Below are 115343 nucleotides of genomic sequence, written 5' to 3' on the forward strand. Positions count from 1 at the left end.
TTCGCCTACTCCATCTACTTCAACTGCGGTTCATGAGGGCACCGGAAGTAGTCAAGAGGCACCACATGCTTCACCTTTACCTTCCACGTCTACTTCCACTGGAGACCCCGGAAGCTCTGGAGGTGATGGTGAATGTTCACATGGGGCCACATCTTCGGCTTTCGTGCCTGATCCCGCTGGTCCTGGTGAAGGCGGGGATGAGGTTCCGTACGATGTAGATCTAAGCGAGGCTTTTAATTGCTGCAGAACCGTTCTGACTTGCGAAATGGGCGGCGATGCGGAGCAAGCATGGGATTGGCTAGAGATACTCACCTCTGCGGTGTGTGCAGACCCAGACTTTCAAGCGGAGTGTAGTGGCATAGCCTTGGCCCCCTCAGAGGAGAAAAAACCTACCCCACCGCAGCGCATTCTACCACCTCGTCGCGCAGCGGGTAGGGTGCGTGCGCCAACACAGGATCCAACCCCTCAAGACGACGAGCAACCGAGTACATCAGGTGCCAGCTCTGCGGGTGCTCCATCACAAGAAGCAGGGCCAAGCCAATCCTCTAGTACCACACCTGGCGCAACTGAAGAAAGCTCCGAGCTTCCCAGAAAGAAACGCAGAAAGCGGGATCCAACCCCTCAAGACGACGAGCAACCGAGTACATCAGGTGCTAGCTCCATGGCAGCGCCTCCTGCTCATAGTCCTACCCCACCGCAAGAAACAGGTATGGGGCTGGCAACTGCTTCAATAGAAAATTTAGGATCCCCTACCCAGGAGGCAAAAGCTTCCCCTTCTACAAAGAAACCGTGGTGGTTATTGCATATCCCCAAGGTAGTGCTGAGGCGGCTATCCGATGAAGAGCAGGATACGAGCTCAAACTCTAGTAGCCCTAGTAGCACATTATCTGACCCAGAAACGCAAGGCAGCCAGAAAAGCTCAAGACAAGCCCGTTAAAAAACTATCGCGGGGCGCACAAAAAGGAACCAAAAGTGCGCCCACGCTTTCCAGTACCATATTTCAGCTACTTGCCCCAGACGATATAGTACCAGAAATATTGAGCTAGTCATTCGCTCGTAAATACATGGACATCATTTCGTTATTGAAGCGATCGTAGCTGGTAATCCTCGCATTATCATTTAGGAGATCAATAACTGCAAAACCATACTCCAACCGCGAACCGCTAGTAGTACCTGTTTGCCAATGTGAAAGAAGTGCTCCACTGTTACCTGAGATAAACTGTACGTGTCCATCTAGCCTAAGAAATTGCGCGACATGCACATGCCCTGACATTATTAACTCTATTTCTTTCTTTAGATCTTTAAAGATTGCTGTATCTCCTGCATATACGGACTCTTTATTTTTAAATACCAGAGGTCTGTGTGTCACAATCCAAGTCCTTTTACCATTATTAACATCATTGACATGTGCAACATCTTCGTAAAGCTTCACTGCAGTTGATGAATCCGTTACTACAATATCAAACCCATTAAGCGAAACTGTATACGGGGATTCATAATCCAAGCACTTCTTTGCACTACTGAGAAAATAGGCCCAGCCTTCACCGCCAGTGCTACAGTGCTCATGATTTCCCCTTACCAAAAGCAGCGGTGTGTTAGAGTGTAATAAATCGGCGGCTGGAAGAAAAAAATCCTCTTTCCATGTCACCCATGTGTTTGGTCTATTTCCCTCTTTGTAAACATAGTCTCCGACGTGGATAACCATCTCCGGAATGTGTTCTAGCACAGCATCTATTATTTCTTTGAAAAACCACTCTTTTTTACAATCTTGTGGAGAAAAAAAATGATTATTACGACACCCCGTATCTCCGATTACAGCTATTTTTGTAACCGCGTCCTTATTGAATCGTGGAAGAATCTCTTTATTGCCAAAAATAAATGATTGAGGAAGATCCTCAAGATTCAATTTATAAACACAACTCAACGGAAAAGATCCATCTGCAGCATGATGCTGATCCATTACATACTCAACACCATCGACCACAACCTCCGGACAAACATCTTCTTCCTCAACTACAAAACGGAACCACAATTGATTACCACCCATGAGTTGGAACCAGTGAAAACTTTCACCAGATGCGCTTCCAAATAGTAGAAAGCAAAGAAAACTAAAATTTATCGCCCATTTCATAGCTGAGTTTCGAAATAGGAAGCCCCAAAACGACATAATATTTTTCCAAAATCCGCTACTCTTCTCTTTTTCATAGGAATAACTCCACGTACATTAGAATTAATGTCACTGAGATGACAAACCTACCGCACGCAAAAAACAAGAGCACACCTATACGAAACTGCCAAGTGTAACTATAAAAAGTATGAATACAAGTAGTAAAATTTTATACAATCTAAATCACAAGAAAACAACACTCTGCTGGAAATGCATCGTTACTTAAGTAGAGTTCTCCTACTACCGCCCGCAGAGGTCGATGGGAATACATTTACCAATTCATCCAGAGAGCTAATCCTGCCATATCAGCCGGCAAATGTATGAGAAACGTATCCAAGCTGATAGATAATCTTCGTATCACATTGAATTAATTTCTATGCAATCAATATTTCACCACGTGTTTTGTTCAGCAGAAAATTTCAGCATACAGGAATGTTTATTGTGCTAAATGGATTGTTGCACTCTTACAGAAGTGCTACAATCCCGATGTATTGCTTTGCTCAATTCCAAGCGGAAGTAGTTCAGTTGGTAGAACGCAACCTTGCCAAGGTTGAGGTCGAGGGTTCGAGTCCCTTTTTCCGCTCCCTTTCCTTTGCACATGTCTAACTACAGTGGTGTCTTCGCCCAGGCTCTTGATACGATCAAGAATGAGAAACGTTACCGTGAATTTGTCAACCTCGCACGAATCTCCGGTGAGTTCCCTTGTGCTATAAATGAGGAAACAAACGAAAAGATAGTCATATGGTGCAGCAATGACTACCTAGGAATGGGACAAAACTTTACAGTTTGTGACTCCATGAAAGAAACCATTGACAGAATGGGTGCCGGAGCTGGTGGTACTAGGAATATTTCCGGAAATAACAAGGAAGTGGTTCTCCTAGAAAAAACAATCGCGAGGTTACATCAGAAAGAGGCTGCTTTATCTTTTGTTTGTGGCTACGTTGCCAATCTTGCTTCGATATCCACAATTATCTCGCTCATGAAGGACTGTATCGCGTTCTCTGATCAGTGTAATCACTCATCGATAATAGAAGGTATCAGAAGCAGTCGCTGCGAGAAGAGAATCTTTCGCCACAACGACGTCAATCACTTAGAGGAGTTGCTCTCACAGGTCCCTAGAGAGGCTCATAAGATAATAATTTTCGAGTCGGTGTACTCAATGGACGGTGACGTTGCGCCAATAAAAGAGATTTGTGATCTTGCAGAGAAATATAATGCCCTTACATACATCGACGAAGTACACGCTGTAGGGATGTATGGTAGACACGGTGGCGGAATTACAGAGGAAATGGACCTGGTAGATCGAGTGGATATAATCCAGGGAACGCTTGCAAAAGCATATGGCGTCATAGGCGGGTATATAGCAGCTAAAGCTGATATAATCGACGTCGTCAGAAGTCACGCATCCGGATTCATTTTTACTACAGCACTTCCACCCGTAATCGCAAGCGCTGGCAGAGCAAGTATCACGCATCTGTATGACAGTAATGAGGAAAGAAGAAAACAAAAGGAGAATGTTGCAAAACTCAAAGCAATGTTCAAGGCAAATAGTATCCCATATAAGGACGCCCCAACACACATAATACCGGTCATAATCGGGCACCCAGAGGAATGCAAGTACGCATCTCAAACTTTACTAGAAGAATTCAAGATTTTCATCCAGCACATAAACTACCCAACGGTTCCACGCGGCACAGAACGCCTGAGGATCACGCCAACACCGCAGCATACCCACACAATGATGGAAGAACTTGTGTTCGCGCTAAAAGAAGTGCTCGGGAGAATACAACACAAAAAAAGCGCAAGAGGTGCAGTTTAGTCGCACACCCGTGCAGGGCAGAACTAACTCAGTACGGCACCACACGGAGCTTCTGCTTTCTTATCTTGCGCCTAGTTTCTACAGCCCTCCTGTGCCTCTTTTCAGAAGGCTTCTCAAAAATACGCTTCCTTCCCGGTGTTATTCCTTCTCTCGATAAATGTTGCTTCAATCTACGAAGCGCCTGTTCAACATCTCCATGGTGAACCATAAAAACTTGTCCCAAACTATGCCTCCTATTCAAGATAACACCGAGATTCTAACATATCAGAGCTAAAAAACACTATCCCATCAAAGCTATCTACTCTCCTCGAATAGGTTTAATAAAGTCCTCTGGGGGATAGTACCGCTCATCATGTTTGACTAAGACTTTTTTAGCAAAAAGCAGCCCACCCTCAAATCGAGCAACAACTACGACATTTGTCCCATCCTGGACAAGTGAAGGTAGGATACCCTCATAAAGCACTTCTATTTCGGCTGCATCATCAGAGAGCAAGAATCTCACACCATCTTTTGATTTCTTTATAGCCTTGATTATTCCCCCTACTTTTATTTCCTTGTTTGAAGCAACAGCGCGCGCAACATCACTGGGCAGGTAGAAAAAAGAGATACTCTCACTGAGACTAAATAACATCAACGAAACAGCTCCAGAAAAAAGCAGAAGGCCTAATGATAAAAACCAAAATCTCTTCCACCGGAGAAGTAGCATGCTATACCCTTTCTATTTGCACTTCTATCAATGGAATTTTTATCCTGCTAGCTAGTGAACCACGCACAATCTTCCTCACTGCCTTCGTGACTGTTCTAAAATCACTATTTTTATCTGTTTTCAAGCTCCTCTCGATCGAAGCCAAGGCATTTTCCTTCCATCCTCCTTCCTCACTATAACCAAGTGCAACAATAGTAGGCCTCTTTAGTGATTTTCCTTTTTTGTTCATCACAAGGATTACCAAAATCATTCCACTTAATTGCAACTTCCTCCTTGTCTTGATAATGTGACTGTCCGGATGTTGTAACCTATCATTATCCACACACCAGAAGCCAACTTCTGTCTGATCGACCTTGCGTGCACCGGACGTGGAAGATATCTCAATTATATCACCATCCGTTGCAATTAAAGCGCTTTCCACACCACATTCTAGTGCGAATTTCGCATGCTCGTGAAGATGTAGATTTTCTCCGTGCACGGGAATAAGAATCTTTGGCTTAAGCAACTGATATAGCTGTTTTAACTCATCTCTGTATGGATGTCCCGAAACATGCACGGAATGTGTTCTCTCAGTCACAACATTCACACCCATAGCAATAAACCTATTAATCATCTTTGCTATCCTCTTTTCGTTTCCTGGAATCATTTTCGAGGAAAAGATGATAGTGTCATCAGCATTGATGGTGAAACTGTTATGCGTACCCTGTGAAAGCCTATTAACTGCAGCTAGCTCATCCCCCTGACATCCCGTTGCAAGAATGATCAACGACTCTCTACTGCCACTATAGTGAGCTAATCCAATCTCATCTATGTAGTTGAGATCTTTTAAATAGCCAGTCTCTTTTGCAGCAGAAATTACAGAAAGAAGAGATCTCCCTAGAACAACAACCGTCTTCCTGTATTCGTTTGCTATCCTTGTCACAGTCTCTATTCTTGCAATGTTCGAAGAAAAAAGCGTCACAACACACGCTCCACTGGCATTGGAAATAATCTCCCTCAGTGGCTCCCTCAATGAGGATTCAGACTCGGACCTTCCTTGGGAAAACACATTAGTTGAATCACACACCATTGCCAGAACTCCCTTCTCCGAAAGTTCTTCAAGTCTTTTAAAATCACATGTCTTTCCAACAACGGGATCATCGTCTATTTTCCAATCCCCACTATGAATCACTACTTTATCGGCGGTATGAATTGCAATTGCGTTCATTTCGGGTACCGAGTGGGTCATGTTAATAAATTCGAGCGTAAAATCCCCCAAATGTAACAACTTTCCCGGCTCCACAACATGAATCGGAAATTGCACCTTATCACGGCCAATTTTTTTCAGCAGGAAATTCGCAGTGAACTGAGTGGTATATACAGGAACAGCCAATCTATCCCACAAATACGGAAGTGCACCACAGTGGTCTTCGTGAATATGGGTGATAATTATAGCCAAAAGGTCATCCTTGCGCTCTTCGATAAAACTGATATCTGCAACAACGATGTCTATCCCAGGCAATTCCGCGTCAGCAAAACCGGCCCCACAATCGATCATGATCCACTGTCCCTTGTATCCATACAAGGTGACATTCATTCCTATTTCACCAGTACCCCCGAGAGGCAAAAATATTAAATTATTATCCGTCATTTATCACCAACAATATCTACTTTCTAACTATATTTGTGTCTTAAGCGAGCATTCCGAGAATAACCACACCACGAAGCCTCCTTATAAGCTTTTCAGTGGACGCGATTTGTAACACTTCCTAAGTCCACGGGCGCGGAAAAACAAGGTAAAGACTCTCGGGTCCACCATGCAGAGGGACTTTTTTGCCACACCGATCCCCGGGATCCCTGAATTATAACAAAATCTCCGGAAATTGCACACAATGAAAGCTGCATAAAAAAGGAAGAAGTACAGATTCGGTACTACTATAGAACAATCAGCTAGTCTATATTGCACTAGCACAAACCAAACTTCTTAAAGAGTTGCACTTTGCTGTTATACTTAGCGGACGTAGTCATATTTTCTCACGCGAAGGTTTACATGGAAAAAATAGAGAAAAAAAACAACAATTTGAAAAAGTTCCATATTAAGACTTATGGCTGCCAGATGAATGTTTACGATTCAGAAATGATTGAGAAAATCGTTGGCGGATTAGGGTTCACACTCTCAGAGAAAGCTGAAGATGCAGACTTAATAATTCTAAATACGTGTAACATTAGGGAAAAAGCAGCCGAAAAACTTTACTCCGAGCTTGGACAGATAAGACTTCTACAAAAAAAGAAGCAAGAGAGAATTCTCACCGTGGTTGCTGGGTGTGTTGCACAAGCTGAAGGCGAGGAGATAATTCGTAGAGCAGAAAATGTTGACGTAGTTGTTGGTCCACAAAGCATCCACTCGCTGCCTGAACTTATTGCAAAAGTCAACAGACAATCCGAGAAAGCGATAAAAATAGAATTTGATCCTATAGAAAAATTTGACTACTTAGCAGAAGAAACTAATAAAAGGCAGGTACCTCAGTCATCAGCTTTTCTCTCTATACAGGAGGGCTGTGACAAGTTCTGTGCATTTTGTGTTGTCCCGTACACACGAGGAGCCGAGTATTCCAGACCAATAGAAGAAGTCTACCGCGAGGCATTAAGTCTAACAACCAAAGGCGTTAAAGAGATCACCTTACTTGGACAAAACGTGAATGGCTACCATGGAGCATTGAACTCCGGAGATAACGTATTTAACTTAGGACAACTAATTTCACACTTAGGCAAGATTCCGTCACTAAAGAGAATACGCTACACCACCTCGCATCCTGTCGATATGCATAAAGAGCTCTATGATGCACACGCTAATGAAAGTAAGCTTATGCCATTCGTACATCTACCGGTCCAATCCGGATCAGACAAAATCCTGAAAAAAATGAACAGGAAATACACCACTGCAGACTATCTCAAAATCATTCACAAGTTCCAGAACGCACGAAGCGATATCGCTTTTTCATCGGATTTTATAGTGGGATTCCCCGGCGAAAGCGACGACGATTTTCAGCAGACACTCGCATTGATAGAACAAGTAAACTATGCACAATGCTATAGCTTTAAATACAGTCCAAGACCTGGCACCCCAGGTGCTGCTTATCCACAAATCGCTGAAGAAACAAAAAACACAAGACTCCAAAAACTACAACAATTGCTCAAGGAAAAACAATTAGAGTTCAACAAAAAAATGATTGGGAAAACTGTTACAGTCCTATTCGACAAAAAGCACCCAGACAAAATCTCTGGAAGGACCGAATATATGCAACAAGTCTTTTCTTATGATAGCAATTTGCTTGATAAAATAGTTACCATGCGGGTAGAAGATGCATCGACATTCACGCTGAAATGCGTTGCAGAAAACATCATTGCGACCTAGTGAGCATATCTTGTGTGCGCTTCAAATGCGCGCAACAAATCTTCTGCTGCAATACCAATCTGCTTGGCAAAATAAATAATACCTTGGTAGACAGTGCATCGAAATGCACGTCGGAATAAGACGTAGAAAATAGCAGCGTATTGTACGATATGATTCGCGTCATGCTCTTCTTTCATAGAAATCGTTTAGCAGGCTGTCTTTCTCTGGGAACCATTTTGGTTAACCAGTATCACTATTCGTACAAGGCTTTTATTTTACTGAATTTCTCTTGGTGCTTATTGCACTAACGACTCCTAGAACAAGTCAGTTGTATTTGCCATCAATGGTGATTTCAGTTAGAGTTACACAAGAAGCAGCTTTGGAGAGGTGGCCGAGAGGCTGAAGGCGGCGGTTTGCTAAACCGTTATACGGCCAAAAGTCGTATCGAGGGTTCGAATCCCTCCCTCTCCGTGTACAATTCGCTTGTCGTTTATAGTGACCCTACAGTGGAGGGTCCTTTTCTGTACACCACCTTAAAAGCCATCTTAACTAGTTCTCCTCCTATACCACTCTCTCTGATTTCTATAGATGCGCATTTGATTCAAATCCGCGAAATATTCACCGGAGACATACTCGTAAGAGTACCAATGCTATTTTTTCTATGACAGGTTCACCTATCTACGAGAGAATGCCATCATAAGATGGGCTCATTCTTCATAATAGAGGAAACACAAAGCTTTCAAGAAAGTATCTTTCTATATCTAAAAATTAGAACAATAAACAACTCAAATGTGCAAGAGCGTATCCGTGGGACAGAGCAAAGCTCCATAGCGTTGTGCTCTTCTATGAATTGCAGAAATTAGGCTGATCTCATACAAACGAATGAGTTCTTATACCCGACGCTTCTCTACATCGAGCATCATGAATATTTCCACCATAGTAAATCAACTCACACCATTACCTGGAGATCACTTTTCGTATAAATAATAAAGATTATGCTAAAACGGATAGAAATAAGGCATCTCAAAACAAATGAGCATTTCTCAGATAGCAGTAGTATGGTTCCGGAAAGATTTTCGTACTGACGACAATCCAGCATTATTCGAGGCCACAAAAATTCGGAGCATCATTCCTGTGTATATAATCGATGAAAACAACTGTAGCATTCGAAAACCCGGAAAAGCTGCTAGGATTTGGATCGCAGAAAGTCTAATCGATCTGAACAAATCCCTGGACCATCATTTAAAAATTTATAGCGGTAATACGATAACCATCCTAAAGACCCTGTTATCTCGCTATAAAGCAGAAGCGCTATACTGGAACACCACCTATGACCCTGAACAAGACAAATATGATGAACAAATAAGAACAGAAATTCTAAAGGATCACCCAAATATTATCATTCGAAATTTTAATGCTAGATTGTTATGGGAACCATCTGAACTCCGCAAGAAGAACGGAGATACATACAGACTTTTCACAGCCTTTAAAAATAAAGTCATGGAAGAAAAGTTGGAACCTCGTTTTCCCATCCCTTCTCCTCCAAAAATACGTTACTGCAAAGAGATAAACATACCAGAATTAGCTTCCGTCACTCCGGAAAAAATCATCAAAGATAAAGACCATTGTTTTGAGCAGGGGATATATAAACAATGGAAGATAAGTGAACAAGACGCACACGTTCTATTACAGGAGTTTGTTGATAAAAAATTAGATAATTATCACATCGATCGTGACTATCCGGGAAAAAATGGGACATCGACCCTTTCACCTTACATAAATTTTGGACAAATTTCACCAAACCGAATTTGGTTTGCTCTTGTACGATTTTTACCTCAATCAATACAATTTCTCACTGAACTGCTTTGGAGAGAATTCGCTTACAACATTTTAAACACAAACCCAGAATTAGGTTCTCAAAATTTACAACAAAAATTTGACTATTTCCCCTGGGAAAATGATAAACAAAAATTCAAATTATGGTCTCGTGGTGAAACTGGATATCCAATCGTAGATGCTGGCATACGGGAACTTCTGAGCACCGGATACATGCATAACCGAGTGCGAATGATTGTTGGATCATTCCTTACAAAAAATCTCTTGATACACTGGAAATATGGAGAAGAATTTTTTTGGGAATATTTAGTAGATGCTGACCCTGCAAGTAACACATTTAACTGGCAGTGGATTGCGGGCTCTGGTGCAGACTCTGTACCATATTTCCGAATTTTTAGTCCAACCACGCAGACAAAAAAATTCGATCCCCAACTCCAGTACTCAGACAAATGGCTCCCTGAGTACAGAAGTACGTGTTTTACTCCAGTTCACTTACAAGAGAAATGCCGGACACCAGTTGAGCCAGTAGTAGAGGAGAAGGTGTCAAGAAAAAAAGCTCTAACAGCATTTAGAATTGCAAACACCAGATACAGGAAGAGTTTATGAAGTCTATAACGTTTTTAAGGAAAACACAGTACTATTTTTCTTTCGTTCTTAAAGAACTTGCACTAGCAGCCTCAGTAACTGATCCAGGGACCTCTGGAGACACCGGAAAGGACAACCCTACGCTACCTAAAAACTCAGACAAAGACACCTCCCCCTGCGCAGAGGCTGGCGGTCTCACTGGAATACTGCCAAGCAGGTCCATACGTTGTTTCATTAAATCAAGAATCCGTGCATCGGACGAATCACCAAACTTAAATGAGAGACCAGCGTCCGCTGTCGGCGCATCTACTTGTTGAGCAGTAACCTCAAAATAAAAACACTGAGCTGATCCAGTTTGGGATATAATCAATGTGGCTCCACTCTTTGCTTCAAGAGGCTCGTTTGTAACAACATCAAGAAGAGACGGATACTTCTCAAGATTTTCTTTATAAAGGGGACTACTTTCGGAGGAGTTGTGTACAACAACCAATGGGATACCTTTTTCTAAGAGTGAAGATAAAGACTTCCTGCGCTCACGAAGTGATTCCAGATCTTCACTAATTCTTAGAGGACTCGCCTCCTTGGGAGTGTGAATGATATAGAGCACATGGCACCCCGAGGAGGAAGCAACATCAGCCGCAGCGGATTCGACAGCAGCTTGAATGCTCGCAGCAAGAACCCTATCGGGAGTAGTGAGCTCATTAAAAGCAGGCAGGTCACCCCCATCAGAAAGTGTGGCAAGGTACGCACAAAGCCTAGGCAGAAGAGAAAGCACAGCGACAACCCCCGCAACATTCCTAAAACAACACTACCTCTTGGAAAACTGGAAGCTTTTACGAGCCTTCTTCCTACCGTACTTCTTTCTCTCAACTATACGAGAATCCCTAACCAACAAGCCCTCCTCTTTCAGGGCACCCCTAAAACAAGGATTGAAATTTTGAAGAGCCCGACTAAGCCCAAGTCGCAGCGCACCAGCCTGTCCTGAAATCCCGCCACCTTTGACTGTCGCAAAAACATCAAACTTTCCTGCAACATCACAAACACGAAGAGGGAGACACACATCCTGGCAGAGATACTGGTGTCGCAGATAGGATACAAGGTCAGACCTTCCGTTTACACGGAAGCTTCCCGCACCAGCCTTAACCCAAACCCTAGCAACAGACGTCTTCCTGCGCCCTGTGCCATATGCGCGGCCCTGTCTATCAACAACCGGCACTCTCTTAACCTGAGATTCGCTACCAAGCATAATCACCTTCTATTTTTTCTATTTAATGATGCAAAGTCCACAATGCTCGGCTTCTGAGCCTCATGTCTGTGCTCGGGACCAGCGTAAACATAAAGGTTCTTAAACCTTCTGCGTGCCATCGGGCCATCATCCAGCATCCTCTTAACAGCAAGCTTGACAACCTCACAAGGTTTCTTCCCCTTAAGTATTTTAGCCGGGGTCGTACTTTTAATGCCACCGGGATATCCCGTATGCCTATAGTACACCTTATCGGACATCTTGGAACCAGAAAATTTGACCTTGGAAGCGTTCACAACTATCACATTATCCCCACAATCCATATGTGGAGTATACGTTGGCTTAGTTTTACCTCGCAAGATGGTGGAAATAAACGCAGCAAGCCTCCCAACGACAGCATCCGTCGCATCTACAACGATCCACTGCTTCTCTATTTGCGCTTGCTTCAAAAAAAACGTACTCATAGGGATGATTCTAATATCACGTACAATGCCAGTCAACTAGCAGCTTGCATACCATCCTTATACTCATTTTTTTTCGTTGAACTCTGCCTTTTCGTCAAGTAGAGAGTCTAACAACCCTGGGAGAAACACCTTCTCTTCGCTTCTACTTAATTCCGTGGTACCATTGCTAAAAGTCGCGGAATAGGTACGCAAAGAGGCAAAAACTTCATCTGGAATAAGTGAATTAACAGCACTGTCCAGGTAGTTAAGTGCACTAAAACTCTTAGCATTTTTTAACCATGTGGGGAGGTAATACCCAGCCTCTCTTGAACTATTTCCTATCTCATCCCCATTCAGGGCGTAGTAGAAAATATTGAGCACGGCAAACAATAAATAGCAATACGCAATCCCCCGAAGTACACCAAAAAAACCGCCCAAAACCCTATCTGCAGGACCCAACCTTACTGGCGAAATAAGATACAGAATCCAGCCATTGATAAGACCCAGAATAACAAAACTAGTGATAAAGACAGATATCCCTGAAAGCGGAACAACAATCGGCCCAGGTTTGACATCAAACAACTCGAGAAAGATATCAGCATTATGGTAAGTAACCATTACAGAGATGATGACAACAGCAGCACCGAATACTTCTTTGATTGCACCCCTCAGTACCCCGACAAGAATCGTAAGAAGGAATATAAATAACAATACTAGATCGAACATTCAGGACACTTTACGCTTCCTTTGACTCAGGAAGATACAGGAAAATAGTAAAAAAGCCGTAGCATACACGACCCACTTCGGCATCTGTGGCTGGGATAGCATAATTCGAACAATCTTCATAGAGGTATCAAATTTTGCACACTGACTCGTCGAACCATAATCGACTGATAGAATGTTTAACATGCAGTCTCCGTCATACGCGGCTACTATTCCACAAGAACGAAGCTGTTGACCTACTGTGCCAGCAATACTGTTCTGTATTGTGACCTTTCTTACTTCCGGATTGCCAAAAAAACTTCGTTCTTGCAGCACGACTCTGAGCCTTTTAGAGTCATTAAATCTTTCCAAGACACGACTATCCATTTCAAGTGGCAGGTATTCTCGTGTAACAAGATTGATGAAAATCGAAGGCGCCAAAAAAGCAACTCCTATCAGGAAAAGTAGCACTGACTCGTAGAACTTACTCCTAATAAGGAAGTAACCCTGTGACCCTGCTGTTACGCATATTATTCCCAGTATGGAGAAAACAACGACCTGAAACAAATCCAAAGGACCCGAAAGATCGAATCCTAGGATCTGAGGATCTAGGACAAACAAGAAGGGAAGTAACATGGTTCTAATGTTGTATAAGAACGCTTGCACTCCCGTCATGATTGCATTACCACCCGCTATAGCTGCAGCTGCATACGAAGCTAAACCAACCGGTGGTGTAACATCAGCCATGAGACCAAAATAGAAAACAAACAAGTGAACGGAAAATAGTGGAAGTACTATCCCACTCTTATCTGTCACATGCATTAATACCGGGACCATCAGAGTTGAAACAATGATATAGCATGCTGTGGTAGGCATTCCCATTCCTAGGACTATACACATGACTGCTGTAAGGAACAGGGTTAATAAAAGGTTCCCGTTAGACACAATGTCGAGAACACCACCAATTTTTAAACCTATGCCTGTCAAAGAAACCGAACCAACAATGATCCCCGCTGCTGCAGTTGCAACCGCTACTACTGTCATGTTCTTTGAACTCATTATCATTGCATTAATACAGTTAATGAAACCGACACGCACTGCAGAGTAAAACCCCCACTTACGCTCAAGAGCATTTAGAATGACTTCTTTCGTAAGCAGCTCAAAAAATAGAAAAAGTATCGTCCAGTAAGCAGAGAGCGCTGGAGACATTCGCTCCACAAGAAGACACCACACCAAGATAATTAAGGGCAAAAAGTGATGTAAGCCCGTTTTCAGCTTAAAGGCCACGCTGGATTTATCAACATCCGTCGCTTTGCTTAGTCTGTGTTGGTACCACAGGAGCAAAATATATACTAATCCACACAATCCCCCCATAACGGGCATAACATGCGAACCAGCGATTCTCTTCAACCCCGAGAACTGTAAAAATCCCTCTATAAGGATGTAGATACCTGAAACAAGAACTGCAATGGACGCACAAATAAGCAGCAAACGCCAAATCATGGCAGAGAACTTCATATTCTCGGCATTTGAAATGACCTGAGGTGTGGTACCAAGCTTACAGGCTTCAATGTGAACTATATATAGAAGTGCTATATACGTTAAAACTGCTGGTAAAAAAGCATGCTTTACAACTTCGATATAAGGAATTGAAAGATACTCTGCCATTAAAAAGGCAGCAGCTCCCATTACCGGAGGCATAATCTGACCATTTATTCCAGCAGAAACTTCGATAGCAGCAGCTTTTTCAGCGCTGAAGCCCATTTTCTTCATCATAGGAATGGTCAATGAACCAACAGTAATAGTATTCGCAATTGAGGAACCGGAAATCATTCCCATAAGTCCAGAGGAAACTACAGCAGCCTTCGCAGGTCCGCCCCTAAATCTGCTTAAAAGTAGAAACGAAAGTTCGATAAAGAAATTCCCTGTACCTGTTTTTTCCAATAGACCCCCAAAAAGAACATATAAGAAGACAAAGTCTGCAGATACGGAAATAGCTGTCCCAAAAACGCCCTCGGTAGAAAACCATTGCTGTGAAGCAATTGCTGAGAACATGTAGTTCTTATGAGCAATAACATCTGGCATAACTTCACCAAATCTGGAATAAAAAAGAAACACCAACACAACAGCTACAACCGCAAAACCTACTGTCCTACGTGCGGCCTCAAGGAGAACGCATATTCCGCACGCAGCAACCAGCAGATCAATTATTGTTGGAATACCAAGTCTCAACGCAATTTGCTCGTAAAAGATTACTAGATATAAACATGCACATACACCTAGAAGACTCAGCACCCAGTCCGCAACAGGAATGTACCTTTTCTCCGAAGTTGAAAAGGCTGGAAACATCGACAAAGACAAGAAAAGTCCGAATGCAAGGTGTACAGCACGCACCTGGAAATCATTAAAAATGAAAGCATTCGAACCGACATAATTCGCCAGATAAAACTGCAGAGGAGACGCAACCCAAAGCTGAAAAAACGCCCAAGCTAGTGCCACACAAGAAATGACCATGTACAACAATGTACCTTTTGGCGGGCGAGAACCGAGCTCAGACTCGGTCAGATGTTCATAATCTTCCCTTCGAACCATAGTTAAAATAACTCTATAAGAAAAAGAGAAGCTGCACGCTTATATGGATGCAGCATAATTTGTGGAAGCAAACTCCCAATTAAGCAACTGACCCAAAAATGCTGCTACATAATCGGGCCTACGATTCTGATAATCTAGGTAATAAGCATGCTCCCACACATCAATCACGAGCAATGGAGACAAACCATCCACAGTTAATGGTGTTTCAGCATTGGATGTTTTAAGAATCACAAGCTTGTTTTTGAACTTATCAAAAACTAGCCACGCCCATCCGCTACCAAATTGACTTATAGCAGCAAGACCAAGCTGCTCCTTTAATATGTCAAGACTACCAAAATCTCGTATCACTTGTTTCATAAAAGCATCGTCTGGTTGAGGTTTATGCGATGGAGAGCACATGGAGTTCCAGTAAAATGAGTGATTCCAAACTTGTGCAGCATTGTTAAAAATTCCCTCACAACCTTCTCTCCCATGACTTTTTTGTATGATATCAATCAACCCGTACCCATGACTGAACTCACTTTTTACCAACAACTCATTTAGCTTATTCACATAACCCGAATGATGCTTGTCATAATGAAAGCTTAAAGTCTTCTCGGAAATGAGTGGCTCCAGGGCATCTTTGTGATAAGGTAGACCCGGCAGTATAACTGTCATTGCAGATATCATCAATTAACAAAGCAGGATACTACCACTTCGAAACATATTTTGCAAAACTTGGCACAATGTGCGATGAAATAAATAATCCGAGTCTGTGGTAGTTTTTAAGCTGCTAAGTTCATAGTACGTCAATTTGGATGAACTGATTTTTTCGCATGTGAAACTTGAATGGCAACTCATGAATGTCATATCCATTGACTCATCAGGAGAGTTTAATTTTTCTGTAGCAGTGCTCAGAGATGGCGAAATAACGTCCTCTAAGACAATTGAGGGCAGGTTTTCTGAGCACTTTTTTCCCTTTCTTTTCTCTCTAGGAAGGAAAATCTTCGAGGAGATTGATTTACTGGCCGTAAATACGGGACCAGGAAGCTATACTGGCATTAGGGCAGCGATAGCTGCTCTCCAAGGACTGTCAATTTTCTCGAATAAGAAGCTTATAGGTCTCGATACCTTCTCGGTTGTGCTAGACAAATTTGAAAGAAACAATTGGGAAAAAATGAAAAACTGGAACACAATTGCAATAGCATTACGTGGATACAACGACTCATTTTGTTATCTTAAAGAGTTCGAAAGAAATTTTGAGGAACATGCAAAGATTATCAGAATAGACCGGAAGGAATTAGGAAAGATTTGTTCGGATATTTTACTCACCAATGTCCCTGGTTGTGGACATATTTGCGAAGTCTCTGCGGAAGATTTAGCTCTACTAGCGCTTCAACAGAAAAACTTCAAGAATGAATTTCAACCTGTTGTTCCACTCTATATATAGCCAAGATCATAAATAACTATATGCTTGTCTCCAAACCAATGCAGGTCGCCATAGCTTCCTTAACTATCTTCGCGATTTTCTTCGGCGCGGGAAATCTCATATACCCAACTTTTGTTGGCCTAGAGACAAAAGGTAACTTCCTATATGGCTTTCTTGGATTTACATCTACAGGGGTCTTCCTACCACTATTAGGACTAGTAAGCATGATCAAGACAGGATGCAACACAGATGAATTTTTCTCCTTAGCGGGGAAGCAAGTCGGCATAGTGCTAGTAGTATTAATTCTCCTATTAATGGGACCACTCGGTGGAATCCCTAGGTGCATCATAGTTTCTTTCGAAGCACTCAAAGTTATGAGCAGTAGCATCCGTTTTCTCCATTTTAACTTACTTTTCGGCGCACTAACGTTTCTGCTTGTCCTACGTGATAGTGAAATTGTTCAGATCGTTGGTAAGTGGCTCACGCCGGCGTTGATACTGGGAATACTAGTCGTAGTAATCACTGGGATATCATCAAATCACGCAATGTCCGACGCTACACTTTCTGGATTTTCTTCATTCACATTTGCAGTCTTCGAGGGTTATCAAACAATGGACGCGTGCGCGGCAATTTTTTTCGCAAAAATCATACTGGATTACTTCAAAAAGGAAGTACCAGAAGGTAATGCTTTGAACTATTCTTTACTTTCCTCGATACTCGGCTTTTTCCTTTTAGGAATTGTGTACGCAGCGCTGCTTTTCTTGGGTGCAAAGTACGCAACTAATCTCAACGAAATACCAAAAGCAAGCTTATTCAACTCTCTAACATCTCTGGTTGCAGGCAAAGCGTCATCAGTGGTAGTAGCGTTTACTGTCTTTTTTGCTTGTCTTACAACTGTGATTGCGTTAGTACAATTGGTATCAAAATGGCTCACAGAGCGCACTGGCATTGACTTTAGGCTATCTGTTTGCGGAATTGTCATTTGTAGCATGATTTCTGCTTCGTTTGGATTTCGGGCTTTAACCACCTTTCTGGTGGGTATTTTGAGCTTACTTTATCCTGCTCTTATTGTACTCATCTTATGTAATCTGGCTTCTAGCAGTTCTCAGTACGTGCGCAAGTATTCTCCTACGATCTTCTGGCTCGTAGCGGCGGTCAGTGCATACGTAGGCATAGGACTGTGAAGCCACCAAAAATGATAAAAATATTAAAGACAGTGCCTTGATATTACTCCGAAAGAGATATTATCATGATCCCTACCAGTGGTTTCAAAAATAGGTGGCCTTTGGTACACCAAGAAGCAAGCTGCTTTCTGTGTTGTGAAGAGGGAACCTTTGTCGTTTTATCCGTGACTTCGTAACTTTTTTTATAGGTGATATATGGGAAATATCCTTCCGTGGCTAATAGCGACTTTGTTCTTCATGTACCAGTACATACTTCGTGTTCTGCCAAATATCGTAGTCGATGACATAATGACAAAGTTTGACATTTCGTCTGCCGTCCTGGGACAAGTAAGTGGACTCTATTATGTTGCATACACTTTGCTCCACATACCAGTGGGAATGATTCTGGACCGCGTTGGTGCTAGAACGGTGATTTTTGTTGCTGCTTTGTTAGTAGTCATCGGAATGCTGCCCCTGGTTTATACCTCATCTGTAGAGCTCTTGATCGTGGGGAAGTTCATTCTGGGTGGAGCATCTTCAGTTGGCATACTAGGACTGTTGAAAATCATCAGGGACCTTTTCGCACAAGAAAATTTCTCCTTCGTCTTAGGAATCTCAGTATCTGCTGCGTTGGTGGGGGCAATGTACGGTGGGCAGCCGTTGAATTACTGTATACATACATTTGGATGGTACAGTACATTCTCCATGCTTTTGATTGCAGGCCTTGCAATTGCGATTTCTGCTTATGTTTTTATTCCAGCAGGAGAGAAGAAGAGTAGTGAGAATGCAGCTGTAAAGACACTGTCAGAGCTTTTTTCGTTCAAGAAGTGGTTAGTTATTTCACTGATAGGTGGGTTGATGATAGGTCCTATGGAAGGTTTTGCGGATAATTGGGCAACCAAGTTCTTTGCTGTAGTTTATCCTAGCATTGCACCTTCAATGGCAGCTTTTCTACCGTCATTGATACTGTTAGGGGTGGCAGTTGGATCGCCGATTATAGGGTTGATAGTCGCACGTTTCAACAACTATTATTCGATGCTCACCTTTTGCGGAGGTGTGATGTTATTAGGCTTCCAGTTGTTGTTCTATGCACAACTACCGCTCAACTTGTTGTCCATTGTCCTGTTTGCGATAGGCATGGCTTGTTGCTACCAAACACTGGTAATACACCTTGCTTCTTGCATGGTGCCAAAAAATTGTGCGGGAACTGCTGCGGCATGTGCCAATATGATAATGATGGCTTTTGGGTACTTCTTTCACTCAACAATAAGCATTGTGATTGGAGGTGGCATAACAGATCCTGATAGAATCATAGCAGGTCTTTCGGTTATCACGTATTGCCTAGCAATTGCAGTCCTGGCTTTACCACTCTTCTGGAGGTTTTGCGCGAAAAACAAGAATCCGCTCTTAGACTAAAAGCCAGTTCAACGGCTGTCATAAAGGCACATCTCTGTTTCCGGGTACATAGCTTTGAGCCCCATTCTTCTTGCAGTTTCGAAGATTGCAAGAAGGATCTCTTGTCGAGTTGAGGAAAACTCTGTCCAAACCCTTGCTTTCGTGTATGCAATCAGCCTAACGGCAACCACTGAACTTCCTATCTTACTCACATTAAAAGTTGCCTTAAATTGTTGATTGAGCAGTTCGCTGTTCGCGAGAAACAAATCCACTTCCTTTGTAAATTGTGAAATCACCTCACTCTCAGGAAATTCAAATTTCAGGACTTCATCAATGCGTCTTGCAAGAACTTCACTCTCGTTTTGAATAACGATTGTCGAAAAAATTGCATTTGGGATATACATAGGTTTTTTCTCAAGGGTAATTACTCGGGTAAATCGCCAAGTGATTCTGTCAACCACCCCCATGATATTTCTGTCGCTCGAATAAATAAGGTCTCCGACTTTAAATGGCCGATCCAAAAGAATTGTTACAAATCCAAAAAAACTTGAAAACAAATCCTTCGAAGCTAAACCAATAACAACACCACCTATACCACCAACGGCCAAAATTCCACTGATATTGATATTAAGTTTGTCTAGCATCATTAAGCCTACTACCAATAGCAACGCACTTTTTGCAACCGTTGCAAGAACGTTAACCGCAAAAGAATAATTCTCTTCCTTCAATGCATAATGGTTTTCAGCAGTTTTGATTATTCGAATAAACACCCAACCAATACATCCAATAAGTGCAACTTCTAGTGTCATACATAGAGCCCAAAATCTCTCGTGAATGGTGGTACTCTTTAGAGAAAGTAAAAGACCACCTACAATCATCGCAACGAGCGTGGGGTATCTAATATTTTTAAGAAGACGAAAGAAAAGATGTTGTTCCGAACTTGATTGAATTTTCGAGCGGATCAAAGCATCACAAAATAGAATTGCCAATACCACCACTAAGGCAATGAAAATACCACCATATGCCTCAACAAAATTACCCATCACTCCAATATACCCCATAGACAATACCTCTCCATATTGACACCCTCTCTACACGTGTAATACTATCACCACTGGAGTGTGTAAGGCTACAATGTATGCGTTACCGCTTACTCTTCCTCAATTGTTTTTGGGGGTGTAGCTCAGTTGGTTAGAGTGCCGGTCTGTCACGCCGGAGGTCGCGAGTTCGAGTCTCGTCATCCCCGCCATTTTTTCGTAGGACCACAGCTTCGGGGGTTTGTTTATGACACTTCTCTTCGTAACAAGCTGTGATTAATAAGAAACGCTAATGATGGCATGAGTGAATTGAATCTACAGCACGGGTCTTGTGCCGTGTATAATCAGTTTACTTGTATGTGGTTTTATCATTAACCGATGCCTGATTTTACTCTAAAGAAGGACCTTTTGTACGCATACCGCATTATCGGGCATCTTGGTATGGATGATCTCACCTATACTCATATCACCGTCCGCCCAGAAGGTGCAGATTTCTTCTACATAGCAAAGTTCGGTGTTCTTTTTAATCAGGTCACTTTCGATGATTTGATCAAGGTCAGCTTGGACGGCGAAATTCTTGAGGGAAAAGAAGTCACATACAATAAAACAGCTTACACAATACACGGCTCAGTGTATAACAGCCGCAGTGATGTCAATGCCGTATACCACCTGCACACTCAGGCAAGTATTGTAGTCTCTGTTATGGAGTGTGGGCTCCTGCCACTTTCCCAATTTGCAATGCCCTTTTTTGAGAATATCTCGTATTACGAATACGATTCTCTCGCTTTAGACAAAGCGATCCAGGGAACAGATCTAGCTATGAGCCTTGGTTCTAACAAAGCAATGCTGATGCGTTCACATGGTTTGCTAACATGTGGTAACAACTTACAAGAGGCTCTTTTCTATACCAGATTTTTGGAGCAAGCTTGTAGAATCCAAGTTGCGGTTCTTTCTACGAAACAGAAATACATACTTCCGGGATCACATATATGTAGAAAGGCAAGACAGGATATGCTTACATTTGAGGAGAGATTGGGCGAACGCGATTGGAAAGCTCTCTCGAAGTTGTTGGAAGGGACGATCTGATTTATTAAGTCTATGTCTGCAATCCTAGGGTTTTCACGGAAATTTCCGGTAAAGATAGTACGAGCCAAAGGTATACACCTCTTCGACTCCAATGGAAAGCAGTACTGTGACTTCACAAGTGGTATCGCAACCGTCAACTTTGGGCATTGCAACGAATACATAAGCAAAAAAGTCAGTGAGCAAATCCATACGTTGTGGCACTGCTCGAATCTTTTTTCGAGTGAAATCCAAGAACGAACCGCAACAAAACTAATCAATGCAACAAGTTTTGGAGATAAGGTTTTCTTTTGCTCGTCTGGCTTAGAAGCAATAGAAGCAGCAGTCAAATTTATAAAACGATACTTTTATGAATGCGGTGACACAGCTAAAACCGAAATATTAACACTGAAAAATGGGTTTCACGGAAGGAGTGCTACTGGTATTTCAGCTGGTGGCACGGAGGAAGCACGTCGCGGGTTTGCACCTTTGTTAAAGGGATTCACACAGGTAGAAGCAAACAACGTGGATGAACTGAAAGCAAAGGTGAGTCATAATACAGCAGCAGTCATACTCGAACTTATACAGTCCGAGGGTGGAATCTACGAAATAACAAATGATTACCTAGAAAATTTACAGATACTAAGGGAGAAATTTGGATTTCTCTTATGTTTCGATGAAATACAAACAGGCTTCGGAAGAATAGGGCAGCTTTTTCACTATGAAAATCTCGGCGTAGAACCAGATTTACTCACGTGCGCGAAGGGAATGGGTAACGGATTTCCAGTAGGTGGATGTATAGTGAGCAAAGGTATTGCCTCTGTACTTCCACTTGGTACTCACGGGGGAACCTATTCGGGAAACGCGCTTGCCATGGCAGCTGTTGGTGCGACTTTGGATCTACTAGACAAAGAATTTCTAAGCAATGTGACAAAGATGTCAGAGTACCTCTCGAGCTCTCTAAGAGAGCTTGCAGCACTTCTTCCAGAGCAGATTATAGATATTAGAGGTAGAGGCTTACTCATGGGAGTAGAGATAGCTCAAAAAGTAGATACGTGGGATCTACTGCTTAAATGCTTAGAATCGGGACTGGCACTAAATCGCACGTCAAAAAAACAGGTTCTAAGGATTCTACCTCCCCTGATTGTAGAAAAAAGTAATATAGACTTCGCGGTCGAAGTGCTTTACAAGCACCTGAAAAGTTAGGAGATTGAACAAACAGCCGTGGCTTACTAGCGAATCTCACTCTTCTCTATTTGATGTCATAGCTACGACACCTGCCAACAATCCAATATCTTGATAATTCTTGACGGTCTCCCGTTACTGGAACCATAACTTTCTATTTTTCTCACAACCGACATTCCCCTAACAACCTGTCCAAAAACAACGTGTTTACCATCCAACCAGGGAGTCTCTACTGTAGTAATAAAAAACTGTGATCCATTGGTATTTGGACCACGGTTGGCCATGGAAACCTTTCCGGGACCAGTATGCTTTATGACAAAGTTTTCATCGGGAAAAACATCATTGTTGTATATCGAGTGGCCACCCGTACCATTACCTCGAGTAAAGTCACCGCCTTGTATCATAAAGGAAGGTATTATCCTATGAAACACAGAACCTTTGTAGCCAAACCCATTCTCACCCGTACAGAGTTGAAGAAAGTTTTCTGCAGTTTTAGGTACTACGTCCGCTGCAAGCTCAATCTCTATTTCACCCAACATCTCAGCGCCAGCACCTATCTCGAGACGTACTACGGGATTTGCGTTCTTCTCTCTCATTTGCTGAACCTTATGGAAACTTACGTGCTCGGGATACGATAACACACTCTCTTGAGACTGCAGGAACACTATAGAAGCATACGAGCAACGAATGCCACAAAAAAACAGAACAAACGCAGTGATAGTTGCTACACTCGCCCTCGTCATACTCTAGAATTGAAAGTATCATATGGTAGTACTCGCAATTAAATAAAAAGCTATTAATAGAAAAGCCAGACAACGAAGAGCCTATAACAGTATTTATCCATACATGGAGCTGTAAAGTTTAGCTGCCTTGACGCAGTAATCAGAATGAACCATTCAGAATACCTAAACGTCTGGCAACCTCTCTGTAGTACTTACTTACTCCGCCTAAATCCTTTCTGAAGCGATCTTTATCCATTTTTTCTTTTGTGCCAGTGTCCCAAAAACGACAAGTATCCGGACTAATTTCATCAATTAGAATAATCTGCTCATCATAGAAACCAAATTCAAGCTTCAGGTCCACAAGTGTGATACCGGCGGAGGACAACGAACCACTTAGAAAATCATTTATTCTCCATGCCATGACTTTCATTTCCTCTATCTCGGACTGTCTGAGCCAATTAAATGAAAGAATGTGATCGTCAGTAACCATCGGATCTCCAAGAGAGTCACTTTTGTAATATGTCTCTATCAGCGGAGCATCAAGGGTCATGCCCTCTTCCAAACCGAGCCTTTTTGCAAGACCACCCGCAACTATATTTCGTACGACGACTTCAATGGGTATTAATTCCGCTTTTTTTACAAGCTGCTCTCTCATGTTCAGCACTTTCACAAAATGTGTCTTAATTCCAACATTTTGCAGATTTTGCATGAAGAAGGCCGATATATAGTTATTAATTACTCCCTTACCTGGAATAACAGAATGTTTCTGATTATTATAAGCCGTAACATCATCCTTAAAATGCTGCGTTACAAGGTTAGGATTGTCAGGAAAACTAAACAGTATCTTAGCTTTCCCTTCGTAGATTTTTCGCCTTTCCCTCATTGTCAACCCAACACTCAAAGACCCCAAAAAGTACCAGGATTATAGCATAAAGCAATCTACTTAACGATGTAGAGAAAGTTTATTTTGACTTTGACTACCAGATATGAGTCTAAAGTGAGTCCTTCCTTTATAAAACAAACGTTTGATCGCAAATCCATACTATTCTCAGAAACATAAGAAGCAAGATATGACGTATGGTTTGGACTGGTTTCAATTCTATCTTTCCCTTTTAGTGAGAGTATAGTGTGGACAAACTTCCATTGTGTACTCAGAATGGAAATGTCGCCTATGGCTGGTTTTGAACGACGAAGTTATGTTTAAGGGAATAGTGCAAACACTAGGTTTAGTGACAAAGTTAAGCATGAGGGATAGAGAAATTTGCCTTGTAGTTGATGCAAAAGAATTGGCACAGAATGTGGAACTCGGTTCTTCTGTAGCATGTAATGGTGTTTGTCTCACAGTAACTTCCATCACCAACACAGAACTAGAATTCTATGTCTCTCAGGAAACATTTAGTAGAACGAATTTCCATGCACTTGAGGAAGGTTCGAAGGTAAACTTGGAAACTTCTCTGAGGATTGGTGATACACTCGACGGACATTTTGTACAGGGCCATGTTGATGAAACTACTACAATTACTGCAATAGAAAAAACTGGTGAATCACACGTTTTCACGTTTGCCCTTACAGAAGGGATTTCACCGTTTATAACGTACAAGGGTAGCGTCTGCATCGACGGTACCTCTCTCACGGTTAACGAAGTATTTGAAAATAAGTTTAGTGTCAACATCATTCCATATACTTGGAGTCACACTATTTTTCACAGCAACAAAGTTGGCGATAAGGTCAATGTGGAGAGCGATTTGTTAGCTCGCTACCTAAAACGATTGTTCGAGCATAGCAGACTTGTGGTATAGCACCGTTACATCTGTACGTGATGGTGCGGGATCGCCACTTATACTTGATTTCTCCTCTATTTAGGCTTACTAACTTCACTCTGTAATGACTCGACTCACACTCGGTGACATGTTCCATAGTTTTACCGTATCTTGACCCAGTTGCCTTTTCTTTTGGCCCTATTACGGTGAGATGGTACGCCTTTGCATATATTTTTGGTATAGTCTACGGTTATCTTTTTGTTTCGAAGCACTCGAATCTTACATGCAAGGAGCTAGATAGTCTTTTTTACTACACCACACTGGGAATAATCTTTGGTGGTAGACTGGGCTATGTCGTTTTTTATAATTCGACCTATTACATCGCAAATCCACTTGAAATATTGATGCTGTGGCGTGGAGGTATGTCATTTCACGGTGGCCTTCTCGGACTGATACTAGCGCTGTTTCTTTTCTCGTGTCAGCACTTGTACAAATTTTTCTACCTTACAGATTTAATTACTCCCACTGCAAGCCTAGGTATTTTTCTTGGAAGGATCGGGAACTTCGTGAATGCGGAACTATATGGTAGACCAACAACGCGTAGTTGGGGTGTCATTTTCCCAAATGGTGATGGTCTCCCTAGGCACCCAGTACAGCTCTATGAGGGATTCCTTGAAGGGTTTCTCCTTTTCTTAGCTATGCAACTACTCTTCTTCAAGACACCTATCTTGAAATACCCTGGAATGCTATCCGGAATCTGGCTCAGCTTATATGGCTCGACAAGGATGATTCTAGAGAATTTTAGGGAACCAGATCCTCAAATTGGTTATTTCTTTCACTTTGTTACTATGGGACAAATTCTGTCTTTGCCTATGATAGGAATGGGCATTGCGATGATTTTAATCGCGACAAAGACGTTCAAGGAGTATGTCCCAGGTAACTGAGACTCAGCGGCCCTTCGGCACAGATCTTGACAATACGGAATTCTATCCGGACCGCACCCTCAAAAAGGAAACACAAATACCAAGCAGAATGAAAGCCATTATTTGATGCAGCAATGCAATATCAATTGGTATATGGAAAAGCAGCGTTAGAACACCGAAAAACATTTGCAGCAACATCATTGATGCCACCAAAAAAACTCTCGCACGAAACGCTCTATCGTAAAAGAATGAAATTACAAGACATATAAGACACACAAAGGTCAACAGGAAACCATTCATTCTATGCAAAAACTGCACAGCAACTGGATCATCGAACCACTTTAAACTTACTTTATGAAATATCTCAGCAGGAAAAAATTCTCCATTCATCAGAGGAAATGTACTGCATATGAGGCCAGCTTTCAGCCCAGCTACAAGGCCTCCAAGTACAATTTGCATACTCAAGAGGAACATAAGTGAGCACCCAACTAGGTACCATTTGAACAGTGGTCCCTCGATTACTGTCGGTGATAGAAATTCGTAGACCAACACCATGAAAAGTAAAGATGCACAAAAAAGATGCAAAGCAAGTCTATAGTGACTAACGGCTGGCACATCTAACAAACCGCTTTTAACCATGTACCACCCAACAAATCCTTGTATTAGTCCCAGGATCAAAGCAAAGCATAACCTCAATTGGGACTCCCTACCTAGATTACCTACAACGAAAAAATAAACCAAACCTATAAAGAAAACTAACCCCAGTATCCTTCCAACAAGCCGGTGAAAATATTCTACCAAGTAAATGAACTGAAACTCAGCGTAGGAAATGGAAAAGTGACGTACTTTATACTCAGGAGTATTTTTGTACTTATCAAACTCCTTCTGCCATGCATTCTTGCTAAGTGGTGGAATCACTCCAGTTACTGGCTTCCATTCAGTAATTGATAATCCAGACTCAGTTAATCTCGTGAAACCACCAATTGACACCATTGACAATATCAGAAGTATACAGACAGCAAGCCATGTTCTATAAGACATTGCAATCACACTCTTTAGCAACTTCAACACGGCAATGATCACATAAAACTGTGCAATGAAAAAGTTCGTATATACAAATACTGAAGGAGAAGCAGGCTCTTAAAACTAAATTCGATAAAAAAAGCGAATGAGTAGTTTTGAGTTGGATTAATGAAGACGTTGAAACCATTCATGAATACGTAGTACAATCCACCTTATTGTGTTCCTGCTGTTGGAGCTAGAAATGAAGAGGACTTATCAACCAAGTAAAATAGTACGTAAAAGACGGCATGGATTTAGAGCTCGTATGGCGAGCAAAAGTGGCAGAGCTATAATCAATAATAGGAGAAGAAAGGGTAGACACGTCTTGTGCGCTTAAGAGGAGTCAGAACTCTTTCTGGCAGGACGTTTCGGTACTATCAATGTAACAGCTTTGGCTGTCGTTCTGGGAGTGTTCTGCTACTTGTATCGCGCGGGACAACCGTGGAGCCTATGGTGGGGTTTATAGTGACAAAAAAGGTCGGTTCTGCGGTTAAGCGGAATAAGGTTCGCAGAAAATTACGTGCATTGCTTCCTTTTCTTATCTCCATGAAGAAACTGCTGAACCGTGCTTATATATTCATTCCCTCACCTGCGTCTGTGTTTTCCGACTTTTCAGCAATAAGGGAGGATGTGTTGTCTTGTCTGGAGAGGGCAGGTCGCTCGCATTAGCTATGATGCTGTCCATCTTTGCCTTTGTTTTTTGCTGCGTCCTGTTGTATCTGCAAAACGGCAGAGGCTTTTTCGCCAGTCTCGCGGTACTTGCGATTACTTTCTATAAGTATGCAATATCACCGCTGAAACCACGATGTTGTATATACGAACATACTTGTTCGGAATACGCATTGGAAATGTTAAAGACACATCCCCTACCAAAGGCTATATTCCTCTCTCTCAAGCGTCTTTTGAGCTGTCACCCGTTTGTGCAGCATAAATTCCAACAAAACTGTACAAGGAAGACTTTTAATAAGCACCTCCCGAAATAGTACTATTAGGTATTATTCCTCGGGTTTTTCCTCAGTTTCAGTAACCTGGCCTGGCAATTTCCGCCCTTTACGTTTCCTCGTAGACTTCTTGGCTTGCTTTTCTCCTGAAGTAACACTATGCAAAGGATCTTCAGATGTACTTTGTCTGTCTGCAGCACCTTTCATAAGGGAGGCAAAAATATTTTCACCATCCTGAGTGACATTAGAAAACGCAGAAGCAGTGTTTCCTGTGTCGGAACCTTGAGTAATATCTTGTCCCATTCTACCATGGGACGCTGACTCGAGACGGGTTTCATCAGTACTCATATCTTCAGGTAATCTTCCTGAAACATCAGACGTACCAATTTCTTCCCCTGCGGAATCACGAGGCGTTTCTTCTACAGCGGTTCGAGGTGTTAATTCTGGAGACATCTCATCAGTACTCATATCTTCAGGTAATCTTCCTGAAACATCAGACGTACCAATTTCTTCCCCTGCGGAATCACGAGGCGTTTCTTCTACAGCGGTTCGAGGTGTTAATTCTGGAGACGTTTCATCAGTATTAACAAATTCAGGAAGCTCCAACGAAATATCAGGAGTTGTGTTTTCGAATTCGATCTCGCTATATGAAGGAGGTAATGAATTAGGATGATGTGATAGATTTTCATTAGCGTCTGAACTTTTATCTATCGAAAGATCATTCTCAGTAAAACTAGAGAAATCAGCAGTTGGCTTTTCATTCCGTTTTACATCATCCACGCGTTCCGGTAATTTCTCACGTTGAATGCCAAGATAGTAATCATGAATTTTTTCCCGTTCACAGACGTAGAGTTTATGTAAACCACCAAAAAGACTTTCCTCCTTTGCTCCAACGAAATACTTATCCGACATGTGTTTAAGACCACCAAAAAGCATTTTTATTCCTGGTGAATCACTTAAATCCCTAGTACCTACAACCGATACAAGATGGTACCCAATGAGAGCCTGTGTATAGTTGATTTGCCTAAAGGCTTTTTTCTCATAATAGTGATCACTGAGCTCTGAATTCACACCCAAGAGATAACCTGTACCCTTGACTATACCACTGGAGACGTCACCGACAGTTGAGAGTACTTTCATTGTGGTTTCACCCAAGTTTGTCTCGTTTAATTTGGCTGCGATAGTCTCACCAACACGACTTCTGAGAGAAGCAATATCATCTATACCGCTGCGTACTCTACTAAGCACAGGAAGCTTGTCGGCAAGCGCACCTATAATCATTTTTCCAGCTCTGTAGAGTCCACCTATACCATCCTGAGCAGCATAAGCACCACCTATCACAGCTTGGAATGGTGATGCACCAACGAGCGCCGCCCCTATAGACTGACAAAGGTCCCTCATGTGGAACATAATCACCGAAAGAAGCAACAGAACAAACACCTCGGCCATATCAAGCAGGCCAGAATCAGACTCTCTTATCTCCTCTATCCGCTCCCAATCTGCTCCTTTCCCAGCAAAACCAGCAATCCTGCAATCAGCATTGCTAATTTGTGGATCATAGAATGGATAATCAACAAATCTACAACCTTTTTCTTTGTAATAAGGTGGTATATCAATCACTTTTGCACCACCAGTAAACTCAACTCGTTTACTCTCCCACATGTGAGTTATACTGAGCGGCATAAACTTCTGCCCAGGTGTCCAAGCGTAAACGGAAACATTAAATGGAAAAACCCAGAACTTGTTGCAACAGACCGTGTAACCTGTGTTTCTATAAAATTGGTCCTTTATCATTGCTGAAAACAGCGAAACTACAGTAAAGATCATTATCGCTTGGAAACAGAAACTCAGTGCCTGGGTAAACCAGTTATCGAAAGTATGTTTAAGCTGTCCGAATAGCATTCCCAAAAATAGAATTGGCATCAAAACAATCAACACCGATATCCCTACGAGGGCGGTTATGTAAACAACAAAAGCATATGCAACAAGTACAACGTAGATTACCAGTATAAAGAAAAGGATTAACCACCAAAAAACTCCCAATGGATACGCAAGTAGGATCGCCTTGACTTTTGTCGAAACGAGCATCTTGAACAAAATGTTCACGGTATCATCAAGAAAAGCAAAAGGTCGATCTGGCTGGTAACCAGCACCAGTATGAGAATTTACCACTGCTATGACTTCATTTAGTCCATCTATAAACAGACGGAACAAATTGTTATAGAAAAAATCCCAGCTACTCGGAGAAATTAGCTGAAGAATAATTGCCATTTTTAAAACTTTTATCAGTAACTCACTTGGCGGACTTTCAGACATTCCCATAAGGAACCTAAGACCTGTGAGAACAATCATCAGAACTATTAGCGCCTTCACTAATGAAACATAGTCGTTATTAGACGTAATGGCCCTGTATATCGCCTCGTTCTGTCCGGTAAGAAGATCCTGTAGCGTGGAACGTACACTCTCAAAAAATTTTGCAGTATTTTTTGGATCAACCACTCCTGTACGAAATTCCAGAGAATAACCACCCATGTTATTCTGGTAGAACACGTCCATAAGTTTGTAGTAGATTCTCCAGTCAGGTTCCAATTTTAAACGCGTGCAATCGCTTGTAAAAACCGACTTTATAGTAATATTATCGCCCGTGTATCCAACGTGGATTGTTGGAGAAGATGGATTTGCAATGGAGGAAAAAGTAGTATTAGGATTCGGATCACCAGGACGGTGAAAAAGTAGATACAATCCATACCCCTTTTCTAATATGCATCCAGACTCGGAAAATTTAGGATCTATTTTTGCACCGTTAATCAAGCAACCTGTTGTAATATCGGTCATTTGTGCTGGCAAGTAGGTGCAGGACTGGTTTGGAAAATTCCTCCTAAATTCTTCACTAGCTCCATTCAAAGCGTCGTAGTCAATGTCTCCACAACGGAAAACCTTTTGTATTTCGTCCTTAGAAAAACGGAGCGCGCTACGCGCAGGCATAAACAACCACCGTCCCTCCACATTCAAAGTGATTGGTTCACCCGAAGTAACATAACCGGAATCCTCCCAGCGCATCAGCTGCTTGCCTGAAGTATTGTCCTCTAAACCAAGCAGTGCTGCATCTGACTTAAGAAGTGGGCTATCACGCTCAATTAACGCGGAAGCACTTGACTTAGGTATACCAAAATCGTCTGCTGCTATACATCTTGGACACACATTTTCACATTTTTCACAGCCAGACAGTAAAAACAGTCCAAATATGAGTACAAGAACGCGCTTCAAAGCATTCGGATAGTATCGTGTTACACAATTACTTACTTTTGCTACCCTAATCTTTTTCATCATCACCTACCTGACTCTGGATATGAGTTTCATCATCCGGTTCAGCACCCTCTTTATTAGAGTTTGTGTTCTCCACTGCTAGAGAAGTTTGTGAACTGTCTTCTTTACTTTCTCCTCCAGAAGGACCTAGCAAAGTATAAGGATCTTGATCACCCACCTCAGCGTAAATGTGCTCTTCATCAGGAGGACCTCCTTCGTAAATAGGATTAGGTATACTTCCTTCATCAGGCCTGCTCCCAGGAGCACCAGCTAAACTGTAAGGACTCTGATTACGCACATCATCTATTTCAGCGTAAATGTGCTCTTCACGAGGAGAACTTCCTTCGTAGATAGGATTAGGTATATTTCCTTCATCAGGCCTGCTCCCAGGAGCACCAGCCAGACTATAGGTGCCCTGACTCCCACTTGTATCAGTCTGCACTCCACTACTCATGACGGAAGCATTGGACAATTCTTCATTGTTCAAAGGTGCAGACTTCATATTCGGATCTTCGGAAGAATCCTTTAAAGAACTACGCTCCGCTTTCTCCAGTGTATCGTCTGTACCTGAAGGTACTTTTTCAGCATCCTCAGTAACCTCCAACGTAATACTACGTCGGCTACGAGCACGTGATCTAAGTGCGTGCCCTATTTCGGACTGAGTTGCATCATCCAAACCAACAACAGATAACATAGCTTGATATGCAGCATGACCTGCATCGGAGGGACTACCACCGCCTGTAACACCGGTATAACCCATCATTGTACCAGTGATCATGTCCACCATAGAATCCGTTATCTTCAGGAAGCTCTTCATAGAGTGAGCCACCAAAAGAAAAACAATCACTGAAACCAATGATACGGGAAGACCCATGAAACCAGAACTAGCACTCCCTGGAATAAGAGAACGGTCTAAAACACCCATTCCGGCATCAAATCCTATAGGTATGAGCGAACTGATAATGCACAAGTCACTCCCGAATATATCTGTGGAAACAACGCAACCAGAACAGACACCAAAATTATTCACTTCGTATAACGTTGCCATCATTACTGCATTTAATAACGCGAGGGTTCCAAAAATAAAAATTGGGCGCAAAGCGAAAGAGATCAACATTTTGAGCCAACCCTCAAACAAAGGTTTCGTTCTTTGGAAAATCAAGAAAGCTATAAAGATAGGTGCTAATAAAAAAAGTAAACCTGTCGCAATCAATATCATGAGATAGATCACCATTGCCTCGATGATGCAACTGAAAAAGAGGAATACACCCCACAGTATGATTGACATGACAAGCCAACCTACAGGACCTGAAAGAAAAAGAGCTAGCATCCTTAACCAAAACTGGTTTGTTATTATCACACCAACAGTTCTATCTAGAAATTCAAATGTGCTATCCGGAGAATATTTCCCACTTAGGCTGCCAGTGAAATAGTAGATGAGCTCATTGGAAGAATTAACAAAAAGGTCAAAAATTGTTTCGCCAAAAAACTTCCAGCTATAGTCGCTCACTAAGAGCAAAATGAATGCTATCTTCATCACCCGCAGTACAACATCTGACTTTGGATCTCTGATTATCCCAAGTAGAAAGGACAGCCCATAAGTGACAAGGTAAAGCACTATCAATGCCCGAACAGCAGGTGCAATTTTCCCAACAATTGCACTATAAATTTGTACCACTACTCCTGTTGCCTCAGGTTTACCATACGGATCTTTTTGACCCTTCCCATAAAACAGTTTTACGATTGCATGGTAGATCGTGTTAAAAGGACCGGAGAAGTTTGGGTACCACTGTTCTTGCACTATGCTGACCGTATATTTGTTATCTTCACTAGGAAGGTATTTTCCCGTTTTTACGGCTTTCACCAAACTACTATCAGTAGCTCCTGCTATACCAAAATAGACGTTTCCACTCCCGTTAAAAGAAAGACTGTAAGTACTTGGGTTGATATCTTGCGGGTTAACAACTGCCCTCTTCGGAGTACCAGTATTGAAGCGAAGTTCGTGCGCGTTTGGATGCGTAGTACCAGGCGCAACACTTGGCGGACTATCACCAATATAGACATAAAGTTTTTCCCCATTTTGGTACGAGCAACTTTTCCGAACTCTTACACGGTAACCTGAATATACAGAATTTTTTGAAGAACCTTCTTTACCTGCAATCCCAAGAAGCAGCGGACTTCCTCCAGTGATACTGCGCGGAATGGTAAACCATGTATTCAACTCCAATGATGGTACAGATCCACCATACTCATCAACATTAATACATTTTTTTATCCTATTACCGTAAAGAATGGTTTCTTCCGTACCAATGTTATAAATACACAACTGAGCTTCATCATCACTTCGCAATAGTGCGGACTTATTTCCGCCAGCTTTACCTATTTTCGCAACAAGTAAATCAGCCCATGCCTTCTCTAAATCTGACTTGTTCCTTGTGTGTGCACGGAAGCAAGGATTTAAATTATCAAAATCCTCATCGTACCTAATACTATAGATTCCATCTTTATACACACCATCCGAAACAAAATTTCCGCACATTTTGTTTACCTTGTACGTCTCAAACCTTTTAAGGTTTCCTTCATCCTTTTTCGAATCACAAGAATCCTTATACTTGTATTCCCAGCTTATCTTCCTTCCTTTACGAATTTCTTCGGGGTCAACTTGACTCTTGAAACCAACATCACAAAATGTTTCATCAGACAAAATATGTGGAACAATGACCCGCATATCGACCGCAGCTGCCTCTATCCACTTGGCACTACCACCTCCAACTATGACCCTATTGCTTCTTGGGGTATAGCCGTTTCCAACAAGAGATGAATTCAATAACTCCCCCTTCAACGAAGGAGGAAGAAACACTTGCAACTTATGCTCACCCCTTTGTATACGAACCTCTCCACCAGCTTTGCATATAGCAACTGGATCCGCATCATCTCCAGAAACAAGTTGTATCTTTTTACCTTTTACGTCTTTAAAATCTTCCTTGTTGTACCAGGAAAACCCAAGTGGTATGTTGTCGCAATCCACTAGATTGACACTGACTACGGGAATCAACTCAAAGAGCACCTTGTCTCCTGGTGAAACTTCTAGATAAGTATCAACATAGTACCTTTGTAAAGTTGTTGACGATTTCTCACATAGAGGTTCCTTATTCTTAACATCCAAAAGGTCTGATGGGTTATGTATGCCTGGAGGAACACCATCTGCACAAGATCTGTTACTTACATCGATTACTTGACAATTCCACTCGGGACACATTTCAAATTCCTTTTTATTGAAAAGTTTCCCACATAGGTCTATGTCACCAATGACACTGAGAGGTACTTCTTCACCTTCTCTAATTTTGATACCTGAATCTACCCACAACGTGCTAGGCTTGGAAGGATCCATACCCTCCATATAGGCGGGTACAATGACACTTGTAAAGTTTGCGTTTACACCATCACCAGGATAGATGCACTCAACGTCACAAGCGCTTAAAAGAAACAATAAACCCAGGACTACTCTACGCATAAATACCCCATTATCTACCACGTTTTGGTGGTTTCTCAGGCTCATCTTTCTCCTGATCGAGTTCTTTAGTGTGTCTCATATGTGCTTTTTGATACTGTGTTTGAGCATCTTGGCCTACAATCGCTTTCATACTATCCATAAATTGCTCTGCAGGAACTGTTGCATCAGATGCAATCGCACCAAAAATTGAACTAGAAAGAATTGCAGCTCTCGAAGTGAATGCCACAATTGCATTACTAATCACAATGAACGACACCACTAAACTTATACCTATCGGCATCCCGCCTGCATTTTGTGCGACCATTATCCCTCCCGTATCGTATGAGGTTGGTAAATACACGGCAAGTAGGCAGAATTTGAACAGTACAAGATCTGGTTCAATCACACATCTCGGGCAAATCTGGAAATCGAAGAGTGCGTAAATTATTCCCAAGCCAACTTCTGTCAATACTGCGAATGCAGCAAATGTGATAACAGGAGTCACGGCCACTTGTGCCAAGTTTTTTATCCAGTTATCAAAAATGGATTTTGTCCTCTTAAAGAAAATCATGGAGAGAAAGATTGGTGCAAGACACAGAAGTATAGCCACCATAACAATCGACATAACGTATGCAACGATGATTTTAAGCATGGCCATAAAAATCTGTATTAGGCCCACAAGTATCAAAAAGAAATACAGGATCCCTAAACCACCAGAAAACAAAAAACTAAAGATTCTGAGCCAATTCTCTTGTGTGCTAAAAGGACCAAGTACTTTATCAAGAAATGCAAAATCTACGCCATTCATGTCGCCAGAAAAGTAATTGATCAACTGTCCAGAGCCCTCCACAAAAAGTTGAAACAAATTCTCATTAAAAAATTTCCAGCTATTGGGACTAAAAAGAACTGCAACTATGCCAAGCTTTACAAGTAGGATGATCAGATCGACTTGAGGCGTCCTAACAAGACCAAACAAGAAGGCTAAACCGTAAACAAGTATGTAAAGTACTACAGAAGCTTGCACTGCCATTGTAAGCGTACTGCCTGCCACTGCTTTATAGACACTCCCTACCGCACCAGCAACATCGTCACCCTCGCTGAACCTGCCATATTCATCGACTGTCTTGCCGTACAAAATCCTTATTATTTTACTCTTTACACTGTTGGTTGCTTTGCTAAAAAATTTTGTACCGCCTTGTCGCTTAAGAACATAGTGTAGCGATATGTAACCCCGGCTTCCCGCCTTCCCATCTCCTCGTTGATCTACTATTCCCATGTATACAGATCCCTTTCTATCTATTAGATTGGCAGAGTCTGGCACCAAAAAGGCACCCCCTTCACCATGAACTGAAGGTTCAAAGTTAGGCCCTTGATCAGAGATATACACATTCACTCCATCAAAACCAGGAATATCGCATTTCCTACTCACTTTGAGTCTAAAAATACCGCTCTGCATAACATCCGGATCAGATGAACCGAATTGTAGTTCCATTGACTTATAGGACTTTGAAGAAACCCTAAAGAATTTATTTAACGAAACCGTTGTGCGACCAGAAAAATAACCCCCACTTGTGACGCTACAAAGATCCGGAATACCCACATTACTTCCACACAAGTAAGAAAGCTGCCCATTATCATCCTTCAAAGAGAGATCGAGCCACCGCAAAACAAGATCTCCACCCTCAAATTCAACCAAGGCCTCCTTTTTTTTTATAAATTGTTCAGCTCTCTCTATAAGTACTTTACAGTACCTATGTAGAATAACCCCAGGGACTCTCCCCCTTAGATTTTCTATCTCCTTTTCATACCGCGCTAAATCTTCTCCAAAAACTACAGCTTTACACAAACCGACCGTGCCAATCGATTGATCTATACCGCTACTCATACTGTAGACAACCTTAAACTTGTCTAGAGCACCTTTACTACTAATCACCAGATTAATCCCCGGCGCAAAAAGACTCCCATAGGGCTCCCCCCTACGCTTCATACATTCCTGATAATTTCCGGGGTAGATTCTTGCATCTTTACCTGCACAAATATCATTATTAATCAACCCAGGTTCCAGTGCGGGCCTCAAACCTATGAGAACCTCATCACCTTCAAGAAGATTAAGATCAACCTCAGCTTTGCCCCCTGGAAACTCAAGATCCACCGACCTACAACTAGGAGTATCACAGAGATTCTCACCATTTTCGTTCAAACAATTATCAGGACAAGGAGGATAACAAAGTGAATAATCCTCAGATTTTTCAAGTCTATATTCAAATATATCACCCTTTTCTAGATTGATACCCAAGTTAACCCAGTGGGTCCTAGCATCACGGGCTTCTCCTTCACCAACACCCATATACTCCAGACAATTCCTATCACCTACATCACCTGGATTGGGACAGACTCGCAAAGTACCTTCTCTAATGTCACTAGAGCTGGCACCGGAAATACACTCTCCAGCACATCCAGATAAACAAAGAAGAACCAACAAACAAACAAGCGCAAAACCTTTATTGGGCACAGTAACCCCTCCAGCTCTGATTCTGACCTCCGTCAGCATCTTGTATACTGTTTGCTCAACCCGCACCACCCGCACCACCTGCACCACCTGCACCACCCGTTCCTCCAGCATTATCTGTTCCAGCACCTTCAACTGTTTGGCCACCAGAATTTCCTGATCTCGAACGTTTTTCTCCAAGTTTCTTGCCTATATTCTTTCCTCCTGCAACTAGGGTGCTGGCAGTATTAAGCGAAACAGCAGCGAGCTTCCTTGCCATAGCTTGAGGACTGCTAACATGTCTTGAAAGATCTGCTCGGAAATTACCAACGAGCTCCGCAGCCAAGCCACCCAAAATACCAAGGAAGTGGAAAAACAAAAATAGCATTAAGGCCATCATGCCCAGCTTTATCCATAAAGCATTAGTGGCTGAAGGGTCACTAGCAATCGTAGTTACATAAATACCAAAAAGTAACGGCTTCTGCGTAAGTGACATCTCCTGAATCACACATGCGAGAACTGCAGAACTCCTCAATTCTCCGTCTGCATTTTTCTCTTTACACTGGTCTGGATTCGCAAGCTTATAGCTGTAGTAACTCCGCACACCATCCAACTTGGAGACACGCTGGAAGGTCAAGTCATCAAAGAAAAGCTTATCAAAAACAGAGAAAACAAGAGCCAAAAATCCAAACAGAACTATAGGGTAAAGGGAGTAAGCCATCACTTCTTTCAACCAGCCTTCGAAGAAAGGTTTCGTTACCTGAAACAAAATCATCGGAATAAAAATTGGAGAAAAAAGTATAAGTATCGTAAGCGCGATTATTGCCAGTATAAAAAGATGAACTATCCACAGGATAATGAGAAACATAAGTATCACGTACATTAGGACCAACAAGGCAATTACCAGCTGTCCTGCAAAAAAGAATGCCAAGATCAATACGGGTACCATGTATATCCCTGCGCCAAGCGCACTTATCGCACCAGCCGTTATGACTGTTGCTACACCCCCACCAGCAACAGTCGGATTACCAAGAGCACTACCCAAGTAGAACGCCACCCTACAATCTAACCTATCCCAAAGAGTCATGTAGGAGAGATTTTTTAATTCTAATTTTGAGAATATCGATAAGTTGCCACCGCCTTCCGGCTTCAGCGAAGAACAACTTAATGCACCTGAATCAATAAACTTCTTCAATTCAGCGAAGTCTCTTTTATGACCTGACTTGACAAAAGCCTCAAAACACGCCCTTTCCTCAGCGGAGAGGGCCTTCGTAACCACGAGCTCATTATACTCGGATGAGTCGAAGTCACACACATCTTTTTTTCCTCCTCCACTGTAGACGATATCTGCCAGACCGGTAGAGAGCGTCAGCAATCTATCATAGTAGACGATCATTCCATCACCTATCGTGAAATAAGCAATCGCAGCAATTTTAAGGACAAACATTGTCCACTCTTGTACACCGCTTACACCACCGCTTAGCAGCTTGAAACCAAATAGCAGAATTGCTAGTACCAGTACAGCCTCTACGGCGGTCTTTAATTTTTTCTGTGCAATAACTAAGAAACCGTCACTTTCTCCATCTCTACAGTCTGAGACTAAAATATTTCTCAATGATTCCCTAATACACTGAACTACCAAAGATGTCATCGGGAACTGGGCCTTAGCAATCAGACCTGTCACACCGTAACATGCGCTACTTATGTAACAACTGAAACAACCTGAATTATCGTAACTTAACACCCTGGAAAGATCGTCAGGATCATAAATCGGCTTTGATTTGATGCACATAGGCGCAGGATCGACAGGATCCCTCAAATGACAACCAACTTTCGCCCTTCTAGAAAACGTAACATAGCCGCAAAGCTTGGATCCATCATACTCAGCTGAAAAAACATAAGGACCTATTCTCTTACTTTCCATGTTTTTCAGTGTTACACACTGTATCGAGCGCACACTTACCTTTCTTTTCATGTCTAGAAGTGTGTCCAAACTTTGGATTTTGTTCTCACCACCTAACACACCAAGATTAATTGCAGTGAAACTACTTTCCCTGCTGTCCAATTGAGTTTCCTGCCCTACTCTGGAGATATAACCCCAATCAAAAGGCTCTCTATAACATATTTCAATGTACTTTCCGTTCTCTGCTCTGTTGCGTGGCCAAGCATATGTGCAACCCTTCGCATTACTATTGATTTCATTGCTCTCTTTCTTGTCGCAATAGGCCATTTTCTCATCGGAGCAGACTTCAGCTCCCGCACTCTCATCCTGACAGTATTTGTAGTATCCAGTATGCGTTCTAAGAACCGGGTTTCTAACAAATGACCAAAGGCAACCTACCAGTTGCATAGCTGAAACTACCGCACCAGCTATCAATCCAAGACCAACAGCGGCCATGATCGTACCGCTGCCAGCAATAATCATTATTCCAGCAACAATACCGGCAATCAAACCAATGAGTGCAAAAGCTACATCGGTTCCACATTCAGGGTAAGATGCTTCACCCGGCATTACTTTTGGTAGCGCAACCTCTTCTGCATGTGCATAAGAAAAGAAGAACCCGCTTTTAAGAAGTAGTATATTATTGTCCAAAAGGTTGAGTGCCAAGAGTAACAGTATCCCTCTGAGAAAAAGCTTCATTGCCGATCTAACTCCTTCACTTTTTCATAAAAAATTGGAAGCCATTTCACTGGTTCCTCACCATACTCTTCCATAATCCGGTGCAGGAGCAGTACCGTGTCCGCCCGTCCAGATAAGACTGAGATAATATCTTCCATTCCACTAAGATTTATTCGCGCTATAACAGCACTCATAGCCTGTTTTATCAAGAAAAACCGCGTAGCTGGATCTGTGTGTTTGATAAGAGTGTATTCACGCTCGCTAAGCATAAACACGGATCTATAAACATCTGTTGCTTTAAGGTTTGGCAAAAAAACCTGCGTTGCTGTCTGCTGAACCAGAGTATCACTTATCGCACTCTTACTTGCATCCTCTACACTTTGGGTAGCGAATATAACAAATGTATTCAGCTTCCTCAGAACTTTAAGCCAATCCTTAATTGTGGGCGCAAAAACTGGATTATCTATAAGGGCCCAAGCCTCATCTAACACAATCATGGAAGGAGACCCATCCAATGAGATGCTTATTCTATGGAATAAATATTGCAAAACAGGCGCAAGCGACGCACTGTCTCTAAGGAGGTGTCCCATTTCAAAGCCAAATACACTAGCCTTCGAAAAATCGAGACAATCTTCCTGATTATCAAAAAGTGTTGCATGCGAACCATTCCCATACCACATTAATAGGCGAGTAGCCAAACTATTGTCACCTTCCAACCCAAAAAACGCAGAAAGATTGCTAAGAGTTCTGTCTGCTTTATCGAGCTTAAAATTACCTGCCACCGCATCATTTAGTGTTGCAATATCGGCCGCAGTGAACCTATCTCCATTGACAGAGGCCAGAATCTTTAACCACTCTGTCAAGAAGGTTCTATTCTCAGGTGTATCGTCAAGTTGAAGAGGATTAAAGTAACTCTTGCTCCTTGGTTCTATCACTGTGTAAACACCGCCTAGCGCACGAATAAAGATCTCGGCACCCCTATCCTTATCAAAAAAGAACATCCGTGGCCTGAACTTCATACTTTGCGCACATAAAAAGTTGAGCAAGACAGTTTTACCTGCACCTGTTGGGCCAATTATTAGCGTGTGCCCAACATCTTTACAATGAAAATTGAAGTAAAATGGCGTACCCGAAGTAGTATCAAAAACGGTGATTGCATCCCCCCAGTGATTACCCTCCATCTTCCCAAATGGGTAATTGTGCTGTGATGCAAAGCCCGCTAAATTGAGCGTACTTATTGTCGCCTTTCTAACTATATAATCAAAATTTCCGGGTAACTGCGCCCAAAAAGCAGGTTCTAGATTGATCTTCTCTCGGACAGCATACACACCCGCATTTGTCAGCTCAGATTCAACTAGCGACAGCGCGTTCTCAAGCCCTTTTTCAGTTTTTTCACGACAGAGTATGGTCAAATGGTGCAGACCAAACGCAATTCGACCACTCATAGCATCATCGAGAGCTCTAGTTATTTCAGCAACCTGCGAAATAGCTTTATCCTGAGTTTGTAACATTCGACTCTGCTGAACCTGCATCTTACTGATTGCAACCTGTCTGTGCACAAACTGAAATGTCTGCGTGATAACAAGTTCATATGGAACTTGCAGAAAATTGTCGAGCATTCCAGCCGACGTGTTCTGCCCATATTCCTTCAGACTTATAATCCCGGCATACTCACTTCTGGATGGCGTAACTATTTCTATCGACTTCCTTCCAAAATACATCCTGCAACCACAGAGAGCCTCATCTAGTTGGCTGTAAGGAAGAACAAGATCCGACTGCGTCACACCACAATTAGCAATTCTAGAGAGAAAAGTTAGAACTTCGGAGTATGTGACATTGCCGACTTTCTTCAACCCAAGAAGATGCGGTGTATTGTTCCTCAAGCTTATTAAAAGCTTGTTTGTCATTTCCTCCAATTCTTCGTGGGCAATTTTCAAATCAGCAATACGACCTTCTTTTGTGTCCTTACGAGTTACTTTTCTATACAAATCGTTGAAGAGCTCGACCTTTTTGTCATTACGCCTCACGACTGTTATGTATAGCTCGTTCACAAAAGAGCTTTTATTTCCATGCTTCTGGCGCCATCTTTTCCTGACATAGTCAGCAAAATAGTTAGGTATCTTGTTAGAAAAGAAAGCACGAGCTTGACTTCCTTCTCTTCTCCGGATTAAGTGGAAACTAAGAGCAAAATGACCAGAAGAGACACTCTTAAAAAGCTGATTTCTTAATGCCTTATGAATGTCTACATCTTCGTCATCGGCGGTCTCAAAGGGATAACCCACCAGCCTTATAACCTTAAGCATAGAGTTATCCTTCAGGAGGATGGTACTGGAATCTAAGTGATCCTTATAGGGTATAAAATTTCTGGCGTGATACTCCGAGGAAGCAACTTTGGCCTTATAGTTCTTAAAAACGGAGAAATCGAACATCCTTAGAACACATCGTAAGAGTTGGCATTATGGTAAGCACGATTTTTACATCTCATGCACTTCTGGTTCCTTACTAGAAAAAGCTCCAAAAAGAGCGGCTCGTTGAAACAGATAAGGTACCCTATCCCGTGTATGGTCGGCATGAAAAAGAGCAGGATAAAAAGGTTTTTTGTCAGTATGTACGCAAGCAACGAGATAATCAGATTCATTGCACTAAAAGTAAAACTCACACCAAGGAACATGGCCGGACGCGTAAGACCCTTAAAGAGGGGATCAAGACCTAAACTACCTACACCCATACTTCAAATTTTGCTATCAACTCATGACACCATGGATACACCGCACCCACTCAGATACACACTATTACCTAATCGTTAAGTATTTCCCAACACAACTATCACAACGCGTCCCCGGTAAAATACTCAAAACCAAGAACTCGCACCACTACTATTGATTACACGCAGCTCAGTCGGACAAATTCTAGCCACGACCACATAGAAAATCTACATCTAGGAGGTAACACAGCGCTCTTTACTAACAGACAAACGAGGCATCCCACACCAGGTTAGCAATGCATCAAATGACATATGATATAGCTTATCTTATTTCTGGAATATGAAACAATTCTTTATCCAAACCGATTTTGATGCTGCCATAGTGTGTAGTATGCACCTTTCATAGCAAGAAGCGTCGAATGAGTCCCCCTTTCAACCGCCTCACCACAAGAAAGAACTATGATCTCATCCGCATAAACCACCGTAGACAATCTATGCGCGATAATCAAAGACGCGCAATCTTTCCCAGCACTCATGATGCTCTCTTTAATTGCGGATTCCGTTTTGCTATCAAGCGAAGAGCTAGCTTCATCGAATACGAGAATTTTTGCATCTTTTTTGAGTAACATACGTGCAATGGCAACCCTTTGCTTCTCACCACCAGAAAGCTTTAGACCCCTTTCTCCGACAACGGTCTGATACTGTTCCTTTGTATGAGTGATGAACTCGTGAATACTTGCAAGATTTGCAACTCTGACCACATCATCCAACTTCATATTCTGCGGATCGGAATATGCAATATTGTTAAAGATGGTATCATTAAAAAGTGTGATGTCTTGGGGAACAATACCGATATATCGTTGAAAACTTTCGGGCCTCAAAGTACTAAGATCCTGACCATCTATAAGGACTTGCCCCTCGGATGGAGAATAAAATCCGAATAATAATTTCGATACTGTTGACTTACCAGCACCACTCTTTCCAACTATTGCGAGAGTTTTCCCACGCTCCATGCGAAAAGAGAGATTCTTTAAAATTTGGCGATCATCCGAATATCCAAAGCTCACATCCTTGAACTCGACCACCCCCTCCTTGAATACAAACTTAGGCCGGTGATTTTGCACACTATCGTCGCATTCTTCTGATAACAGTTCTCTAACCAAGTCTACATCCAGATAAGCAAGACGCATTTCCCTATACGCAAAACCAAGATTTCCTAAAGGAATATAAAGTTGCAAAAGGTATGTATTAACTAAAGCAAAATCACCGATCGTTGCAGCATTGGCAAGGATGTCAAGGATAACCGCAAGATTTATTCCAATCAAACCAAGAGCAATGATTAAGGCCTGGCCAATGTTAAGAACAGACAAGCTCCTTCTGTTTTTTACTGCAAGTTCTGCATAGTTTTTGAGAAAGTTAGAATAGCAATTAGCCTCGTAGCTTTGGTTATTGAAATATTTGACAGTTTCATAATTTATCAGACTATCGACCGCTTTGAATGCAGCCTTTGTTTCAGCTAGCTTCATTTCTCTTATACAGCCAGTCCGCCACTGTGTGATCAATATCGTGTAAATACAGTAGAGAGCCAGTGTCAAAAAAAGCAGCACAAAGTAGTAGTATGGATAGAAAAGAAGGACGAGTATACAAACAAAGATCGTTTCAAGGAAAGTTGGAAATATACTGAAGGTCACAAATCTCAAGAATGTTTCGATTGCCTTTACACCACGTTCCATTACTTTAGACACTTCACCTATTTTTCTGCTTACATGGAACCTCATCCCCATGTACTGGAGACGGGAAAAGGTTTTTAAAGCTAATGTTTTAGCAGCATTTTGTTCAACTAAGACGAAACATATCTCCTTTAGCTCATTTAAAACTTGAGATAGAAACCTTCCCCCTGCATAAGCGAAGACAAGCAAAATAACTGGTCCAACAGAAAAATTCTGTACCGACTCAAATTTCTCAATTGCATCAAAAAGGAATTTATAAATGAATGGTACCAGGCTGCTGGCTATCTTCGCCAAACAGAGAAACACAAACGCAGCAATAAAAGCGGAGCGCAGCCTAACCGAACTCTTGCTCCATAATAAGTCAAAAATTAAGGATAACGTCGTCATGTCTATCGTGTAACGCGCTTCGACTGCCAAAACAGCGTAACACAACATTAGCCTGATACTGCGAATCTATCCAGCCAGTACTCACGGATCAGCAGACCTAGATGTAAATATAAAATTTACAATTTATTAAACTGATCTCCCTCTAACGCACTATAGCAAATTGTACGTTGAAGGATCTTCCATGAGGTAACAAAATTCTGTTCCAAGGAGACATTCTTCCTCAAAAAACTTGTGCGCTTCCTTCCTTCCGTGCTCCATGAGCTCACGGCGAACTTCTTCACTGAGATCAAGATCAAAAGTGGTCAACACCCTACCGTTCGAACTAACAAAATTTGTATCGATACTAATCTCTCCGGCAAAATCAGGATGATGATACCTAGGTTGAGCAGACCTCCCAGTATCGAAAATATATATCAGATATCCAAGCAGGTCTTGATACGCATTGGCCTTAGAAGCCACTTGAGAAAAATCTAAACCTCCAACTTTCTCGGAAATTGTGTCAGCATGCATATCGTTGAACAACTGCATCATGAAGACCAAATCTTTATGCGACCACAAGGTCTGCTGCTCTTCACATTTACCTATGTGGATAGCAAGGGTTTCCTCATTGTATTTCGCATCTGGATCGGAAAGGAATTGAGGTTGATCGAAAAGCCAAAGTGGATAATTATCCAGCAGGCCTCCATCAACTAAAAGCTCCCCATTTGGACCACGACATGGAACAAAATAAAACGGATAAGAAGCAGAAGCTCTTACAGCATCTACAACACTGTAATCCGGCGTATCCTCCCACGAGTATTGCACAAGTTTTTTGTTCGTAACATCTGTAGCAAAGACATAGAGATCCCTAAATCCAAGATCATGCATTTCGGCAAAGGTAATGTCCGAACTACCGCACTTCTCCTCTAGTAGGTTACGCAACTGCCCAAGCAACTTATCACCAGTATACCTGCCATACTCTTCAAAAAACCTGCTGGTCTCTTCAGGTAAACACACTGCGTCTACTTCCTCTGCGAAAGGAATCTCAAGAAAAAAATTCCTCATCTCCTCTACATTCATATCTATCGCGGTAAGAAGAGCCAGCACAGCACCCGACGAAACACCCGCAACCCGTTCTATGGAATCTAGGACGCCACGCTCTTCTAGCGCTTTCATAGCTCCAACACTGTAAAGAACCTTTACACCACCACCCTTAAAAACCAAATTTTTATACGGCATAGCACCAGCGTATTTTTTAGATATTCACAAAGAAAGCACCTTTATTTGTCATGAGCAGACAAAAACGAAACATCGATCCAATGCAGGCACTCCGGACCACCTTTATAAGGCTCCCAGGACCCAAAAGAAATCTTTCCAAATTCTTTTCCTCACCCGCACTGCAAGCGACACGTGTACTGTAACACATTGCCATACAATTGTCGAATCATGGATTGATAAGCGTCTCTATCTTCACATTTCATTTGTGTAGCGTGTATAATATCCATGTGCGTGCTTGTCCATTTCTGTGACATTCTAGTTAGTTTCTGCCGTAGGTCTGTGGTCGAATTTCTGAACGCACAAATGTTGCTTGGTTTTGTTTCTAGATAAGTGGAGTTAAAGCGTTATGTGAGTTCGCCCGGCTATACTAGTCTGGGAAGCTCGGTACAACAAGATAGGAGATTTGGTTGGCTTTGTCGAGTCCTGCTTGGATTTCTGGCACAGGTAGCGCTACAAAGCATTATTATCTTGGCGCTGATAAAATACCTTCATGACTCCGCCGTCCTCTATGAGCTCATAGAGGGTACCGTGAACAGGCTCTACTTTTCTCAACCCTCGAACCCGTTGGCACAATTTCTTTTGTTGAACAAGGAGTCTCTGCTTGATACCAGCAGGTCTTTTCTCAGTCGAGTAATTCTTGTCAGTATGGTCACTGCACTAGTTATCGTTGGAGGTTTTGTCCTTTTGACCTCCTATGAGGTAGGGAGTGCGTTTAAAAGAAAAAAGGACACTGTAGAAAAGCAGTTAAAACAAAAAAGAGGAAAGGATCTTGCTAAAAAAGGAGCACAGTTTACACTCGGATTTACAGCTGGAACCGCCTTAGCTACCACTGTCCTAATTACACCATTCCTTCTGATACCTAACAAAAAACCCGAAAGCGTTTTGAGCTTTGTGCTTAGGTTTTATGATATTCGTGATAATCCGCTGGCTGAAATTTTAAAGGGCATAGTTAGGGAAACTTTCAAAGATAACATCCTTTTTGAAAGATACACTGCAAAAGTAGAATCGTGTGTTTTGGGAGTGTTTTCCGTCTCACTAGCCCTTTTTTGCGCGGCTCTAATTTTTCTGGTTGTATTTGCTCTGTGTGAAACAAGGGCGCGCAGCATCAGGAAGGAAAGTCCCTCGGAAACACCAGAAAGCTCTACTTCTCTTTCTTTGGAAAGTCTTAACACTCCCGAGATTTCCTGTGCTGTCTAGTGCACTTTGAGGGTACGGTGCGTATACGCTTCATCCTTCCAACATTGAAAGTACTTTCTTCGTAGGCTATTTTTCGAGCTTAAGAAACTTAACAGAAAAAAAAGTGGAAAAAAAAAGCATAGCAAGTAGTTTCGGAAAAATAGTATACCTAGACTGGAACCATAAAGGTAAACTTGGACCTGTAATTTGTATTCACGGTATTAATAGAAATAAACGTGACTTTGATTACCTAGCCAGGACATTAGCAGAAAGCGATTTTAGGGTCATAGCTATAGATGTGCCAGGTAGAGGGGAAAGCGAATACATGCAAGCAGACCTGTATACATATGAGAATTATGGCAAAATTCTTTTGGAATTTATAAACAGACTAGCTCTACAGAGATGCGTTTTAGTTGGAACATCAATGGGGGGGATAATATCTATGATGTTAGCATCCACTATTCCTCAAAAAATTGAAGCACTTGTCATAAATGACATAGGACCATATACAGACTTCTCGGCAATGATTGTATTAAGCAAATATCTCTCCATGTACCCGACTTTTTCATCGCTTGAGGAAGCAGACAAATTCTTAAGAGTAATGTTAAAACCACTTGGCTTACTCAAAGAAGAACATTGGCAGCACATGCTGCGTCATTCCTTCAGAAATACTGAGGAAGGAAAATATGTGTTGGACTTCGACCCAGAAATTTTTAGGAATCACAGAGAAAACATAACTGGATCCAGAGATTTATGGAAAATATGGGACAATATCAATCAAAATATTCCAATACTTGCATTGAGAGGCGAATTCTCACGCATGTTATCAAAAGAAACATTCACCAAAATGGCTCAGTCACACCAGAGAATTTCGTGCGTAGAATACACTGGTATAGGACATGCACCTTCACTCATGGACCACAAACAATTAGAAGACATCAAATCTTGGTTACTCGCAAATAGTTCGGAAAAACAAAGACAAAATTGAAACATCACGAACGCGCAAACCCTAGAAATCGTCATTCATATTGATACATCACTATCGTCTTTGTTGATAAGAAATATCTTTATGATACATTCCCCTTTTGGAATGAGAAATCGGTCTTAGTATTTATGAATATTTTCAGATCTACGATTTGGGTTTTACTGCTCGCTCTTTTCCTGGGTGATTTTGCCGGTGCATTTCCTGCTAAGTCTGGCACTAAATTTTATGTTGGTGCTAACTACAACGCTTTTGTAGCCGGTAAAATCAGTGGGGAAGATATACATGGGAACATTAACACAGAAAAAGCAAAGCTCTTCCCTGTAACTAAAAAGAAACTTATGGACAGCACACTTGAGAGTTTCGGTGGTAAAATCGGATTCACTGTATCAGGTCTCAGTATGGAAGTAGAAGGCCTATATGGACGAACTACCTCCTCGGGTTTATCAACTCAAACCAGTGAGCCTACACATAAAACTAAAACCGTCTCAACCAGGGATAGGAAGACTAATAGTGGATATGTATACCTGTTGGGAATTCTAAATACCAACCTGGAATTCTCAGGGGTAACGTTGTTCAGTCCTTACTTAAGCCTCGGGATCGGGAGTGGCAGCATACTCACTGAAGGAAATGATGGTAGTTATGGATTTCCACTCGTAACACAGCTAAGAACAGGATTAAAAGCGGATCTTGAATTATTCTCACTGTCAATAAAACCATATTTTGGATACAGGTTGATGCTTATTTCAAGCTTGTGCGCAGAAAAGCTGACTGACGTCCCAGCAATAGTTACAAGTCGTCTGGACACAGGTCTAGGTATTGTGGATAAAATAAAGGAAGCGGTGAACGTGATCCGTGAAATGAGTCATGTCTCACACAATATTGAAGCTGGTATAGCGTTCTATGTGCACTGACGCAGCCTAGATAAAGTAACCATAAAAATTCCTCCTGCACTGCGTCTTGGCACGTGAGTTTTGTTGTAGCTCCGCCCTTCAAAGAGGTGCTGAGCTCAGTGCTAGGAAGACCAATATCCGGTCTCATTTTATGAATTTCTGTTTGCTCTAAAATTTCAGGGTTAAGTAACTTTTTTCAGATTTTATACACTTGAATTCTAAGAAAATCTTATTTTTTATACTGTTTATAGGGCTAATTTTGGATTAATACGAAAAAAAGTAATACTTTTTTTACAAAATTAGGTTAGTTCTTTGCATTTTACTGAACCATTGGGGGTTTACAGATGATCAATTATCGTTTTCTAAAAAGTGCTGCATGTCTTTGTTTGCTTGCTCTAGCCCCCACATACGAAGCCAAAGCCATAGACTCTGAAGTCCAGAAAGAGGAAGTTGGACTTTACGGAAGAGTCTTCAATATAACAAAGCTCTCTGGAGAAAGTAATTTTTTAGATACCGGACGTGCAGCGGTAAATGCCTGGAATGACCAGCATACCGGTACCCCAGATGGCTATCTTAATGGTACTGTGATAAGGGAATTCAGACCTACGCATGGATTCAACATGATGGGTATCGGTCTAGCAGTCGGCTATCACATCCAAGAAACAAGAATAGAACTTGAAGCCCTGATAAACGGTACAGGTAAGCTCGCTGAAAGAGCAGAAGAAACTTTCTATGGTGTCGCAGACGTACCATCTAATTTGACAGCTGACAAAGAGAAAAATAAAAAATTAGACGGTATACAATTTGCGCCCGTCGGACCTATGCAATTCACGGATTTTAGTTACAAGGCCGGCTTATTGAATGTCTACCACGACTTCAGTGCTGGTAAAGTACTAAACATGTTTATAGGAGGTGGTATCGGGTTTGCTAAGGTCAAATACAAATTATCGGAGGCACAAGACCTAGTTAGTACACCTTTTGTTGCGCAGGGTAAGGTTGGTATCTCCTTTGATGTTGATTATCTAAAGAAGGCTGGTGTAGTTCCTTATTTGGGATATACTGCACGCTACTTTGCAGAAAGTGGCACTAAAGAACCAGTAACAGGTTTGGGTGTGATAAGATCTAAGTCACCTAGTGGTGTTTCCTTAACCAACTGGTTTAGTGATTACGAGGTAGAAACAGCACCAGTAGAAGGTGTAAACTTTGTGCCTATAGCAAAACATCTACTTCATAACTTAGAGGTAGGCTTTACATTTTTGCTTGATGCGTAATGCCTTATTTGCTCAAATTGGAAGATAGATTTCCTAGGAAATCTATCTTCCTTAATGTGAAATCATATCTGGCTGGTGTATATCAAATAAGACTTCCATTGTGTTGGATGTATCCCGCAGAATGGAATCATAAAAAAAGAACTCTGCTTGGGTTTTCTTCATTTTGTCCGATTTGAGAGTCGTTTTCAGGTGCTTGTTTATGGATTTACCTAAATCTGAGATGTGTTCATATAGGTAAGCTTGTCACACTAATTGGGTGGTTTTTCGCTCAAAAAATCGAAAAGATCTACTTCAGAAGCCCTTGACGATGGACTTCTTGAAGGGCATGATATAGACTTTCCCTATGAAACTTCAAAGAGGTGAACTAAATGATAAATAGAAAGTTCCTAGTGGGTGTTGCCCTTATGGGTACACTTGCGTGCGCATCTCCTTCTTACGCGCAGGGTGGTGCGGAAGGTTTCGCTGAAGAAGCGGATGTATTTTACGCTAAAGTTGGTTATGCTCCTGGCATGATGCAGGAGACTGAATGGAGTGGCGATGCCTATGCCGTTAATGCTACTGCAGCTGATAAGAAAGCATTTAAGCCAAAATATGATTTCGGACTCATGGGCGGGTCTGGTTCACTCGGATATTACTTTGGCGGTATGAGAGTTGAGATTGAGGGTAGTGTACATAAAGTTGCTGCTGAAAAAGATACTAAGTTGTCTGCGAAGCTTCCTTCTAATGCGACGTCCACTAATGCAACTTATAAGGGTGCAACCTTTGTTGGTGGCGTGCTTAGCGTAAACTATGACGTTGCAGTTACTGATTATATTAGTCCATACTTTGGTGTGGGTTTTGGTGCGCACAGAGTGGCTTTGGATTTTGAAAAATCTGAGTCAGTTACCGCCTACCACCTTGCTTCTCAGTTGAAAGCTGGTGTTAACGTGACCGGTTTGACTTCTGTTGTGCCTTACGTCGGATATAAGTTTACGTACCTCAACGAGAGGGAGTACACAGGCGCAAAAGCAGATGATGGCACTACCACCTTTGCACCTAAAGTTGCACACATGGTACACAACTTTGAGGTCGGTGTGATGGTACCTATGAATGCATAATTCTTAGTTCTTCTTGCTGCGGGGTGGAGCTTTTATACCGCTGATTTTGTGTAGGTACGCATGCTGTTTTTGATTGTTTTACAATTTATTGTTGCGGTCCTAATTGTGATATTGGTCCTGTGCCAAAATTCAGGTTCCAGTGTCCCTGGTGCTCTTACCTCCGGACGTAGGGGTCTTTTTCCTGTCAGAAGTGCGTCTGGTTTGTTTGTTAGGTTTACCTGGGTCCTCTTGCTTTTATTCTTCCTGAACACCATATTTCTCGGAAGGTTGAATTTTGCTTCGAACACCGAGGTTATAGTAGGCGAGGTGGAGGGAGAATTAGAGAGGGCCCTAGAAGCAGATCATAGGGAAACTGAAGATGTTGACTACACCTCTTCCGAGTAAAGTCCCCTGTGCCTTTATATTTGTTACGGGGGGTGTTTCGTCATCTGTTGGTAAGGGGCTTACGACTTCCGCCTTGGCATCTTTGATGCAGTCTATGGGATTTCGTGTTTGCATCAGAAAAATGGACCCTTACCTCAATGTCGATCCTGGAACTATGAGTCCGCTGCAGCATGGTGAAGTCTTCGTCACTGAGGATGGAACTGAAGCTGACCTCGATCTTGGACATTACGAGCGATTTACTGGAATAAATTGTACCCGTTACGATAGTACGACGGCAGGTAGAGTATATGTTGATCTTATAGAGCGTGAGCGGAATGGTGAGTATCTTGGTGCGACTGTTCAAGTTATACCTCATGTAACAAATCTTATTAAGAACTTTATTTACTGGGGATCTGACCAATACGATGTGATACTGTGTGAGATTGGTGGTACAGTTGGAGATATTGAGGGACAACCATTTTTTGAATCCGCAAGGCAGGTTGCCTACGAAGTTGGAAAGGAAAATGTTATATACGTGCATCTTACCCTTGTTCCCTACTTGAAAGCCTCTGGTGAGCTTAAAACAAAACCCTCTCAACACTCTGTCAAAGCACTGAATGCTTTAGGTATACAGCCCGATTTCTTAATATGCAGAACACAGTCGGCACAGATGTCTGCTGCGGACAAAAGGAAGATAGCCCTATTTTGTAATGTTAAGGAGGGTAACGTTATAGAAGCGCAGGACGTGGACAACATATATAAGATCCCTCTAATCTATAAAGAGCAGGGACTTGACACAAAAATAAGCGCACTTCTCGGACACGGTCCCCTGGAGGCGGACGTATCTCACTGGAAAGAGATTGTAGAAAGAACACGGTCTCTTGCAAACAGTGGTAAAAAGCTTTCTGTAGCGATAATCGGTAAGTACTCGGGTTTGTGCGATGCCTACATTTCAGTTGATGCTGCTTTGCAGCACGCTGCTTTCGCTGTAGGAGTAAATTTGTCTGTCCAGATTATAGACGCACGAGGGGAAAACATGTCCGACCTTTCAAAGTTTGACATGATACTCATCCCAGGTGGTTTTGGTAATAACGGAATAGACGGCAAGCTATTAGCAATAACGCATGCAAGAGTTAATAATGTTCCTTTTTTGGGTATTTGCTTTGGTTTTCAGTTAGCAATTTTAGAATTTGCAAGGAATGTTGTTGGAATTAAAGATGCTGATTCAACGGAGTTTAACAAAAATTGTAAAGCACCTGTAATTTGCTTTTTAGACGAGTGGCACCGTTCAGACTCATCTGTGGAAAGACGCGATCAATCCTCGCAACTTGGCGGCACGATGCGTCTTGGCAAGTATAATTGTGTTTTAAAGAAGGGATCGAAGGCTTACACAATTTACAATGAAACAGAAGTAATTGCGGAACGGCATAGGCACAGATACGAGGCTAATCCGCATTATCTGCCTGAACTGGAAAGAAAAGGTATGCTTTTTTCTGGACATTCAGAGAGAGGTTGCAATATTCCAGAAATCCTTGAACTCACAGATCATCCTTGGTTTCTGGGGGTGCAGTTCCACCCGGAATTCAAATCCAGGATATTTAAACCACACCCACTGTTCTTGTCATTTGTAAAAGCAGGATTGCTACGTAAGTACAGCTGATACAAAAGTACACACGGCGAACCTAGTCTTTTACTCGAATTTATGCTAGAATTGGTAAGTGAGAGGAAGATCAGAAAGGCTGTGGAGGCAACAGGAGTTGAACCTGCGACCTTCTGGGTGCAAACCAGATGCTCTACCAGCTGAGCTATACCCCCCTTGGCACATTAGAAACGATCATGATGTAGATGTCAAGCTGCGGTGGTGTGTTTCTCATTATAAGGTTTTTTTCTTTACGTTTTTATAAATTTATTAGCACTAAAATACCAGAGATAGGCTCAGGTTACGATCTTACTAATCACATATGCAGTCATCAAGATCATTCTCCCCATTACGTGCAACTACCTCACTGATGGACTTCATCGTGGAAGCTACAGAACAAAACTTCAGCTACGAGGAAGCGTTACTCATACTCAAGGAAGCTGCAGATGCTGATAGGGAGATAGTATGGAGGAAAGATGAGCAAGGAAAAAAAATAACGCGTTACGACCCCTTAGCAGCACAAAACGAAAGATCACAATCAAGAAAACTATTCTCGTCGCACGACTACCTGCAACAGGCAATAAATATGTTCAGGGGAGCTGATGAAATAGTTGCTGCTGTGGTTGATAATCCAGTGCAGGGAGAACTAAGAAGTTGGCTAAAAAGAAGAGCCCTGATTATCCTAACGGCTGGATTGCCTCGGTATAATGAAAAAGCATGCCAGGAACTTCTAAAGACGTTTAATACCGAAGTTTGTAAAATACTTCAGAGACATGCACTGCCATCACTCACACTAAAAAAAGTTTCCGCGCTGTTAAGAAAGGCTGAATCTTACGCTCCTCTAGGAGATGCGCACCACTATTCAGTAGAGACAGTTACGAGAATTGGGAATAACATTATTTTTCAAGCTGATGTCCCAGTTACAGAAACAACGGAAAACCAGAAGCGGCTTTTACAGGATTATGAAACTCAGGCCTGGTATCAGTCTTTACACCCTGTTGAACAAGCCCTATTCAGAAGGCATGTAGGTGCCCTCACGGATAGCAAGCATATTCCCTCAGTATATTTAAGAGGTATACCCTGTCTACGTAATGGTTACAGAAAGGTACTTACAAAGTTCACCATAGACGATTCGGGCAATATCACCGGTAGAACTCCTCTAACTAGTTACACACACAGTGCATCACTCGCTGCTACGCAGGAACACAGACAGCTAAGATTACAGCTAGCTAGTGAAAACTATCAGCAACTATGTCGTGCTAATCCTGGAAAAAATGTGAGCGTACTCACCTTGTGTGCGAGAGTTCCACTCCAGGGATTCATCGACAGATTTTGTCCTAAGCTGAGCTCGAATATCCTAGACACCTACGTAGTCGACACCACAGAAAGTGCTGTTGGCCGGGAAAATACACACGTCATACCAATTAACGCACTTAGGTTTATCAGTAAAAACACAATATCCAAGACTTGCGACAAGCTAATAGGTGAGTACGTTCAAAGAGCTGGGATAAGTATGAACCCCCAATACCAAGACTTGTTACGGTACCTCACTCAGAACACTAGCACTTGGAGTACAAGAGCCTATAGGCACGCATGTGATAGCATAACCAACCTACCAACTCGGGAAGAAAGAGCTCTAGCAAAGGAAATGGTCGAGCTCAGAAGGCTTGAGCTCAAACAAGGTGGCTTTCTTGGTAGGCTTACTTCGCTCTTCGAAGTGCTGACCTCAGCGTTTAGAAGCACTCCTAGGAATAGAAACGCAAGAATCGCGGCTAAAGTCACTGCACTATGGGAACAGGTGTGTGATAATGAGGTCTTATGCGTCTCGTGTAAAAGCGGTAAGGATCGCACCGGATACGTTACAACTTCAGCAGACGCAATCGCATCTGCAATGTATACTCCAGAACTGCAACTAGGTACAATACAAGGGGCACTAGTCAGGAATGGTCATACGCAATTTCTCGCTTCACACAGTGGAGGAAAGACCGGATGCTTCGGCCTAAAGCCGGTACAAGTAGATGCTGTTGAAGGAATAGGAGGAGAAAACTGTAGCTCTCTGTTTACAAGCGCTGCAAGAAGCAGCAGCTCAATTTCTTTGGTTGATACACACGTCACTACAGGTGGCACTCCAGATGCACGACCAAGATTCCCCTTAAAACGCACAAGAACGGAAAGCACAACTTCATCTTCTGATTCGCTTTGCACCCTATCTTCTCGTACTAGCAGCGCATCACAAGAAGAACACCCAGATACAGGTCTTATAGATTTAACTGTACAACGTGGAATTGAGTCTCAGCAACAAGCAAGCCAGTCAGCCCGCAAATAAAGTTTACCTACTTTCCTTGAATTTCGCTTGTCAGCTTCTCCAGTATTGCGTTGATAAAACCAACTTCCTTTACTGGTAGAAAGAGTCTTCCCAAACTTACGTATTCATTAATGACAAGATTTTTTTGCGCAATATTGCTTAGCCGGAGTTCGGATATGGCAACCCTCAAGAGAGATAGCTTGAGATTATCCATTCTATCAATCTCCCACTCTTCAGATAAGAAGCGCCCTATAAGCTCTGTATCCGCTTTTATATTAGCAAAACATAAACCTAAGATAGAATTGAGTAACCCAAGATCATATCGCCTCATATAGGGTACCTCTTGCAGCTCTAAGGCCCTACTAATAAGCTCTGGCTGAGGCAAATCAGAAAAATAACTTGAGTAGCACACTTCAATAGACAATAATCTGGCAACCCTTTTCTCACTCGGCATTTTCCACTCCTTGTGAGTAGAGAGCTTCCTTGCTCTGCTGAAATACACCTACAGACCTCAAAAGGGAGATAACTTCATATGCTGGAAGTCCAACAACATTGAAGTATGAACCCCTGATGAATAAAACGAAGCCCTGTGCCATTCCTTGTATTGAGTAGCCGCCTGCCTTACCAATACCTTCCTTTGTTTCCAGGTAAAATTCTATCTCTTCATGAGAGAGCCTTTTGAACTTTAGGACAGTCATGACCGTCCTTTGTCTTACCTCACCAGACTTTGTAACCAAACAAAGCGAAGTATAAAGTCTGTGTCTCCTTCCACTTAGAAACTCGAGACAATAACGCACATCTTCATCACAACACGCCTTGGGAAGTATCCGTCTACCACAGGAAGCTACAGTATCAGCTGTTATTACGTTTTCTTCGTGACAAACTCTTTTAAGCTTAAGTGCTTTTTCGTAAGCCATTCTCTTAGCATAAGTAAGAGGAAGCTCACCCTTCTTCGGTGACTCATCTATCTCTGGTCCAATGCATCTCTTCGGGAAAAATCCAAGGACCTCAAGGAGCTGAATCCTACACTTTGACGAAGAACCCAGAATAAAGTCGGAGTGCATATCACGTAACAGGTAAGTAGAAGGTCAACGTGACTAAGTGATTCATTTTCGTGTCTTACCCTTAGTAGTTCCCTCACCAAGATCATCCATACGCTTCTTCCGGAATCCCTCTCTTTCGACAATGATCCCCCTATTTGTGTCATACTGAAGAAACATCGAAACAACTACCTTATCACTAAGGATAATTTTTATTTTTTTCCTGCGCATTTTACCACAGGAATGCGCCAGTATTTCCCTCCCATTTTCAAGTCTTACTCGAAACTCGGGTCCCCTAAGGACCTCGATTACCTCACCTACGAAGCGCTTTTCATCTTCTCTAGGCATAACAATGCTTCCTCGACATACGGATTTTACAAACTTACAACTCTAACTTTGTCAAATGAACTTGTACGAAATCTTAACTTGATCTTCATACCAAGTAATGACTCCACCTGTATAATAATTGTTAAAGTTCAGATTAACAACTTCCTCTGATCCAGCACAGAGCAATCCAAATACTGAATTATGATAAAAATGTACATTTAGATAATTAAACGCTGATTTAGGACATACCTTAAACCATTCCCCTAGAATATGAGACTTTGCATCCATGAAATCTTAATAAAAAATTCTTTAGTTAATGAAAGGGCTGTTCTTCTTGATACTCTTGCGATTTAGGGTCATTTAGGTTACCATGTTTCACCGTCTCTGGCGTTTTCTATTATGGTAAGGATGAATACTCCAGAAGCCTCGCTTGGCTTCAAGGCGCCTCCTTTTTCGATCGAGTTTAGTGGTTCCGTGTGCTCGCTCTCGAGTATTGCCGGCTCCAGCGGCACGCTAGTGATGTTTATTTGCAACCATTGTCCATATGTAAAACAGATAGTGCGCCAACTTTCCAAAGATGTAAAATTGATGCAGGAGAGGGGTGTTGGTGTGGTGGCAGTCATGCCTAATGATGTCTCCGCGTACCCAGAAGATTCACCGGAGAAAATGGCTGACTTTGCACAAGAGTACGGTTTTTCGTTTCCTTACGTCTATGATGCTGAACAAAGCATTGCTGCGAGCTATGGGGCTGTTTGTACGCCGGATTTTTTCGGTTTTGACAGAAACCTCGAATTACAATACCGTGGCCAGTTCATGGACCTTGCATCGGGAACACACGACCTGCTCGATGCAATGCTTGAGATCGCTGACGGTAGAAAAGTTTCGAGGAAACAGAAGCCCAGTATTGGTTGTTCAATAAAGTGGAAATAATTTTGATGGTACCACCTTTACATGTTTGATGATGGCATTACTTTGTTCCAGGTAATAGCGCTGCTTTCGACCGCTGTTTTAGTGGTAGCGTTGTTCTTGAAGTTAAATATAAGTCCAATTTTGGGCTACTTTGTCGCTGGGGCAGTACTTGGTACACATGGATTCAAGATAGTCGCGTTTTCCTCACCCATGGAAACCTTCGCTGAATTTGGTATCGTCTTTTTACTCTTCCTGATCGGGCTAGAGCTTACACTAGATCGGATCATGTCCATGCGGCTGCATGTTTTCGGCTTGGGAACATTACAGGTCATAATAACTGCGCTTCTGATCATATTAATCTGTCGAGTATTTGGTAATAGTTCGAGTGCATCAATCATAATAGGCTGTGCGTTTGCCCTTTCTTCAACGGCTATAGTACTTCAGGTACTGCAAGAAACCGGAATGGAATCAAACCAAGTAGGAAGGCTTTCAATAGCTGTCTTGCTAATGCAGGATTTTACGGTTGTGCCACTACTAGTACTCGTTGCACTCTTGGGAAATAACGCACCACAGAATCTTCTCCTTCCTATTGCCATGTCACTAATCAGGGCCGGTTTAGTGTTGTTGCTAATTTTCGTTGCTGGTAGGTTGTTGCTAAGGCCTTTCTTTAAGATTATTGCTTCCACTAAGAGTAGCGAACTATTTATAGCCACGACGTTGCTCATAGTACTCGGTGCAGCTTATATAACCGAGAAACTTGAATTATCAATGGCGATGGGCGCATTCGTGGCTGGTCTTTTACTTGCAGAAACGGAATACCGTCATGAAGTAGAGCAAGTAATATTCCCATTCAAGAGTTTACTTCTGGGCCTGTTTTTCATGACAGTTGGCATGTCGATAGACCTCAGGATGCTTGCCGAAAACATAGGACTAATTACCGGCGTAGCTCTAGCTCTAATGACACTCAAAGCATCAATTGTAATAGGGTTAGCCAAATTGTTTGGTTTTAAAACTGGCCCTGCAATAAATGCTGGTTTGCTGTTAGCGCAGGGCAGTGAATTTGCACTCATCCTGTTTAAACTGGACAGCAGTACTACAATCCTTGATGCCTCAATGGTTAACATACTGGTCTCCTCGGTTACGATGAGTATGGCGTTTACACCACTTTTCTCGAGTATTGGAGCCATGGTTGCAAATAAACTTGAAGCACCTGATAGAATAGTTGAAGAAGAAGAGCTCATCCACCTAATGCGCGCTAGTGTCGCTGATATTGATAACCATGTGGTCATAGCAGGTTTTGGCCGAGTGGGTAGAATGGTTGCGCGAATGCTATCTGAGGAAAGAATTAACTACATTGCCATCGACGTGGACTCTAAGATAGTAGAGAGGGCACAAGATGAGGGATTCCCTATTTTTAAGGGGAACATCAACAAGCCTGCCACTCTAGAGGCAATCGCTGCAGACAGAGCTTCGACTATAGTGCTTTCAATGCAAAATGGGGTTACCAGTAAAAAGGCGGTCGCTCTTATAAGTCAAAGTTTCCCTCATGCTACTATCGTTGCACGTGTGGCGGATTTCTCTGATATCAGGACTTATAGAAAATTAGGCGCACATAAGCTTGTACCAGAGACCTACGAAACTGGTCTGCAAATAGGTGCAGAAGTGTTACAGTCAGTCGGTCTAGGATCTTTCGCAATTGCCTCGCTTAAAGAACGCTTCAGAGCGTGTGATTATGCAATTCCAAAAAGCATCGCCAAAGAAGAGGAACCACCTTCTTAGAGAGCATAAGCACAGGTACAGAGAGCCTAGAGCCCATACGCAAAGTGGTTGCGCGTCAAGGTTTATTCCCACTCAACTGTGGCTGGCGGTTTGGATGTAATGTCATATACCACACGAGAGACTGCGCTCACACGATTGGGTATTCTGGTTGCAACCTCATTCAGAAAGGAAAGAAAGCGCAACTTATTATCATCATGAGCCTCAAATGGATAGGCACTCGCCGTCATTCCATCGTGAGAAGTAATAGCACGTAGCGCACAAACATAATTATAAGAGCGCTTATCACCCATCACACCAACGGAACGAACTGGTAATAAGACGCTGAAAGCCTGCCATATGTGAGAATACAGATCGTATTCCTTCATTGTCGAGATGTATATCTCATCGATATCCTGAAGTACAGCCACTTTTTCTTGAGTTACTTCTCCTAGGATTCGTATTGCCAGAGCAGGTCCTGGTGACGGATGCCGCATTAAAAGGATCTCACTCACACCTAACTGGCGTCCGATTGCTCTCACCTCATCTTTAAAGAGCAATCTAAAAGGCTCAAGCAACTTTAACCCCATTTTCTCGGGCAGCCCACCCACATTATGGTGGGATTTAATTGTATGGGAACCTCCACCACCCGATTCGATAACGTCAGGGTACAAAGTACCTTGTAAAAGAAACTCCACACCCTGGATTTTTAGAGCTTCTTCTTCAAACACTTGAATAAAAGTCTCTCCCACAATTTTTCTCTTCTGTTCGGGATCCGTAACTCCAGCAAGCTTTTTAAAGAACCTATCAGCTGCAAAAACAATCTTCAGCGGTATTCCCAACGACGAAAATGATTCCTTCACTTCATTAGCTTCATTTTTTCTTAGAAGTCCTGTATCTACAAAAATGCAGTGAAGCCTTTCACCTATTGCTCCGTGCATAAATTTCGCTGCAACTGTTGAATCAACACCTCCACTAACTGCGGCTAGAACACCTGCATCACCAGTGGTAGCAACTACTATACGTTTTTCTTCCTCGGAAAAAACTTGTAGATCCCAGGTATTTTCAACTCCTGCAATTGCTATGAAATTGCATAGTAAGACACCACCATTCTCAGTATGTGAGACCTCAGGATGAAACTGAAAGCCATATATCTTCCTGTTTTCATCAGCAATTAGTGCAAATTGGCAGTCGTCTGTCTTTGCAACACATTTAAAACCGCAAGGAAGTGTCGCAACCGCATCGCCATGACTCATCCAGACCGTAAAATCCGCGACACTGATGTTATTCACAATCGGGCTTTCTGCAATGATCTGGAGTCTAGCCTTTCCATATTCGCGGTTTTTGCCCGAGACCACACTAGCACCAAAGAAATCGCTTAAGAGCTGCTTTCCGTAGCAGATTCCTAACACTGGTATACCATGCATAGAATTCATGTTCAGAACCGTTGCGATTAGGTCTCTGTAGTTCGCATACTCACTAGTAGACTGGTGGCTACCGGATAATATAACGCCCTTTACGTTATTGGAGAAAGTAAAGTCAGAAGGATCATAGATACACGAGCGGCATCCGTTTTCCCTTAACTTTCGAGCTATCAGTTGGGTAAACTGCGACCCTAGATCAATGATTGCTATTTCGGGTATCATCTCGCCTTATGGGAGTACACGGGTAGATTATATTGCTGATAGATAACAAAATCTAGTGAAGCACGGTTAAAAGTAAAGAAATACACCTTGCGGTGCGAATATTCCCTTTACTTTGTCTCACAAATTCTGATCACACTTTTTCATTTAGCCTAAGAAGCAATTCGTCTAAGATTGGTTTGTATATCGTTGCGATTTCGGCGTCTAATACCGCGGGTATAGAATTATCGCACGAATATGAGATTTGCCTCAAAAATGGAACTCTACCAAGCACTGGCACAGAAAAAGCTCTTGAAAATTCCTTTGTGTTTTCCGCGTTTCCAATAATATACTGCTCGTCTTTGTCTAAATGTGAGCAACTCATGTTCTCAATTACACCAAGAACAAGAATTTTTAATTTCCTAAACATTTCACACGCCCTTGAAACATCCTGTATGGAAACTTTTTGTGCAGTTGTTACCAAAACCGCACCATCAACATCAAAATCGCCACAGAGTGTAATATGAACATCACCGGTACCAGGGGGAGTATCGATGACAAGGTAATCTAATTCACCCCACTCAGTATTAGTGAGAAAAGTACGTAGAATCTTGGAGAGCATTGGCCCACGCCAGAGTATTGGCGCACCTGGTTCCACCATTGCACCAACTGAAACATATTTTAGTCCAAACTTTTCCACAGGAACTAGCGTTTCTCGTTCAGTCATTGTAATTTTTGTTTCGGTTCCTAGCATAAACGAGAGAGAGGGTCCGTAGATATCGGCATCTATCAGGCCGGTTCTGAAACTTCGCGCCAATAAAACAGAAAGATTTAACGCGATCGTCGATTTTCCTACACCTCCTTTACCAGAAGCAACGATAATAATTTTTGGCATATCAAATCCAAACACTCCGCTATAGAAAAAGGTCTCTCAAGAATTCTCTGTATCGGCTGTTAACTGGAACATTTTGTTCACATCAAATGGTATTGTACACCTGTAGTTTTAAACAAGGGGCCTATTTTCGTTACGGCGAAAAAATTAACTGGCGGATCTACCCCATCGGCTGTTTAGAAAAAACACTTCACTTACATCAAATAACATTGTGCCCCTAATGTTTTAAAGAAGGAGCCTATCTTATTCTTATGTGCATATTAAAAATAGCATATATCTGCAGTTGACTTTTAATGCATATTAACCTTTAGTTAAGCTGGGTTAGGTACCATCTCGGCAGGCTTGCTCTCTGGGTTACATGTATGCCGGTGGGCGCTCTAGCCAAGAATTTTATGAGGTGGAAACTGGAGGTACAATGTCAAGGGTTGTTAATGTTGCAGTATTTTCAGTGCTTTTATTACTGTCCGGCTGCTTGGGTATTCACACATCGCGACGTAGTGGCTCTACTTCTTCACAGTTTGCCGATGTGGAGTGCCAGTGTCCAGTAAAAAACGGAACGGTGGCCGTGATTCATTTCAGATCTGGTGACTTCACTGTGCAACCTGCGGCAAGACAACTCATTTATGAGAACATTGCCGAGTGTATTGCCTTGAGAATCAGCGAGAATCCTAATCTAAAAGTTTTAATTACAGGTCACACTGACAAACTTGATACTCTGGATAACAGCCTTAGACTTGGCAAAGAGAGAGCCATTGCGGTTCTTGAATACTTATTGGGAGCCGTCTTTGAAAATCTAAACGATCCCGCGCAAGAATTTGGAGGTTTTCCCATTTCTTCCGAAAAGGTGGGCAATTCAGGAGGGATCAGTGATCCGGACAGTGCAGCACAAACAACTCCTTTTTCAAAAGATGCTTTAAGGAACCATTTCTGCACAGCTTCCGCAGGTAAGAATGAGCTCGTTGACGAAGGTGATACAGAAGAGGCTCACGCAAGAAGTCGTAGGGTCGTTATAGAGTTTGTACAAGAATGTGAGCAAGCGTAGCACTGGAGTGATGGTGGCTGGGCTTGAGGGATTTTCAAGGTCTACTCTTCTTTCTATCCCTTCTTTTCGGCGTGTTTATATCTCTGCGTCTGGGTGCACGAGGTCTTTTTTGCTTCGATTTGCGTTATTTCTTCCTCTTTGCACTCACTTTTCCTGTGGGTCTGTAGCTTTCGCAATCCAACAAGCAGCTGAACAGCACGTGGATCTTAGCTCCGTAGTGAGAGAGCTCGAAGCAATAAGAGGTAGTATATCAAAAATTGAAGTCCTTCTTGGAGAATTGAAAAAAGGAGATACCACACCCAAAGGGGCTCTGCTTTATCCAACTAAAAAACCTCAAATCACACAGGAGAAGAGTCCCCAGAAGAATGACCCTGAATCGAGCAACCTAAACAACATAGAAAAGACGGCCCTGTCTTATGTAAATAAGATAGAAAAGACAGATTCGCCCGACGTTTCGGAGAAAAACCATTATAAGAACATCCTTTTATTGATAGAGCGATCACAAAGTGAAGAAGCTGAAAAAAGCTTAAACCAGTTCATTGGACGATTTCCTGAAAGCAGTTTTTTAGACGATGTGTATTATTTTCTCGGAAACCTTCATTTGAACAAGAAGCAATACAAAGCTGCATTAGTCAGCTTCATAAAAAGTTATCAGGCAGACAAGATGGGAATTCGAGCACCTCTAGCACTAGTGAAATCGATTAGCATATTAAGATCAACGGGAGACTACAACCACGCATGCTCAATTTTACAAAAGGCTCTTAAGGAATTCTCATCTAACTCCACCATCAAAACACAGCTTAAAAAGGAGAAAGAAATTCTCTCGTCACACTGTGAAAATATGATGCAAGAATTCGAGTGATATGTTACAATCCACCGCGGTGTTTCCACTGCACCCAGGTTGGACCTTTTATTCGCTTGATCCCAGTAGATGCCTTTAATTTTGTGTATACTAGACGGCTGGGGTGTCTCGCCCCAGGATAAGTATAATGCTGTCTACCAAGCTAGAACTCCGCACTACGACACACTGTTAGAAAAGTTTCCACATTCACTTCTTTCTGCAAGTAGCCTAGAAGTAGGTTTACCAGAGGGGCAAATGGGTAATTCAGAAGTTGGTCACATGACGATAGGTAGTGGCAGAATTATATATCATGACCTTGTCCGCATTAACCACGAGCTCGAAAAAATCGACAAAAACCCTCAGTTAAATATCTTTGCAAATAAACTCAAAGGGAAGAGGTGTCATCTTGTTGGACTCTTATCTGATGGAGGGGTACACTCTCACGTTGCACATATAAACAAAATCTCGAACTACCTCACATCGCGTGGAGTAACTGTATGCATACACGCATTCCTAGATGGTCGTGATACGGCACCAAAAGCAGCAAAGCGATATATAACAGAAGAGAACACAAGAAGAATTGCGACTCTGGCTGGGCGATACTACGGTATGGACAGAGATAAAAATTGGGACCGAACAGTCGAAGCATATCGTGTTATTGTAAAACCAACAAAGCACCAAAGAATCTTCGAAAAAGCAACCGAGGCAATAGGATATTACTATGCTCAAGGCATAAGCGACGAGTTTATTCCACCATCAGTGATTGGCAACTATGCAGGCGCGCAAGACGGAGACGGACTCTTTATAGCAAATTTCCGTCCAGATAGAGCAAGACAAATCACCTCTGAGCTTATTGGTAAAACAAACTTCTGCGAAGACAAGATAAAATTCTCAGAAATGATGACAATGAGCCAGTACTTTGAAGAATCCTTACCAACATTAATCCCACGACATCAGGTCAAGAATACTTTATCGGAGATCATCTCAGGTACTGGAATGTACCAGCTCAAAATAGCGGAGACCGAAAAATATGCTCATGTAAGCTACTTCTTCAATGGAGGAAAAGAGGCGGCTTTTCCAAGAGAAGAGCGTATTCTGATAAACTCACCACGCATAAAGACGTATGATTTGGAACCAAAAATGGCAGCCTTAGAGATAACTGACGCACTTATCAAGGCAGTAAAGTCAAAAAGATTTGATTTCATTGTGGTCAACTACGCAAACGCTGACATGGTAGGCCATACTGGAAACATGTCAGCAACTATCGAGGCAGTAGAGACATTAGATATTTGCCTTGGCAAACTATACAAAGAGGCCTGCGAACTTAACGGATATGAAATGATAGTTACCTCAGATCATGGTAATGCAGAATGCATGTACGACCATTCTACAAAGCTTTCAAACACAGCCCACACGACGAACCTAGTGCCATTCATCGTAGTGTCACAGAGAGTAAAACATGTAAACAACGGAGGCCTATATAACATCGCCGGAACTGTCCTCAAGCTTCTCGGTATAGAGAAGCCAACAGAACTAGCTAATGACCTTATTTGCTTCGAATAGCCAACACGGAACCCCTAAACTTGCTCCTCAACCAGGATCCGCTCTTCCATATCAGTGTCATGATAGACCTCTTCGTCTTCGAACGGTACACGTACTGGTGCTGGAGAGAGGGCAAATGACAAATAATCGTCAATCTTCTGCTGCAAAAGCCCAAGGTTGGAGCTGTCGCTCATGCGACAGTCAGCACCTTCAAGAATTTCAACCTTAAACTTGCCCAGCCTCTCTGAAACGGGAGAGGTAAGCTTAACTAAATCAGCAACATCACAAAATTGGTCTTGGTCCCCCTGAACAATCAGGCCAGGCACAATACACGGAGACAAAAAAGAAAAGTCGTATACTTTCAATGGAAGGGCTACTGCTACGAAGCCTGAAATTTCCGGTCTTCGCATAACCAGATTCAACGCAAGCCAGGCACCAAAAGAAAAGCCAGAAACCCAAAACGAACTTACCAACGGATAACAGGACTGCAGCCATTCTATAGCGGCATTGGCATCCCTGATCAAATCCTCATCTCGCACGCTAACTTGACCGGAGGAATACCCAACCCCCCTATAATTCATTCTGAGAACCGAAAAACCCTTGCTAGCAAAACAAGAGTAAATACACTTCACGACTTTGTTTTTCATCGTAGCACCATACCTCGGATTAGGCGGCAGAACAAGCGCTACAGACTGGGCACCGGGAACATCATGATAATACCCATGGAGCTTCCCTAAAGAGCTAGCAAAAAGTATTTCAGAACCTTCCCCTTTCATAGTATGAACAAAAACACCCCAGCAAACCTGCACACCCAGAAATCACGCAACATAAAGCGCGGAACCGTCACTACTTGTTGGACAGATCAAAAGAGCACAGACGAACATATATTTTCTAACTAATGGAGTAAAAAAGCAATATGCTAAACTTTTTCACGTAACTCTTACACCTTACTGAGTCTCTAATATTCAACCTATGAAAGGAAGCAACAAATGTGTTAGAGTGGCCTCAATTCTTTTCACTCGTCCCATGCGCTATTACGTTACCACTCCAGTGTATTATGTAAATGATAATCCACATATAGGTCACGCATACAGCAGCTTAATAGCTGATGTACTGACAAGAGCACTTAGGTTGGCCGGTCATGAAGTACGTTTCACAACGGGAACCGATGAGCACGGACAAAAAGTGCAAAATACAGCAAAAAAACATGGAAAATGTGAAATAGACTTTGTAGACCATGTAAGTAGACGCTTCCGTGATTTATGCGTGGCAATGCATTACGAGTTCTCTGACTTCATACGCACAACCGAAACTAGACATAAAGAAGCCGTTCAAACACTGTGGAGTACCATAAGTAAGAATAATTCTATTTCCTTGGGCGAGTACTCAGGATGGTACTCTGAGAGAGATGAAGCCTTTTATACAGAAGCCGAACTTCAGAATGGCCTTGCTCCAACAGGGGCACCCGTGTCGTGGACAAAAGAAGCATGTTACTTTTTTAAACTCTCTCAATTCTCTGAACCGCTGAAGAAGCTTTATGCTGAGAATCCAACATTTATACAACCAAAAAGTAGATTCAATGAGATGTTGGCCTTCCTTAATACTGGTATGCACGACCTATCCATTTCTAGAACCCGAGTCAAGTGGGGAATAAATGTTCCAGATGACCCAGCACACACAGTGTATGTCTGGCTTGATGCACTAACGAATTATGTATCTTCCATTGGCTACCCCAATACAAGTACTGACTCTTTGTTCTCCGCTTTTTGGGACAATGCACGCGTAATACACATAATAGGAAAGGATATATTACGCTTCCACTCAATATACTGGCCAGCTTTCCTTATGGCAGCAAATTTGAAAACGCCCGATGTGATACTTGCACACGGCTGGTGGCTTAATGATGGCGAGAAAATTTCAAAATCACTCGGAAACATAATAGACCCATTCGAATTAATTTCTGAATTTGGTGTAGATCCAGTACGGTATTTCCTTATAAGAGAAATAACAGTTGGGAAAGATGGTAACTTCAGCAAGGTAAATTTAAAAGAACGAATCAACAGTGAACTAGCTGACAATATAGGAAACCTTTTCCATAGGACACTCACTTTGACAGCTAAACTACTCGGCCCAAAAATAGGTGAGATCTACGAATCAGAAAATGAGCTCCTAGAATTTGCGTACTCGCTAGCTAAAGAGTACAAAAATGACATCGAACTACTCGACCTGAATAGCAGCTTGGACAGGATAATACAACTTTCCAGCAAGGCAAACGAGTATATATCCATGGAAGAGCCCTGGAAACTAAAGGAAAAACCTGAAACAGCAGGTAGAATCTTACATTCAGTGCTAGAAGCACTCAGAGTAATTGCTATAGGACTTCAGCCATTTGTTCCACAATCTGCAAGTACTATGCTCGATCTGCTTGCAGTTCCACCAGGAGAACGAAAACTGGCAAACATGAACAAGGAATCACGTACAAGACCCGGCACACAGATCAAGCTGCCGATCTCACCACTGTTCAGGAAACACCAATAGTTGCCCGTGACTCTACAAACGCAAGGGAAACAAGACTAGGAGAACGTGGCAACCCACTCTTTGAGTTGCGACAGTGACAGAGCCCCAACTTTACGATCCACAATTTTTCCGTCTTTAAACAGGATCAACGTTGGAACAGCCCTTACACCATTAGAGACAGCCAAGTCCTGACCAGGACCATCTATATTGACTTTATATACCTTCACATTTTCAGCGGACTCCGCAAAAGCCTCAAGTGTAGGAATTAACTGCTTACACGGCGCACACCAATCTGCCCAAAAATCCAAAAGAACAAGGCCAGGAACCCCAGAAACCTGCGTCGAAAAATCTTTCAGTTCATCCATAAGAGCCACTTAATTACGATATTCTTTTCTTATTCTCGTTGCCTTCCCGGTTAGAGCCCTAATATAGTAAAGCTTAGCCCTTCTCACTCTACCCTCTCTCTCAACTGAAATGGACTTGATTGAAGGCCAGTACAAACGAAAAGTACGCTCGACATAAACATCATGCACAGAAAGCTTACGCAAAGTGAAAGAAGAATGCACACCCTTGTTACTTTTTCCAATACAAAGACCCTTAAAAACTTGAGTACGTCCAGAGGTACCTTGGACATAAAACTCTACACTCATAGTGTAGCCGGCTCTAAACTCGGGATAGTTCCTACCTTCAGAAAGAGCTTCCCTCTGAGCCTCATTAAATTTAGCTAAGATACCCATATCGACTTGTTATAAAATCAAACCTAACCTTTTTCTTCAACCAAATCCGGCCTATTTCTACCCGTCGTGGTTGCAGCGGAGTTAACTCTCCACTCACTTATTTTCCTGTGGTTTCCACTCATAAGAACCTCAGGGACACTCAATCCTTTCCAGAGGTTCGGCCGCGTGTAATGGTCGTACTCCAATGAGGAACCGACAAAGCTCTCACACTCGAGACTCTGCAGATTACCTAAAACTCCGGGAATACATCTTACACAACTGTCTATCACCGCCATAGCAGCAATTTCACCACCAGAAAGCACGTAATCACCGACACTGAGCTCTTCAACATTGTAGTAATTCAAGAATCTTTGGTCAACTCCTTCGAAGCGTCCACAAATTAACAGGACACTATCGGCTTCCACTAAACTAGCGATAGAGTTCTGTACGAATTTCGTGCCCCTAGGGCTAAGAAATATACGCCTCTTTATCTCATAGGTAGAGTTAGCATACTCAAACGCCTCGCCCAGGACATCCGCACGCATCACCATACCAGGTCCCCCACCGTAAGGAGCATCATCAACGCGGCTATTTACAGCAAAACGCCTTATCGGAACCACTTCGAGGGACCAACATCCACTGGCCAACCCCCTACCGATTACAGACGCACCCAAAGGCCCAGGAAAAACCTCCGGAAACATCGTCAGGACGACAAAGCGCACAACAGAAGGTTCTATAGCACGTGAACAAAACGCCGACCCCTGAGACCGACAGAAAACGATACAGAGCCAGACTTTATAGCGAAAATAGTATGATCGCTACCCATTCCGACATTTCTGCCAGGATGAAACTTCGTTCCGCGCTGTCTTACTATTATGTCACCCGGAATTACGGTCTCGCTGCCAAATTTCTTCAAGCCTAACCTTTTACCTATCGAATCCCTACCGTTGCTACTACTACCACCGGCCTTCTTCGTTGCCATAAGATTTCACGAAAAATAATAAAAAAAACAGACCCCGAGCTGAAAAGTCAACTACAAAGCAACATCTGTGACTCTGAGGATCGTCACATATTGTCTATGGCCATTCCGCCTGCGCGAATTTTTTCTGCGCCTCTTCTTGAAAATGACAAGCTTCTCACCTCTTTCTTGCGCTAAAACCTTGGCTTTAACGGTACCAACACCGAAGTGAGGTCTGGCCTCCTCGTCAAGAACACACTTCACACAAGAAATCTCAACCTCTTTCCCTGGCTCAGCAGCGATCTTCTCCACACTGATAACCTGTCCTTTCCTGACAAGGTATTGTTTACTCCCTTGTTCGACTACCGCAAGCATAAAGGCATCCCCGACACCACTGGAGAAGATTGTAAATCCTGACTCAAAAAAAGTAAAGTACAGCCTCACGGGCCAAGGCTTAGATATTGTGCACCTGTATATCAATACAACTTATACAGCTCTACGATTCGCGAATGCTATTCCCAGTGTTCCCTCATCTAGATAGTCCATTTCGCTACCTACAGGTATGCCATGCGCTAAAAACGACAATTTTACCTGTGCACCTTTTAGAACTTCGACTATGTATTGTGCAGTCGTCTGACCTTCTACAGTCGCGTTGGTGGCAATGATCAGCTCTTTTACAGCTCCGGAAGAAACTCTCCGTTTTAATTTTTCTATTTGCAACGTTTCTGGAGTAATACCATTCACAATGGATAATGCACCATTCAGCACATGATATCTTCCACTGTGTACTCCGGCCTTTTCTATTGCCCAGAGATCAGTAATCTCTTCGACTACGCATACAATATCTGAGCTTCTTTTAGTGCTTCTACAAATTGAACAGGGTGATTCACTTTCAAGATTTCCGCACAGCTCACAGTGCTTGATGGTCTCGAAAAGAACCTGCATCGTATCGATAAACCGCATCAACGTTGTCTCCTTCGATTTCAATAAATGCAAGACTATTCTCCTTGCTGATTTAGGCCCCAATCCTGGCAAACTTTCAGCGAGGTTTATTAGAGCTTTTATCTTCTTGTCCATTAACTTTATTGTTCAATCGCGTGTATAATCATATCCGGGTTTTGCGTCTGCGCACATTCTGTGTTTGTGTATGTCTTATAAGTTGTTTCTGTGCGGCTTAGCTGCTCTTATTTCTTTTTCGCTTGCTTTTTCCGCACCGTCGTCCTTGCACTCTGATGCGTTAAAATTCAATCCTAGAACAGTGAGGGTAAGTGAAAACCTTCTCTTTCCCGCTGATTTACCTGTAGGTAGCACTGATGCGCCTATTACGATAGTTGATTACTCCTCTTTCTCCTGTACACACTGCAAGGCTGCCTTTGAAAAGCTTATCCTACCTGTATACGAAAAATACGTTAGGACAGGCAAAGTCATGCTAATCATGAGGGACTTTCCGCTTGATAAGTTATCGTTCAATGCGTCTGTTTTTCTTGGGTGCTATCGTAAAACCATAATCCCTGATGACGAACACGTGATCAGACTAATAACAAAACTCTTTGATATCGGAAGCGGCGCAAAAAGCAAGGAAGATGCTGAAAAAATGTTTGACGGTATTGTTTCGGATTCGAATCTTCAGGGGAGCACAAAAGAGAAGTTTCTCTCCTGCATGGAAGACCTTGGTGTCAAGGACGAGGTGTTATATTCAAAGCTGTTCGGAATCAAGAAAATAGGTATTGATGGTACCCCGATGATTTTCATCAATGGTGAAAGGTACACGGGACCTTTTAAATTTTCTTTTTTTGAGAGGAAGATAGAAAAGATCCTGAACGATAGAAAATCATAGAGGGATAGCAGGTAAAATCGGACTATTTATCCAGTTAAGGTTCACTTATCTCCTGACAATCTCTCTGGCTTGATTAGACTACGGTGTATGTGATGCTCGGCTTATGAGAGACACTATGTGTCAGTCTCACACAGAGCTTTAAAAGTGCGGGTTCACAACTATTACAAATCGTCCAGTTACAAACTATGCGTATGATTGGCCAATGTTGACATTACGCAAGTTAATTAAGACAATACTGCGTTGTTGGTTTTATTCCTGTTCCACTGTCCTAAAAATGAGAACCTTTTTGTTAGTACTTGCCCTTGTTGCTATAGCAGGTTTTCCTTTTGTGTCGAATTGGTATTACGGGCGTGTCAGAGACTCTTATGCGATCTCGCAAACGGAGAAGGTCGTGGAAGAGTACATAAAGAAGAATCCAGAAAAAATACTAGAGTCAGTAAACCAGTATCGTCTCGCACAGTTTGAGGAACAACAAAAACAAAAAGAGCAGGAAATGAGCAGGCTGATAGCTCAGCACAAAAGCGAGGTTTTTGACACTCGTTATCCGTCCTTTGTCGCAGAAAATGGAAAGGCTACCTTGGTTGAATTCTTCGATGCTTCGTGTGGCTATTGTAAGCTCGCCTCACAAATTCTGCTGAAGTTAAAACGTGATTATCCCAATGTTACGTACACTCTGAGGAGTTTGCCTATTCTTGGACAGAGCTCGTTGATTGCTGCAAAATACGATACCGGTGTTTTTCTTTTTATGAAGGAGAAAGACATTCAAGATTCGAAGTACTCTGATTTTCACTCCAAGCTAATGTCTCATGAGGGTACTTACACACCAGAGGTCGTCACAGGAATACTTTCTGAAATCAGCCTTGATCCGCAAGAAGTATTGAAATTCGTCGAGAAGAATGAGGGTGAAATTTCCAGTATGGTCGAGGCAACCGTACAACTTGCACAAAAATTGCGGCTAGAGGGAACGCCCGTATTTATCGTTGGTGATAAGATAGTGCAGGGTGTAAGTGAGGCTGGACTTCGCGAGATACTTGAAAAGGCATCATAAGCAATAATTTACTTTAGCTTCCTCATTTGGCGTCTTTTTGAACAATTCTGAGCTGCTCGTCGGTTGGGTCTTGTAGTTCTTTGTTCGGGTTTCCACTCATCCTTCTTCCATAAGCTTTTACGACCTTGACCCTTTCTAGGAGCTTCTGTGATGTTATTTCCTATTCCTATGGAGGTTTCCGTTTTATGGAATCACTCCACAATAAACTTACAATTGAACAGCCATAAGAGATAAGTTTTTATATTTTTTTTGAAATAATTAACAGAATGTTCAGCTTTCCGGGCTAGACTCTGGCCAGATAATTCTGTGCGGCAGGGAAAATTTAACTGCCTAGCAGACTTTCAAGACAAAAAAGCAACTTCAAAAATAATAAACTGGAAAGGGGTACGAATATGATGTCATTAGAATTTCCTTTACATGACGACGATGCACGTATTTACGTTGATGGTGATCTAGCAGAGTTTAGTTTCATTTGTGACGGCAAAGATTTATCACGCGAACTTCCAAATCTGCGAACAAAGGACGAGGTCTCGTATGTTTTAGATCATGATCCAAGGTACAACCCAACTCTACTAGAAACAATAAAAGTTCTTGAACATGACAAAAAGGATGGCTCACTTCCTGAGGACAAGGACAGAACAGAAAACAAGGCAATTATGAATGTTTTGAAACATCTGGATACCGAGGCAAAGACTGAAAAAGCAAAAAAGAAAAAATAACAATTGAAGACTACCGGCTGTACTTAACAAATACAGTCAGGACTGGAAAGCAGGTCACCGCATCCTAATTGGATCTAAATAATATACACTGGAGGTTCGTATTTTCTATTATGAAAGGGATAGAATGTTAAATTTTATGATTTTTTATAATAAAAATAGATATAAAATTTAGTAATTTTATAAATTTTTTATAACAAAGGACTACCCTCCCTACATAAAATTTCTAAGACGAAAAATCCCTATGTCAAATGAAACACTTCTGAGCGTACTTTCTGATGAAACGCACTTTGCTAATCTAGTTGATGAACTTCTTCTCAGCTTGGTTAAAGACAGTATTTTCACTCAAGTAATAAAAGGCGAGGGAAAGACAGAATTAAAAGACATTCTTACAGATAGCACTGGCAAGTTTAAAGAGCTGATAGGAAGTAGCGGTAAGGATATACTAAAAAGCATACTCACAGATGGCTCAGGCAACTTTAAAGGCCTTATAGAAAGCACAGGTAAGGCAGAAGTAAAAGAGGTACTCACTAATGAAAAATTCAAAGAGCTTTTTGGAAGCGATGGTAAGGATATATTAAAAGACATACTCACAGATAGCACTGGTAAGTTTAAAGAGCTGATAGGAAGTAGCGGTAAGGACATACTAAAAAACATTCTTACAGATAGCACCGGTAAGTTTAAAGAACTTATAGAAAGTGCAGGTAAGGGTAAGCTGAAAGACCTTCTTATTGATGGAAACTTTAAAAAATTATTTGAGGATGACACGAAAGCTGCTCATGTAAAAGAAATACTTACAGACAGCAACGCTAAGGAAATACTCACAAATGAAGTAGCAAAAGAGGTACTAAAATCCGATAAATTTAAAGATGCAATAACTGGTGCTGGTAAGGACGCACTAAAAGAAATACTTACTTGCGATAAATTTAAAGAGGCAGTAACAGGCGATGGTAAGGACGCACTAAAAGAAATACTTACTTGCGATAAATTTAAAGATGCAGTAACAGGCAATGGTAAAGACAAGCTAAAAGAGATTCTTACTCACGAGAAGTTTAAAGCACTCATAGAGAGTGAAGGCAAAGACATACTGAAAGACATTCTTACAGATAGTACCGGTAAATTTAAAGAGCTAATAGAAAGCACGGGTAAGGATGAAGCAAAAGCAGTACTTACTGACGAGAAATTTAAAGACTTGTTTAATGACAAAACAACAGCTGGCTACGTGAAAGAAATACTCACCAGTGATAAGTTTAAAAAATTATTTGAGGACAATACCAAAGCTGGCTACGTGAAAGAAATACTCACGAACGATACAGCTAAGGAAATACTTACCAATGATAAATTTAAGGAAGCAATAACAGGCGATGGTAAAGACATACTGAAAGAAATTCTTACAGATAGCACTGGTAACTTTAAAGGCGCAATAACAGGTGCCGGTAAAGATGAGCTAAAATACATACTCACTAATAGCGAGTTTAAAAGCTTATTTGATAGCAAAGATAGCGCTGAAGCTGTTAAAGAAATATTTACCCACAGTAAGTTTAAAGAACTACTTAAAACGTGCAAGGACAACCCAAAAAATACGGCGGCGCTTGCAGCTGCTTTAGATGAACTAAAAGATCTAATTACCTGTGGCAGCGGTGATCATGCAACAAAACTACAAGCCTTTGGAAGTGCACTATGCACCAGAAAAAAAGAGTCGTGCGATAATTTTAGCTCTGCAAACTGCAGTAGTACAACAACTGCATAATTACGTAGCGCTAGGTGGGGGTAATTTACCCCCACCTAGCTAGAATCACACGGGGAACTTTCTCTCTATTACTGAGGTCTTAGGATTTACTTTCAAATTACTATGACAGCCGATTAAATTATTATGACAGACGATACACTTTTGAGTGTGCTTTCCAATGAAACTCATTTTAATAACTTAATTGATGAATTTCTTCTCAGCTTGGTTAAGGACGCAATGTTCAATCAAGTAATAAAAGGTGAGGGAAAAACAGAATTAAAAGACATACTTACGGACACTACGGGCAAATTCAAAGAGCTGATCGGAGGTAGTGGTAAAGCTATATTAAAAAGCATACTCACAGACAACACCGGTAATTTTAAAGCACTTATCGAAGGCAATGGTAAGACCCAAGCAAAAGAGGTCCTTACACATGAGAAATTTAAGGAATTATTCAGTACTGCTGACAGAGCTGGTATTGCTAAAGAAGTGCTTACTGCTGAACAATTTGAAAAATTACTCAAAGGTAGCGGTAAGACCCAAGCAAAAGAGGTGCTAACAAACGAGAACTTTAATAAATTATTTGATACCACCAGTAGTGCAAAGATTGCTAAAGAAGTGCTTACTGCCGAACAATTTGAAAAGTTACTTAAAGGCAGCGGTAAAACCCAAGCAAAAGAGGTGCTAACAAACAAGAACTTTAATAAATTATTTGATACCACCGGTAGTGCAGATATTGCTAAAGAAGTGCTCACTGCAGAACAATTTGAAAAGTTACTTAAAGGCAGCGGTAAAACCCAAGCAAAAGAGGTGCTAACAAACGAGAACTTTAATAAATTATTTGATACTACCGGTAGTGCAGATATTGCTAAAGAAGTGCTCACTGCAGAACAATTTGAAAAGTTACTTGAAGGCAGCGGTAAGAATGAAATAAAAGAGGTTCTTACGAACGAGAACTTTAAAAAGTTATTTGATACCGCTGACAGCGCTAGTATTGCTAAAGAAGTGCTCACTGCAGAACAATTTGAAAAGTTACTTGAAGGCAGCGGTAAGACTCAAGCAAAAGAGGTGCTCACAAACGAGAACTTTAAAAAACTATTCGAAAACAGCGGCAGAGACATACTAAAAGACATTCTTACAGATAGTACTGGTAAATTTAAAGAGCTCATAGAAAGTACTGGCAAGGAGAAAGTAAAAGAACTTCTTATCGACGGGAAATTTAAGGACCTGTTCACCGATGCAACAAAAGCTGGCTATGTAAAAGAAATACTCACGAACGATACAGCTAAAGACATACTCACTAATGATAAATTTAAAGATGCAGTAACAGGTAAAGGTAAAGATGAGCTAAAAAGTATACTTACCAATGATAATTTTAAAAAACTTGTGGAAAGTACAGCCAAAGACAAGGTAAAAGAAGTTCTTACAAATGAGAATTTTCAAAAATTGTTTGACCAAACCACAAAAGCTGGGCATGTTAAGAGCGCACTAACGGATGAAAACTTCTGGAATTTATTTACAAAGAGTGACACAGAATTCAGTAATTACTCACCATTTGTAAAAACCATAAGTGAATTGAAAGACCTAATTCACTGCGAAGATGGTAAGCATGAAGAAAAACTAAAAGCCTTTGGAGATAAGCTTAAGGAGGCAAAAACCCCAGATTCAAAGAAAAAGAATTAGTAAAGAGCAGAGCATCTTACTCTGCTCACACTAAACAATAAGAAGGGTTTAAAACCCTTCTTGTTGCAACTAGGGTAGTGTCTATCTCTATCTGGAACTGCTCTAAAACTAACTTCCCACCCCAAATCACATTAAAGCAACACCTAGCCCGTCTAAATTTGCGTCAAAACTGACTCAAATTTGGTGCCACACATCAAAGAGACAGTCCAAAATAGCTTATACCTACTAAGTCCCACACCGAGATAACTCATCCCTACCACAACAACGTAAAGGATAAGTCGGAAATGCCAATAATCAAAACGTACGTAAATTGACAGTAATGCGCTCCAATAATTCCTCTAGGTTGCTATATCCCAATTTTATATTAGGCGATCTATACGTAAACCTTACATCTTCCAGTATGAAAAAGACAAAATAAGGCTTTATGCAATTCTCTATAATAGAAAATAAATATAAAACTTAGCAATCTTAAACATTATAATTTTATATATTTTTCATAACTTAGGGCTACTATCCCTGAATAAATCTCTTAAGATAAATAATTTTTATGGCAGGTGATACACTTTTGAGCGTACTTTCCGATGAAACGCACTTTGAAAATCTAACAGATGGAATCTTCCTCAGCTTGGTTAAGGATCCGAATTTTGCTAGTGCATCAAAAGGCGTGAGTAAGGCAGAGTTGAAAGATGTACTCACTAGCGAAAACTTTAAGGGACTATTTGAAGATCAAGCTAAAGCACAAAATGTAGTCGCAGTACTGAAAGACTCAATAGCAAAGGCAGTACTGGAAAGCGATAAATTCAAGGCGCTGCTTCAGACACAAGGTAAAGCTGAGTTGCAAGATTTACTAACCAATGACAATTTTAAGGGACTATTTGAAGATCAAGCTAAAGCACAAAATGTAGTCGCAGTACTGAAAGACTCAATAGCAAAGGCAGTACTGGAAAGCGATAAATTCAAGGCGCTGCTTCAGACACAAGGTAAAGCTGAGTTGCAAGATTTACTAACCAATGACAATTTTAAGGGACTATTTGAAGATCAAGCTAAAGCCAGCAGCATAAAAACCATACTAACCAACCAAAATGCAACAGGTGTTCTTACCGATGGTACAGCTAGTAATGTTATAACGAATGACACTGCCAAAGAAGTACTAAAGAATGCAAATGCAGCTGAATTGCTTAAGGACAACAACGCAGCTGAAGTACTAAAAGATGAGACAGCAAAGGAAATATTGAAAAACATCAAGTTTAAGGAAATTTTAAAAGGTGCGGGCAAAGACATAATAAAAAATATCCTCACAGATGGCACTGGTACTTTTAAAGGACTTCTCGAATGTGCAGGAAAAGATAAAGTAGGCAATGTTCTCACAAATCAGACTTTCAAAAAGCTGTTCGAAAGTCCAGGTAATGAGGAAATAAAAGATATCCTCATTAACGAAAATTTCGAGTCATCATTCGAGAACAAAGAAAGTGCTCAGAAATTAAAAGACAGTCTTACTGCCAAAACTGTCAAAACCCTATTTGGCGATCCCGTAAAGGCTGAACGTGCGAAAAATTTGTTTACTAACACTAACTTTGCAGAACTTCTTCAACACAACAAACTAAATGACTTAGTAAACAATCAACACTTTACAAATCTGTTCAAAAATGAAACAACAGCCAGGCACGCAACCGAAATCTTAACTTCTCCTCACTTCAAAGCATCGCTTGAAAACAATGAGGCAGTTACCAATTTGAAAAAATTACTCACTCATTCAGCACTAAGAGAGCTGTTCAGCAATGATAATTTAGAAAACGCAACTAGCTTTGCCAAGAAACTTAGAGAGCTAGGAATAGTACGAACAAGGTGACAAACACACCACTGAGGCACCAACTACAAAACAAACTGGAGCTTTGCTTACGCTCGAACCAAAGCTGGTGCCCCAGTCCTACAGATAGAAAGCTAAATTCCAAATGTGAGGAACGTATCATGACACAAATCGTAATGACAACTGAGTGTCCATAAGCGTCGTTTAGTACAAGCAGGTTACCATAACAAGATTACTATTCATGTCAGACTTTTAAAAAAATAACAACTGCAACGCGTGCAAACATCCTTTAAAAGAGAATAAATTCCTGCGTTTCCAGCAGATAAAAACCTCACTAATCACCCATAACTAATTTCTCATTAGGAACGTAACTACTTGAACAAAAAACTCATAAGGTTTTTCTAAGATAGACCGACTCACTACATTTTCCGTTGTTATAAGTTGCGTAAAAACGGCAAAAAGTGTAGACTCCCACCAGGTAATGAATTCTAGATATGGGCTTAAAGTGCGGAATCGTTGGACTTCCAAATGTCGGAAAGTCGACATTATTTAATGCGATGACGCAAACACAAGCAGCCGAAGCTGCAAACTATCCTTTCTGCACAATAGAACCAAACATTGCTAAAGTACCAGAATATGATGAGCGCCTTGTTCAAATAGCTGAGATTTCAGCGGCACAAAAAGTCATATTCAGCCAATTAGAAATCGTTGATATTGCAGGGCTAGTTAAGGGAGCAAATAAAGGTGAGGGATTAGGTAATAAATTCCTTTCCCACATAAGAGAAGTGGATCTCATAATACACGTGCTGAGATGTTTTCCAGATGACAATATAAGACACGTTCACGGGAAGGTAGACCCTGTGTACGATGCGGAAATCATAAAAACTGAGTTGCTCCTTGCAGACATTCAGAGTCTAGAAAATCGTCTCAAAAAAAGTAAAACCTCTAGTCAGGTAATAGAACAAGCTCTAGAGATATTAAATAAAAAAAATCCTCTTCCATATGATCTAATGGATCAAACATTTAAGGAACTGCATCTATTAAGTGCAAAGCCGGTTCTATATGTGTGTAATGTCCCACAAGAAGATGTCGTCTCAGGAAACAATTTCAGCAAACAGGCAGAAAAATTCGCACAGGACAGTATGTCTGAAGCAGTGAAAGTTTCTGCAGCAATAGAAGCGGAAATCTCACTGTTAGAGTCAGCAGAAGACCGCAAACTTTTTTTGAATGAACTTGGCCTAGAAGAATCACAATTGAATAAGGTAATCCGGGCAAGTTCAAGGCTCCTTGACCTCATTGTCTTTTTCACTGCAGGAGAAAAAGAAGCAAGAGCCTGGCCTATAAAAAGAGGCTCTACAGCCCCTCAGGCAGCTGGAACGATTCATACAGACTTCGAAAAAAAGTTTATTAAGGCCGAAACAATAAGCTTCACAGACTATATCACTTTCGGCGGTGAGCAGAAATGTAAAGCACTCGGTAAAATTCGTTCAGAGGGTCGCGAGTACGTCGTACAAGATGGAGATATAATCCTTTTTAAACACGGGTAGTACTATGCCAAAGATCAGCAAAGATGTCCTAGCAAAGAGACTGAAAGAAAACATACAAAGACGGAAAAACGCAAAAACAGTGCGCCGTCTAAAGACAGGCTGTTCCACCCGTTCACAAGAAGAAAATCCACCTGGAAGCACTGCCTCAGGACACGAAAGAACTGCACCGTCGATCGGAACTAAAGATCAACACTCGAAAACTAAGGATACACAGCACCCTAGAGGATTCGAACCCCTGACCTTCTGATCCGTAGTCAAACGCTCTATCCAGCTGAGCTAAGGGTGCACACAGGGCCAGATTCTACACCGGAATTTACAAAAAGGCTAGAACCCCTGCTAAATTAACGCGATTAACACACTCACAAGAACCACGTTCATCCACACATATAACAAAAGTCTCCAAACACCTTTCTATTACTTTGGACAAACCTTTGCACCAGTACTTTGTGAAACTGTTGCGCCAACATTAACAAAAAGTACAGACTGAGGATTCAAAAAGTTCTTTATAAATAAGTTTAGATTTTCGACCTTTACCCTACGTATTCCTTCCAAATATTTTTCTATGTAATCGATTCCCAAACCTTCCTTTTGCATCTGCACGAGCATATCTAACATATTAGTCGACCTATCCATTTTCAGGACAAACATATCAACCAAATGGCTTTTGGCTTCCTCAACCCTTGCAGAGGTTAATCCAGAACGTTTTAACTCGTTCAACACGCCTAATATCCCCTCCCTTACCTGAGGAGCATTATCATTACTTGTTGTAGCAAAGCCGAACAATAAGTTAACCGCCGAGTGCCATAGCTGTGTATATATACCGTACGTATAGCCCTTGCGTTCACGAATTTCCTGCATCAACAACGACTCAAGCCCATCACCTCCAAGAATGTGGTTTAATACTACCAGGTTGTAGAAGTCCTTATCTGTTGGACTCACTCCACCGTGCCCAAACAAAATAACATTCTGTGGAATGTTTTTTTCAACCGAAATACATTCACCTGAGCTACGAAAGACAGGTTGTTCAGGCTTTTTGACCTCCATCATCGTTAAAGGGAACTCTATGAGATAATCATCTAACACAGACTTAATATCATCAGCATGCGTGTTTCCAAGAACCGCAATTCTCATGTTGATTCTGTTAAAAACATTGACGATTTTCGCCTTTATATCCTCCGCTTTTATTGCACCGACCGTTTCAACGCGTCCCCAACGCACATTCGAATAGCCTGAATTTGGAAACGCAACCTTGAAAAATTCTGTCTTAGCAATAGACATTGGATCACCTTCATCCCTCTTAAGTTGTGAAATTTGTCTCCCCTTCACTTTTGATAGAGTTTCGTCATCCAATTTTGGTTTTGCTATTGATGCACAAAAAAGCTCAATCACTTGCCTTATAGATTCCTTTGGGGCGCTCACAGTCACTACGAGATCATCTGTTCCAAGATCGTATACTATTTTACCACCAATCTTTTCGAGACTTTTCACAAAATCTCTATTAGTCGTACCACTTATACCCTCGTTAAGAACCTCTACGACAAGAGCTGCCAACCCGAGCTTTGTTTTTGGATCATATGCATAACCTCCCCCCTTGAATACAAAACTATAAAAGACCAATGGAACATTGTTTTTGGGAACAAACCAGGCTCTTACACCATACTTACTCTCAACTTCACTAATCTTAAATAAGGTCTGACTATCAACCGCATGGGAAAACTCACACACTACGAAAAATAAAACAAAGATGATACCCCTAAGCATATCTATTTATCTAAGTACCCTATTACTTTCTTCGCATTCATCAATTGCATAATCGCATTGTTAATTTGTTCTGGCGTTACAGCTGATATGTGTTCTGCCAATTTCTGAAAGTGATCAAAATCAGCACCTACAGACAAGGCAACAACGTGACTAATGCTCCTAGCATTGAAACCGTCCAAAGCTTTCATCAAGGAGGCTTTAAGTGTCATTTTCGCAGCTTCAATATCATCGGCACCGATGCCGCTTTTTACAACCTCTGACATAACACCTGAAACACTCTTCTCAAGAACTTCCAGTTTCACGTCCGCACTCAGCGGAGTAACAACTATTTCAACAATCCCCTTACGAAGAGTGAGATAATCATAATCTACCGAAACATTGAGTGCGAGCCTGAGATTATGAATGAGCTCCATACCCAATACACTTGTCTTACCACCCGCTAATACCTGAGAAGCTACTAACATCGCAGCATGTTCTTCAGCTGAAACATTAGGCGCTGGAAAAAAGTATATTAGAGCCCTGTCTTCTGTCTTATTATTAATCATCCTGACATCCATGTCCGAATGGTGTGCTGGTTCTACCACTCTACTAAAACACGAACGCCACCGGGAAGACGAGTTTATCAAGACACCATAATACTTCTCTATATACTCCTTTACCTCAGCAACATCGATGTCTCCAAGAATCAGAAGTACTGCATTTGATGGCCGATAGCACGCATTATACATTCTTTGCGCCACTGCAGCATCGAAGAGCACAAGTTCCTCCTCCCAACCTATAACGTTCCAACTTGTTTCACTGCGATAAAATGCTGCCATCATCTCTTCTTCGAGTTTTACAACTGGTTTGTTGTCTACTCTCATTTTACGCTCTTCTATCACGATTTTGCGTTCCAATCCTGCAGCCTCATCACTAATCACGAGATTTTGCATCCTCTCAGCCTCGAGACGAATGACTTTCTCTAACTTGTCTTTGTGAAAAAGTTGATGGTAAACCGTATGATAATCAGACGTAAAGGCGTTATACAAAGAATGCAATCCATGTATCTGCTTACTAATACTCGGGACATTCTTTGAACTTCTGAACATTAGATGCTCTAGATAATGTGCAAGCCCGGAACTACCCCTAGGATCGCTCGCACCTCCAACCTTATAAAGCAGAACATGCGACACAATGGGTAGAGAAGTGTCCCTTATCAAGTAAACATCCAACCCATTACTCAGTGTATAATGGATGCGCTCATCTTCTTTTGAATGCCCCACGCTCAAAAGGAAAAATGAAAAAACACAGAGCAAACAAGATAAAAACTTCTTCATAATATTTCTTATCTAATTTATGCTACCGACCTTCTCACTGGTTGAATAAAAAAGTACAAACGCAACACCAAGAAAAATCGCTGCATCAGCAACATTAAAAACCGGCCAATGGAGATCCAAAAAATGAAAGTCAATAAAATCGCGCACAGCACCAAAACGCACTCTGTCAGTCACGTTAGCAACAGCCCCTCCAAGGATAAAACCCCACGCCACACAAGCAACCAACCTCCTTTCACGAAAAGAAAAGAACAGCACAAATAGTACTACAGGCACATTCACAAGAAGAAAAAAAAGATTTGAGAACTGGTACCCACCAAAAAATCCAAAACTCACCCCAGTGTTGTGCACCTTGACGAAATTAAGAATGGGCAAAAGCTTTACTCCTGTAACACCGTCAAGCATCAAGGCGCACAGGTGCTTCGTATATAAGTCTATGGAGACCACACAAAACCCGACTAGAACCACTAAAACCTGCTGAAAGAAAACGGATCCCTCAAACAACTTCCCTCGCAACACGCAAGCCACACCCTGTAAAACGCACCCTAAAAACAAAGAACCTGGAGGAACAAATTACTGATCAAACTTCTTGAAAAATCTGCAGTCAAGCGGCTCGCCAGTAAGTTTCGTAATTAACTCGTCCATGGAACAACGCGCTCCCTTAGTATACACATTAGAACTTAACCACGCAACTAGTTTTCTTATTAATGATTTCTCTTCCCTTAATCCGGGACATTCAGACTTTAATATGTGAAATATCTGGCCAGACGCAATCATGCCCTTTAAGTAAGAAGGATAATAACAAAATTCACCAAAAAACCAATGATGATTATCGAGAATACTTGCGTGTGGATCCTTTACACCAAAATAATACGAAAGATCCTCAACGAAAAGCTTCTGAACATCATCAACAGAAACTTCACCGTTTATCAGCGACTTCTCAATTGAAAATAGTATCATCAAGTGGGTAAGTGCCACGAACTTGTTTGCGCCCATGACTGAGCTCGAATACTCAGATTTCTCCTCTACACCGAGAAATTGAGCAAAGTTCTTCTCTTCAAAAAGAAAATGGGAAAACAGAAAACCCTGAACTGCATACATAGAAATACTGGTCGGATTGCAAATCGGCTGTGTTCTCCATTTATCGTATGGAAGATTCCTTATATACAGCCCCTGCCCTAAGAGGAACAACAATGTAGGAAAGAATGCACCTCCATCCTCCTGCATAATCAACTTGAGATCATTTTCTCCTCCCGAGAGGTAGAAATGATCTGAGTAAAAAACTCTCACCACATTCCTTGGAAAGAACTTCTCGACCACACGCTTGTAGCTATGCTTAGCATCTCTTTTTTCTTGAGGCTTATTCAAGGCAATCTCTCCTACACCTCGGACTTTTGCTTTCAACAATGGACTCACACCTATGCAAAGCTGCTCAAGGTGTTCTGGATCAATCTGATAGGCCTTCAACAAAGCTGAATATTTATCTAAACCAGAATCCTTTGCATAAAGAGTCGCTATTTGCGCAACCACTTCAATAAGTCTTTTAAACTCCTCTTTTACAAGAGAAAAATCCCTTGCCTTTCTTGCTGCTGCATAAGCAGACCTACAAGCAAACGATGCCTCTGTGAAGCTTTCTACAACGTCAAATGGTATTCCCCTTCTCCTGGCGCAGAAGTCCTGCATAAACCCAAAGTTCACTCTTTGCCAATCATTCAAGTCCTTGGCCTTAAGCTTTGCCTGCTCAATCAGGAAATACAGCTCGTCACTTGTTGCAACGTCGTGAATGATCTCTTTCAGTGTGATTACCTGGGCCAATTTTTCATTCGCGAATTCACTATGGAGCCTTGCATCGAAATCAAGAAAACATAAAGTTTTTTGCAGGCTGTCAATTCTCGCGAATATTTTCTCTAATTTTTCATACTCTTCCATTGTTTTGTGAGCCTCTCTCCTTGGTTACGGCACGTCACGCCGGCAGACCAAGCCACCCCGGCAATTGTATACGATACGGTAACACTATTTCCACCCCAATTGTACAAAATATTCACTAGGACTTAACATGCTTTACAAAAAGGCGCTTAACTTATTGATTTTACCACACTAAGCATTATAGTTGCTTACGTAGTTATGGCATGCGAGCTTCTAAACTGAGAGTATATCACCTGCCAGGACTTCTCTATTTGGTTTTGTTTTTTATTTGTTCTCTTAAATCTCATGAAGAAATCGTTTATTGCGTCGATCCTCCTGTTACAGATGTTTGTTCAGCCGTCTTATGCAGATGATTCGGACAACTTCTCTAGTGATTTTTCTGACGCTTCTGTAACTTTGTCCTACAGATCTGCTTTCGCGGGAAATCAGAAATCCCTTGGTGAATACAGTACCTTTAATCATGGCGGAAACCTGGGATTCTACTACCAAGTACCTGGAATCGCAGATGTGGGTGTTGAAGTCGACGTATTAAATCCAAAGGCTCTTTTCTTGGACCGTGAAGGAACAGAAGCTGATATGCTCGCTTCCGCAGTCTTCTACTCTGGAATTTTGAAATTGCAAAAAAAAGATTGCCTTGGCAGATGATCTTGGATTGATTGGTGGAATCGGCTTGGGCCCTACGTATGTCACCTTTGATAAACCGACAAGCACGGATGGAAAATCTTTTGAAAAAAGAACACTCTCTTCTAAATTGAGCTTGTCTGCTGTCGGTGATTTATCGCTTTCCGTTGCACTTGCTGAGTATGTTTCCTGTACTGTTGGGTATTCATTACAGTACTCTCCGCTTGGTAAGATTTCGTTTGAAGAAACTGATGACAAAGGAAAGTCGGCAAAAGGGGAAGCGAATGCTCCGGCTCTTTTTGCTCATGCGGTTAAAATTGGTATTTCAACTACCTTTGGAGCATTTCTTGCATGAGTGCAATAATGGAAACTCGGGTTTGGAACAGTTCGTTCCTACCGAGTTTCCGCTTTCAGCTCCTCGAGCATCATTCTTGCTGCATTTTCCTCGCCTAGCTTTTTGCTTCTGCCAGTAGCCCTCCTCTTTTTCCCATCTACGCAGATTTCTACTTCAAAAATAGGTAGGTGTGCTGGCCCTGATCTATCTATGACGTTGTACACTGGTGGTTTCATTCCCTTTGCTTGAAGTAGCTCTTGAAGTGCGCTTTTTGGGTTTGGCTCAATAGAATCCGATTGAACAGCTAGCTCATACCAATGTTTCTGGATGAAGCAGGTAACTGTTTCAAAACCTGCATCCAGAAAAATAGCTCCTATGAGGGCTTCTAAAACATTCTCTAGATTATTTGTTTTGTCGCGTCCACCGGACGCTTCCTCGGAACTTGAAAGGCGAATACAATCACCTAAATTCATCTGACGGGCAAGCATAGCGAGAGCGGTCTTGCAAACAAGCACACTTTGCCTTTGAGAGAGTCTACCTTCAGGATCACCTGGAAAAAGATCGTAAAGCATAGAAGCAACAACTAGATTTAACACTGCATCCCCAAGAAATTCTAATCTCTCGTAAGACGGGCACTTTTCAACACTTGGATGTGTTAAAGCTTCAACAAGTAACTCTTTGTTTTTAAAATGTACTCCAAGTAAAGATTGCAGTTCTTCTAGTTCCATAAAGCATCTACTTCATAATATTCTCTGACGTCATCCTTAAAGATGTGCACTATAACTTCACCCATGTCGATCAACACCCAGTTACCTAAGTCGTAGCCTTCGGTCTTTATGGATATTCCTTTTTCTTTGCTTAGTTTCACGACAAAGTCAGCCAGAGTTTTTACGTGCTTATGTGAATCAGAAGAAGCAACAACCATGCAACCTGTTATACCTCGTCCACCATAAATCTTAATATCTCTCCCTTTATGGACAGACAAACTTTCCAGGATTAAAGAAACTATTTGGGATTCCATTCTTCTGTATGTAGAGAGAGTACTAACCATTTTACAGAAAGCTAGAACAATACGAAACCCTGAAAAACTTATTCATCCAGGACCAACTCCGACAAGGGTTCTTGGTAACATAGAATATATTGATAATCAGCCGGTCGTAGAACATATTTCACTGATCTGTATATTTGTCCGCCGTCTAGAAGATAACTTGAACTGCTGGGAATCCAGTAAGTAAAACGAGAGATCTTTATGCAAATTCCCATCGATAAGTTGAGTCACGTCGTCAGTGTTAAGGTATTACACGTAGCACCATTTTGTTCAATTTATGTGCGATTTACAACATTTGAACCAAGAATTGGTACAAAAACAATTTCAATACGCACGAAGCTCCAAAAACTCCACTTCATGAGCAAAACGGGAGCTCTTTATACCTTTTCTATCACTCTCATTCTTGCAGAACGGGAGCTTGGATTCTCTCTCACTTCGTCCCTACTTGGAACAACAATCTTCTTCGTGAGCAAATTAAACCCATTTCCATGAACACTTCTAAACAAATGTTTGACTATTCTATCTTCAAGAGAATGGAAACTAACAACAACTGCCCTACCTCCAACTTTCAGCATTGTCAGCGCTGTTCTCAGTCCGCATTCAAGGGCACCCAACTCATCATTTACGAAAATTCTTAGGGCCTGGAAAGTCTTTGTCGCTGGATCTATCTTGTAGTACCTTTTCGGAAAACAAGATCGCACGATTTCTGCTAGACTGCTGGTTGTCGTGATTCTCTTTTTGCGTCTTGCATCAACAATTGCATGAGCTATCTTCCTCGACATTCTCTCTTCACCAAACTGGTAGATAATGGAAGCGATTTTTACTTCGGTGTAACTATTAACAATTGTCTCAGCTGTTAGTATAGTGTTCCTATCCATGCGCATGTCCAGAGGACCTTCGTGAAGAAAAGAGAAACCTCTATCAGCAACCTTTAATTGCATTGTTGAAACGCCCAAGTCAAACACAATCCCGTCTACCTTTACTTCACCCAGCAAAGCTTCAATATCCACGAAATTAGCATTTATGAAGGTTGTACGCTTGGGAAAATCACTCTCTATAAGCTGGAAGAACCGTTTTACTGTCTCATCACGATCAATAGCGTATACAAAACAATCGACACTACTCAAAATAGCTCTGGTGTAGCCGCCTGCACCAAATGTTGCATCTACATAAACAGCACCATTTTTCGGAGCAAGAAATTTCAGAGCTTCGCTCAAAAGGACTGGCTTGTGTAATATCTCATCTTTTGAGCCATCAGTAACACTCATTTAAGCACTCAAGAACGCTTCATCCAGTTGATAATGTACCAAAAAGTCTTAGAGAATGCTCTGTTAGTTCCGAAATACAACCAGTACGCCTTCTATTCACAAATAAAAGAACAGAACTAACCGAAAAATTCATGTGTCACTTGCGTCATATACCATCCTGTAACCGAATATTCTGTTACTTGCTTTTGAGGCAAAGCGTGTGGCACTCTTTGGTATTTCTGTATCCTCAACTTTAGAAAAGACTTTCAAGGCAGATTGACATATTTGCTGAGCATAATCTTGATCGTCAGTTGCAACGACAACCTCAGCTAATGGGTGCAAGCTGTGACCTAGGAGCTGAAAAAATGGTACATCTACAATTCTACGTTTGTGGTGCTTCCTTTTGGGCCAGGGATCAGGAAAGAGTATGTATACTTCATGAAAAACTTTACGGCGCAACTTTTCCAACAGAAGACGAACATCGTTATTCCAAATTAGAACATTTGATAGTCCGTGAAGTTTCACTTCCTCTAGTAGCTTGGCTATACCATTTACGTATACTTCAGCACCGACGAATACCTTATCCGGATAATCTATAGCCTTCTTTAGTATGTGCTCACCAAAACCAAAGCCAACTTCCAATACGATCTCACTCCTGAGATTTTCGAGTTTCTCATGAGATGCAAGAAACCTTTCTAAGCCGATAAGCTTATTCTCCCTAAAATTACGACCACGACGTCTTCCATAAGATCTGAGAAACTGCTTCTCTTCCAGCCTCAGATTTAGTTTATTGTGCACAAACACATCAACTCAGAGATCACCAAAAAACGAAAGGTTAACATCTGAAAAGAAAAAGTATAACACCCCACAATTCGCCATTATTCAGTCTCAGATCTCCTACGACGAGGACACGTCTACGCCAAGCATTTTGTATGCCTCCAACCTTTTCGACAGAGCAGCATCGTAGAGCTTCGTCCTAGAATAATCACGTAGCAATTCATCGAACCTCGCTATGGCAGCATGGTAATTCATTTCTTTAAAATAAAAGGATCCTATGGAAAAGATTTTCTCTGCCATAATTTCGTCTATCTCGAGTAATTTCTTCTGCGCATCTGTCACATACTCGGATGCAGGAAAAGTCTGTATTAAAACCGTAAAGGCGTCTCTAGCTTTATCTGCAAATTCACCACTATTGGTACGACCCTTTGACATCTGAAAGTAGGCATTGCCCTTTATGTTGAGAACCTGATCCACTTTCTCACCGTCTGGATAGTTCAAAAGGTATCCTTCGGCACTACCTGCTGCTGCAGCGAACTTTCCCTCATCGTAAAGTATTTTAGTGTAGGAGGCCTTTGCTTTTTCCCCTATGGAAGAAAAGGGTGCAATATCAGCCACTTTTTCGAAAAGTTCCTTTGCAGCCTTGTAGTTTTTTTTCTCAAGTGACAGAACCGCACTGCTGTACATTGACAGTTCATCTTCTCGCACTTTGCTGTTCAAAACTTTTTTCGATTTCCCAACACCACAGCCGGAGAGAACACAAAGAAAACAGACAAACAAAAAGTTATATAGCTTTCTTCTCATTCGGGCGATAACGGACTACAATATGACCGTTGATTATAATCTGACAATGCAATTAAAAAAAGTTCTTGTCGTCGGAAACGGCGCAAGGGAGCACGCTTTAATCACGAAAATTAAGGAATCACCGATGCTTGACAAGGTTTACACTACGAACCTGAACTTTGGTCGGTTCGCAGAATACCTTGATACAAACCTAGAAAACTACTTATACACGTCGTCTACTTGCAAGACGGAAGGAATAGATCTAGTGGTCATAGGACAGGAAGAACATTTGGCAAGAGGTATAACGGATGCTCTTATGGCTGAAGGTATTCCTGTTTTTGGACCAACAAAAAATGCAGCTAAATTGGAGTCATCAAAGTTTTTTGCTAAAGAAATAGCCGAAATGAACGGTGTACCTGTAGCTAAGTACAGTTTTTGTTCATCAATCAACAACTTGAAAAAGCAAATTGAGAGCGTTGGAAGTTTCCCGTTGGTTATCAAGGCCGATGGACTTGCATCTGGAAAAGGTGTCATAGTGTGTGAAACCATGGGAGAAGCACTAGAAGCAGGCGAAGCAATGCTAAATGGTTTATTTGGCGAAGCAGGCAGGAACATAATAATAGAAGAGTTCTTATATGGGCAGGAATTGAGTTATTTTGTCCTGGTTGATGGACAGACTATTCTTCCAATTGGCCATGCGAGGGATCACAAACAAATTTTATACAACCGAAAAAAGTATAATACCGGTGGAATGGGAGCATACTCGCCCGTGCTGCTCTCCAAAAAAACTGAACAAGAAATACTTGGGAAGATTGTATATCCAACTATCAATGCATTGTCAGCAATTAACGTTCAGTACAGGGGAGTCCTCTTTGCCGGGCTCATGTTGACTAACTCTGGACCTAAACTATTGGAATATAATGTCCGATTTGGTGATCCAGAAACCCAAGCAATACTACCACGCCTCAATGCCGATCTCCTTGATCTTATGGTTAAAACGTTAGATGGGAATCTTGACAGAGCTACGATTTCCTTCAAGAAAGAGGTGTGTATGTCTGTCGTTCTGGCAACTCGTGGGTATCCAGTCTCCTATGAAACCGGATACCGAATAGACAATGTAGAAAAGGCACTGCAAAACGTTGAAGGACTCCAGATTCTTAACGCTGCTGTAAGGTACGATGCAGAAGGACAGATGATTTCTAACGGTGGTCGTGTTCTCAACCTAGTTGTAAGCGCCCCAACGTTATTGGAGTGCAAACGTAAAGTCAAACGTGGTTTGGAACTAATAGACTGGAAAGAAGGAGTTTACTTGGATGAATTAGTCGTAGTGTAGAGCCGGAGTGTTTTTTCACAGCGACGTTTCACCGAAACTCCGTATCGCATCGTCTGTGAAATTTGCGAGTGTGTAACCGCTTTGACACAGTCAAAATTCCAAGAATGGAAGCCTGCTAAACCCGTTTCTTTGTTGAGTAGACCATTGTTTAAGAGTGGAAAACTACTTCGAATGCAAACATTGTAAGAAGCGTTACGAGCGTGAACATAGCTATCTGGATCACTCTTATTACGGTACCGTACAGAAGATATCTCGCGTCCTCCTCACGAAGAAGCGCGGCCTTAGCGCAGGCTAAGATCCCATGCCTCACCCGAGCACCACAATTCCTAGTTGCCACTACGTCAAGAGGTATAGAAAATAATGCAGCAAATATCCCAAAAACAAGACCAATAGCTGTTCCGCTAAACAGGTTCATGTGGTACGCAATTGAAATTTCATACGAGGCCACAGAAGCAGACCAGAAAATCATATTACGCAGGAGTATCGGTAACGCAACACCCCTGAAAGTTGCTCTATTTTCCATTAAGGCCCCCTTATTCCTACTGATCTCGCACATTTCCGCCCACACCGAAAACAGCGTTTCCAAAAGCCCTCCCATCATAGAACGAAAAAGCACAACGAAAAGTATGGCAGGATGAAAAAATGATTTTAGTACAATACCGGATATGGCCTCCGAAATGCCAAAAGACATAGAACTTAGAAAATTCATCACTGCATATGGAAGCGCACCTCTAAAAAAAGGAGCCAAACCATCGTCAGACAAAGCATCTAAAGCTATCTTGCGATACGAAGCTCGTGTCTGTTGCCTCATTATCTTTAGGAACTGCAACGGAGACATCAGCACAGCTGCAACTGCAGCGAACGAACCGAAAAACACTCCTCCTAAAATGACATCATAAAGTTGCAGGAACATATACTCTTCCGAATGTGTCTAAGTTAAATACCGAAATATCTCAGAATAAACGTCGTCAAAACGGTCACAGTAGTATAGATGCTGATTTGTAATATCCTGATTGTACTGCCCAAAAGAAATTTACTACTAGAATCAGTCGCCACCAGAAGCATGCGTCTTATCAAAGTCAATTCTTCTTTAGCAGCGCAACTCTGTGTTACCATCACATCTAACGGAATAGAGATAATGCCAAAAACAAGCCCTAGAATAACTGATAAAATGAGTGAGGTGTCCATGCTAAGACAAAGCTTAGTCGAAATCTCATAGGATGAAGTCGCACCTAACCACGCAACTGAATTTCTCAAGAAAGCTGGGAAAAGTATACTCAAGGCTCGACCTTTACCAAAGGCAAGATCCCCCTTGTTCCTAACAATCTCACGTACCTCAGGATATATAGTCAACACAGTCTCTATTGCTCCTCCTAGGAACGCTCTAACGAAGATGCCAATCAAAATACCGTATTGAACTGGAAGCACAATCTCCGAAATTCTGTCACTCAAACCGAATGAAAGATTAGCAAGAAAGTTCATCGTAACGTAGGGAAGCGCACCACCGAAAAAAATCCCTATCGCTCCGCTCTTCCCAAATGCACGAAAAAAAATAGAAGAGTAAGAAGCCGCCGTCTCCTGCCGAATAATCTTCAGGTACTGCAACGGCGCAATAGCAAACGCAACAACACCCGCGAAAGATGCATACACAAGAGGGACCAAAAAGAAAGAAAGCAACATAAGCCGACGCCAGAAACCTAATTAAGGGCTACAGGAAACCCAAACCAAGCTACTTAGAACCTTGCCTTACGTTACAACGCGGATTCTTCCTATTGTACACGTATATACGCTTACCCCTCTTAGCAACGTACGAATTGCGGGCATCACGTTTTTTCGCTGACTTCAAAGAACCTATTACTTTCATAAAACACCTACTCAGCTCGCAAATGGCCCACTACCTACAGACGGAAACATTGTACATTAAAAAAAGTCCCCGAACAACCTCAACCAGTAAACAAGGATAAGTCTCACTAAAACCAGCATTAAACCTTAATTCAACGTCCTGGAACAGATAACTAAAGTCCTTTTCATCAGCGAAAGTTAAGAATTTTACTTCTTTTAAGTAAGGTGCTACTAATAATTTTAGACGCAAATTTTATCTGGAATGCAGGGATTAAGATCAATCATTAAAGGGATTTTCACTGCAATAATCACACCTTTTAAACGCAACGCCATAGATGTAGAAAGCTTAGAACGATTAATTGAAATTCAAATAGCTAGTGCCGTAGATGGTATCGTAATAGCGGACTCGACTGGAGAAGGACATTCATTATCTCAATCGGAATACTGTAGCCTGGTAAAGAACGTAGAAGCAGTGCTTAAAAATAGGGTACCTCTGATTGTAAGTGTGCCACATTGTTCTACGAAACAAGCTATCGACGTAATAACTCACCTAAAAAACAAAACAATTGAAGCATTCCTCGTTGCAGCACCGTATTACCTGCGCCCACAACAAGAAGGAATCTTTGAGCATTATAAACAGATTACAAACAAAACAAAGGCGAACATTGTCATGTGCAACATACCACATAGATGTGCTATCAATGTAGAAAATGCAACAACACTGAAAATCATGGATCTGCCCGGCATATCGGCAGTTGTTGATTTATCAGGAGATCTTGAATATCCAACAATACTGCGTAAAGACAATGACCACGTACCTATACTTACAGGGAATGATACGACATATGCAGCCCACAGACTCAACGGAGGAGATGGAATAGTATCGACACTAAGCAACCTGATTCCTAAAGAAATGGTGGCGTTGGAGAGAGCAATATGTAAAGGTGACTATGAAAACATCAGAAAGTTACATAAATTTATTTTTCCACTTGCCAAATCTATGTCCTGCGAGACTAACCCAATACCTTTAAAATATGCTGTCAGTTGCATCTACAAATACATCACACCAAATGTCAGGCTCCCACTGACCGATGCAACTACGCCAACTAAGCAGTTAATACATACTCTTCTCAGTGACTTCGAAAGGGAGAAACAAGAACACGAGATTTTATCCCTGATACAAAGTTGATTAGACAACCGATTTAGTTCTGACAAACACCAAAATATTATCCGGGTAAGATCTTCGTATCTATCCGGCTTTCCCAGCCAGATATCTTCCTCTACCTGCAACAGGAACAAGAATGCTCTCAGGAGAGTCAGTTTATCTTGCACTTACTAGAACGAAGTCGTTTCAAGCAAAAATAAGCGTTCCAATTCGTCTTTTACCTTTCCAAATACATGAACAATTAACATGAGCACATACGCTATAAGCGGAATTGTCACATCATATTTGAGATCGCCAATCTGCTCAGGAAGAGAACACAAAGCCATAATGAATTAGACCTAATTGCAAAAGGTCCACCACCTGCGACATAGTAACCCAACAAAGAGGCACTTCTTTAACAGAACTGAACACCATAAGTCGTATTTAAAGAAATCTTATAAGGAAGAATCAATTGCTGGATTAGACTGTATGTATAACTTGGTGGATTCATCGGAATACAGCTCCCATAAAGCAAAATATAAATTAACGGTACTATGAAACACAACAAAACACTCCAAGCAGGTTGAAAACCCAGCTTATTTATCCTCGCGAGTTAAGTTATTTTGAATTGTGTAAGAAGGATCTGTGAGAACAGTGAAGTATCCCCAGCACAAGAATCCCAGGAACGAAAATGGAGGAAAGAAATACAATTCAATGCCCAGTGGACAATGACACAGGATTATTTTACCATAGCGTGGTTCGATTTCGAGTTTGCTGGATATGCCCAGTCCTGAAAAGTATAATCTAGCTCTTAGGATCCTGCATTGGATCTTGGCATTTGCCGTAATCGCTATGCTTGCAAGCGGGTTCACTATGACCAGCTATCTGACTCCACCTTTGAAGTTCGTTGTTTACGGAAAGCACAAGGCGATTGGTATGACGGTCGGTATTTTGATGCTCGTAAGGCTAGCGATTCGTGTGTGTTTTGGCGTCCCAGAAGCGCAGTTTTCCAGGTTGGAAAATATCTTATTGCGTGTTGTGCATTCTTTACTTTATGTTCTGACAATTGGAGCTGTTTTCTCAGGATACCTAATGTCCTGTAGTGCTGGCAAAGCTGTTTCCTGGTTTGGAGTTTTCGAATTCCCATTGTTGTTTCCGCGAAACCCAGATATCGCAAAAGCAGCGCATGACGCGCATCAGGTCATCATATATTTGCTCGCTTGCCTGGTTGCGCTTCATATTTTGGCAACCCTAAAGCATCTGATTGTTGATAAGGAGAACATTTTCAAACGAATGTTTTAGTGTAGCTCCCGCGCCTTATGCATTTTGTGAGATTCTTCATGCGTTAGGCTTTTTGTCGGTTGGTTTGTTTTCACAGGAGACACAAAGGCAGAGATTTTTTCTCCGGATCGGGTTTCTTTTTTCGCGTCTCTATGCTCCGGAGCGTTGTTAGGCTAGCGCGTGGAACTAAATGAATAACTACAAGCGCGAGTTTCTACATCGCTGTGACAAATAACATAGCTGAAACTTTAACAAGTTGTGATGGAATATTAGTAAAGAGTTGTATGAGAACACATAGTATCGACAGTCGCACCCAATGTAATGAATGAAAAATTGAACACCAAGACAAAAGTCACTCCTGAGGCAATATTATTTGATTGGGATGACACTATTGTTGATACACGGGTCATGATCCTAAATGCAGTTAATAAAACGCTGAGTCACTTTGGCAAACCAGTGCTTGATAGAGACATGAATGCACCCGAAAGAATGGATTTCTTCAAACAGACTTTTGGAGAGGAATGGATTTTCGCTTATTCGCTATTCACAGATCACCTTAGATCTGAGAACCCGGAACCGTTACGGATATTTCCAGGATTCACATCATTTTTGGATTTGATAACTGAAAAGCGCATATTTACGGGTATAGTCAGCAATAAATATAACGAATTACTCAAAAAAGAGGTCGATTCTCTCGGACTAACAGATCGATTTGATGTCATAGTCGGCTCAGGTGATACGGACCAGGATAAACCTTCCGCAAAACCACTGCTGTACGCTCTATCGATAGGTAACATTACCCCATCGAGAGAAACTGTTCTTTTTATTGGTAACAGCGCAACGGACATGGAATGTGCAAGGAATGCGACTGTACGTGGTATTGCATATCGAGCAACTCCAATAGAAGGATTTGAGAATATACCAATCATACGGCACTATAACCAGGCAAAGATGTTAATATTCTAAGGATAGACCACATCCTATTGACAAAGATCACCTCAATGTAATCAAATGGCATTAGCCTTACCTTACCTGCATGTATATCAAATCGAGTCATCTCATGATTCTCAAATTCTATGATAGACTCGGCATAGGTGTTACGACTGCTGATATTTCTTCGCCTAACCAAGCATCTATCACTCGAGTTACTGGAATGCCCATTGATATGAAAGAGTTCACTGAAAGTACAGCCTGTAAGTACAAAACTCCGGAAAGAGACCTGACATGCGTGACAACTCTCGACGAACTCAAGACGCTCGTCTCCAATTTTGAAGGCTGTCAGCTTAAAAATAATGCAAAAAACACAGTTTTCTGTGATGGCAATCCGGATGCAAAAATTATGTTAATTGGCGAAGCACCTGGAGAACAAGAAGATAAGCTCGGGATTCCTTTTTGTGGCAGAAGCGGTAACTTGTTAGATAAAATGCTTCAAGCTATAGGATTGGATCGAACAAAGGTATACATAACAAATGCAGTTTTCTGGAGACCACCTGGAAATAGACGACCGACACCCGAAGAGATAGAGATTTGTAGGCCATTCTTAGAGCACCATATACGCCTTGTATTACCCAAGTTAATCGTGCTACTTGGTTCTACTGCTACTTCTTCGGTCTTAAAAAGCCAAGACAGAATTTCTATATTGAGAAATAAATTTTACGAATACAAAAATCCGTTCATTCGCGAGGGAATTACTACGACCGTAATGTTCCATCCATCGTATCTCTTAAGACAGCCTGCTCAGAAAAAATTAGCCTGGGAAGATTTAAAACTTATTCGTTCATATATCGATACTAATGGTCTTTAAATTTAGCAGGATAAATAGGTTTTTTCCTATTCTTTTTGCACTTGCATTTCTGACTCTTGCCCCGAGCCTGGGCGAGACAACAGAAGAGCTGGACGCACTATTCTACTACCCTAAAACGACAAGTACTGCTATAACGAAAGTCTACGATCCCATGGAGAAACTTAATAGGAGGATATTCAAAATGAATAGCCTACTTTTCAAATACCTAAAATCTTCCGCTAATAAAAAACTTTTCCGAGGAACAAATCCTGGGAAATCTCGGGCAGGTCGGAAAAGTATGGACTCCGCAAAATATTTACTTCTTAACATTGCAGATAATCTTTCCGAACCAAGCTATGTGATTAACCATTTTCTACAAGGTAACCCAAAAAATGCCGTAGTAGAATTCTGGCGGTTTTTTATCAATTCTACGCTCGGCATACTTGGAACCTTCGATGTAGCACAGACTCTGGGTCTAGAAAAAAAGGCAACTTCGTACAGAAAGACGCTTACCATGTATGGAATGAAAAATGGACCATTCATAATGTTCCCGCTGTTCGGCGCAACATCACTAAGGAACAGTATTGCTGCTCTGCTTGAGATTCTTACGAATCCATTGAATCTCGTGATACAACATAAATTTATACCATTTACGGTGTACAATTGCTCCCGAATTGCTAGAGAAATTGATTACTACAACATAGTTTTTGAAAACAGCATTGACCCATATATAAAATTACGCACCTTTTTGGTAAATTACGATGCAACATCCGAATAAAACAAAATGGCCAGTCTGGCTACTGTTTGTAACGCTTCTTTTTCCTGCAAAGGTCTTTGCACAAGACTCCACAGGTGAGTTTATCTCATCCCTATATACAGATGTAACAAACATTAACAGCTCAAACATCTCAGAGCTAGACAAACTACAGTGTATGATGAACCTAATTGAGGAAAACATTGACTTCCAAAAGGTTGTGCGCTTCGTGTTAGGAAGAAACATAAACAAGCTATCGCTCGAAGAGTTACAGGCATTTACGGAGGGCTATAAAAGGCTCACTTCCCTTAAATACGCAAAACTCATGACTAAGAAGCTCAGATACTATAAAATCCTACGTGAGGAAAACTTAGGCAATCAAAGACATCTGGTCCAGACGATCCTCCAGGAAAAGCTCGAGAGCAGCAGTGTACCACTAAGAATAGACTACCTCGTTACAGTGGAGGATAAAAAGTACAAAATTCTCGATATAATCGTTTCCGGAAGTATAAGCTTGGCAATGGCAGACCGAGAAGAAATAGAGACTTTTCTCCAGGACAATACATCAGAAGGACTTGTAGCAAAAATCGCAGGAACGCAACCAAGAAACAGAACGTAGGGGATCGCATACAACCTGCTGGCCTTGGCTCAGAAGTGATTGGGCTGTATGGAGTTACTCATTGGGCTGCTTATCGTCAAAAGGAAATTCTTCTTCCTTGTGCTGGGTTTCTTCTTGTTCAGCCACTTTGAGTGCATAAACGCACAAATCTTCAAAGGAAACGTTGTTCTCCTCGGCAAGTTCTCTCAATTTTGAGAGACTATCCATGACTTTCTGTGGAACAATCCCACCACGTTCTTTGGACAACCATGTAGCCTGATTGTAAATTGGGTGCGTATCACGCCTGGGAGAACCAATATATATGGTAAAAGGTGCAGTTTGGGAACCAAATTGGCAAGGTACTGTAAACTTCTTCACGTCTTGTAGAGATAATCTTGCGGAGTATACTACCAAATATTAAAAAAAGCCCTACAAAAACAACTAACAACTGCAAGTTAAACAAGGGTCGCCAGATATTCCAATACGGCCACTGACGGAAGTGTACCACTGAATATTTAAAAAAGCCCTACAAAAACAACTTACAAGCGGAAGATGGTCTGGGATTGCTAAATTCCATAAAACTGGACACAAGCGTAAATATAAAGTGTATTTGCATGCTGTGTACGGTCAAAAGTGATTTTGGCAAATCACCTATTTCATGGCAATTACCTAAAGAATAGATACCTTCTTGATGTAAAGAAAAAGAAATTAAAATAATTTAAGCTCACTGACCTACAAAGTAGAGTGATTGTGTAATAGGATTAGCCGACCAAGGCAGCATTTGTGTGTCAGAGAAATGATAAAAAAAATTACTGATTCTGCAAAATCCGGAAAACTAAGAATATTAGACTTTCTTACTTCCGGAGTCAAAAGGACGCTTCACAGCAGCGTGAAAATTGTTGATCAAGGTATTTCATTTTTTCAAAACAAGAAAACCAATGAACTTAAAGAACTCACCAAAAACGCACGACTTGTTGGTACGGTTGTTCTTATAGGCTTTTTTGGAATTTTTGGAATGTGGGCAGTCTTCGCACCAATTGATGGTGCAAGTCTTGCAATGGGTGAAATTGTTATCAGCTCTGATAAGAAATCCGTCCAACATCTTGAAGGCGGAATAATAGAGGAAATCTTCGTTCATGAAGGAGATCATGTTACAGAAGGACAGGTACTCATGACTCTTAAAAACGTCGGTAATAAGGCCCAGCTTTCAATACTCGAGGAGAATCAAATCTCGCTTCTAGCAACCGAACAGAGGCTCCTCGCACATATAGGCAGAAAACCAAATATGGAGCTCCCTAATATGGAAAAATTAGAGTATGTGACTGAAGAAAAGAAAAACGACACTATCAAAAATCAACTATTACTATTTGAATCCAATAAGGAATCTTTTGCTAATAAGGTCAGAATCATAGACAAAAAAATCGGTCAGATACAAAATGAGGTCCTTGCATTGAAGGCACAGTTGGAATCAGCTGAAAAAAGTGTCCAGCTTCTCGAAGAGGAACTTGAAGCAAAGAGGTCTCTATATGATGAACATGTTATAGACAAAACCAAGATCGTATCTCTAGAAAGGGAAAGAATCTCCTGGAATGGCAAAATTGCCGAATATAAAGCTCTGATAGCTAGAGGGGAACAACGCGTCACAGAAGCCGAACTGGAGAAAATTCAGGCGGAGAATAGTTTCAATAGTGAGCTTGCAGCACAACTCAAAGAGGTTTCACATGCCATTCATGAAAATATGCAGAAACTCACCACAGCGTATGATTTAATGTTACGGACAATTATAAGAGCTCCACAAGCAGGTATTGTGACCGGTTTGCGCTCGCTAAGCATCGGTGGCGTGATACCTCCAGCTATATCGTTAATGGAAATTGTCCCTGAAAATGAAGATATGTTCATAGAAGCAAAGGTTGCACCAAATAATATTGAGGCAATAGCATCTGCGAGACTCGTTAAGAAAAATCTTAGCGAAGTTGACGGTTACATAGGAGTAAAGACAAGGGTCAAGATTACAGCATTTAATTCAAAGAAAGTAGGAATATTAAAAGGTGTAATGACATACATTTCTGCAAACACAATTTTGGACCCACGAACAGGAATGCATTATTACCTAGCACATATAAGGATCCCAAAATCAGAAATAGCTATGATAAATGCCAGAACCAAGCTTTATCCAGGAATGCCAGCCGTCGTTTTCATTACAACTGAGTCTAGAAGTTTTCTTTCATACCTACTTGCACCTATCATAGCAACCTTCGATACAGCCTTCAGAGAACGTTGAAAAATGGAAAGTTTTGTTTGGTAAGAGTTTCTACTTAAAAGATTTCCTGAAAAACTCCGTTATTGAGGGATCCGGTTCGAAAATTTGCATGCGACAGTTGGCCAAATGTGATACCATTCGTTCTTACCTGATTAGGTTTGATACCTTTGAATTATAAAATTACTGGTATAAAGGAAATCGTATCTGGGAATCGCCTTATAACCAATTTGCAAGATCTTATACAATTTCGTGAGGCCTTAGTTGTCTGTGATCGAAACACATTTTGTTTCCTTCCAGCATGGATAAAGGGCGAAAAAAACTTCAAATTAATAGTTCTACCAAAAAATGTGAGACCTTATGAGGCACTGGTGAGAAAACTGGTCGTACATGTAAGAAACTGCGAGTTAGTAGTCGCATTGGGCTCAGGAACAATAACCGACATATGTAAACATCTTGCAAACTTAACTACGAAAGAACTCGTACTTTTCCCTTCAGCGCCTTCTGTTAACGCATATACATCACCAACAGCTTCAATTATATCTCTGGAAAAAACACGAAAGGTCTCCCTTAAAGCAAAAATGCCCACGTGTATATACTTGGATTACACGATTCTAAAAAGTGCCCCACCACGAATGATTTTAAGCGGCCTCTATGATTTGGTATGTTCAAGGACTGCTAAGGTGGATTACTTTATCGCATCAATAGCCTTAAAGCACTCTTACATTGGCAAAATCTTTGAAGAATTGCTCCCATACGAGGAAATCCTATTAAAACACAGCAAACTTCTAATAAAAGGTGATCCCACCCTAGTCAGCATACTAATGCATGCTTTAAATCTTTCTGGCCTTGGAATGTGGCTCAATGGTGATAGCAGAAGCGCGAGCCAGGCAGAACACATGCTAGCTCACCTTTTGGAAAAAGTCTCTGGGAAATATTTTTTACATGGAGAAATGGTGGCTGCAGGTATGCTAGCAACCTCGCTATTACAAGAGAGATTTTTTAAAAAAGAACAAAAAATCGAGCTTAATGTACAGGTGCTCAATAAATACGTAATGTTAAAGGGATTATACCCATCAAAAATTGACGACTTTGCAGAATCTTTTCAAAAATTACGCATGTTATCACCGGTATTGAGTTCAATGGTCAGTGGACACACACAACTAAGAAAGCACATTGGCAGTACTGCTATAACCTTGCCAAAAGTACGTAATCTACTCCATGAAGCAATATCCTTAAAGCGTAATTTCACCTGCCTTGATATAGCATACTTAGCTGGCTACCGTACAATCACTTTGTAAGAAAATGAATATTGACCTAAGAAAAAAAAGAATCCTATACAGAAGCACACATCGCGGCTGCAAAGAAATAGACATCTTACTTGGAAGTTTTATAACAAAAAATCTAAGCAAATTAACCGAACAAGAAGTAGAACAAGTTGAATGCATCTTAGAATTGTCGGACTCTTTTATTTTCGACTGTTACCAGGGCAAGTTAGAGCCACCTGAAGAATTCCCTATATTGAAGCAGATGGTGCAGGAGGAAGAGAGATAAGAAAAACAAAAGTTCCAGACCAACGCAATGCGCAGTATCATTCTATGTGAATAAAACTACCTGAAGCCAAGAATACTTCAAAGACAAAAGAACAAGAAAGGTGCTGAAAAAATAAATCCATCAACACGGTCTAGTATACCTCCGTGTCCTGGTACCAGTGTTCCGCTATCCTTCACTGAGCACGTACGCTTTATAAACGATTCAAATAGATCACCTAGAGTCGCTAAAACAGCAATTGGAAGGGTCAAAAGAACAAAATTCATGCTCAGTCCAAGAACTATTGCAAAAGTAGAACCGCAAACAAAGGTGGACAGGAGTCCTCCAAGGAAACCACTTACGGTCTTATTCGGACTGACACTCTTGCAAAGCTTAACACCACCTATGATGCGTCCGATAAAATAGGCACCCACGTCATTGCTTACAACACAGACTATCAACCAAATAAGAATCTCTACATCTTCAATATGTATACCTATTAGCGCTGCGTTGGGCAAAATTGCTACAAATAAACCGAGATATCTCAACACAACTCCTCTATCTGCCGTCATATCACGCCATTCCTGATATGAAAGCACTGCTAAAAGCAACACACCCGAGCATACAGCATAACCACCACCGTAGATTGCCAAGGTGCACAAAAGAAGCAATACTGCCGCAGAGATAACCCTGACTTTCAAATCGCAATAATGTTTCATAGAACTCGCATTAGATAGGCAAACCGCAGCCAAAGGTTAACATAAAAAATACCAGGAACACATACCCGCCTCTGATACCCACGTTTAGGTATAAGGACGGAACACCTACGCAAGAACAACACCCAAAAAGGACAGAAAAAATGCGCCGAGTAGAGAGACACCAATCTCAGATCATGAGAAATAAAATGTAAGAATTTATTTCCCATACTTGCGACACCTAACCTTATAGGCTTCCATCGCCATCTCCAAATCTTTTTCTGTAAAATCTGGCCAAAGCGTATCGCAGAAGTACAATTCCGAATACGAACTCTGCCATAAGAGAAAGTTGCTAAGTCGTTTTTCACCAGCTGTCCTTATAATCAAATCTGGATCAGGAATGCCATCTGTGTATAAATAGCTTGCAAGTTTCTGTACATCCACTTCCTCAGCCCTTAGACCGTCATTTATCATTCTTGAAACTGCATTTATGATTTCAGACCTGCCGCCATAATTTATGGCAAGACACAAATACATACCGCTATTCTTTGCCGTTCCTGACTCTAGGTTTTTTATCACTTGCCTTGCGCTTTTACCCAAACCTAACCGTTCCCCAATGACTTTTACCTTTATATTAGCATCACAAAGTTCGTTCAACGCAGTAACACTGGCTTTTTCAAAAATGCTAAAGACAAGACGCACATCGTCCGGATTTCTACTCCAATTTTCAGTCGAAAAAAGGAAAAGCGTGAGGTAAGGAATCCCGGCATTACAAGATGCCCTTACAGCTGAGAATGCCGCCTCGACACCCATCTTGTACCCATCGGAGTTACACAGACCTCTGGCCCTGGCCCATCTCGCATTCCCATCCATTATTATTGCAATATGAACAGGAAGCTCTTTTCCAATCATACCTTCAAGATATCGTTTTCCTTTTTGCTCACAGCATCATCGATTCTAGCATCTTCTTCGGAAACAATTTTATCTATCTTCTTGAGCAAAGCGTGCATATCATCTTCCGATATCTCCTTCGCCTTTTCCAAAACCTTTATCCTGGAAACAGCATCGCGTCTGATATTTCTAACAGCTACCTTAGCTCTGTCACCGTACTTTTTGAGGACTTTAACCAGCTCCTTACGACGTTCCTCCGTAAGATCAGGAACCGGCAAACGTAAAACTGATCCCTCGACTATCGGATTCATACCAAGATTAGAAGTCAAAATTGCATCTTTTACAGCGCCAACTGTCGATTTGTCCCATACTTGAACGGACAGCATCTTATTATTGACTACTGAAAGACTGGCAACTTGATTTAAGCGGAGCTTACCCATGTGAGTCGAGACGATTACACCATCTAATATACTCACGCTAAGAGACCCTGACCTAATACCCTTCAAGTCAGAGAGAAATACCTCATACGACGAACGGAGCTTATCATTCGTTTCCTTAATTACATCTTCTAGCATACCTAAAAAGACCTCTTAATACACTCACTCACCCTCTATGGTGCTATAGCTGCCCTGTTTATTGATCACCTCATAGAATGCCATTTCGCTGTCCAATGAAAAGATCACCACGGGCATACCATTGTCCCGTGCTATTGAAACAGCAGAAGAGTCTAACACCCTAAGCTTTTTAGAGAGCACATCTGTGTAGGAGAGCCTAGTTATTCTTTGCGCATTAACGTTTGTTTTGGGATCATCGGAGTATATTCCGTCTACAAGGGTACCCTTGAGCATCATATCGCATCCCATTTCAACAGAACGAAGTACTGCAGCTGTATCGGTCGTGAAAAATGGATTGCCCGTTCCCGCCGCAAATATCACGATGCGATTCTTCTCCATGTGACTAATCGCTTTCTGACGCACATAAGGCTCGCATATAGATCTCATAGGAATAGCAGACTGCACCCTCGAAACTACACCCAAATTATTTATAGCACCTTGTAGAGCAAGGGCATTAATAACAGTTGCAAGCATTCCCATATAATCGCCAGTAGCTCTATCTATATTTGGAATACCACTACTTCCTCTGTAAATATTCCCACCACCAACAACGAGGCATACTTGTATACCCATTTCATGAACTCTCTTTATGCCCCTAGCAAGCATACCGATGACCCCAGCATCGTGAACAGAGACCCCACGTGCAGCCAATCTTTCCCCTGAGATTTTCAGCAGAACTCTCCGCATAGAAACTCAACCAGCTTCTCCTAGAACAAACACCTCATACCAAAGCACATCAATCTTAGTTGAAGATTCCATTTCTTTGTCAGAAATATATTGCCTTACGGACCTCTCAGGATCTGAAAATAAAGGCTGCTCTAGGAGGACAACTTTTTTATAGAATTTACCCAGTTTGCCAGCAATAATTTTTTCAGCAACCGAAGCAGGCTTTCCCTCTACCTCTACACTGTATCTTTGCTTTTCAGATTCAAGAAGTTCTGGTGGTATACCCGCAACATCGATTGCCTGTGGGCACTCAGACATTACTTGAATAGCGATATCTTTTGCAACAGTGGAAAGAAAGGAAGGATCAGCTTCTGACGCCAGCGCAACCGCAACACCTATCTTACCAAGATTTTCGACATACTTATTGTGAACATAGACACCCAACAAACCGTTCTGGGAAACCTCGTAAGCAACGCACCTCGAAAGAATTATATTCTCCCTAAAAACTGCGATTTGCTCCACTATTGCGTCGCGGACTTTCTGACCTCCTGGTAACAGAGCATTAAGACACTCTTCAACTGACTTGGCCTTAGCAGCACACGCAGCTTCAAGCACCGACTGTGCAAATTGCTGAAATTTCTCATTACGCGCAACAAAGTCCGTCTCGCAATTCAGCTCAAGTATCACACCAAACCTTCCTGAAGAGAGGGCCCCAACAACACCATCTCGAGCACCCCTATCGGCCTTCTTCGCAGAAACCGCATGCCCTAACTCCTTTAGGATTTCTCTTGCCCTAGTTAGATCACCCTGCGCCTCGTTCAGAGCCTGCTTGCAATGAACCAAACCAGCAGAAGTCTCCTTTGACAAACTTTTTAGATCTTCCAAGTTTATCTTACTCATTTGAAATTACACTGCCCTATATATCAACCTTTGTTCTCAGAAATCTCAGGTGCATCCGAACTGTCTTGTTTCTCTGATTTGGAAGGAACCCTACGCTTTTGCAAAGCGGTTTTATCCACACCCGCACGGATAGAAGCTCCTTTTTTCTGCCCATCTGAGTGAGAAGCCTTAGCAGCTTTTTCATCTGCCTTATCATCTAACTCCCTACTTTGTTTCCTTTGAAGCTCACTTTCTATACCGACTAGAACCGCATCAGCAACCAAGCCGCAATAGTATTCTATACACCTCAGAGAATCATCATTTCCAGGAATCGAGTAAGTTATCTTGCTCGGATCACAGTTGGTATCAACAACTGCAACTACAGGAATACCAAGTTTCCATGCTTCCTCGACCGCTATGTGCTCTTTCTTCGGGTCGATTACAAAAATAATACTCGGTAAACCACCCATTTTTCTTACACCGCCAAGGTACTTTTCTATCCTCTCTCTCTTTCTATTAATGCTGAGCCGCTCCTTTTTACTCAACACATCACCTTCTTGTTCAAGCAGTTTCTCATAGTGAACAAGCTTTTTTACAGACTTTGAAACGGTGTTCCAGTTAGTGAACATCCCACTAGGCCATCTAAGATTAACGTAATGTTGACCACACCTCATCGCTTCTTCTTTGATGATATCACAGGCCTGCATCTTTGTTCCTACGAACAACACCCTACCTGAATTCGCAGCGACATCACTTATCGCCTTCAGAGCTGTCCTAAGCATTGGAACAGTCTTTTGTAAATCCACTATATGGGTCTTGGCATTGCTTGTGCCATATATGTAAGAAACCATCTTTGGATTCCAAAAGCGCGTCTTATGGCCCAAGTGTGCACCAACCTCGAAAAGGTTTTTTACCGTTACTCTGTCAAATATGGACTGCATTCTATTCCGGTTCTCAAACGTCCAACTAGTTTATCCTTGGGGTTAAGGTTAGTATAGAAAAGTTCCCTTATCAAGAGAAGGAACCACCAAATAGTGGATAAAATAAGAAACACAAAAAAGAGCCTTGAGCATCCTTTTTGGAGTACTTGGATTTTGGTGTTCCCCGGTTTTTTGAATTGGAAATTGTAATGGAAAAGGATTTTGTAAACGAAATATTCTCCTCAGTGTCACAGAAATATGATCTGATGAATGACATAATGAGTGTAGGCATACACAGACTCTGGAAACGCAACTTCGTGAAGTCGATTGGCTTACTCCCGAATCAGCGTGTACTTGATATGGCTGCCGGAACAGGGGATATCACGCTGCGTCTCTTAAAAACACACATTTCAGTTGAAATAGTCCTGTGTGACAAAAATCACGAGATGTTGGAAATAGCAAAGGACCGTTTACTTGATGAAGGTTATGTGAATTTGGAGGTAGTCTCAGCTGATGCAGCACAGTTACCGTTCGAAGATTGTAGCTTCGATCATTACGTCGTTGCATTTGGTGTGCGCAATTTCTCCAATATTGAGAAATCTCTAACAGAAGCTTACAGAGTCCTCAAACCAGGCGGAAAGTTCTCCTGTTTAGAGTTCAGTAAGGTAGAAAACAAGTGTATGAATTCGTTATACAGCCTTTACTCACGCGCTTTCATTCCATGGATAGGGGAAAAAGTAACTAAAAATAAGGAAGCTTATACATACTTGATCGAGAGTATAAAAGACTTTCCTGACGCGGAAACCTTTCGTGAAATTATTCGTGGGGCAGGATTCGGAAGAATCAAATACAAAAAAGAAACATTTGGGGTGGTAGCAATTCACACAGCGACAAAACTATGACGTTCCAACAAAGTTTCCTGACTATGTAGTTGGAAAAAGAATCAATAGATTAGATAAGAGGAGCTCAATAAGATTATCCTAAAGCGGAAATGCTTGTCTCGTTTATCAAGATGAAAAACACCTGTAACTTAGAAATTGAGTGGTCAAGCTTCTTCCCTTGAACCTATCTGTGCACTACTGTGAGAAGCAGCATCAGCGCTAATTCACACGGGAGATTCTCCATTCGTTTACAGGTTGAATGTTGTCTTAAACACGTCAGAAACCTCCTTCAAGACAGGATAAATTTCCTTTTCAGCTTTTGGCTACACATTTTACTCTACGAGAAAAAGTTTCTTGCTGGTACATAGAAAATCACATATTTTTCAGAAACCTCAGAAAAGCTGGCATCAGCTCACCAAAATTCTACCAACTTCTGCAAAACAAATAGATAGCTTACGATGTTCTCCTAAGTACACTCTTACACCACTCATAGGTCCTCTAAAAACCCCATCAGCTCGCCAAAATTTTGACAACTTCCACAAAAGGATAGATAATTCCCGATGTTTTCAAAAGCGCGTCCTTATGCCAGTAAAGATACTAATGCCGGCACTATCACCAACAATGAAAGAGGGTACACTCGCAAAATGGCTAGTAAGTGAGGGTGAAAAGATAGAAGCAGGACAGGTAATAGCGGAGATAGAAACCGATAAAGCCACTATGGAATTTGAAGCCGTCGACGAGGGAGTACTAGGCAAAATACTCATCCACGCAAAGACCGCAGGCGTAAAGGTAAACGAGCCAATAGCCATTCTGCTTGATGATGGTGAGGGCGAAAGAGAACTGGAGGAGTTTCTATCCATAACAGACAAACCCACTATCACGGACAATAAAGCAGAAACACCAAATGAGGATAAAATAAAAAGTAACCCTTCCAGTCTGCCGTGTGAGAAGCAACAGGACAGGATAGCTGCAACTCCGCTTGCAAGAAAAATTGCGTCCATCAATAGTATTGACTTATCACTTATCGGAAGCGGAAGCGGCCCTAACGGTAGGATCGTAAAAAATGACTTGCTTAAGTTGCTTGATAGTGCACCACAAGTTGAAATGCCCGGACATTACACCGAAACCAGTATACCAATTTCTCCAATGCGGCGTGTAATAGCGCAAAGACTCGTGGAATCGAAGCAAAATGTTCCTCATTTTTACCTTTCCGTAACTTGCTATTTGCAGCATCTGCTGTCGGCCAAGAAAAAATTCTATGACTGTTTGGAAACGAAAGTTACAGTCAATGATTTCGTTATAAAGGCATGCGCTTTTGCTTTGGATAAGAATCCAGCAATGAATGTGTCGTGGGAAGGGGAGTTTATTAGGCAGAATCAAACTATTGATATATCAGTTGCCGTTGCGATCCCGGACGGACTCATTACTCCTATAATTTTCTCGGCAGATAAACTGTCGCTTTCATCTATTTCAGATAAAGTTAGGGAATTAGTGGATAAAGCAAAAATGGGCAGACTCCAACCACGGGAATTCCAGGGCGGATCTTTTACTGTTTCCAATCTCGGTATGTATGGCATAGATGAGTTTACAGCGATAATTAATCCACCTCAGGCAGCAATCCTTGCCGTAGGTGCAGCACGAAAAGTTCCAACTGTTTCTGGAGATGCGATCGTAGTTAGCGATGTCGTGACACTGACATTATCTTGTGACCATAGGGTTATCGATGGAGCATTGGCAGCAAGGTTTATGCAATCACTTAAAAAAGCAATAGAAGACCCTGTAATAATGTTATGATACCTCCTATAACCACAGAATTTTTTAAGTGAAACGTTTGCAGCGAGATTTACGCAGTTTCTTGAAAAGCAATTGAGGGCCGGATAGTTGATATCATTATGCTAGCCCGTAGAGACAGAATCCGCTCCGTAGCAAATGAAATTTATGCAGCCAGAAAGGCAATGAAAAGAGCACAGAAATGATATTTTGTAGAGTATATGCGTAAGATACCGGAGATCTGCATCGTGGCAGGTTCAGATTCTATAGGTGGAGCCGGGCTACAGGCAGACCTTAGGATCGCTGCATTACTGGGGTGTAGTGCATCGAATGTTGTCACTTGCATTACAGCTCAAGACCTGAAGGGCGTACATGCAATTCAGTATCTATCTGGAGAAATCGTATCGAAGCAATTAATTTGTGCACTCTCTAGGAAACCTAAGGCGATAAAAATAGGAATGTTGGGTAATAGCGAAATAGCACTGGCAGTCTATGATGTTTTAAAAGACACCGGAATCCCGATTGTATTAGATCCTGTCTTGATATCTACTTCAAATTCCAAGCTCGCCGATGAAGGTGCGGTGCAAGTGTTACTAAAAAAGCTTCTTTCTATCTCACACTTGGTTACTCCCAATCTCTTTGAAGCCAGTACCTTATCGGGAAATAAAGTCTTTGATGCTGAATCTGCAAAAATTGCCGCGTTGAGAATCTTCGAACTAGGAGCAAAAAATGTTCTTGTAAAAGGAATCCACATTAAAGAAGGGAAAATCATGGATTTGCTCATTTCACAGGGAGGCGCCACCATGGAATTTCAGAATGAAGTAATACGGATAAATATAACTCATGGCTCTGGGTGTAGATTATCCACAGCGATTGCATGCCATATGTCGATGGGCAAATCTTTAAGAGAGTCAATTCATTTTGCTTCAGATCTCCTAAGGAATGAGATCATCCGCATGGGAGTTTTATACAGCACTGATACTTAATTGGAGGAGTTTGCTCACATGCCCTTTGCTTCCATAATGTCATATCTAGTCACCGAAGCTGCCAATGCGAGCGCATCATACAAATCTGAGTATTTTGATAAGCAAGGATCCAACCCAAGCAGTTGTTCTACCATGTACTTAACCTGAGCTTTAGTAGCACGACCGTTCCCTGTTATGCGCTTTTTGAGGACACTGGGAGCGAATTCAACTATAAAGAGACCCTTCAGGGCTAGCGTAAGTATCAGAGCACCTCGACAATAAGCTAAGTTAAGCGAAGAATATGGGTTGCTATTAACAAACACCTTCTCTAAAACCGCAATAGACGGATTTACTCTTTCTATCACATCACTAATACCACGATGGATCTTTTCTAGTCTGGAAAAAAGATTCTCGTGGGAAGCTGTTTTTACCACTCCAGAATCAATATAACGCACGTCACATGGTCCATCATACTCCACCACAGCCCAGCCCGTACGAATAAGACCCGGATCAACCCCTAATGCTACATAGCTCATCAAACAGGAAAATTCTTTTCAAATACCATAAAACTCGTACAAGAACCCTTATACACAATAATCTGCTGTTAATAAGAAAACAGACAGCTCCTTAAAAGTATTTTCGCGCTTCCAGCACTAATTTTCTTGTTGCAGCAAGTGAATTTTCAAACATCCTTCTCTCATCAGGACTCAAATCAAGTTCGATCACACGTTCTACACCACCCGACCCTATAACAACTGGTATACCAGAAAAAACATCATCTTCTGCTCCATACCTACCCTTCATCATTACAGAACACACAAGCGTTTTTTTCTGATCCAACAAATATGCTTCTGCCATTTCCAGTGCAGACGCAGCAGGAGTATAGTAAGCTGAACCAGTCTTCAAGAGTGCAACTATCTCGGCACCACCATTACGAGTACGTTCAATAATTGAGTCCACCTTATCCTTTGTTATTAAACCTGCACTGACCAACTCAGGTAGACTCATACCAGAAACCGTGGAGTGTCTAAACAGGGGAACCATAGAATCACCGTGACTTCCCAACACCAGCGATTTAACATCCGCTACTGAGACTCCTAGCTCTTGCGCAAGAAAAAGATTCATTCTGCTTGCATCGAGTACACCTGCCATACCAACGATCTTGTCAGAGCTGATTTCGGCTGCCTTGTAAAGGACCCAAACCATTACATCCAGTGGGTTAGTCACAACTATCACAAACGCTTTCGGGGCAAACTTTTTTATTTTTTCCCCTACTTCTTTCATAACAACAGCGTTTACATCAATGAGTTCCTCACGTGTCATGCCAGGCTTTCGTGGAATACCAGCAGTTATGATAATCACTGAAGAGCCTTTGATTCTCTCCATATTGGCGCTACCATTGACCTTCATTGTATAACCAATAAGTGGAAGAGCCTGCGAAACATCTAATGCCTTGCCCCTTGCAAGATCCCCGTTAACGTCAATTAATTCGACCTCTGAAGCCAACTTCTTCGAGGCTATTAAATACGCCAAGGTCCCACCAATATTGCCGGCACCAATTAAACTCACTTTCATTTGAACCCACTCCTATCACCCAACTGCACCAATTCTAGAACAGAAGTTCATCAATATACATAGTTCCCATAGACAGGCTCTGGTTTAGTAGCATTCCCATTGTGCAGGCTTCCTAATGAAACTTACATTTATTGTCACACTTACACCTTCTCACAGATGGATTCTACTTGGCAGCTGTTTCTGTCACGTCTGCCACTAATGAACATTTATGCTCGGCACCATACTTACGCGTTCTCATAGACTGATTTCTATTCAGTAGCACTTCAATCACGTTCACTTCGCTGCGAAATTTACATTCGGTGACATACTTGTTAGAGTGAGGAAAACCTCGAAGGAAAAAATTCTACATGCAAGAGCACGCAAAGATACTTCTTTTGCCGCATGGCAAGGGTTTGGAAATACCAAGATATGCAAGTAAGGGAAGTTCGGGATTGGACCTTCGTGCAGCCATAGAAGCAAGCATGACCCTAAAACCTGGAATGTTCGAACTAGTCCCTACAGGCATTTGCATCGAACTACCTGAGGGATTGGAAGCACAAATAAGGCCACGCTCAGGTCTCGCAGCAAAGTTTGGTATAACGGTCCTTAACAGTCCTGGCACTGTAGATCAGGACTATAGGGGAGAGATAAAAGTCTGCCTAATAAACCTATCCAAAAATGAATTTACTATCAATAGGGGCGATAGGATAGCTCAAATGGTAATAGCAAAAGTAGAACAAATACTGCTAGTGGAAACAGGAGAAATCGGGGAAACAGAGAGAGCTTCAGGAGGTTTTGGATCAACTGGGACTAAGTGAGGTTGTGGGATGATCAAACTAGCGTTAAGTCTGGATTAGTTCAAAGGCCAGGTAGATTCGTTAAGTAAGCAACTAAAAGAGAGGCTGGTCGAATTTGGAGGTTTCATCTGAAACAAATAAGGATGGTAATATGGACATTTCTATTCCGGTCATCTGTGGTCATTTAGCGCTCTTTTGGACGATCCCACCTGTTAAACATCTCGGTGAAAAGTATGTCATCTCGCAAATACTCCAAGATGGAGTGACTATAAATATCGGACGAATTAACTTATCATTTCCCTCGGAGTAGTGCGTATGTCGACCATAATACCGGTAAATCTAGAGCAGGAACTGAAATCCTCTTACCTTTCTTACGCGATGAGCGTAATTATAAACAGGGCCATTCCCGATGTACGAGATGGATTAAAGCCTGTACATAGGAGAATTCTGTATTCTATGAATGAGCTTTCTTTCTACTGGAACAAGCCCTATAGAAAGTCGGCCAGGGTAATCGGGGAGGTTATTGGTAAATATCACCCGCATGGTGATAGTGCTATATATGATGCTCTGGTTCGTATGGCACAGAACTTTTCCCTACTCGTACCATTGATAGACGGTCAGGGAAACTTTGGTTCTATAGATGGCGACCCAGCTGCAGCGATGCGCTACACAGAAGTGCGTCTAGAGTATATATCCAAGTTCCTACTCGACGATTTATATGAAAACAGCGTGGACTTCCGTTCAAACTATGATAACTCAGAAACGGAACCTGTTGTTCTTCCAGCAAAATTCCCAAATATCCTGGTCAATGGAACAGCCGGGGTGGCAGTCGGAATGGCAACGAATGTGCCAACTCACAACCTATCCGAGGTAATAGAGGCATGTAAGTTGTACTTAGAAAACAATAATGTAACGACTGACGAACTCTTAAAGGTCATAAAAGGTCCTGACTTCCCTACAGGTGGATTGATCATCGGTGAGGAAGGAATAAAAGCATCTTTCGAAACCGGTAAGGGCTCTATCATTATACGGAGCAAGACACATTTCGAAGAAACTGAAACAAGAAAGGCGATTATTGTCGACGAGCTCCCGTACCAGGTTAATAAAGCAAAGTTAATAGAGAACATAGCTCTCTTGGTGAAGGAAAAGAGGCTTGATTCGATCAGTGATCTGAGAGACGAGTCGAACAAGGAGGGAATACGAGTCGTAATAGAGCTAAAAAGGGGTGCTTCCTTTGAGGTGGTTCTGAACCAACTTTTCCAGATGACACAGCTTCAGACATCATACAGCACGAATATGATGCTTCTTGACAACATGAGACCTACTCTGATGTCTCTTAGAGACATCTTGGCAGCCTTCATTGCTCACAGAAAGGAAGTAATCTCAAGACGAACAGAGTTCAGACTCGCCAAGGCTAGGGAAAAAGCTAACGTTCTGGTCGCACTGTATGTAGCGATTCTCAACATTGATGAGGTTGTACGTATTTTAAAATCCTCTGGAGATAATGAGACTGCAGTAAAAGCACTTTGCGCTAAACACTGGACTATAGACGAAGAACTTGAGCTGCTTGTAGAAACTATCTCAAACATTAAGCTCCTGAACAGAGAATACAAACTCAGCACGGCACAGTCTAAGGCGATCTTAGAAATGAAAATGCAACGTATAACCAATACCGAAAAAGGGCAATTGGTCGCTGAGATTCATGCTGAAATGGACATCGTAAAGGAATGTGCCTCAATACTGGGAAGTGAAGCTGTTTTGACAAATGTGATAGTGCAGGAGCTAAATGAAATAAAGGCAAAGTACCCACAAGCACGGAAGAGTATAATTTTAAAAAACGTCAATGCCGTGTACGCAGAAGAGGATCTTATCGAACGTGAGCAAGTCGTTGTTACAGCGACATATTCTGGGTATATAAAGCGTGTCCAAATCTCAAATTACAGGGTTCAGAGAAGAGGAGGTAAGGGGCGCATCGCACAAAACATAAAATCTGAGGATCAGTTGGCACAGATTTTC

The 115343-nt window shown here is 41.7% G+C and carries 109 protein-coding genes and 5 tRNA genes (2 of these 114 running past the window's edge); 56 read left to right on the forward strand and 58 right to left on the reverse strand.

Going from position 1 to position 115343, the window contains the following annotated elements:
- Nucleotides 1-937: the 3' portion of a hypothetical protein gene (locus NRI_RS03430; protein ID WP_041351526.1), read on the forward strand. Its footprint begins 881 nt before the window's first position; the window shows 937 of its 1818 coding nt (coding positions 882-1818); its start codon lies off the left edge, out of view; it ends in the stop codon at nt 935-937.
- Nucleotides 938-1042: 105 nt separating this feature from the next.
- Here NRI_RS03430 and NRI_RS03435 read toward each other — a convergent pair whose 3' ends face one another.
- Nucleotides 1043-2047, reverse strand: a complete 1005-nt coding sequence (locus tag NRI_RS03435; RefSeq protein WP_238522990.1) for a metallophosphoesterase family protein — start codon at nt 2045-2047, stop codon at nt 1043-1045.
- A 630-nt stretch (nt 2048-2677) separates the two neighbouring features.
- Here NRI_RS03435 and NRI_RS03440 point away from each other — a divergent pair.
- Nucleotides 2678-2750: transfer RNA gene (locus NRI_RS03440), tRNA-Gly, on the forward strand.
- 15 nt (nt 2751-2765) lie between these two features.
- Nucleotides 2766-3986, forward strand: coding sequence for a 5-aminolevulinate synthase (gene hemA, locus NRI_RS03445; RefSeq protein ID WP_015816637.1), 1221 nt, complete (start codon nt 2766-2768; stop codon nt 3984-3986).
- Between the two features lie 28 nt (nt 3987-4014).
- Here hemA and rpsU read toward each other — a convergent pair whose 3' ends face one another.
- From rpsU to NRI_RS03460, 3 genes are all read right to left on the reverse strand, one after another.
- Nucleotides 4015-4209 carry a 30S ribosomal protein S21 gene (rpsU, locus tag NRI_RS03450; protein WP_011452203.1) on the reverse strand — a complete coding sequence of 65 codons (195 nt, stop codon included), beginning with the start codon at nt 4207-4209 and terminating at the stop codon, nt 4015-4017.
- 75 nt (nt 4210-4284) lie between these two features.
- A complete protein-coding gene (locus tag NRI_RS03455; protein WP_448605770.1) occupies nt 4285-4617 on the reverse strand; it encodes a cytochrome c maturation protein CcmE in 333 nt (110 codons plus the stop codon).
- Between the two features lie 76 nt (nt 4618-4693).
- Nucleotides 4694-6322, reverse strand: coding sequence for a ribonuclease J (locus tag NRI_RS03460; protein ID WP_015816649.1), 1629 nt, complete (start codon nt 6320-6322; stop codon nt 4694-4696).
- A 429-nt stretch (nt 6323-6751) separates the two neighbouring features.
- Between NRI_RS03460 and miaB the strand changes: the two genes are divergently transcribed.
- The 3 genes from miaB (at nt 6752) to NRI_RS03480 (ending at nt 10507) form a co-directional block, all read left to right on the forward strand.
- Nucleotides 6752-8086 (forward strand): tRNA (N6-isopentenyl adenosine(37)-C2)-methylthiotransferase MiaB, encoded by a 1335-nt coding sequence (gene miaB / locus NRI_RS03465; protein WP_041351653.1) that lies wholly within the window; start codon nt 6752-6754, stop codon nt 8084-8086.
- Nucleotides 8087-8446: 360 nt separating this feature from the next.
- A tRNA-Ser gene (locus tag NRI_RS03475) sits at nt 8447-8536 on the forward strand.
- A gap of 561 nt (nt 8537-9097) precedes the next feature.
- Entirely contained in the window at nt 9098-10507 is a 1410-nt protein-coding gene (locus NRI_RS03480) for a cryptochrome/photolyase family protein (RefSeq protein WP_015816651.1), read from the forward strand.
- A 31-nt stretch (nt 10508-10538) separates the two neighbouring features.
- Here the strand turns inward: NRI_RS03480 and NRI_RS03485 are convergent, their stop codons facing one another.
- The 6 genes from NRI_RS03485 to NRI_RS03510 form a co-directional block, all read right to left on the reverse strand.
- On the reverse strand, nt 10539-11261 hold the full coding sequence (locus tag NRI_RS03485) for a hypothetical protein (RefSeq protein WP_015816653.1): 723 nt from the start codon (nt 11259-11261) through the stop codon (nt 10539-10541).
- 33 nt (nt 11262-11294) lie between these two features.
- Nucleotides 11295-11732 (reverse strand): 30S ribosomal protein S9, encoded by a 438-nt coding sequence (gene rpsI / locus NRI_RS03490; protein ID WP_015816654.1) that lies wholly within the window; start codon nt 11730-11732, stop codon nt 11295-11297.
- 2 nt (nt 11733-11734) lie between these two features.
- Entirely contained in the window at nt 11735-12193 is a 459-nt protein-coding gene (rplM, locus tag NRI_RS03495) for a 50S ribosomal protein L13 (RefSeq protein ID WP_015816655.1), read from the reverse strand.
- Between the two features lie 63 nt (nt 12194-12256).
- A complete protein-coding gene (locus tag NRI_RS03500) occupies nt 12257-12898 on the reverse strand; it encodes a CvpA family protein (RefSeq protein ID WP_015816656.1) in 642 nt (213 codons plus the stop codon).
- Nucleotides 12899-15466 (reverse strand): TRAP transporter permease, encoded by a 2568-nt coding sequence (locus NRI_RS03505; protein ID WP_041351528.1) that lies wholly within the window; start codon nt 15464-15466, stop codon nt 12899-12901.
- A 39-nt stretch (nt 15467-15505) separates the two neighbouring features.
- Nucleotides 15506-16123, reverse strand: coding sequence for a superoxide dismutase (locus NRI_RS03510; RefSeq protein ID WP_015816658.1), 618 nt, complete (start codon nt 16121-16123; stop codon nt 15506-15508).
- Nucleotides 16124-16259: 136 nt separating this feature from the next.
- On the opposite strand from NRI_RS03510, the gene tsaB reads away from it, so the two are divergent.
- From tsaB to NRI_RS03525, 3 genes are all read left to right on the forward strand, one after another.
- The gene (gene tsaB / locus NRI_RS03515; RefSeq protein WP_238522991.1) at nt 16260-16895 is read left to right on the forward strand and encodes a tRNA (adenosine(37)-N6)-threonylcarbamoyltransferase complex dimerization subunit type 1 TsaB; all 636 of its coding nucleotides are present in this window, start codon (nt 16260-16262) and stop codon (nt 16893-16895) included.
- 38 nt (nt 16896-16933) lie between these two features.
- Complete coding sequence (locus tag NRI_RS03520) at nt 16934-18058, forward strand: branched-chain amino acid transport system II carrier protein (RefSeq protein ID WP_238522992.1); 1125 nt, start codon at nt 16934-16936, stop codon at nt 18056-18058.
- Between the two features lie 195 nt (nt 18059-18253).
- Nucleotides 18254-19453, forward strand: coding sequence for an MFS transporter (locus tag NRI_RS03525; RefSeq protein ID WP_015816661.1), 1200 nt, complete (start codon nt 18254-18256; stop codon nt 19451-19453).
- An 8-nt stretch (nt 19454-19461) separates the two neighbouring features.
- Here NRI_RS03525 and NRI_RS03530 read toward each other — a convergent pair whose 3' ends face one another.
- Nucleotides 19462-20475: a mechanosensitive ion channel family protein gene (locus tag NRI_RS03530; protein WP_148205761.1), complete on the reverse strand. Its 1014-nt coding sequence runs from the start codon at nt 20473-20475 to the stop codon at nt 19462-19464.
- 129 nt (nt 20476-20604) lie between these two features.
- On the opposite strand from NRI_RS03530, the gene NRI_RS03535 reads away from it, so the two are divergent.
- The 3 genes from NRI_RS03535 (at nt 20605) to NRI_RS03545 (ending at nt 22737) form a co-directional block, all read left to right on the forward strand.
- Nucleotides 20605-20681, forward strand: a tRNA-Asp gene (locus NRI_RS03535).
- A gap of 166 nt (nt 20682-20847) precedes the next feature.
- Nucleotides 20848-21555, forward strand: coding sequence for a class II aldolase/adducin family protein (locus NRI_RS03540; protein ID WP_015816663.1), 708 nt, complete (start codon nt 20848-20850; stop codon nt 21553-21555).
- Nucleotides 21556-21567: 12 nt separating this feature from the next.
- Entirely contained in the window at nt 21568-22737 is a 1170-nt protein-coding gene (locus tag NRI_RS03545; RefSeq protein ID WP_041351529.1) for an aspartate aminotransferase family protein, read from the forward strand.
- A gap of 62 nt (nt 22738-22799) precedes the next feature.
- Here NRI_RS03545 and NRI_RS03550 read toward each other — a convergent pair whose 3' ends face one another.
- Both NRI_RS03550 and purC read right to left on the reverse strand, forming a co-directional pair.
- Entirely contained in the window at nt 22800-23312 is a 513-nt protein-coding gene (locus NRI_RS03550; protein ID WP_238522993.1) for a peptidylprolyl isomerase, read from the reverse strand.
- 286 nt (nt 23313-23598) lie between these two features.
- Nucleotides 23599-24321 carry a phosphoribosylaminoimidazolesuccinocarboxamide synthase gene (purC, locus tag NRI_RS03555; protein ID WP_015816665.1) on the reverse strand — a complete coding sequence of 241 codons (723 nt, stop codon included), beginning with the start codon at nt 24319-24321 and terminating at the stop codon, nt 23599-23601.
- Nucleotides 24322-24634: 313 nt separating this feature from the next.
- Here purC and NRI_RS03560 point away from each other — a divergent pair, with 313 nt between their 5' ends.
- Nucleotides 24635-25237: a riboflavin synthase gene (locus NRI_RS03560; protein WP_015816667.1), complete on the forward strand. Its 603-nt coding sequence runs from the start codon at nt 24635-24637 to the stop codon at nt 25235-25237.
- A 104-nt stretch (nt 25238-25341) separates the two neighbouring features.
- Nucleotides 25342-26142, forward strand: a complete 801-nt coding sequence (lgt, locus tag NRI_RS03565; protein WP_015816668.1) for a prolipoprotein diacylglyceryl transferase — start codon at nt 25342-25344, stop codon at nt 26140-26142.
- A gap of 42 nt (nt 26143-26184) precedes the next feature.
- On the opposite strand, the gene NRI_RS03570 is transcribed toward lgt, so the two are convergent.
- On the reverse strand, nt 26185-27162 hold the full coding sequence (locus NRI_RS03570; RefSeq protein WP_041351657.1) for a COX15/CtaA family protein: 978 nt from the start codon (nt 27160-27162) through the stop codon (nt 26185-26187).
- A 223-nt stretch (nt 27163-27385) separates the two neighbouring features.
- On the opposite strand from NRI_RS03570, the gene rpmH reads away from it, so the two are divergent.
- Genes rpmH through yidD form a run of 3 tightly spaced genes read left to right on the forward strand, consistent with a single transcriptional unit; the run spans nt 27386 to nt 28166 of the window.
- Nucleotides 27386-27520 carry a 50S ribosomal protein L34 gene (rpmH, locus tag NRI_RS04140; protein ID WP_011452229.1) on the forward strand — a complete coding sequence of 45 codons (135 nt, stop codon included), beginning with the start codon at nt 27386-27388 and terminating at the stop codon, nt 27518-27520.
- The gene (rnpA, locus tag NRI_RS04190; RefSeq protein ID WP_148205731.1) at nt 27511-27852 is read left to right on the forward strand and encodes a ribonuclease P protein component; all 342 of its coding nucleotides are present in this window, start codon (nt 27511-27513) and stop codon (nt 27850-27852) included. Before rpmH ends, rnpA begins: the two co-directional genes overlap by 10 nt.
- A gap of 5 nt (nt 27853-27857) precedes the next feature.
- On the forward strand, nt 27858-28166 hold the full coding sequence (gene yidD, locus NRI_RS04145) for a membrane protein insertion efficiency factor YidD (protein WP_148205762.1): 309 nt from the start codon (nt 27858-27860) through the stop codon (nt 28164-28166).
- A gap of 12 nt (nt 28167-28178) precedes the next feature.
- Here yidD and NRI_RS03580 read toward each other — a convergent pair whose 3' ends face one another.
- The 8 genes from NRI_RS03580 to NRI_RS03615 form a co-directional block, all read right to left on the reverse strand.
- Nucleotides 28179-31454: a type IV secretion system protein gene (locus NRI_RS03580; protein ID WP_148205732.1), complete on the reverse strand. Its 3276-nt coding sequence runs from the start codon at nt 31452-31454 to the stop codon at nt 28179-28181.
- On the reverse strand, nt 31438-34944 hold the full coding sequence (locus NRI_RS03585; RefSeq protein ID WP_041351660.1) for a TrbL/VirB6 family protein: 3507 nt from the start codon (nt 34942-34944) through the stop codon (nt 31438-31440). The genes NRI_RS03580 and NRI_RS03585 overlap by 17 nt, the downstream gene beginning before the upstream one ends.
- A gap of 10 nt (nt 34945-34954) precedes the next feature.
- Nucleotides 34955-37561 carry a TrbL/VirB6 family protein gene (locus tag NRI_RS03590; RefSeq protein ID WP_238522994.1) on the reverse strand — a complete coding sequence of 869 codons (2607 nt, stop codon included), beginning with the start codon at nt 37559-37561 and terminating at the stop codon, nt 34955-34957.
- Entirely contained in the window at nt 37491-40052 is a 2562-nt protein-coding gene (locus tag NRI_RS03595; protein ID WP_015816675.1) for a TrbL/VirB6 family protein, read from the reverse strand. The genes NRI_RS03590 and NRI_RS03595 overlap by 71 nt, the downstream gene beginning before the upstream one ends.
- Nucleotides 40049-42460 (reverse strand): VirB4 family type IV secretion/conjugal transfer ATPase, encoded by a 2412-nt coding sequence (locus tag NRI_RS03600; protein WP_015816676.1) that lies wholly within the window; start codon nt 42458-42460, stop codon nt 40049-40051. The genes NRI_RS03595 and NRI_RS03600 overlap by 4 nt, the downstream gene beginning before the upstream one ends.
- Nucleotides 42461-42462: 2 nt before the next feature.
- Nucleotides 42463-42759: a type IV secretion system protein VirB3 gene (locus NRI_RS03605; protein ID WP_015816677.1), complete on the reverse strand. Its 297-nt coding sequence runs from the start codon at nt 42757-42759 to the stop codon at nt 42463-42465.
- A gap of 329 nt (nt 42760-43088) precedes the next feature.
- A complete protein-coding gene (locus NRI_RS03610; protein WP_015816678.1) occupies nt 43089-44900 on the reverse strand; it encodes an ABCB family ABC transporter ATP-binding protein/permease in 1812 nt (603 codons plus the stop codon).
- Between the two features lie 102 nt (nt 44901-45002).
- A complete protein-coding gene (locus NRI_RS03615; protein WP_015816679.1) occupies nt 45003-46070 on the reverse strand; it encodes a patatin-like phospholipase family protein in 1068 nt (355 codons plus the stop codon).
- A 369-nt stretch (nt 46071-46439) separates the two neighbouring features.
- Here NRI_RS03615 and NRI_RS03620 point away from each other — a divergent pair, with 369 nt between their 5' ends.
- The 7 genes from NRI_RS03620 to NRI_RS03650 all read left to right on the forward strand — a co-directional run bounded on the left by NRI_RS03620 (nt 46440) and on the right by NRI_RS03650 (nt 53551).
- Nucleotides 46440-47306 carry a hypothetical protein gene (locus NRI_RS03620; RefSeq protein ID WP_015816681.1) on the forward strand — a complete coding sequence of 289 codons (867 nt, stop codon included), beginning with the start codon at nt 46440-46442 and terminating at the stop codon, nt 47304-47306.
- Nucleotides 47307-47409: 103 nt separating this feature from the next.
- Nucleotides 47410-48273, forward strand: a complete 864-nt coding sequence (locus tag NRI_RS03625) for an alpha/beta fold hydrolase (protein WP_015816682.1) — start codon at nt 47410-47412, stop codon at nt 48271-48273.
- Between the two features lie 125 nt (nt 48274-48398).
- The gene (locus tag NRI_RS03630; RefSeq protein WP_015816683.1) at nt 48399-49181 is read left to right on the forward strand and encodes a hypothetical protein; all 783 of its coding nucleotides are present in this window, start codon (nt 48399-48401) and stop codon (nt 49179-49181) included.
- A 323-nt stretch (nt 49182-49504) separates the two neighbouring features.
- Entirely contained in the window at nt 49505-50431 is a 927-nt protein-coding gene (locus NRI_RS03635) for a P44/Msp2 family outer membrane protein (protein WP_015816684.1), read from the forward strand.
- A gap of 368 nt (nt 50432-50799) precedes the next feature.
- The gene (locus NRI_RS03640) at nt 50800-51528 is read left to right on the forward strand and encodes a P44/Msp2 family outer membrane protein (protein WP_015816686.1); all 729 of its coding nucleotides are present in this window, start codon (nt 50800-50802) and stop codon (nt 51526-51528) included.
- 60 nt (nt 51529-51588) lie between these two features.
- A complete protein-coding gene (secG, locus tag NRI_RS03645; protein ID WP_015816687.1) occupies nt 51589-51912 on the forward strand; it encodes a preprotein translocase subunit SecG in 324 nt (107 codons plus the stop codon).
- A complete protein-coding gene (locus tag NRI_RS03650; protein ID WP_015816688.1) occupies nt 51887-53551 on the forward strand; it encodes a CTP synthase in 1665 nt (554 codons plus the stop codon). Before secG ends, NRI_RS03650 begins: the two co-directional genes overlap by 26 nt.
- Nucleotides 53552-53633: 82 nt before the next feature.
- Here NRI_RS03650 and NRI_RS03655 read toward each other — a convergent pair.
- A tRNA-Ala gene (locus tag NRI_RS03655) sits at nt 53634-53706 on the reverse strand.
- A gap of 146 nt (nt 53707-53852) precedes the next feature.
- Between NRI_RS03655 and NRI_RS03660 the strand changes: the two genes are divergently transcribed.
- The gene (locus NRI_RS03660) at nt 53853-55856 is read left to right on the forward strand and encodes a hypothetical protein (protein WP_041351532.1); all 2004 of its coding nucleotides are present in this window, start codon (nt 53853-53855) and stop codon (nt 55854-55856) included.
- A 7-nt stretch (nt 55857-55863) separates the two neighbouring features.
- Here the strand turns inward: NRI_RS03660 and NRI_RS03665 are convergent, their stop codons facing one another.
- From NRI_RS03665 to infA, 3 genes are read right to left on the reverse strand one after another with little or no spacing between them, the layout of a single operon-like run.
- Nucleotides 55864-56289, reverse strand: coding sequence for a transcription antitermination protein NusB (locus tag NRI_RS03665; protein ID WP_015816690.1), 426 nt, complete (start codon nt 56287-56289; stop codon nt 55864-55866).
- Nucleotides 56279-56899, reverse strand: coding sequence for a Maf family protein (locus NRI_RS03670; protein WP_015816692.1), 621 nt, complete (start codon nt 56897-56899; stop codon nt 56279-56281). Before NRI_RS03670 ends, NRI_RS03665 begins: the two co-directional genes overlap by 11 nt.
- Nucleotides 56900-56941: 42 nt before the next feature.
- Nucleotides 56942-57223, reverse strand: coding sequence for a translation initiation factor IF-1 (gene infA, locus NRI_RS03675; RefSeq protein ID WP_015816706.1), 282 nt, complete (start codon nt 57221-57223; stop codon nt 56942-56944).
- A 378-nt stretch (nt 57224-57601) separates the two neighbouring features.
- On the opposite strand from infA, the gene NRI_RS03685 reads away from it, so the two are divergent.
- A complete protein-coding gene (locus NRI_RS03685; RefSeq protein WP_015816707.1) occupies nt 57602-58132 on the forward strand; it encodes a thioredoxin family protein in 531 nt (176 codons plus the stop codon).
- Nucleotides 58133-58153: 21 nt separating this feature from the next.
- Entirely contained in the window at nt 58154-59890 is a 1737-nt protein-coding gene (locus NRI_RS03690) for a monovalent cation:proton antiporter-2 (CPA2) family protein (RefSeq protein ID WP_015816694.1), read from the forward strand.
- A gap of 62 nt (nt 59891-59952) precedes the next feature.
- On the opposite strand, the gene guaA is transcribed toward NRI_RS03690, so the two are convergent.
- Complete coding sequence (guaA, locus tag NRI_RS03695; protein ID WP_148205763.1) at nt 59953-61509, reverse strand: glutamine-hydrolyzing GMP synthase; 1557 nt, start codon at nt 61507-61509, stop codon at nt 59953-59955.
- A 133-nt stretch (nt 61510-61642) separates the two neighbouring features.
- Nucleotides 61643-62383, reverse strand: coding sequence for an Mrp/NBP35 family ATP-binding protein (locus tag NRI_RS03700; RefSeq protein WP_015816695.1), 741 nt, complete (start codon nt 62381-62383; stop codon nt 61643-61645).
- Between the two features lie 412 nt (nt 62384-62795).
- Between NRI_RS03700 and NRI_RS03705 the strand changes: the two genes are divergently transcribed.
- The 3 genes from NRI_RS03705 (at nt 62796) to gpmI (ending at nt 65826) form a co-directional block, all read left to right on the forward strand.
- Complete coding sequence (locus NRI_RS03705) at nt 62796-63422, forward strand: OmpA family protein (protein ID WP_015816709.1); 627 nt, start codon at nt 62796-62798, stop codon at nt 63420-63422.
- On the forward strand, nt 63409-64284 hold the full coding sequence (locus NRI_RS03710) for a tetratricopeptide repeat protein (RefSeq protein WP_238522996.1): 876 nt from the start codon (nt 63409-63411) through the stop codon (nt 64282-64284). The genes NRI_RS03705 and NRI_RS03710 overlap by 14 nt, the downstream gene beginning before the upstream one ends.
- Before the next feature lie 69 nt (nt 64285-64353).
- Complete coding sequence (gene gpmI, locus NRI_RS03715) at nt 64354-65826, forward strand: 2,3-bisphosphoglycerate-independent phosphoglycerate mutase (RefSeq protein WP_015816710.1); 1473 nt, start codon at nt 64354-64356, stop codon at nt 65824-65826.
- A gap of 14 nt (nt 65827-65840) precedes the next feature.
- Here the strand turns inward: gpmI and NRI_RS03720 are convergent, their stop codons facing one another.
- Nucleotides 65841-66581: an alpha/beta hydrolase gene (locus tag NRI_RS03720; protein ID WP_041351534.1), complete on the reverse strand. Its 741-nt coding sequence runs from the start codon at nt 66579-66581 to the stop codon at nt 65841-65843.
- Nucleotides 66582-66831: 250 nt separating this feature from the next.
- Here NRI_RS03720 and metG point away from each other — a divergent pair, with 250 nt between their 5' ends.
- On the forward strand, nt 66832-68343 hold the full coding sequence (gene metG / locus NRI_RS03725) for a methionine--tRNA ligase (RefSeq protein WP_041351536.1): 1512 nt from the start codon (nt 66832-66834) through the stop codon (nt 68341-68343).
- A gap of 35 nt (nt 68344-68378) precedes the next feature.
- Here metG and trxA read toward each other — a convergent pair whose 3' ends face one another.
- From trxA to recR, 6 genes are read right to left on the reverse strand one after another with little or no spacing between them, the layout of a single operon-like run.
- Nucleotides 68379-68687 (reverse strand): thioredoxin, encoded by a 309-nt coding sequence (trxA, locus tag NRI_RS03730; protein WP_015816698.1) that lies wholly within the window; start codon nt 68685-68687, stop codon nt 68379-68381.
- A 9-nt stretch (nt 68688-68696) separates the two neighbouring features.
- Nucleotides 68697-69059 (reverse strand): 50S ribosomal protein L19, encoded by a 363-nt coding sequence (rplS, locus tag NRI_RS03735; protein WP_015816712.1) that lies wholly within the window; start codon nt 69057-69059, stop codon nt 68697-68699.
- Nucleotides 69060-69082: 23 nt separating this feature from the next.
- Complete coding sequence (trmD, locus tag NRI_RS03740; RefSeq protein ID WP_049751180.1) at nt 69083-69760, reverse strand: tRNA (guanosine(37)-N1)-methyltransferase TrmD; 678 nt, start codon at nt 69758-69760, stop codon at nt 69083-69085.
- 11 nt (nt 69761-69771) lie between these two features.
- Complete coding sequence (rpmA, locus tag NRI_RS03745; RefSeq protein ID WP_015816713.1) at nt 69772-70020, reverse strand: 50S ribosomal protein L27; 249 nt, start codon at nt 70018-70020, stop codon at nt 69772-69774.
- Nucleotides 70021-70071: 51 nt separating this feature from the next.
- A complete protein-coding gene (rplU, locus tag NRI_RS03750; RefSeq protein ID WP_238522997.1) occupies nt 70072-70476 on the reverse strand; it encodes a 50S ribosomal protein L21 in 405 nt (134 codons plus the stop codon).
- Nucleotides 70477-70482: 6 nt separating this feature from the next.
- Nucleotides 70483-71073: a recombination mediator RecR gene (gene recR, locus NRI_RS03755; protein WP_015816714.1), complete on the reverse strand. Its 591-nt coding sequence runs from the start codon at nt 71071-71073 to the stop codon at nt 70483-70485.
- A gap of 70 nt (nt 71074-71143) precedes the next feature.
- Between recR and NRI_RS03760 the strand changes: the two genes are divergently transcribed.
- The 7 genes from NRI_RS03760 to ychF all read left to right on the forward strand — a co-directional run bounded on the left by NRI_RS03760 (nt 71144) and on the right by ychF (nt 80363).
- Complete coding sequence (locus NRI_RS03760; protein WP_015816701.1) at nt 71144-71833, forward strand: thioredoxin domain-containing protein; 690 nt, start codon at nt 71144-71146, stop codon at nt 71831-71833.
- Between the two features lie 274 nt (nt 71834-72107).
- On the forward strand, nt 72108-72881 hold the full coding sequence (locus tag NRI_RS03765; protein WP_041351538.1) for a DsbA family protein: 774 nt from the start codon (nt 72108-72110) through the stop codon (nt 72879-72881).
- Nucleotides 72882-73273: 392 nt separating this feature from the next.
- Nucleotides 73274-73600, forward strand: coding sequence for a hypothetical protein (locus tag NRI_RS03770; RefSeq protein ID WP_015816702.1), 327 nt, complete (start codon nt 73274-73276; stop codon nt 73598-73600).
- Nucleotides 73601-73841: 241 nt separating this feature from the next.
- On the forward strand, nt 73842-75347 hold the full coding sequence (locus NRI_RS03775; protein ID WP_015816716.1) for a hypothetical protein: 1506 nt from the start codon (nt 73842-73844) through the stop codon (nt 75345-75347).
- Nucleotides 75348-75470: 123 nt separating this feature from the next.
- Nucleotides 75471-77009 carry a hypothetical protein gene (locus tag NRI_RS03780; RefSeq protein WP_015816703.1) on the forward strand — a complete coding sequence of 513 codons (1539 nt, stop codon included), beginning with the start codon at nt 75471-75473 and terminating at the stop codon, nt 77007-77009.
- A 547-nt stretch (nt 77010-77556) separates the two neighbouring features.
- Nucleotides 77557-78858, forward strand: a complete 1302-nt coding sequence (locus tag NRI_RS03785) for a hypothetical protein (RefSeq protein ID WP_015816717.1) — start codon at nt 77557-77559, stop codon at nt 78856-78858.
- Nucleotides 78859-79310: 452 nt separating this feature from the next.
- Nucleotides 79311-80363 (forward strand): redox-regulated ATPase YchF, encoded by a 1053-nt coding sequence (gene ychF / locus NRI_RS03790; RefSeq protein ID WP_015816704.1) that lies wholly within the window; start codon nt 79311-79313, stop codon nt 80361-80363.
- 212 nt (nt 80364-80575) lie between these two features.
- Here ychF and NRI_RS03795 read toward each other — a convergent pair.
- The 5 genes from NRI_RS03795 to NRI_RS03815 form a co-directional block, all read right to left on the reverse strand.
- Nucleotides 80576-80649, reverse strand: a tRNA-Arg gene (locus NRI_RS03795).
- Between the two features lie 128 nt (nt 80650-80777).
- Nucleotides 80778-82124, reverse strand: coding sequence for a M16 family metallopeptidase (locus tag NRI_RS03800; RefSeq protein ID WP_015816718.1), 1347 nt, complete (start codon nt 82122-82124; stop codon nt 80778-80780).
- Between the two features lie 2 nt (nt 82125-82126).
- Nucleotides 82127-83440, reverse strand: coding sequence for a M16 family metallopeptidase (locus NRI_RS03805; protein WP_015816720.1), 1314 nt, complete (start codon nt 83438-83440; stop codon nt 82127-82129).
- A 12-nt stretch (nt 83441-83452) separates the two neighbouring features.
- Nucleotides 83453-83941, reverse strand: a complete 489-nt coding sequence (lspA, locus tag NRI_RS03810; protein ID WP_238522998.1) for a signal peptidase II — start codon at nt 83939-83941, stop codon at nt 83453-83455.
- Nucleotides 83942-84010: 69 nt separating this feature from the next.
- Nucleotides 84011-85366, reverse strand: coding sequence for a gluzincin family metallopeptidase (locus NRI_RS03815; RefSeq protein ID WP_015816721.1), 1356 nt, complete (start codon nt 85364-85366; stop codon nt 84011-84013).
- A 282-nt stretch (nt 85367-85648) separates the two neighbouring features.
- Here NRI_RS03815 and NRI_RS03820 point away from each other — a divergent pair, with 282 nt between their 5' ends.
- A complete protein-coding gene (locus NRI_RS03820) occupies nt 85649-86008 on the forward strand; it encodes a hypothetical protein (protein ID WP_015816733.1) in 360 nt (119 codons plus the stop codon).
- Nucleotides 85998-86339 (forward strand): hypothetical protein, encoded by a 342-nt coding sequence (locus tag NRI_RS03825; protein WP_015816722.1) that lies wholly within the window; start codon nt 85998-86000, stop codon nt 86337-86339. Before NRI_RS03820 ends, NRI_RS03825 begins: the two co-directional genes overlap by 11 nt.
- Before the next feature lie 38 nt (nt 86340-86377).
- On the opposite strand, the gene rnc is transcribed toward NRI_RS03825, so the two are convergent.
- From rnc to NRI_RS03850, 5 genes are all read right to left on the reverse strand, one after another.
- Nucleotides 86378-87046, reverse strand: a complete 669-nt coding sequence (rnc, locus tag NRI_RS03830) for a ribonuclease III (RefSeq protein WP_015816734.1) — start codon at nt 87044-87046, stop codon at nt 86378-86380.
- Nucleotides 87037-87339, reverse strand: coding sequence for a ribosome silencing factor (gene rsfS / locus NRI_RS03835; RefSeq protein ID WP_041351664.1), 303 nt, complete (start codon nt 87337-87339; stop codon nt 87037-87039). The genes rnc and rsfS overlap by 10 nt, the downstream gene beginning before the upstream one ends.
- A gap of 404 nt (nt 87340-87743) precedes the next feature.
- Nucleotides 87744-88634, reverse strand: a complete 891-nt coding sequence (gene rsmH / locus NRI_RS03840) for a 16S rRNA (cytosine(1402)-N(4))-methyltransferase RsmH (RefSeq protein ID WP_015816735.1) — start codon at nt 88632-88634, stop codon at nt 87744-87746.
- Between the two features lie 129 nt (nt 88635-88763).
- Complete coding sequence (gene trmB, locus NRI_RS03845) at nt 88764-89417, reverse strand: tRNA (guanosine(46)-N7)-methyltransferase TrmB (RefSeq protein ID WP_015816724.1); 654 nt, start codon at nt 89415-89417, stop codon at nt 88764-88766.
- A gap of 93 nt (nt 89418-89510) precedes the next feature.
- Nucleotides 89511-90194 carry an outer membrane protein assembly factor BamD gene (locus NRI_RS03850; protein WP_015816736.1) on the reverse strand — a complete coding sequence of 228 codons (684 nt, stop codon included), beginning with the start codon at nt 90192-90194 and terminating at the stop codon, nt 89511-89513.
- Nucleotides 90195-90216: 22 nt separating this feature from the next.
- Here NRI_RS03850 and purD point away from each other — a divergent pair, with 22 nt between their 5' ends.
- A complete protein-coding gene (gene purD / locus NRI_RS03855) occupies nt 90217-91506 on the forward strand; it encodes a phosphoribosylamine--glycine ligase (RefSeq protein WP_015816725.1) in 1290 nt (429 codons plus the stop codon).
- A gap of 148 nt (nt 91507-91654) precedes the next feature.
- Here the strand turns inward: purD and NRI_RS03860 are convergent, their stop codons facing one another.
- The 3 genes from NRI_RS03860 to NRI_RS04155 are packed head-to-tail and all read right to left on the reverse strand — an operon-like array spanning nt 91655 to nt 93370.
- Nucleotides 91655-92419 (reverse strand): hypothetical protein, encoded by a 765-nt coding sequence (locus tag NRI_RS03860; protein ID WP_015816737.1) that lies wholly within the window; start codon nt 92417-92419, stop codon nt 91655-91657.
- 23 nt (nt 92420-92442) lie between these two features.
- Entirely contained in the window at nt 92443-93186 is a 744-nt protein-coding gene (locus NRI_RS03865; protein WP_015816726.1) for a hypothetical protein, read from the reverse strand.
- Nucleotides 93187-93235: 49 nt separating this feature from the next.
- On the reverse strand, nt 93236-93370 hold the full coding sequence (locus tag NRI_RS04155) for a ribosomal protein bL36 (RefSeq protein WP_011452297.1): 135 nt from the start codon (nt 93368-93370) through the stop codon (nt 93236-93238).
- 240 nt (nt 93371-93610) lie between these two features.
- Between NRI_RS04155 and dapA the strand changes: the two genes are divergently transcribed.
- Nucleotides 93611-94537 (forward strand): 4-hydroxy-tetrahydrodipicolinate synthase, encoded by a 927-nt coding sequence (dapA, locus tag NRI_RS03870; RefSeq protein ID WP_015816738.1) that lies wholly within the window; start codon nt 93611-93613, stop codon nt 94535-94537.
- Between the two features lie 146 nt (nt 94538-94683).
- Here the strand turns inward: dapA and NRI_RS04215 are convergent, their stop codons facing one another.
- Complete coding sequence (locus NRI_RS04215) at nt 94684-94839, reverse strand: hypothetical protein (RefSeq protein ID WP_015816727.1); 156 nt, start codon at nt 94837-94839, stop codon at nt 94684-94686.
- 433 nt (nt 94840-95272) lie between these two features.
- Between NRI_RS04215 and NRI_RS03875 the strand changes: the two genes are divergently transcribed.
- The 5 genes from NRI_RS03875 to NRI_RS03895 all read left to right on the forward strand — a co-directional run bounded on the left by NRI_RS03875 (nt 95273) and on the right by NRI_RS03895 (nt 98929).
- Entirely contained in the window at nt 95273-95794 is a 522-nt protein-coding gene (locus NRI_RS03875) for a cytochrome b (RefSeq protein ID WP_041351541.1), read from the forward strand.
- 300 nt (nt 95795-96094) lie between these two features.
- Nucleotides 96095-96739: an HAD family hydrolase gene (locus NRI_RS03880; RefSeq protein WP_015816728.1), complete on the forward strand. Its 645-nt coding sequence runs from the start codon at nt 96095-96097 to the stop codon at nt 96737-96739.
- Between the two features lie 94 nt (nt 96740-96833).
- Nucleotides 96834-97577, forward strand: coding sequence for a uracil-DNA glycosylase (locus tag NRI_RS03885; RefSeq protein WP_015816740.1), 744 nt, complete (start codon nt 96834-96836; stop codon nt 97575-97577).
- On the forward strand, nt 97567-98334 hold the full coding sequence (locus tag NRI_RS03890; RefSeq protein ID WP_015816729.1) for an MlaA family lipoprotein: 768 nt from the start codon (nt 97567-97569) through the stop codon (nt 98332-98334). The genes NRI_RS03885 and NRI_RS03890 overlap by 11 nt, the downstream gene beginning before the upstream one ends.
- Complete coding sequence (locus tag NRI_RS03895; RefSeq protein WP_015816741.1) at nt 98318-98929, forward strand: Tgt2/MlaC family protein; 612 nt, start codon at nt 98318-98320, stop codon at nt 98927-98929. The genes NRI_RS03890 and NRI_RS03895 overlap by 17 nt, the downstream gene beginning before the upstream one ends.
- Before the next feature lie 54 nt (nt 98930-98983).
- Here NRI_RS03895 and NRI_RS03900 read toward each other — a convergent pair whose 3' ends face one another.
- Nucleotides 98984-99286, reverse strand: a complete 303-nt coding sequence (locus NRI_RS03900; protein ID WP_041351544.1) for a DUF2610 domain-containing protein — start codon at nt 99284-99286, stop codon at nt 98984-98986.
- A 418-nt stretch (nt 99287-99704) separates the two neighbouring features.
- Between NRI_RS03900 and NRI_RS03905 the strand changes: the two genes are divergently transcribed.
- The 3 genes from NRI_RS03905 to NRI_RS03915 all read left to right on the forward strand — a co-directional run bounded on the left by NRI_RS03905 (nt 99705) and on the right by NRI_RS03915 (nt 102719).
- A complete protein-coding gene (locus NRI_RS03905; protein WP_041351545.1) occupies nt 99705-101189 on the forward strand; it encodes an HlyD family type I secretion periplasmic adaptor subunit in 1485 nt (494 codons plus the stop codon).
- Nucleotides 101190-101326: 137 nt separating this feature from the next.
- Nucleotides 101327-102466 carry an iron-containing alcohol dehydrogenase gene (locus tag NRI_RS03910; protein ID WP_041351547.1) on the forward strand — a complete coding sequence of 380 codons (1140 nt, stop codon included), beginning with the start codon at nt 101327-101329 and terminating at the stop codon, nt 102464-102466.
- A 4-nt stretch (nt 102467-102470) separates the two neighbouring features.
- The gene (locus NRI_RS03915) at nt 102471-102719 is read left to right on the forward strand and encodes an FAD assembly factor SdhE (RefSeq protein ID WP_015816743.1); all 249 of its coding nucleotides are present in this window, start codon (nt 102471-102473) and stop codon (nt 102717-102719) included.
- 77 nt (nt 102720-102796) lie between these two features.
- On the opposite strand, the gene NRI_RS03920 is transcribed toward NRI_RS03915, so the two are convergent.
- From NRI_RS03920 to rpsB, 6 genes are all read right to left on the reverse strand, one after another.
- Complete coding sequence (locus NRI_RS03920) at nt 102797-103414, reverse strand: phosphatidate cytidylyltransferase (protein WP_015816732.1); 618 nt, start codon at nt 103412-103414, stop codon at nt 102797-102799.
- 195 nt (nt 103415-103609) lie between these two features.
- Entirely contained in the window at nt 103610-104302 is a 693-nt protein-coding gene (gene uppS / locus NRI_RS03925; RefSeq protein WP_015816744.1) for a polyprenyl diphosphate synthase, read from the reverse strand.
- A complete protein-coding gene (frr, locus tag NRI_RS03930; RefSeq protein ID WP_015816747.1) occupies nt 104299-104856 on the reverse strand; it encodes a ribosome recycling factor in 558 nt (185 codons plus the stop codon). The genes uppS and frr overlap by 4 nt, the downstream gene beginning before the upstream one ends.
- Before the next feature lie 24 nt (nt 104857-104880).
- Nucleotides 104881-105582, reverse strand: coding sequence for a UMP kinase (pyrH, locus tag NRI_RS03935; RefSeq protein ID WP_015816745.1), 702 nt, complete (start codon nt 105580-105582; stop codon nt 104881-104883).
- Nucleotides 105583-105588: 6 nt separating this feature from the next.
- Nucleotides 105589-106461: a translation elongation factor Ts gene (gene tsf / locus NRI_RS03940; protein ID WP_015816748.1), complete on the reverse strand. Its 873-nt coding sequence runs from the start codon at nt 106459-106461 to the stop codon at nt 105589-105591.
- A gap of 23 nt (nt 106462-106484) precedes the next feature.
- The gene (rpsB, locus tag NRI_RS03945; RefSeq protein WP_015816746.1) at nt 106485-107381 is read right to left on the reverse strand and encodes a 30S ribosomal protein S2; all 897 of its coding nucleotides are present in this window, start codon (nt 107379-107381) and stop codon (nt 106485-106487) included.
- A 188-nt stretch (nt 107382-107569) separates the two neighbouring features.
- Between rpsB and ubiE the strand changes: the two genes are divergently transcribed.
- The 3 genes from ubiE to thiD all read left to right on the forward strand — a co-directional run bounded on the left by ubiE (nt 107570) and on the right by thiD (nt 110997).
- Entirely contained in the window at nt 107570-108262 is a 693-nt protein-coding gene (gene ubiE / locus NRI_RS03950) for a bifunctional demethylmenaquinone methyltransferase/2-methoxy-6-polyprenyl-1,4-benzoquinol methylase UbiE (protein WP_015816751.1), read from the forward strand.
- A gap of 561 nt (nt 108263-108823) precedes the next feature.
- Entirely contained in the window at nt 108824-110035 is a 1212-nt protein-coding gene (locus tag NRI_RS03955) for a pyruvate dehydrogenase complex dihydrolipoamide acetyltransferase (RefSeq protein WP_041351550.1), read from the forward strand.
- 197 nt (nt 110036-110232) lie between these two features.
- Nucleotides 110233-110997: a bifunctional hydroxymethylpyrimidine kinase/phosphomethylpyrimidine kinase gene (gene thiD, locus NRI_RS03960; RefSeq protein ID WP_015816753.1), complete on the forward strand. Its 765-nt coding sequence runs from the start codon at nt 110233-110235 to the stop codon at nt 110995-110997.
- Between the two features lie 14 nt (nt 110998-111011).
- On the opposite strand, the gene NRI_RS03965 is transcribed toward thiD, so the two are convergent.
- Both NRI_RS03965 and NRI_RS03970 read right to left on the reverse strand, forming a co-directional pair.
- Nucleotides 111012-111512 (reverse strand): crossover junction endodeoxyribonuclease RuvC, encoded by a 501-nt coding sequence (locus NRI_RS03965; protein ID WP_015816754.1) that lies wholly within the window; start codon nt 111510-111512, stop codon nt 111012-111014.
- A gap of 91 nt (nt 111513-111603) precedes the next feature.
- Nucleotides 111604-112551, reverse strand: coding sequence for a malate dehydrogenase (locus tag NRI_RS03970; RefSeq protein ID WP_015816755.1), 948 nt, complete (start codon nt 112549-112551; stop codon nt 111604-111606).
- A gap of 347 nt (nt 112552-112898) precedes the next feature.
- Here NRI_RS03970 and dut point away from each other — a divergent pair, with 347 nt between their 5' ends.
- From dut to gyrA, 3 genes are all read left to right on the forward strand, one after another.
- A complete protein-coding gene (dut, locus tag NRI_RS03975; RefSeq protein ID WP_015816757.1) occupies nt 112899-113348 on the forward strand; it encodes a dUTP diphosphatase in 450 nt (149 codons plus the stop codon).
- A gap of 94 nt (nt 113349-113442) precedes the next feature.
- Nucleotides 113443-113637, forward strand: a complete 195-nt coding sequence (locus tag NRI_RS04220) for a hypothetical protein (RefSeq protein ID WP_015816758.1) — start codon at nt 113443-113445, stop codon at nt 113635-113637.
- A 5-nt stretch (nt 113638-113642) separates the two neighbouring features.
- On the forward strand, nt 113643-115343 hold the 5' portion of the coding sequence (gyrA, locus tag NRI_RS03980; RefSeq protein WP_015816759.1) for a DNA gyrase subunit A. It continues 909 nt past the right edge of the window; 1701 of the gene's 2610 nt are visible here — the first part of the coding sequence; the start codon lies at nt 113643-113645; its stop codon lies off the right edge, out of view.

It is taken from the genome of Neorickettsia risticii str. Illinois, from assembly GCF_000022525.1.
GTDB lineage: Bacteria > Pseudomonadota > Alphaproteobacteria > Rickettsiales > Anaplasmataceae > Neorickettsia > Neorickettsia risticii.

What these genes read in the sequence shown, in the direction of transcription:
- NRI_RS03435 (WP_238522990.1), bottom strand. Translation starts at nt 2,047, where the DNA reads ATGGGTGGTAATCAATTGTGGTTCCGTTTTGTAGTTGAGGAAGAAGAT.
- hemA (WP_015816637.1), top strand. Translation starts at nt 2,766, where the DNA reads ATGTCTAACTACAGTGGTGTCTTCGCCCAGGCTCTTGATACGATCAAG.
- NRI_RS03455 (WP_448605770.1), bottom strand. Translation starts at nt 4,617, where the DNA reads ATGTTATTTAGTCTCAGTGAGAGTATCTCTTTTTTCTACCTGCCCAGT.
- NRI_RS03460 (WP_015816649.1), bottom strand. Translation starts at nt 6,322, where the DNA reads ATGACGGATAATAATTTAATATTTTTGCCTCTCGGGGGTACTGGTGAA.
- NRI_RS03480 (WP_015816651.1), top strand. Translation starts at nt 9,098, where the DNA reads ATGAGCATTTCTCAGATAGCAGTAGTATGGTTCCGGAAAGATTTTCGT.
- rpsI (WP_015816654.1), bottom strand. Translation starts at nt 11,732, where the DNA reads ATGCTTGGTAGCGAATCTCAGGTTAAGAGAGTGCCGGTTGTTGATAGA.
- rplM (WP_015816655.1), bottom strand. Translation starts at nt 12,193, where the DNA reads ATGAGTACGTTTTTTTTGAAGCAAGCGCAAATAGAGAAGCAGTGGATC.
- NRI_RS03500 (WP_015816656.1), bottom strand. Translation starts at nt 12,898, where the DNA reads ATGTTCGATCTAGTATTGTTATTTATATTCCTTCTTACGATTCTTGTC.
- NRI_RS03505 (WP_041351528.1), bottom strand. Translation starts at nt 15,466, where the DNA reads ATGGTTCGAAGGGAAGATTATGAACATCTGACCGAGTCTGAGCTCGGT.
- NRI_RS03510 (WP_015816658.1), bottom strand. Translation starts at nt 16,123, where the DNA reads ATGACAGTTATACTGCCGGGTCTACCTTATCACAAAGATGCCCTGGAG.
- NRI_RS03520 (WP_238522992.1), top strand. Translation starts at nt 16,934, where the DNA reads ATGCAGGTCGCCATAGCTTCCTTAACTATCTTCGCGATTTTCTTCGGC.
- NRI_RS03525 (WP_015816661.1), top strand. Translation starts at nt 18,254, where the DNA reads ATGGGAAATATCCTTCCGTGGCTAATAGCGACTTTGTTCTTCATGTAC.
- NRI_RS03530 (WP_148205761.1), bottom strand. Translation starts at nt 20,475, where the DNA reads ATGGGTAATTTTGTTGAGGCATATGGTGGTATTTTCATTGCCTTAGTG.
- NRI_RS03540 (WP_015816663.1), top strand. Translation starts at nt 20,848, where the DNA reads ATGCCTGATTTTACTCTAAAGAAGGACCTTTTGTACGCATACCGCATT.
- NRI_RS03545 (WP_041351529.1), top strand. Translation starts at nt 21,568, where the DNA reads ATGTCTGCAATCCTAGGGTTTTCACGGAAATTTCCGGTAAAGATAGTA.
- NRI_RS03550 (WP_238522993.1), bottom strand. Translation starts at nt 23,312, where the DNA reads ATGAGAGAGAAGAACGCAAATCCCGTAGTACGTCTCGAGATAGGTGCT.
- purC (WP_015816665.1), bottom strand. Translation starts at nt 24,321, where the DNA reads ATGAGGGAAAGGCGAAAAATCTACGAAGGGAAAGCTAAGATACTGTTT.
- NRI_RS03560 (WP_015816667.1), top strand. Translation starts at nt 24,635, where the DNA reads ATGTTTAAGGGAATAGTGCAAACACTAGGTTTAGTGACAAAGTTAAGC.
- NRI_RS03570 (WP_041351657.1), bottom strand. Translation starts at nt 27,162, where the DNA reads ATGTCTTATAGAACATGGCTTGCTGTCTGTATACTTCTGATATTGTCA.
- rpmH (WP_011452229.1), top strand. Translation starts at nt 27,386, where the DNA reads ATGAAGAGGACTTATCAACCAAGTAAAATAGTACGTAAAAGACGGCAT.
- yidD (WP_148205762.1), top strand. Translation starts at nt 27,858, where the DNA reads ATGCTGTCCATCTTTGCCTTTGTTTTTTGCTGCGTCCTGTTGTATCTG.
- NRI_RS03580 (WP_148205732.1), bottom strand. Translation starts at nt 31,454, where the DNA reads ATGATGAAAAAGATTAGGGTAGCAAAAGTAAGTAATTGTGTAACACGA.
- NRI_RS03585 (WP_041351660.1), bottom strand. Translation starts at nt 34,944, where the DNA reads ATGCGTAGAGTAGTCCTGGGTTTATTGTTTCTTTTAAGCGCTTGTGAC.
- NRI_RS03595 (WP_015816675.1), bottom strand. Translation starts at nt 40,052, where the DNA reads ATGAAGCTTTTTCTCAGAGGGATACTGTTACTCTTGGCACTCAACCTT.
- NRI_RS03600 (WP_015816676.1), bottom strand. Translation starts at nt 42,460, where the DNA reads ATGTTCGATTTCTCCGTTTTTAAGAACTATAAGGCCAAAGTTGCTTCC.
- NRI_RS03605 (WP_015816677.1), bottom strand. Translation starts at nt 42,759, where the DNA reads ATGGGTGTAGGTAGTTTAGGTCTTGATCCCCTCTTTAAGGGTCTTACG.
- NRI_RS03610 (WP_015816678.1), bottom strand. Translation starts at nt 44,900, where the DNA reads ATGTTGTGTTACGCTGTTTTGGCAGTCGAAGCGCGTTACACGATAGAC.
- NRI_RS03615 (WP_015816679.1), bottom strand. Translation starts at nt 46,070, where the DNA reads ATGCCGTATAAAAATTTGGTTTTTAAGGGTGGTGGTGTAAAGGTTCTT.
- NRI_RS03630 (WP_015816683.1), top strand. Translation starts at nt 48,399, where the DNA reads ATGAATATTTTCAGATCTACGATTTGGGTTTTACTGCTCGCTCTTTTC.
- NRI_RS03635 (WP_015816684.1), top strand. Translation starts at nt 49,505, where the DNA reads ATGATCAATTATCGTTTTCTAAAAAGTGCTGCATGTCTTTGTTTGCTT.
- NRI_RS03640 (WP_015816686.1), top strand. Translation starts at nt 50,800, where the DNA reads ATGATAAATAGAAAGTTCCTAGTGGGTGTTGCCCTTATGGGTACACTT.
- secG (WP_015816687.1), top strand. Translation starts at nt 51,589, where the DNA reads ATGCTGTTTTTGATTGTTTTACAATTTATTGTTGCGGTCCTAATTGTG.
- NRI_RS03650 (WP_015816688.1), top strand. Translation starts at nt 51,887, where the DNA reads ATGTTGACTACACCTCTTCCGAGTAAAGTCCCCTGTGCCTTTATATTT.
- NRI_RS03660 (WP_041351532.1), top strand. Translation starts at nt 53,853, where the DNA reads ATGCAGTCATCAAGATCATTCTCCCCATTACGTGCAACTACCTCACTG.
- NRI_RS03665 (WP_015816690.1), bottom strand. Translation starts at nt 56,289, where the DNA reads ATGCCGAGTGAGAAAAGGGTTGCCAGATTATTGTCTATTGAAGTGTGC.
- NRI_RS03670 (WP_015816692.1), bottom strand. Translation starts at nt 56,899, where the DNA reads ATGCACTCCGACTTTATTCTGGGTTCTTCGTCAAAGTGTAGGATTCAG.
- infA (WP_015816706.1), bottom strand. Translation starts at nt 57,223, where the DNA reads ATGCCTAGAGAAGATGAAAAGCGCTTCGTAGGTGAGGTAATCGAGGTC.
- NRI_RS03685 (WP_015816707.1), top strand. Translation starts at nt 57,602, where the DNA reads ATGGTAAGGATGAATACTCCAGAAGCCTCGCTTGGCTTCAAGGCGCCT.
- NRI_RS03690 (WP_015816694.1), top strand. Translation starts at nt 58,154, where the DNA reads ATGTTTGATGATGGCATTACTTTGTTCCAGGTAATAGCGCTGCTTTCG.
- NRI_RS03700 (WP_015816695.1), bottom strand. Translation starts at nt 62,383, where the DNA reads ATGCCAAAAATTATTATCGTTGCTTCTGGTAAAGGAGGTGTAGGAAAA.
- NRI_RS03705 (WP_015816709.1), top strand. Translation starts at nt 62,796, where the DNA reads ATGTCAAGGGTTGTTAATGTTGCAGTATTTTCAGTGCTTTTATTACTG.
- gpmI (WP_015816710.1), top strand. Translation starts at nt 64,354, where the DNA reads ATGCCTTTAATTTTGTGTATACTAGACGGCTGGGGTGTCTCGCCCCAG.
- NRI_RS03720 (WP_041351534.1), bottom strand. Translation starts at nt 66,581, where the DNA reads ATGAAAGGGGAAGGTTCTGAAATACTTTTTGCTAGCTCTTTAGGGAAG.
- metG (WP_041351536.1), top strand. Translation starts at nt 66,832, where the DNA reads ATGCGCTATTACGTTACCACTCCAGTGTATTATGTAAATGATAATCCA.
- trxA (WP_015816698.1), bottom strand. Translation starts at nt 68,687, where the DNA reads ATGGATGAACTGAAAGATTTTTCGACGCAGGTTTCTGGGGTTCCTGGC.
- rplS (WP_015816712.1), bottom strand. Translation starts at nt 69,059, where the DNA reads ATGGGTATCTTAGCTAAATTTAATGAGGCTCAGAGGGAAGCTCTTTCT.
- rpmA (WP_015816713.1), bottom strand. Translation starts at nt 70,020, where the DNA reads ATGGCAACGAAGAAGGCCGGTGGTAGTAGTAGCAACGGTAGGGATTCG.
- recR (WP_015816714.1), bottom strand. Translation starts at nt 71,073, where the DNA reads ATGGACAAGAAGATAAAAGCTCTAATAAACCTCGCTGAAAGTTTGCCA.
- NRI_RS03760 (WP_015816701.1), top strand. Translation starts at nt 71,144, where the DNA reads ATGTCTTATAAGTTGTTTCTGTGCGGCTTAGCTGCTCTTATTTCTTTT.
- NRI_RS03765 (WP_041351538.1), top strand. Translation starts at nt 72,108, where the DNA reads ATGAGAACCTTTTTGTTAGTACTTGCCCTTGTTGCTATAGCAGGTTTT.
- NRI_RS03770 (WP_015816702.1), top strand. Translation starts at nt 73,274, where the DNA reads ATGATGTCATTAGAATTTCCTTTACATGACGACGATGCACGTATTTAC.
- NRI_RS03775 (WP_015816716.1), top strand. Translation starts at nt 73,842, where the DNA reads ATGTCAAATGAAACACTTCTGAGCGTACTTTCTGATGAAACGCACTTT.
- NRI_RS03780 (WP_015816703.1), top strand. Translation starts at nt 75,471, where the DNA reads ATGACAGACGATACACTTTTGAGTGTGCTTTCCAATGAAACTCATTTT.
- NRI_RS03785 (WP_015816717.1), top strand. Translation starts at nt 77,557, where the DNA reads ATGGCAGGTGATACACTTTTGAGCGTACTTTCCGATGAAACGCACTTT.
- ychF (WP_015816704.1), top strand. Translation starts at nt 79,311, where the DNA reads ATGGGCTTAAAGTGCGGAATCGTTGGACTTCCAAATGTCGGAAAGTCG.
- NRI_RS03800 (WP_015816718.1), bottom strand. Translation starts at nt 82,124, where the DNA reads ATGCTTAGGGGTATCATCTTTGTTTTATTTTTCGTAGTGTGTGAGTTT.
- NRI_RS03805 (WP_015816720.1), bottom strand. Translation starts at nt 83,440, where the DNA reads ATGAAGAAGTTTTTATCTTGTTTGCTCTGTGTTTTTTCATTTTTCCTT.
- NRI_RS03815 (WP_015816721.1), bottom strand. Translation starts at nt 85,366, where the DNA reads ATGGAAGAGTATGAAAAATTAGAGAAAATATTCGCGAGAATTGACAGC.
- NRI_RS03820 (WP_015816733.1), top strand. Translation starts at nt 85,649, where the DNA reads ATGAAGAAATCGTTTATTGCGTCGATCCTCCTGTTACAGATGTTTGTT.
- rnc (WP_015816734.1), bottom strand. Translation starts at nt 87,046, where the DNA reads ATGGAACTAGAAGAACTGCAATCTTTACTTGGAGTACATTTTAAAAAC.
- rsfS (WP_041351664.1), bottom strand. Translation starts at nt 87,339, where the DNA reads ATGGAATCCCAAATAGTTTCTTTAATCCTGGAAAGTTTGTCTGTCCAT.
- rsmH (WP_015816735.1), bottom strand. Translation starts at nt 88,634, where the DNA reads ATGAGTGTTACTGATGGCTCAAAAGATGAGATATTACACAAGCCAGTC.
- NRI_RS03850 (WP_015816736.1), bottom strand. Translation starts at nt 90,194, where the DNA reads ATGAGAAGAAAGCTATATAACTTTTTGTTTGTCTGTTTTCTTTGTGTT.
- purD (WP_015816725.1), top strand. Translation starts at nt 90,217, where the DNA reads ATGACCGTTGATTATAATCTGACAATGCAATTAAAAAAAGTTCTTGTC.
- NRI_RS03860 (WP_015816737.1), bottom strand. Translation starts at nt 92,419, where the DNA reads ATGTTCCTGCAACTTTATGATGTCATTTTAGGAGGAGTGTTTTTCGGT.
- NRI_RS03865 (WP_015816726.1), bottom strand. Translation starts at nt 93,186, where the DNA reads ATGTTGCTTTCTTTCTTTTTGGTCCCTCTTGTGTATGCATCTTTCGCG.
- NRI_RS04155 (WP_011452297.1), bottom strand. Translation starts at nt 93,370, where the DNA reads ATGAAAGTAATAGGTTCTTTGAAGTCAGCGAAAAAACGTGATGCCCGC.
- dapA (WP_015816738.1), top strand. Translation starts at nt 93,611, where the DNA reads ATGCAGGGATTAAGATCAATCATTAAAGGGATTTTCACTGCAATAATC.
- NRI_RS04215 (WP_015816727.1), bottom strand. Translation starts at nt 94,839, where the DNA reads ATGGCTTTGTGTTCTCTTCCTGAGCAGATTGGCGATCTCAAATATGAT.
- NRI_RS03875 (WP_041351541.1), top strand. Translation starts at nt 95,273, where the DNA reads ATGCCCAGTCCTGAAAAGTATAATCTAGCTCTTAGGATCCTGCATTGG.
- NRI_RS03880 (WP_015816728.1), top strand. Translation starts at nt 96,095, where the DNA reads ATGAATGAAAAATTGAACACCAAGACAAAAGTCACTCCTGAGGCAATA.
- NRI_RS03885 (WP_015816740.1), top strand. Translation starts at nt 96,834, where the DNA reads ATGATTCTCAAATTCTATGATAGACTCGGCATAGGTGTTACGACTGCT.
- NRI_RS03890 (WP_015816729.1), top strand. Translation starts at nt 97,567, where the DNA reads ATGGTCTTTAAATTTAGCAGGATAAATAGGTTTTTTCCTATTCTTTTT.
- NRI_RS03895 (WP_015816741.1), top strand. Translation starts at nt 98,318, where the DNA reads ATGCAACATCCGAATAAAACAAAATGGCCAGTCTGGCTACTGTTTGTA.
- NRI_RS03905 (WP_041351545.1), top strand. Translation starts at nt 99,705, where the DNA reads ATGATAAAAAAAATTACTGATTCTGCAAAATCCGGAAAACTAAGAATA.
- NRI_RS03915 (WP_015816743.1), top strand. Translation starts at nt 102,471, where the DNA reads ATGAATATTGACCTAAGAAAAAAAAGAATCCTATACAGAAGCACACAT.
- NRI_RS03920 (WP_015816732.1), bottom strand. Translation starts at nt 103,414, where the DNA reads ATGAAACATTATTGCGATTTGAAAGTCAGGGTTATCTCTGCGGCAGTA.
- uppS (WP_015816744.1), bottom strand. Translation starts at nt 104,302, where the DNA reads ATGATTGGAAAAGAGCTTCCTGTTCATATTGCAATAATAATGGATGGG.
- frr (WP_015816747.1), bottom strand. Translation starts at nt 104,856, where the DNA reads ATGCTAGAAGATGTAATTAAGGAAACGAATGATAAGCTCCGTTCGTCG.
- pyrH (WP_015816745.1), bottom strand. Translation starts at nt 105,582, where the DNA reads ATGCGGAGAGTTCTGCTGAAAATCTCAGGGGAAAGATTGGCTGCACGT.
- tsf (WP_015816748.1), bottom strand. Translation starts at nt 106,461, where the DNA reads ATGAGTAAGATAAACTTGGAAGATCTAAAAAGTTTGTCAAAGGAGACT.
- rpsB (WP_015816746.1), bottom strand. Translation starts at nt 107,381, where the DNA reads ATGCAGTCCATATTTGACAGAGTAACGGTAAAAAACCTTTTCGAGGTT.
- ubiE (WP_015816751.1), top strand. Translation starts at nt 107,570, where the DNA reads ATGGAAAAGGATTTTGTAAACGAAATATTCTCCTCAGTGTCACAGAAA.
- NRI_RS03955 (WP_041351550.1), top strand. Translation starts at nt 108,824, where the DNA reads ATGCCAGTAAAGATACTAATGCCGGCACTATCACCAACAATGAAAGAG.
- thiD (WP_015816753.1), top strand. Translation starts at nt 110,233, where the DNA reads ATGCGTAAGATACCGGAGATCTGCATCGTGGCAGGTTCAGATTCTATA.
- NRI_RS03965 (WP_015816754.1), bottom strand. Translation starts at nt 111,512, where the DNA reads ATGAGCTATGTAGCATTAGGGGTTGATCCGGGTCTTATTCGTACGGGC.
- NRI_RS03970 (WP_015816755.1), bottom strand. Translation starts at nt 112,551, where the DNA reads ATGAAAGTGAGTTTAATTGGTGCCGGCAATATTGGTGGGACCTTGGCG.
- dut (WP_015816757.1), top strand. Translation starts at nt 112,899, where the DNA reads ATGCAAGAGCACGCAAAGATACTTCTTTTGCCGCATGGCAAGGGTTTG.